Annotated in this window: 97 protein-coding genes, 1 tRNA gene and 3 pseudogenes (1 of these 101 only partly in view); 34 read left to right on the top strand and 67 right to left on the bottom strand. The window is 69.3% G+C overall.

The window, feature by feature from the left end; all coding sequences use genetic code 11:
* The 6 genes from MIC98_RS08720 to thpR form a co-directional block, all read right to left on the bottom strand.
* Nucleotides 1-586, bottom strand: partial view of a DUF998 domain-containing protein gene (locus MIC98_RS08720; protein ID WP_239736874.1) — the 5' portion only. It extends 23 nt beyond the left edge of the window; only the first 586 of its 609 coding nucleotides appear in the window; the start codon lies at nucleotides 584-586; its stop codon lies off the left edge, out of view.
* An 83-nt stretch (nucleotides 587-669) separates the two neighbouring features.
* On the bottom strand, nucleotides 670-864 hold the full coding sequence (locus tag MIC98_RS08715) for an oxidoreductase-like domain-containing protein (RefSeq protein WP_057640597.1): 195 nt from the start codon (nucleotides 862-864) through the stop codon (nucleotides 670-672).
* Between the two features lie 85 nt (nucleotides 865-949).
* On the bottom strand, nucleotides 950-3649 hold the full coding sequence (locus MIC98_RS08710) for an XVIPCD domain-containing protein (RefSeq protein ID WP_345772155.1): 2700 nt from the start codon (nucleotides 3647-3649) through the stop codon (nucleotides 950-952).
* Between the two features lie 117 nt (nucleotides 3650-3766).
* Nucleotides 3767-4923, bottom strand: a protein-coding gene (locus MIC98_RS08705) for an IS3 family transposase (protein WP_239734866.1) whose coding sequence is annotated in 2 segments (ribosomal slippage) — nucleotides 3767-4683 and nucleotides 4683-4923 — 1158 coding nt in all. Because the reading frame shifts where the segments join, the coding sequence is not laid out codon by codon here.
* Between the two features lie 297 nt (nucleotides 4924-5220).
* Nucleotides 5221-5826: a hypothetical protein gene (locus tag MIC98_RS08700; protein ID WP_239736872.1), complete on the bottom strand. Its 606-nt coding sequence runs from the start codon at nucleotides 5824-5826 to the stop codon at nucleotides 5221-5223.
* A 109-nt stretch (nucleotides 5827-5935) separates the two neighbouring features.
* Nucleotides 5936-6523 carry an RNA 2',3'-cyclic phosphodiesterase gene (thpR, locus tag MIC98_RS08695; protein WP_239736871.1) on the bottom strand — a complete coding sequence of 196 codons (588 nt, stop codon included), beginning with the start codon at nucleotides 6521-6523 and terminating at the stop codon, nucleotides 5936-5938.
* Between the two features lie 264 nt (nucleotides 6524-6787).
* Between thpR and MIC98_RS08690 the strand changes: the two genes are divergently transcribed.
* Entirely contained in the window at nucleotides 6788-7876 is a 1089-nt protein-coding gene (locus MIC98_RS08690; protein WP_239736870.1) for a tetratricopeptide repeat protein, read from the top strand.
* Nucleotides 7877-8101: 225 nt separating this feature from the next.
* Here the strand turns inward: MIC98_RS08690 and MIC98_RS08685 are convergent, their stop codons facing one another.
* The 4 genes from MIC98_RS08685 to MIC98_RS08670 form a co-directional block, all read right to left on the bottom strand.
* On the bottom strand, nucleotides 8102-8434 hold the full coding sequence (locus MIC98_RS08685) for a zinc ribbon domain-containing protein YjdM (protein ID WP_057642101.1): 333 nt from the start codon (nucleotides 8432-8434) through the stop codon (nucleotides 8102-8104).
* Between the two features lie 61 nt (nucleotides 8435-8495).
* Nucleotides 8496-9377: a DUF4097 family beta strand repeat-containing protein gene (locus tag MIC98_RS08680; protein WP_057642102.1), complete on the bottom strand. Its 882-nt coding sequence runs from the start codon at nucleotides 9375-9377 to the stop codon at nucleotides 8496-8498.
* Nucleotides 9378-9401: 24 nt separating this feature from the next.
* A complete protein-coding gene (locus tag MIC98_RS08675) occupies nucleotides 9402-9950 on the bottom strand; it encodes a hypothetical protein (RefSeq protein WP_239736869.1) in 549 nt (182 codons plus the stop codon).
* Nucleotides 9947-10525: a sigma-70 family RNA polymerase sigma factor gene (locus MIC98_RS08670; protein ID WP_239738109.1), complete on the bottom strand. Its 579-nt coding sequence runs from the start codon at nucleotides 10523-10525 to the stop codon at nucleotides 9947-9949. Before MIC98_RS08670 ends, MIC98_RS08675 begins: the two co-directional genes overlap by 4 nt.
* Before the next feature lie 129 nt (nucleotides 10526-10654).
* Here MIC98_RS08670 and MIC98_RS08665 point away from each other — a divergent pair, with 129 nt between their 5' ends.
* The 3 genes from MIC98_RS08665 to MIC98_RS08655 all read left to right on the top strand — a co-directional run bounded on the left by MIC98_RS08665 (nucleotide 10655) and on the right by MIC98_RS08655 (nucleotide 14023).
* Nucleotides 10655-11920: an ectonucleotide pyrophosphatase/phosphodiesterase gene (locus tag MIC98_RS08665; RefSeq protein WP_239736868.1), complete on the top strand. Its 1266-nt coding sequence runs from the start codon at nucleotides 10655-10657 to the stop codon at nucleotides 11918-11920.
* A gap of 48 nt (nucleotides 11921-11968) precedes the next feature.
* Nucleotides 11969-12550: a mechanosensitive ion channel family protein gene (locus MIC98_RS08660; protein WP_239736867.1), complete on the top strand. Its 582-nt coding sequence runs from the start codon at nucleotides 11969-11971 to the stop codon at nucleotides 12548-12550.
* 225 nt (nucleotides 12551-12775) lie between these two features.
* Nucleotides 12776-14023 carry a sugar transporter gene (locus tag MIC98_RS08655; protein ID WP_239736866.1) on the top strand — a complete coding sequence of 416 codons (1248 nt, stop codon included), beginning with the start codon at nucleotides 12776-12778 and terminating at the stop codon, nucleotides 14021-14023.
* 9 nt (nucleotides 14024-14032) lie between these two features.
* Here the strand turns inward: MIC98_RS08655 and MIC98_RS08650 are convergent, their stop codons facing one another.
* Both MIC98_RS08650 and MIC98_RS08645 read right to left on the bottom strand, forming a co-directional pair.
* Nucleotides 14033-14296 carry a DksA/TraR family C4-type zinc finger protein gene (locus MIC98_RS08650; protein WP_239736865.1) on the bottom strand — a complete coding sequence of 88 codons (264 nt, stop codon included), beginning with the start codon at nucleotides 14294-14296 and terminating at the stop codon, nucleotides 14033-14035.
* An 80-nt stretch (nucleotides 14297-14376) separates the two neighbouring features.
* Nucleotides 14377-14934, bottom strand: a complete 558-nt coding sequence (locus MIC98_RS08645) for a DUF2058 domain-containing protein (protein ID WP_239736864.1) — start codon at nucleotides 14932-14934, stop codon at nucleotides 14377-14379.
* 67 nt (nucleotides 14935-15001) lie between these two features.
* Between MIC98_RS08645 and MIC98_RS08640 the strand changes: the two genes are divergently transcribed.
* Together MIC98_RS08640 and MIC98_RS08635 are read left to right on the top strand one after the other, a co-directional pair.
* Nucleotides 15002-15526 carry a YgjP-like metallopeptidase domain-containing protein gene (locus MIC98_RS08640; protein ID WP_239736863.1) on the top strand — a complete coding sequence of 175 codons (525 nt, stop codon included), beginning with the start codon at nucleotides 15002-15004 and terminating at the stop codon, nucleotides 15524-15526.
* A 137-nt stretch (nucleotides 15527-15663) separates the two neighbouring features.
* Nucleotides 15664-16374: an rRNA pseudouridine synthase gene (locus MIC98_RS08635; protein WP_239736862.1), complete on the top strand. Its 711-nt coding sequence runs from the start codon at nucleotides 15664-15666 to the stop codon at nucleotides 16372-16374.
* 190 nt (nucleotides 16375-16564) lie between these two features.
* Here the strand turns inward: MIC98_RS08635 and MIC98_RS08630 are convergent, their stop codons facing one another.
* The 6 genes from MIC98_RS08630 to MIC98_RS08605 form a co-directional block, all read right to left on the bottom strand.
* Nucleotides 16565-16870: an AzlD domain-containing protein gene (locus MIC98_RS08630; RefSeq protein ID WP_239736861.1), complete on the bottom strand. Its 306-nt coding sequence runs from the start codon at nucleotides 16868-16870 to the stop codon at nucleotides 16565-16567.
* On the bottom strand, nucleotides 16870-17598 hold the full coding sequence (locus tag MIC98_RS08625) for an AzlC family ABC transporter permease (RefSeq protein ID WP_239736860.1): 729 nt from the start codon (nucleotides 17596-17598) through the stop codon (nucleotides 16870-16872). The genes MIC98_RS08630 and MIC98_RS08625 overlap by 1 nt, the downstream gene beginning before the upstream one ends.
* 84 nt (nucleotides 17599-17682) lie before the next feature.
* Nucleotides 17683-18753: an HDOD domain-containing protein gene (locus tag MIC98_RS08620; protein WP_239736859.1), complete on the bottom strand. Its 1071-nt coding sequence runs from the start codon at nucleotides 18751-18753 to the stop codon at nucleotides 17683-17685.
* Between the two features lie 45 nt (nucleotides 18754-18798).
* On the bottom strand, nucleotides 18799-19086 hold the full coding sequence (locus tag MIC98_RS08615) for a hypothetical protein (RefSeq protein WP_057640128.1): 288 nt from the start codon (nucleotides 19084-19086) through the stop codon (nucleotides 18799-18801).
* A gap of 82 nt (nucleotides 19087-19168) precedes the next feature.
* The gene (locus MIC98_RS08610; protein ID WP_239736858.1) at nucleotides 19169-20356 is read right to left on the bottom strand and encodes an MFS transporter; all 1188 of its coding nucleotides are present in this window, start codon (nucleotides 20354-20356) and stop codon (nucleotides 19169-19171) included.
* 70 nt (nucleotides 20357-20426) lie between these two features.
* The gene (locus tag MIC98_RS08605) at nucleotides 20427-21062 is read right to left on the bottom strand and encodes a LysE family transporter (protein WP_239736857.1); all 636 of its coding nucleotides are present in this window, start codon (nucleotides 21060-21062) and stop codon (nucleotides 20427-20429) included.
* Between the two features lie 149 nt (nucleotides 21063-21211).
* Between MIC98_RS08605 and MIC98_RS08600 the strand changes: the two genes are divergently transcribed.
* Complete coding sequence (locus tag MIC98_RS08600; protein ID WP_239736856.1) at nucleotides 21212-22117, top strand: LysR family transcriptional regulator ArgP; 906 nt, start codon at nucleotides 21212-21214, stop codon at nucleotides 22115-22117.
* A gap of 157 nt (nucleotides 22118-22274) precedes the next feature.
* Here MIC98_RS08600 and MIC98_RS08595 read toward each other — a convergent pair whose 3' ends face one another.
* Together MIC98_RS08595 and MIC98_RS08590 are read right to left on the bottom strand one after the other, a co-directional pair.
* The gene (locus MIC98_RS08595) at nucleotides 22275-23192 is read right to left on the bottom strand and encodes a M14 family metallocarboxypeptidase (protein ID WP_239736855.1); all 918 of its coding nucleotides are present in this window, start codon (nucleotides 23190-23192) and stop codon (nucleotides 22275-22277) included.
* Between the two features lie 133 nt (nucleotides 23193-23325).
* Nucleotides 23326-24213 carry an acyltransferase gene (locus tag MIC98_RS08590; protein WP_239736854.1) on the bottom strand — a complete coding sequence of 296 codons (888 nt, stop codon included), beginning with the start codon at nucleotides 24211-24213 and terminating at the stop codon, nucleotides 23326-23328.
* A 131-nt stretch (nucleotides 24214-24344) separates the two neighbouring features.
* Between MIC98_RS08590 and MIC98_RS08585 the strand changes: the two genes are divergently transcribed.
* Entirely contained in the window at nucleotides 24345-25193 is an 849-nt protein-coding gene (locus MIC98_RS08585) for a sensor domain-containing diguanylate cyclase (protein WP_239736853.1), read from the top strand.
* 53 nt (nucleotides 25194-25246) lie between these two features.
* Nucleotides 25247-25888, top strand: a complete 642-nt coding sequence (gene rnt / locus MIC98_RS08580) for a ribonuclease T (protein WP_239736852.1) — start codon at nucleotides 25247-25249, stop codon at nucleotides 25886-25888.
* 258 nt (nucleotides 25889-26146) lie between these two features.
* Here rnt and MIC98_RS08575 read toward each other — a convergent pair whose 3' ends face one another.
* From MIC98_RS08575 to MIC98_RS08560, 4 genes are all read right to left on the bottom strand, one after another.
* On the bottom strand, nucleotides 26147-29167 hold the full coding sequence (locus tag MIC98_RS08575) for a ligand-binding sensor domain-containing diguanylate cyclase (protein WP_239736851.1): 3021 nt from the start codon (nucleotides 29165-29167) through the stop codon (nucleotides 26147-26149).
* A 116-nt stretch (nucleotides 29168-29283) separates the two neighbouring features.
* Nucleotides 29284-32268, bottom strand: a complete 2985-nt coding sequence (locus tag MIC98_RS08570; RefSeq protein WP_239736850.1) for a ligand-binding sensor domain-containing diguanylate cyclase — start codon at nucleotides 32266-32268, stop codon at nucleotides 29284-29286.
* A 216-nt stretch (nucleotides 32269-32484) separates the two neighbouring features.
* Nucleotides 32485-33885 carry an ATP-binding protein gene (locus MIC98_RS08565; RefSeq protein ID WP_239736849.1) on the bottom strand — a complete coding sequence of 467 codons (1401 nt, stop codon included), beginning with the start codon at nucleotides 33883-33885 and terminating at the stop codon, nucleotides 32485-32487.
* Complete coding sequence (locus MIC98_RS08560; protein ID WP_239738107.1) at nucleotides 33882-34592, bottom strand: response regulator transcription factor; 711 nt, start codon at nucleotides 34590-34592, stop codon at nucleotides 33882-33884. The genes MIC98_RS08565 and MIC98_RS08560 overlap by 4 nt, the downstream gene beginning before the upstream one ends.
* A gap of 231 nt (nucleotides 34593-34823) precedes the next feature.
* On the opposite strand from MIC98_RS08560, the gene MIC98_RS08555 reads away from it, so the two are divergent.
* The 4 genes and pseudogenes from MIC98_RS08555 to MIC98_RS17110 all read left to right on the top strand — a co-directional run.
* On the top strand, nucleotides 34824-36161 hold the full coding sequence (locus MIC98_RS08555; RefSeq protein ID WP_239738105.1) for an efflux RND transporter periplasmic adaptor subunit: 1338 nt from the start codon (nucleotides 34824-34826) through the stop codon (nucleotides 36159-36161).
* Complete coding sequence (locus tag MIC98_RS08550) at nucleotides 36158-38110, top strand: MacB family efflux pump subunit (protein ID WP_239736848.1); 1953 nt, start codon at nucleotides 36158-36160, stop codon at nucleotides 38108-38110. The genes MIC98_RS08555 and MIC98_RS08550 overlap by 4 nt, the downstream gene beginning before the upstream one ends.
* 8 nt (nucleotides 38111-38118) lie before the next feature.
* Nucleotides 38119-39534, top strand: a complete 1416-nt coding sequence (locus MIC98_RS08545; protein ID WP_239736847.1) for an efflux transporter outer membrane subunit — start codon at nucleotides 38119-38121, stop codon at nucleotides 39532-39534.
* A gap of 78 nt (nucleotides 39535-39612) precedes the next feature.
* Nucleotides 39613-39723 (top strand): annotated as a pseudogene (locus MIC98_RS17110) (transposase); the annotation flags it as partial.
* Nucleotides 39724-39753: 30 nt separating this feature from the next.
* Here the strand turns inward: MIC98_RS17110 and MIC98_RS08535 are convergent.
* From MIC98_RS08535 to MIC98_RS08495, 9 genes are all read right to left on the bottom strand, one after another.
* Complete coding sequence (locus tag MIC98_RS08535; RefSeq protein WP_057640971.1) at nucleotides 39754-40425, bottom strand: class I SAM-dependent methyltransferase; 672 nt, start codon at nucleotides 40423-40425, stop codon at nucleotides 39754-39756.
* On the bottom strand, nucleotides 40422-41345 hold the full coding sequence (locus tag MIC98_RS08530; RefSeq protein ID WP_239736846.1) for an NAD(P)/FAD-dependent oxidoreductase: 924 nt from the start codon (nucleotides 41343-41345) through the stop codon (nucleotides 40422-40424). Before MIC98_RS08530 ends, MIC98_RS08535 begins: the two co-directional genes overlap by 4 nt.
* Nucleotides 41346-41347: 2 nt before the next feature.
* A complete protein-coding gene (locus MIC98_RS08525) occupies nucleotides 41348-41791 on the bottom strand; it encodes an Rrf2 family transcriptional regulator (protein ID WP_057640973.1) in 444 nt (147 codons plus the stop codon).
* Nucleotides 41792-41923: 132 nt separating this feature from the next.
* Nucleotides 41924-43420: a beta-N-acetylhexosaminidase gene (locus MIC98_RS08520; protein ID WP_239736845.1), complete on the bottom strand. Its 1497-nt coding sequence runs from the start codon at nucleotides 43418-43420 to the stop codon at nucleotides 41924-41926.
* A gap of 127 nt (nucleotides 43421-43547) precedes the next feature.
* Entirely contained in the window at nucleotides 43548-44078 is a 531-nt protein-coding gene (locus MIC98_RS08515; protein ID WP_239736844.1) for a hypothetical protein, read from the bottom strand.
* Nucleotides 44079-44270: 192 nt separating this feature from the next.
* On the bottom strand, nucleotides 44271-45893 hold the full coding sequence (locus MIC98_RS08510; protein ID WP_239736843.1) for a sensor domain-containing diguanylate cyclase: 1623 nt from the start codon (nucleotides 45891-45893) through the stop codon (nucleotides 44271-44273).
* A 298-nt stretch (nucleotides 45894-46191) separates the two neighbouring features.
* Nucleotides 46192-46950, bottom strand: coding sequence for a cytochrome P450 (locus tag MIC98_RS08505; protein WP_239736842.1), 759 nt, complete (start codon nucleotides 46948-46950; stop codon nucleotides 46192-46194).
* A 3-nt stretch (nucleotides 46951-46953) separates the two neighbouring features.
* Nucleotides 46954-47997, bottom strand: coding sequence for a DGQHR domain-containing protein (locus MIC98_RS08500; protein ID WP_239736841.1), 1044 nt, complete (start codon nucleotides 47995-47997; stop codon nucleotides 46954-46956).
* A gap of 24 nt (nucleotides 47998-48021) precedes the next feature.
* Nucleotides 48022-51603 carry a methylmalonyl-CoA mutase family protein gene (locus tag MIC98_RS08495; protein ID WP_239736840.1) on the bottom strand — a complete coding sequence of 1194 codons (3582 nt, stop codon included), beginning with the start codon at nucleotides 51601-51603 and terminating at the stop codon, nucleotides 48022-48024.
* A 263-nt stretch (nucleotides 51604-51866) separates the two neighbouring features.
* On the opposite strand from MIC98_RS08495, the gene MIC98_RS08490 reads away from it, so the two are divergent.
* Complete coding sequence (locus MIC98_RS08490) at nucleotides 51867-52964, top strand: Glu/Leu/Phe/Val dehydrogenase dimerization domain-containing protein (protein ID WP_239736839.1); 1098 nt, start codon at nucleotides 51867-51869, stop codon at nucleotides 52962-52964.
* An 18-nt stretch (nucleotides 52965-52982) separates the two neighbouring features.
* Here MIC98_RS08490 and MIC98_RS08485 read toward each other — a convergent pair whose 3' ends face one another.
* Complete coding sequence (locus MIC98_RS08485) at nucleotides 52983-53795, bottom strand: FHA domain-containing protein (protein ID WP_239736838.1); 813 nt, start codon at nucleotides 53793-53795, stop codon at nucleotides 52983-52985.
* A 119-nt stretch (nucleotides 53796-53914) separates the two neighbouring features.
* Between MIC98_RS08485 and MIC98_RS08480 the strand changes: the two genes are divergently transcribed.
* From MIC98_RS08480 to MIC98_RS08470, 3 genes are all read left to right on the top strand, one after another.
* The gene (locus MIC98_RS08480) at nucleotides 53915-54190 is read left to right on the top strand and encodes a polyhydroxyalkanoic acid system family protein (RefSeq protein ID WP_239736837.1); all 276 of its coding nucleotides are present in this window, start codon (nucleotides 53915-53917) and stop codon (nucleotides 54188-54190) included.
* Nucleotides 54191-54274: 84 nt separating this feature from the next.
* A tRNA-Pro gene (locus MIC98_RS08475) sits at nucleotides 54275-54351 on the top strand.
* A gap of 152 nt (nucleotides 54352-54503) precedes the next feature.
* Nucleotides 54504-55715, top strand: coding sequence for an MFS transporter (locus MIC98_RS08470; RefSeq protein ID WP_057640982.1), 1212 nt, complete (start codon nucleotides 54504-54506; stop codon nucleotides 55713-55715).
* A 71-nt stretch (nucleotides 55716-55786) separates the two neighbouring features.
* On the opposite strand, the gene MIC98_RS08465 is transcribed toward MIC98_RS08470, so the two are convergent.
* From MIC98_RS08465 to MIC98_RS08415, 11 genes are all read right to left on the bottom strand, one after another.
* On the bottom strand, nucleotides 55787-57049 hold the full coding sequence (locus MIC98_RS08465; protein ID WP_275584489.1) for a glutamate-5-semialdehyde dehydrogenase: 1263 nt from the start codon (nucleotides 57047-57049) through the stop codon (nucleotides 55787-55789).
* 82 nt (nucleotides 57050-57131) lie between these two features.
* On the bottom strand, nucleotides 57132-58271 hold the full coding sequence (proB, locus tag MIC98_RS08460; RefSeq protein WP_239736835.1) for a glutamate 5-kinase: 1140 nt from the start codon (nucleotides 58269-58271) through the stop codon (nucleotides 57132-57134).
* A 4-nt stretch (nucleotides 58272-58275) separates the two neighbouring features.
* A complete protein-coding gene (locus tag MIC98_RS08455; RefSeq protein ID WP_239738103.1) occupies nucleotides 58276-58515 on the bottom strand; it encodes a YciI family protein in 240 nt (79 codons plus the stop codon).
* A gap of 225 nt (nucleotides 58516-58740) precedes the next feature.
* Nucleotides 58741-60039, bottom strand: a complete 1299-nt coding sequence (locus tag MIC98_RS08450; RefSeq protein WP_239736834.1) for an argininosuccinate lyase — start codon at nucleotides 60037-60039, stop codon at nucleotides 58741-58743.
* Between the two features lie 105 nt (nucleotides 60040-60144).
* On the bottom strand, nucleotides 60145-61098 hold the full coding sequence (gene argC / locus MIC98_RS08445) for an N-acetyl-gamma-glutamyl-phosphate reductase (RefSeq protein WP_239736833.1): 954 nt from the start codon (nucleotides 61096-61098) through the stop codon (nucleotides 60145-60147).
* The gene (locus MIC98_RS08440; RefSeq protein WP_239736832.1) at nucleotides 61095-61706 is read right to left on the bottom strand and encodes a GNAT family N-acetyltransferase; all 612 of its coding nucleotides are present in this window, start codon (nucleotides 61704-61706) and stop codon (nucleotides 61095-61097) included. Before MIC98_RS08440 ends, argC begins: the two co-directional genes overlap by 4 nt.
* Nucleotides 61703-63031 carry an acetylglutamate kinase gene (locus MIC98_RS08435; protein ID WP_239736831.1) on the bottom strand — a complete coding sequence of 443 codons (1329 nt, stop codon included), beginning with the start codon at nucleotides 63029-63031 and terminating at the stop codon, nucleotides 61703-61705. The genes MIC98_RS08440 and MIC98_RS08435 overlap by 4 nt, the downstream gene beginning before the upstream one ends.
* Before the next feature lie 27 nt (nucleotides 63032-63058).
* Nucleotides 63059-64156: an acetylornithine deacetylase gene (locus MIC98_RS08430; RefSeq protein WP_239736830.1), complete on the bottom strand. Its 1098-nt coding sequence runs from the start codon at nucleotides 64154-64156 to the stop codon at nucleotides 63059-63061.
* A gap of 241 nt (nucleotides 64157-64397) precedes the next feature.
* Complete coding sequence (locus MIC98_RS08425; RefSeq protein WP_239736829.1) at nucleotides 64398-65606, bottom strand: argininosuccinate synthase; 1209 nt, start codon at nucleotides 65604-65606, stop codon at nucleotides 64398-64400.
* A gap of 107 nt (nucleotides 65607-65713) precedes the next feature.
* Nucleotides 65714-66721: an N-acetylornithine carbamoyltransferase gene (locus MIC98_RS08420; protein ID WP_239736828.1), complete on the bottom strand. Its 1008-nt coding sequence runs from the start codon at nucleotides 66719-66721 to the stop codon at nucleotides 65714-65716.
* Between the two features lie 302 nt (nucleotides 66722-67023).
* Nucleotides 67024-67578 carry a hypothetical protein gene (locus tag MIC98_RS08415; RefSeq protein ID WP_057641560.1) on the bottom strand — a complete coding sequence of 185 codons (555 nt, stop codon included), beginning with the start codon at nucleotides 67576-67578 and terminating at the stop codon, nucleotides 67024-67026.
* A gap of 166 nt (nucleotides 67579-67744) precedes the next feature.
* On the opposite strand from MIC98_RS08415, the gene cysS reads away from it, so the two are divergent.
* The 3 genes from cysS to MIC98_RS08400 all read left to right on the top strand — a co-directional run bounded on the left by cysS (nucleotide 67745) and on the right by MIC98_RS08400 (nucleotide 70916).
* Nucleotides 67745-69112, top strand: coding sequence for a cysteine--tRNA ligase (cysS, locus tag MIC98_RS08410; RefSeq protein ID WP_239736827.1), 1368 nt, complete (start codon nucleotides 67745-67747; stop codon nucleotides 69110-69112).
* 125 nt (nucleotides 69113-69237) lie between these two features.
* On the top strand, nucleotides 69238-69678 hold the full coding sequence (locus tag MIC98_RS08405) for a SufE family protein (protein ID WP_239736826.1): 441 nt from the start codon (nucleotides 69238-69240) through the stop codon (nucleotides 69676-69678).
* Entirely contained in the window at nucleotides 69675-70916 is a 1242-nt protein-coding gene (locus MIC98_RS08400) for an MFS transporter (RefSeq protein ID WP_239736825.1), read from the top strand. Before MIC98_RS08405 ends, MIC98_RS08400 begins: the two co-directional genes overlap by 4 nt.
* A 3-nt stretch (nucleotides 70917-70919) precedes the next feature.
* Here the strand turns inward: MIC98_RS08400 and MIC98_RS08395 are convergent.
* A pseudogene (locus tag MIC98_RS08395) lies at nucleotides 70920-71695 on the bottom strand (DUF72 domain-containing protein).
* A 315-nt stretch (nucleotides 71696-72010) separates the two neighbouring features.
* Between MIC98_RS08395 and MIC98_RS08390 the strand changes: the two are divergent.
* On the top strand, nucleotides 72011-72784 hold the full coding sequence (locus MIC98_RS08390) for a hypothetical protein (protein ID WP_239736824.1): 774 nt from the start codon (nucleotides 72011-72013) through the stop codon (nucleotides 72782-72784).
* 371 nt (nucleotides 72785-73155) lie between these two features.
* On the opposite strand, the gene dksA is transcribed toward MIC98_RS08390, so the two are convergent.
* Nucleotides 73156-74259 (bottom strand): RNA polymerase-binding protein DksA, encoded by a 1104-nt coding sequence (gene dksA / locus MIC98_RS08385; RefSeq protein WP_239736823.1) that lies wholly within the window; start codon nucleotides 74257-74259, stop codon nucleotides 73156-73158.
* Nucleotides 74260-74519: 260 nt separating this feature from the next.
* Here dksA and yidD point away from each other — a divergent pair, with 260 nt between their 5' ends.
* From yidD to MIC98_RS08365, 5 genes are read left to right on the top strand one after another with little or no spacing between them, the layout of a single operon-like run.
* Nucleotides 74520-74792 (top strand): membrane protein insertion efficiency factor YidD, encoded by a 273-nt coding sequence (gene yidD / locus MIC98_RS08380; protein WP_152979606.1) that lies wholly within the window; start codon nucleotides 74520-74522, stop codon nucleotides 74790-74792.
* Between the two features lies 1 nt (nucleotide 74793).
* The gene (locus tag MIC98_RS08375; RefSeq protein ID WP_239736822.1) at nucleotides 74794-76140 is read left to right on the top strand and encodes a dihydroorotase; all 1347 of its coding nucleotides are present in this window, start codon (nucleotides 74794-74796) and stop codon (nucleotides 76138-76140) included.
* Nucleotides 76140-76985 carry a M23 family metallopeptidase gene (locus MIC98_RS08370; protein WP_239736821.1) on the top strand — a complete coding sequence of 282 codons (846 nt, stop codon included), beginning with the start codon at nucleotides 76140-76142 and terminating at the stop codon, nucleotides 76983-76985. Before MIC98_RS08375 ends, MIC98_RS08370 begins: the two co-directional genes overlap by 1 nt.
* On the top strand, nucleotides 76985-77107 hold the full coding sequence (locus MIC98_RS17040) for a hypothetical protein (RefSeq protein ID WP_275452845.1): 123 nt from the start codon (nucleotides 76985-76987) through the stop codon (nucleotides 77105-77107). Before MIC98_RS08370 ends, MIC98_RS17040 begins: the two co-directional genes overlap by 1 nt.
* Nucleotides 77108-77160: 53 nt before the next feature.
* Nucleotides 77161-77553, top strand: a complete 393-nt coding sequence (locus tag MIC98_RS08365; protein WP_239736820.1) for a GFA family protein — start codon at nucleotides 77161-77163, stop codon at nucleotides 77551-77553.
* Nucleotides 77554-77579: 26 nt separating this feature from the next.
* On the opposite strand, the gene MIC98_RS08360 is transcribed toward MIC98_RS08365, so the two are convergent.
* The 5 genes from MIC98_RS08360 to efp all read right to left on the bottom strand — a co-directional run bounded on the left by MIC98_RS08360 (nucleotide 77580) and on the right by efp (nucleotide 81808).
* Nucleotides 77580-78263, bottom strand: coding sequence for a phytoene/squalene synthase family protein (locus MIC98_RS08360; RefSeq protein ID WP_239736819.1), 684 nt, complete (start codon nucleotides 78261-78263; stop codon nucleotides 77580-77582).
* Between the two features lie 24 nt (nucleotides 78264-78287).
* Nucleotides 78288-78965, bottom strand: a complete 678-nt coding sequence (locus MIC98_RS08355) for a phosphoglycolate phosphatase (RefSeq protein ID WP_057641548.1) — start codon at nucleotides 78963-78965, stop codon at nucleotides 78288-78290.
* The gene (gene ubiG / locus MIC98_RS08350) at nucleotides 78962-79684 is read right to left on the bottom strand and encodes a bifunctional 2-polyprenyl-6-hydroxyphenol methylase/3-demethylubiquinol 3-O-methyltransferase UbiG (RefSeq protein ID WP_239736818.1); all 723 of its coding nucleotides are present in this window, start codon (nucleotides 79682-79684) and stop codon (nucleotides 78962-78964) included. Before ubiG ends, MIC98_RS08355 begins: the two co-directional genes overlap by 4 nt.
* A gap of 26 nt (nucleotides 79685-79710) precedes the next feature.
* Nucleotides 79711-81048, bottom strand: coding sequence for a TRZ/ATZ family hydrolase (locus MIC98_RS08345; RefSeq protein WP_239736817.1), 1338 nt, complete (start codon nucleotides 81046-81048; stop codon nucleotides 79711-79713).
* A gap of 193 nt (nucleotides 81049-81241) precedes the next feature.
* A complete protein-coding gene (gene efp, locus MIC98_RS08340) occupies nucleotides 81242-81808 on the bottom strand; it encodes an elongation factor P (protein ID WP_057641545.1) in 567 nt (188 codons plus the stop codon).
* A gap of 101 nt (nucleotides 81809-81909) precedes the next feature.
* On the opposite strand from efp, the gene epmB reads away from it, so the two are divergent.
* Nucleotides 81910-82953 (top strand): EF-P beta-lysylation protein EpmB, encoded by a 1044-nt coding sequence (epmB, locus tag MIC98_RS08335; RefSeq protein ID WP_239736816.1) that lies wholly within the window; start codon nucleotides 81910-81912, stop codon nucleotides 82951-82953.
* Nucleotides 82954-83249: 296 nt separating this feature from the next.
* Here epmB and MIC98_RS08330 read toward each other — a convergent pair whose 3' ends face one another.
* From MIC98_RS08330 to MIC98_RS08320, 3 genes are all read right to left on the bottom strand, one after another.
* A complete protein-coding gene (locus tag MIC98_RS08330; RefSeq protein ID WP_239736815.1) occupies nucleotides 83250-85385 on the bottom strand; it encodes an EAL domain-containing protein in 2136 nt (711 codons plus the stop codon).
* Nucleotides 85382-86272, bottom strand: a complete 891-nt coding sequence (locus tag MIC98_RS08325) for a phosphate/phosphite/phosphonate ABC transporter substrate-binding protein (protein WP_239736814.1) — start codon at nucleotides 86270-86272, stop codon at nucleotides 85382-85384. Before MIC98_RS08325 ends, MIC98_RS08330 begins: the two co-directional genes overlap by 4 nt.
* Before the next feature lie 94 nt (nucleotides 86273-86366).
* Nucleotides 86367-87134: an RNA methyltransferase gene (locus tag MIC98_RS08320; RefSeq protein WP_239736813.1), complete on the bottom strand. Its 768-nt coding sequence runs from the start codon at nucleotides 87132-87134 to the stop codon at nucleotides 86367-86369.
* A 120-nt stretch (nucleotides 87135-87254) separates the two neighbouring features.
* Here MIC98_RS08320 and MIC98_RS08315 point away from each other — a divergent pair, with 120 nt between their 5' ends.
* Entirely contained in the window at nucleotides 87255-88082 is an 828-nt protein-coding gene (locus MIC98_RS08315; protein ID WP_239736812.1) for an inositol monophosphatase family protein, read from the top strand.
* A 182-nt stretch (nucleotides 88083-88264) separates the two neighbouring features.
* Here MIC98_RS08315 and MIC98_RS08310 read toward each other — a convergent pair whose 3' ends face one another.
* Together MIC98_RS08310 and creD are read right to left on the bottom strand one after the other, a co-directional pair.
* Nucleotides 88265-88648 carry a hypothetical protein gene (locus MIC98_RS08310; protein WP_239736811.1) on the bottom strand — a complete coding sequence of 128 codons (384 nt, stop codon included), beginning with the start codon at nucleotides 88646-88648 and terminating at the stop codon, nucleotides 88265-88267.
* Nucleotides 88645-89973 (bottom strand): cell envelope integrity protein CreD, encoded by a 1329-nt coding sequence (gene creD / locus MIC98_RS08305; protein ID WP_239736810.1) that lies wholly within the window; start codon nucleotides 89971-89973, stop codon nucleotides 88645-88647. The genes MIC98_RS08310 and creD overlap by 4 nt, the downstream gene beginning before the upstream one ends.
* Before the next feature lie 217 nt (nucleotides 89974-90190).
* Here creD and MIC98_RS08300 point away from each other — a divergent pair, with 217 nt between their 5' ends.
* Complete coding sequence (locus MIC98_RS08300) at nucleotides 90191-93220, top strand: EAL domain-containing protein (protein WP_239736809.1); 3030 nt, start codon at nucleotides 90191-90193, stop codon at nucleotides 93218-93220.
* A gap of 85 nt (nucleotides 93221-93305) precedes the next feature.
* On the opposite strand, the gene creC is transcribed toward MIC98_RS08300, so the two are convergent.
* Both creC and creB read right to left on the bottom strand, forming a co-directional pair.
* Nucleotides 93306-94742 (bottom strand): two-component system sensor histidine kinase CreC, encoded by a 1437-nt coding sequence (gene creC / locus MIC98_RS08295; protein WP_239738102.1) that lies wholly within the window; start codon nucleotides 94740-94742, stop codon nucleotides 93306-93308.
* 393 nt (nucleotides 94743-95135) lie between these two features.
* Nucleotides 95136-95828 carry a two-component system response regulator CreB gene (gene creB / locus MIC98_RS08290; RefSeq protein ID WP_239736808.1) on the bottom strand — a complete coding sequence of 231 codons (693 nt, stop codon included), beginning with the start codon at nucleotides 95826-95828 and terminating at the stop codon, nucleotides 95136-95138.
* Between the two features lie 45 nt (nucleotides 95829-95873).
* Between creB and rlmJ the strand changes: the two genes are divergently transcribed.
* The 3 genes from rlmJ (at nucleotide 95874) to mfd (ending at nucleotide 101067) form a co-directional block, all read left to right on the top strand.
* Nucleotides 95874-96731 (top strand): 23S rRNA (adenine(2030)-N(6))-methyltransferase RlmJ, encoded by an 858-nt coding sequence (gene rlmJ, locus MIC98_RS08285; protein WP_239736807.1) that lies wholly within the window; start codon nucleotides 95874-95876, stop codon nucleotides 96729-96731.
* A 93-nt stretch (nucleotides 96732-96824) separates the two neighbouring features.
* Entirely contained in the window at nucleotides 96825-97370 is a 546-nt protein-coding gene (locus MIC98_RS08280) for a GNAT family N-acetyltransferase (RefSeq protein ID WP_057641532.1), read from the top strand.
* 172 nt (nucleotides 97371-97542) lie between these two features.
* Entirely contained in the window at nucleotides 97543-101067 is a 3525-nt protein-coding gene (mfd, locus tag MIC98_RS08275; protein WP_239736806.1) for a transcription-repair coupling factor, read from the top strand.
* Between the two features lie 262 nt (nucleotides 101068-101329).
* Here mfd and MIC98_RS08270 read toward each other — a convergent pair whose 3' ends face one another.
* Nucleotides 101330-103420: a M13 family metallopeptidase gene (locus MIC98_RS08270; protein WP_239736805.1), complete on the bottom strand. Its 2091-nt coding sequence runs from the start codon at nucleotides 103418-103420 to the stop codon at nucleotides 101330-101332.
* A 234-nt stretch (nucleotides 103421-103654) separates the two neighbouring features.
* Nucleotides 103655-104026 carry a PilZ domain-containing protein gene (locus MIC98_RS08260; protein ID WP_057641529.1) on the bottom strand — a complete coding sequence of 124 codons (372 nt, stop codon included), beginning with the start codon at nucleotides 104024-104026 and terminating at the stop codon, nucleotides 103655-103657.
* A gap of 192 nt (nucleotides 104027-104218) precedes the next feature.
* Here MIC98_RS08260 and MIC98_RS08255 point away from each other — a divergent pair, with 192 nt between their 5' ends.
* A complete protein-coding gene (locus MIC98_RS08255; protein WP_239736804.1) occupies nucleotides 104219-104632 on the top strand; it encodes a helix-turn-helix transcriptional regulator in 414 nt (137 codons plus the stop codon).
* A 101-nt stretch (nucleotides 104633-104733) separates the two neighbouring features.
* Here MIC98_RS08255 and MIC98_RS08250 read toward each other — a convergent pair whose 3' ends face one another.
* The 6 genes from MIC98_RS08250 to gpmA all read right to left on the bottom strand — a co-directional run bounded on the left by MIC98_RS08250 (nucleotide 104734) and on the right by gpmA (nucleotide 112565).
* Nucleotides 104734-105063: a DUF3325 domain-containing protein gene (locus MIC98_RS08250; RefSeq protein ID WP_239736803.1), complete on the bottom strand. Its 330-nt coding sequence runs from the start codon at nucleotides 105061-105063 to the stop codon at nucleotides 104734-104736.
* Nucleotides 105056-106750: a PepSY-associated TM helix domain-containing protein gene (locus tag MIC98_RS08245; protein ID WP_239736802.1), complete on the bottom strand. Its 1695-nt coding sequence runs from the start codon at nucleotides 106748-106750 to the stop codon at nucleotides 105056-105058. Before MIC98_RS08245 ends, MIC98_RS08250 begins: the two co-directional genes overlap by 8 nt.
* Nucleotides 106751-106755: 5 nt before the next feature.
* On the bottom strand, nucleotides 106756-107076 hold the full coding sequence (locus MIC98_RS08240) for an iron uptake protein (protein ID WP_239736801.1): 321 nt from the start codon (nucleotides 107074-107076) through the stop codon (nucleotides 106756-106758).
* A 200-nt stretch (nucleotides 107077-107276) separates the two neighbouring features.
* Nucleotides 107277-109421, bottom strand: coding sequence for a TonB-dependent siderophore receptor (locus MIC98_RS08235; RefSeq protein WP_239736800.1), 2145 nt, complete (start codon nucleotides 109419-109421; stop codon nucleotides 107277-107279).
* Nucleotides 109422-109440: 19 nt separating this feature from the next.
* Complete coding sequence (locus MIC98_RS08230) at nucleotides 109441-111552, bottom strand: TonB-dependent siderophore receptor (protein ID WP_239736799.1); 2112 nt, start codon at nucleotides 111550-111552, stop codon at nucleotides 109441-109443.
* Nucleotides 111553-111815: 263 nt separating this feature from the next.
* Entirely contained in the window at nucleotides 111816-112565 is a 750-nt protein-coding gene (gpmA, locus tag MIC98_RS08225) for a 2,3-diphosphoglycerate-dependent phosphoglycerate mutase (RefSeq protein ID WP_239736798.1), read from the bottom strand.
* Between the two features lie 108 nt (nucleotides 112566-112673).
* Here gpmA and nfi point away from each other — a divergent pair.
* Nucleotides 112674-113326 (top strand): annotated as a pseudogene (gene nfi, locus MIC98_RS08220) (deoxyribonuclease V).
* The last annotated feature ends 60 nt before the right edge of the window (nucleotides 113327-113386 follow it).

Here is a 113386-nt window from a genome sequence, read left to right as displayed (position 1 = left end):
GCCACAGGCCTGCGGCGGCCCACGCCAGCCAGCCCACCACCAGCGCGATCACCAACTTCTGCCCCAGCCCGCGCGGGCTGCCGCGCCAGAGCACGTGCAGCCACAGGCCGGCGAACGCCAGCCATGCCCACCACCACGCCAGCCGGTGCCGGCCATGCCAGCGCGCATCGCGGCCGAAGCACCAGGCCTGCACCAGCATCGCCACGGTGACGCACAGGAACGCGGCCTGCGCCGCCAGCCCATGCACCAGCGGCGCCAGCAGCGGCGCGTGCTCCGGCAACCAGCTGTCGCCCACCGCCACCGTGGTCAGCCCCAGCCCGGCGGTACAGAACAGCACCAACGGCAGCCCGCGGCGAGCCCGTCCCTGCATGTCCAGATACAGGGCCAGTGCCAATACGGCTATGCCGGCCGCCAGTACGCAATAGGCCGTACGCAGCAGCAAGCCGTGCGGCCCGTGCAGGTACAGGCTGAGGGTGGCGCGCACCCAGTCCAGGTCGTCGCGCGCGAATTGCAGGCACACCGCGGTGGCTGTGAACAACAGCAACGCAGACAGCGCGGACAAGGCCGCATATCGCTTCAATCGCATGGGCAGGGAAGCAGTCGTGTCCAAGGTGATCCGGGAATCGGCAAGGAGATGCCAGCCTATCCGCAAGACGGGCCGTTGCGCGGTCAGCCTTCCGCTTCCGGGTGCCGCTGCTTCCACTCGGCCAGCGCCTGCCGGTAGCGCGCCAGCTCGTCGGCATACAGGTCCAGCACGCACAACGGGCAACCGCTGCCGCAGCATTCGTTGGGGCCCGGTTCCTCCGGCGGCAAGGGCCTTGGATCTGGATCGATAACGGGAATCGGAGTCACCACGGCGGGCATTGCGACCAATCAGGCAAGACAGAACCCATGGATTCTAGGCCATCAAACCCGAGGGGATGGTCGCCGTTGCGGTCGTGTTTCTTCCCTACCCCATACCCGGGGCGCCACGCCCACCGGGACCGTCCTGGTGGCGCTGTTGCTGTCCCATCGCCAACTGCTGTTCGCGCTGCTGGTTGAGCGCTTGCACCTGCTCCACGCTCTCCTGCAATGGCGGTGCCGCCTGGGCAATCTCGGTCACCGAGCGAAACCCCGGTACCATCCCCGCGATGCAGATCCGGTTCTCGGCCATCATGACCCGGTCGATCTTGTCGGGGCCAGCAATGTCGGCCCGCTTGGCATCGTGCAGGGCGCGCATCACCTGGTCGTCGCCGATATGGCCCGGCACGCCCTGACGGATGCAGGCGAACATGGCTTGATCGGCTGGCAACAGCAAGGCGATCCCCTGTTGCTGCTGTACCGTGCGTTCGGCGGCGGGAGCGTTGCTGACCAAATGCGGCGAACGGGCATGCGCCCATTGCCGTGAATGTTCTTCCAGCGATATCGACAGCGCCTTGCCAGGGTCCACCCGGACCGTCTTCGGGTCGGAAAAGGCGTTGAGCTGCCAGATGCCTTCAACCTGACCATCCGCGGCGATGCGCACCCGGTCGATGCGCAGGCCTTGGCGCTCGCCCTCCACCAGCAACGCGGCGGCCACCTGCTCGCTGTGCCGGCCGTGGGGAACGCCCCGGTTGATCTCGGCGTAGTGGAGTTCCATCAGGACACGCTGGAAATCAGTGTGTCCCGGATGCTGGGCATCGCTCAGGCGCTCCGGCAATGGCGTCGCCCGCGGTTCGGCCAGCCTGAGGGATGCCGAGACGGACGCCGGCGCCGCGGTCCGTTGTTCCGGCGACGGGGTGACCCGGAGCGTCTCCAGAGTGGGGATTTCGCGCTCGGGAGCCAAGCCCGGTTGCAGCAGCTTCTGGGCGTGCGTGCGCTGGGCCTCGAAGGCCAGATCCAGTTCGGCGCGCAGGTTGCCGTCGGCGTGGCTGTCCCACAGCAGTCCGTCATGCGTCCACTGGCCGTCGGCTTCGCGGGTGTAGTGCCGGCCATCGGAGGCCACCACCCGTTCCGGGTGCGCCAGGGTGTTTTCGACCGCTTCCGGTACCTTGCCGTGCCGCTGCCAGTCGTTCTGCGCATACAGGACCTCGAACGTGGCGGCGAGGGTCGTCGGGCTGCACGCGGCATTGTCGGCGATGATCTGGCGCGACTGGGCGTCCAGTTGCGTGGCCCGTTCCGGCGGGGCGGTCTCGGTGTAGCCCAGGCCGGGCTTGTCGTGGTTGAGCTGTCGCTGCCAGCCGCCGTTGGCCGGGTTGCGGATCCAGTCGCCCCCGTAGGCGCTGAACGTATCGTCGCGACTGGCCGGCAGCTTGAACGGATCGCGCGCGGTCGCGGCGGCCAGGCCCAGTTCGGTGGCTTTGGACACGGCCTTGTAGTTGAGTTCGTCGGCCAGTGCCGGGCTGGCGGTCAGGCGCTGCCCTTGCGGTGCCGTCGGCAGCGGTGGCAGGGTGCGCGTCCAGCCCTGTTCGGGATGGGCCGGGTCGGCCTGCCAGGTGTGGCCGTCGCTGCCGCGCTGGGTATAGATGCGTCTGTGCTCGATGGCATCGGCCAGCTTGTCGCCAGCCACGCCACCGACGACCGCCCCGAGCGCTCCCGTGGCGAGTGCGCCCGGCCCCAGCGTGCTGCCGGCCGCCAAGCCCGCCTCGAAGCCCAGCCATGCCCCGGCGCCGGTGCCGGCCGAACGGCCCACCGCTGCCTGGGCGGCGGTCAGGTTGCCCATACTGCGCAGGCGGGTGTAGTCGTGGGCGGTCTTGGCGACCTCGATGCCCGTGGTGACCACCGCCGCACCGTGGCCCAGCGAGCGGGCCAGCTTGGTCGCTCCCGGCACTGGACCGATACCGGCCGCTTCGGCCGCTTCGATGCGGCGCAGGTTCGCCAGCGCGACCTCCCCCGGCTCCGCCGGCACAGGGCCAATGGCCACCCGGTTCAACGGGCCGCGCTCGACCTCGGGCGACAGCGGCTTGGGGGCGTGCGGCAGGGTATCGTTGGCAACGGTCCTGTCCGGCGCCAGGCGTGCGCTCACGCCTTCCGTGGCCCGGTCCACCTGGCGGTCCAACTGGTAAATCACCATGCCTTCGTGGGAGTTGTGCACCACGTTCAGGCGCGGATCGCTGGGTTCGTGGACCTTCTCCAGCAAGGAGACGCCCGGGCGCAAGGCGTTGCAGTAGTCCACCATCAGGTTGCAACTGCGGCTGGCCAGACCATCGCGCAAGTAACTGCCCCCGATGTCCGAATGCGCACCGCCCACCTGCACGTTGAGGAAACGGCCATCGGCGGAGACGTCTGGCGGCATCAATTGATCGCTGGGGAACCTGGCGCGGGTTTCGTCCAGCGCGGTGATCTGGAAGCCGGACACCACCGACGGCGCCAGGCGCCGGTCGAACCGCTCGGGGATGCCGGTGGCAACCGGGTCGAACAGGCCTACGGCCTGGGGCGTCATCCCGGGTGGGGCGATGTGGCGGATATAGATGATTTTGCCATTGGCATCGAAGGATCGGCTGGTCGGATCGACGATACCGCGCTCATGCAGGAGATTGGTGAACCCGGCGGCCTGACTGGCGCCACGGCTGAAGCCAGTGCTGAGCACGCGGATATTGACATTGGGGTCCGCCCGCCTCCACTCCTGTGCTTTGTCCACCAAGTCGGCATACATCTTCTCCAGCCGTTCTTCGTAGGTATAGCCAAGCACTGCATCTATTGTGCGTGTGAGCGGGTTGCCTTGGGTTCCCGGACCTTCTAGATAACGAATGTAGATTTGTGAATCCTTCTCGCCCAAATACTTGATCTGATCGTCGATATTGGGGTTCTACCCCGAAATCACGGACGGTTGTGAAAGAGCTTGGAACTCCCGATCGCGCCTGGCGACTCTTCGCCGCATCCTCGGGTTATGGAACCGCTCGACGTATTCGAACACATCAGTCTTCGCTGCATCGAGTGTCAGGTACTTCGTGCGGTAGATCCGCTCGCGCTTGAGCACGCCGAAAAACCCTTCGCAGGCCGCGTTGTCGCCGCAGTGTCCCACCGCGCTCATCGAACAGACCAGGCCGTTTCTCGACAGATACCGCTGGTAGTCGCCGCTTCGGAATTGACTGCCGCGATCGGAATGCAGGATCACCGGCTCCGCGCCTTGCCGCTGCCATACCGCCATCTGCACCGCCCGGATCACCATGTGCCGGTCCTGCCTGTGGTGCATCGACCAACCCACCACGCGCTGGTCGAACAAATCCAGCACGATGCATAGATACAGCTTGCCTTGTCCTGTTTTGATCTCAGTGATGTCGGTGACCCATTTGGTCTCCGGCTCCAGTGCGGTGAAGTCCCGCTCCAGCAGGTTGCGCACGCCCGGAGGCGTGAGCGCCGGCCGTCCGCGCTGACCGCGCCGCTTCGGGCGCGGCCAGCCCTGCAAACCCTCGGCCGCCATCAGTCGCGCCACGCGGTTCAAGCTGGCCGACTCGCCCTGATCGACCAGGTCTTCGTGCATGCGACCGGCGCCGAGAGTGCCACGGCTGTCCTCGTGCATCTCGCGGATTCGCGCGGCCAGGCGCTGGTTGTCGCGCTGTCGGGCGCTGGGCAGTCGCTGGCTCCAGTCGTAGTAACCGCTGGCCGACACCTTCAGGCAGCGGCACATCAGTCGAACCGGAAACGCGTCGCGGCAACGTTCGATCACCTGATACCTCAGGATGATCCCTTGGCAAAGAACGTCGCCGCTTCTCGCAAAAAATCCCGTTCCTTCCTCACCCGGGCCAGCTCGCGCTTGAGGCGGGCCAGCTCTTCGTCCCGGGGCGTCCCGCTGCCGCCGAAAGCCACCACCCCCTGGCTCTGGGCTTCCCGCTTCCAGCGGGTCAACAGGGTGTCGCGGATCCCCAACTCCCGAGCCACTTGGGCACAGCTCACACCCGGCTGGCTGGCCTGCTCAATAGCACCGCGCTTGAACTCGGCGCTGAACTTCCTTCGCTTCGACATGAACACTCCTCAGGCCTCGATCGGCCTTCTCGTAAGTGTCCGTGAAAACGGGGGTGAACCCTAACGGAACTTCAAAGGCCACGGGTCGGCCGGGGGAAACAGTGACTTCAAGCCCAGCATGGGGAATATCTCCTCGTTCCTTGAAGGATGTACCCGTCAATCCTACGGCGCATGGTGGTTGTCCGTCATCAGGCAACGCCAAGGTTTCGAGCGTGGGTAACCGAATGACCCACCGCTGCCTGGATGGCGGTCAAGTTCCCTTGGTTGCGCAGACACAGACAGGTCAGGCAGCTGAAATCAGGCCCCCAAGACCCGCCGCAGGTTTTCCCGCGCCTGCGCATCCAGGCGCACGTGGAAGAAGTCGCTGAAGAAGATGCGCGGTTGCGCCAGCACGCCCTTCAGGAAGCGGCGGCGGTTGATGCGGAACAGGAAGCCCGGCACCTTGCCGCGATATTCCTCGGCGATGCCGCGGTCGTAGGCGTCGAACACCTCCGGCGGCGCGCCGAGGATGGCCATGTCGCTGTCCAGGAACAGCGCCGCGTCGGCGTCCAGTTCGTCGCCGCGCAGACTGCCGTGGCGGGCGGTGAGTTCGATCAGCTGCACCACCCGCCCGGCATCGATGCCGGCATCCGGCAGCCAGCGCGCGATCGACTCGCGCGCAAGCTGCGCCGAGCGCAGTTCGTTGTCGCCACGCCCGGCCTCGTAGACCGCATCGTGGTACAGCATCGCCAGCGCCACCTCGCGCGGCTGCCGCCAGCCGGGGCCGGCGGCGACGTCGTGGAAATGCCGCAGCAGCGCCCGCACGTGGCCGAAATGGTGGTACGCGCGTGGCGGCTGCGCGTGCGCGGCCTCTATCTCGGCCAGTTGGCCGGAAGGCAGGGGGAACGGGATCAGGTCATCCATGCGGGCATTCCGGGAGCGTAGGAGCGACGTGAGCCGCGACCGGGTTTCACCGGGAAAGCCCCGGTCGCGGCTCACGTCGCTCCTACGGAAACATGCTTCGTTGCCGGCTTCAACCCAGCGCCCAGCGCCCTTCCAGCTGGTAGCGGGTCTGCCCGAGGTAGCTGCGGATCAACACGAACTCGCGCACCAGCCAGCGCATCGGCTGCACCGGTTGCAGCGGCAGCCTGCGCCTGTCGTAGAGCAGGGTCAGGTGCGGGGTGAACGCCGGCTCCGGCTTGCCGCCGACGCCCTGCATGCAGCGCGCCAGTTCCCGGTGCAGGTCGTGCAGCAGTTCGGCGCCATGCTCGCTGCGCAGCACGAACGGATGCTGGCGGCTGCCGCTGAAGCTGCCCACCTGGTCGAAACAAACCTCGAACGCAGGCAGGCGCACCCGCGCCGCGGCCTGCTGCGCCCTGGCCAGCAGCCCCGGCGGCAGGCCAGCGTAGTCGCCCAGATGATGCAGGGTGACGTGCAGGCGCTCGCGCGCCAGCGGCCGGCCATCCAGCCCGTGTTCCCCGCGCAGGCCGTCGGCCAGTTCGGCGATGCGCACGGCGGTGGCCGCATCGGGCATCACCGCGAAGAACAGGCGCTCGGTCGGGATGTCGCCGCCGAAACCCAGCGACAGCTGCGCCTCGGCGGAAGGAATGAACTTCGTCATGGTCGGAAGGCGCCGGCTGGCGGAAAGGCCCGGAGGTGGCCGGCATCGCGTCGGGGCCGCGGATACTAGCAGACCACCGCCGGAGCGGCCGCGCACCGACATGGCGAAAACCTCGCCAGCGTCCGCAACCGCCCGCGGCATGGGCGCCGCCAACGGTTATCCACAACCTTGCCGGGCATCCATCCACACCGCCTGTGGATTTCCTCCGGGCGCCGGCGAAAGGCATACACTGGCCGGGCCGCAGCAACCTTCCGGGTATCGGTCATGATCGGTTGGAATGCCTTCGCCCTGCTTGCCGCCATCACCACGGCCCCACCCGCCGTGCCGCCATCCCCCGAGCAGGTGATGGCAATCCCGGCCGAACTGCGCCAGCAGTTGCAGGAGCAGGTGGTCCACGGCGCCAACGCATCCGACAAGCGCCTGCAACTGCTGGTGGAACTGGTGTTCCAGCCGCGGCACCCGGAGACGCCGAGCCTGCAGTACGACACCGCGGCCACCCTGACCGTGGCCGAAACCTGGGCGCAGCAGCGCGCCAACTGCCTGTCCTTCACCCTGCTGTTCGTCGCGCTGGCGCGCGAGGCCGGGCTGGAGGCGCACATGCAGGAAGTCGGGCAGGTGGTCGGCTGGTACCAGGAACAGGGCGTGATCTACAACGCCGGCCACGTCAACGTCGGCCTGCGCGTGGATGGCCGGCGCGCGACGCTGGACCTGGACCAGAACGTGCTCTACGACCGCCGCGGCCCGCAGCCGATATCCGACCAGCGCGCGCTGGCCCACTTCTACAACAACCGCGGCGCCGAGCTGATGGCCGCGCACGACGGCGAAGGCGCGCGCGCCCACCTGCGGATGGCGTTGCAGATGGACCCGCACTTCGCACCGGCATGGAACAACCTGGGCGTGCTGGAAACCCGCGCAGGCGACCTCGACGCGGCCGCCCGCGCCCTCGACAATGCCCTTCAGGAGGACCCGATGCTGGCCTCGGCGCTGTCCAACACCAGCGCGCTGTACCACCGCATCGGCAGGGAGCAGCAGGCCGCGCGGCTGGCCATGCGCCTGCAGCGCGTGCACGCGCGCGACCCGTTCTACCAGTTCATGCAGGGCGTGACGGCCGAACGCCGCGGCGACTATGCGCAGGCCGTGGTCGCCTACCGCCACGCCATCCGCCTGTACGGCAGCGCCCACCAGTTCCATTTCGGGCTGGCGCGGGCCTATTTCCTCGAAGGCGACAACCGCCGCGCGATGCGCGAGATGGCGCGCGCCCGCGAACTGGGCGGCACCGACCCGGTGCGCGCGGTCTACCAGTCCAAGCTCGACAGCCTGCGCCGCATCAGCGCCCGCCACGCGTCGCGCTGACGCTTCCGCGAAGTCACGCAACAGGCGTCAGGATTGCCTGGCAAGGCCCCATGCGGGGCAAGCCCCGCATCTACGAAAGCAATGCCGCGGGTTCAAGGCACACCCACACGAAGCCTCCCCCCTCCACGTCCCACATCAATGAAAGCAGGGCGAAAGCCGTAGGTGTGGGGCTTGCCCCACACGGGGCTTTCTCGATGACGAGGCACGCCCCGTACCCGGGGGTGCTCAGGCCTTGCGCAGGAAGCAGGTCTTCAACACCAGCCCCTTGATCTTGTCCGAGTTGCCTTCGATGTGCTCGGCGTCGTCCTCGACCAGGCGGATGTTGCGGATCACCGTGCCCTGCTTGAGCGGGATCGACGAGCCCTTGACCTTCAGGTCCTTGATGACGGTGACGGTGTCGCCGGCCACCAGCACGTTGCCGTTGCTGTCGCGTACCACCAGCGCGCTTTCCGCCGCTTCGTCCGGCGACCATTCGTGGCCGCAGTCGGCGCAGACCCACAGTGCGCCGTCGGGATAGACGTTTTCCAGCGAACACTGCGGGCAGGAGGAAGTGGGCATGGCGGCTCCAGAGACGTGGCAAAGCGTCGATTGTAGCCGCCCGTCCTCCGTTCGATCCGCCTCAGCGCGCGCCGAGGCTGACCCGCACGCTGCCCGAGTGCGAGTTGATGGAGATGTCGCCATCGCCGCCGCCGAGGCGCGCGTCGAGGTGGCTGCCTGGGCCGTAGCGCGGGCGCTCGACCTCGCCCACGTCCGAACGGATGCTGCCGCTGAAGCTGCTGACCTTCAGCTGCGCCGAGGTGCGCGCCGGCAGGGTCAGCGAGATCGGCGCGCTCACCGTCTGCAGGCTGATGCGGCCGCCCGGCTGCAGGCCGGCGCTGCGCACGCCGAGGCTGCCGGACACGGTTTCGGCGTTGAGCCGCTGCACCGCGGAAAGGTCGAGGTCGACCGCGCCGCTGACCGAGTTGGCGGCCACGTCGCCGCCGCTGCTGCCCGCCGCGTTGATCGCGCCGCTGACCGTGCGCAATTCCAGCCGTGGGGTCCGCAGCTGCGAGCGGATCGCGCCGCTGACGGTGTTGAAGCTGGCCTCGGCGGCCTGCCCGCCGGCGGTGATGCCGCCGCTGACGGTGCTGGCCTGCAGCCGGCGCAGGTCGACCTCGGCCACGTCCAGCGCGGCGCTGACCGTGCCGGCCTGCAGTTCGCTGCCGCGCGGCACCCGCAGTTCCAGCACCGCGCCGCGGCTGTTGCGGCCGTTCTGCGGGTACACCACCTTCAGCTGCACGCGGTTGGCGCTGTTCTGCACGTCCAGCCGCTGGCCCTCGCCGAGCGTGCCGGTCAGCTGCACCTCGTTGCGGTCCCAGCCGCGCACGCTCACCGAGCCGGCGACGTTGCTGATCTCGACCCGCCCGCCGCTGGACAGCGCGTGGTGTTCGTTGACCGTGGTCTGCGCCAGTGCCGGCGCCGATGGGGCCAGCAGCGCAGCGGCGGCCAGCAGGTATCGCATGGAAACATTCATGGTGGTTCTCCTTCAGGTGGCAAGACCGGCGGCGGCGAGGCCCTGCCGGGTGAGTTCCAGGCGCAGCGCGTAGGTGCGCCGCAGTTGCCCGAGCAGGAAGCCGGCGTCGGGGCTCTGCGCGATCGCCGAGCGGATGCCGGCGGCGCTGGCATCGAGCTCGTGCAGCGCGGGGACGAGTTCGGCGGGCACGGTGTCCTGCGGGATCGCCGCGATCGCCTGCCGGTATTGGTCGGCGAGCGCATCGGCCTGCACTTCCAGCGGCGATTCCGGCGGCGACGGCGGCTGCTCGTGCAGTTCCCTCCAACGGCCGGTGCCCAGCAACGCCAAGGCCGCGACGGCGGCCGCCGCGGCGATGGGCAACCAGCGGCGATGACGCCGGGCGGGCACGACGGCGACCGCTGGCCGGAGGCGCGGCTCTTCGCGCAGGCGCGCGGCGATGCCCTGCCAGGCCGTGGCCGGCGGCAGGCGTTCGGCCGGCAGCTGGCGCAGGCGCGCGGCCAGTTCGTCGTGCTCGTGTTCGTGGTCGTGGTCGTGGTCGTGGTCGGCGTCGTGTCGGTTCATGGCGTTTCTCCAAGACGCGCGCGCAGCAGGCCACGCGCGCGATGCAGCTGTGCCTTGGAACTGCCGACGGCCATCCGCAGTTCCTCGGCGATTTCCTGATGCTTCCAGCCCTCGATGTCGTGCAGCACCAGCACCGCGCGGGCACGCGGCGGCAGGGTTTCCAGCGCGCGCTCCAGGTCCAGCCCGGTGGCATTGCAGCGCATGGATGCCGGCAGCCCCGCCAGCACCTCCATGCCGTCCTCGCCGATGTCCAGCGCCTCGAACGCGGCGCTGGCGCGCAGTTCCATCAATGCAGTGTTCACCGCCAGCCGGTGCAGCCATGTACCCAGCGCGCTCTCGAAGCGGAACTGCGGCAGCTTGCGCCAGGCCTGGATGAAGGTTTCCTGCAGCGCGTCCTCGGCGCGCGCGGCGCTGCCGCCGCACAACCGCCACAGCAGCGCGTACAGGCGCGGCGCATGGCGGCGGTAGATGCATTCGTAGGCATGGCCGTCGCCCGCGGCAGCGGCACGCGCCAGCGTGGCGTCGTCGGCAGCCTGCGGATGGGAAGCGGTGGCGGTCACGGTGGCGGCGAGCATATCCATTGGATGCGACCGCCGCCGAAAAGGTTTAAAGCCGGTCGTACGAATCCCCGCATCGCCGGCACGGGCTGACAGCGCCGGGCCGGTGGCCGACAATCGGCCTCCGCCACTCCCCACTGCGATTCCATGCTCCGACTCTCCGCCGCCCTGCTCGGCGCGGCCCTCGCGCTGGCCGGCTGCGCCGGCGTGCCCGCGGCCGCCCCCGTCGCCACCGCGACTCCCGCCACGCTGCCGCGCGAGGCCACCTCGCCGCTGATCCTGATTTCGATCGACGGCTTCCGCAACGACTACCTGCAGCGCGGCCTCACCCCCACGCTGGCGGCGCTGGCCGACGACGGCGTGCGCGCCGAGTACATGCGCCCGTCGTACCCATCGATCACCTTCCCCAACCACTACACGCTGGTGACCGGGCTGCGCCCGGACCACCACGGCGTCATCGCCAACTTCATGACCGACCCGTCGATATCCGGCGTGCGCTTCAGCATGTTCGACCCGGCGACCGTCGGCGACGAACGCTGGTGGGACGACGGCACGCCGCTGTGGACCCGCGTGCGCGAACAGGGCGGCCGCGCCGCGGCGATGTTCTGGGTCGGGTCGGAAGCGCCGGTGCATGGCGCGCGCCCGGAGTTCTGGCGCCCGTTCGACATCGCGGTCAGCTCCGAGGACCGCGTCCGCCAGGTGCTGGAGTGGCTGGCGCTGCCCGCCGCCGAGCGCCCGCATTTCATCACCCTGTACTTCGACCGGGTGGACAGCATGGGCCACGAACACGGCCCGGACTCGCCCCAACTGGACCAGGCGCTGGGCGAGGTGGACACCGCCATCGGCCACCTGCTGCAGGGCATCGAGGCGCTCGGGCTGGGGCAGCGGGTGAACGTGGTGGTGGTGTCCGACCACGGCATGGCCGCGACCGGGCCGGAAATGGAGTTCTTCCTCGACGACCTGGTCGACGTGAGCCACCTGGACTTCGGCTGGACCGGCGCCTATGCCTCCTTCGACGCCCTGCCCGGCGGCGAGGCCGCCGCCCGCCAACTGATGGGACGGCACGCGCACATGCAATGCATGCCGCGCGGGCAGATCCCGGCCCGCTTCGAATACGGCCGGCACCGCCGGGTGCCCGCCTACATCTGCATCGGCGAACCCGGCTGGCAGATCACCACCCGCACGGAGATGCAGCGCAAGGGCCACCGCCTGCGCGGCGAGCATGGCTACGACAACCTGCTGCCGGACATGCGCTCGCCGTTCATCGCCCACGGCCCGGCGTTCCGGCAGGGCGTGGTGATCCCGCCCATCGACAACGTCGACGTGTACCCGCTGCTTGCGCGCGTGCTCGGCATCGAGCCCGGCGCCAACGACGGCGACCCCGCCCACACCGCCGCCGCGTTGCGCCCCTGACCACCACGGGCCGCCGCCGACGGCCGCGGCCCGCAAGGAGATACCCCGATGAAGCACTACCTGCCGGAATGGATGCACGAATGGGTCGGCACGCTGGAGCTCGCCCTGTCGATCATCGCGATCCTGCTGGCCGCCTGGCTGCTGCGCCTGCTCAACCGGCGCCTGCTGGCGCGGCTGGGCCGCCATTACACCCTGCCCAGGCCGATGGAAATGGCGATCCGGCGCCTGTCCAGCTTCATCATCTGGAGCTGCACGCTGGTGGCCATCCTCGACCGCGTCGGCGTGTCGGCCACGGTGCTGTGGACCGCCTTCACCGGCTTTGCCGCGGTCGGCGCGGTGGCGTTCTTCGCGGCGTGGAGCGTACTGTCCAACATCTTCTGCACGCTCCTGATCTTCACCACCCGCCCATTCCGCCTCGGCGACCACATCGAGGTGCTGGAGAACGGCGAGAAACCCGGCCTCAAGGGCCGGGTCATCGACATCAACCTGATCTACACCACGATGCAGGAAATCGGCGGCCCGAGCGAAGACGCGCTGATGCAGATCCCCAACAGCCTGTTCTTCCAGCGCGGCCTGCGCCGCTGGCCGGGCGGGCGCATCGACGGGAACCGCCTGCTGGGCGACGGTTGAGGCGGCGGCCCTTCCGGCCACGTTCCTTTCTTCGCCCGATTGCACGGGGGCACGGAAACCATCCCGTAGAGCGGGGCTTGCCCCGCTGGGGCGTTCCCGGCAAAGCCCAGCGGGGCAAGCCCCGCTCTACGAGCGCAAGTCCGGGCGAGGCATTCGTTTTGTTGCAGTGCAGCGAAAAGATGCAAGAATCCACGCCTGCGACAGCCTGAACCGGCCCTGCCCCCAATGTCCCGTGCCTCCTCCCCGTGCCCGTCCACCGCGACGGGCGCCGCCGCCCCCGTTTCCGCCGCGCCCACCCCCAGCGACCGCCAGCGCTGGCTCGCCGTCATCGCGCTGGCGCTGGCCGCCTTCGTGTTCAACACCAGCGAATTCGTCCCGGTCGGGCTGCTCAGCGACATCGGCGCCAGCTTCGGCAAGCCGATCGAGCAGGTCGGCCTGATGCTCACCATCTATGCATGGGTGGTGGCGCTGACCTCGCTGCCGTGCATGCTGCTGACCCGCAATTTCGACCGCCGCAGGCTGCTGCTGGGCGTGTTCGCGCTGTTCATCGCCAGCCACCTGCTGTCCGGCGTGGCCGGGAGCTACCCGGTGCTGATGGCCAGCCGCATCGGCATCGCCCTGGCGCATGCGGTGTTCTGGTCGATCACCGCCTCGCTGGCGGTGCGCGTGGCGCCAGCCGACAAGCGCCCGCAGGCGCTGGGGCTGCTGGCCACCGGCACCTCGGTGGCGATGGTGCTGGGCATCCCGCTGGGCCGCGTGGTCGGCGAATGGCTGGGCTGGCGCACCACCTTCATCGCCATCGGCGGCATCGCCCTGCTGGCCATGCTGGTGCTGGCGCGCCTGCTGCCGCCGCTGCCCAGCCGCAACAGCGGCTCGGCCAGCAGCATCCCGCTGCTGCTGCGCCGCCCGGCGCTGCTGGCGCTGTACCTGCTGGTGATGGTGGTGGTGACCGCGCAGTTCACCGGCTACAGCTACATCGAGCCGTTCGTGCAGCAGGTGGGCGGCTTCGGCGGCCACGTCACCACCTGGGTGCTGCTGCTGTTCGGCGGCATGGGCTTCGTCGGCAGCCTGTTGTTCTCGCGCTTCGGCCTGCGCTGGCCGCGCGGCTTCCTGCTCGCCGCCATTGGCGCGCTGGTGCTGTGCCTGCTGGGCCTGCGCAGCGCCGCCGGCAATGCCTGGGCGCTGTACGCGCTGGCATCCGCATGGGGCGTGGCGATGATCTGCTTCGCGTTGTCGATGCAGTCCAAGGTGCTGCACCTGGCGCCGGACGCCACCGACGTGGCGATGGCGCTGTTCTCGGGCATCTTCAACATCGGCATCGGCGCCGGCGCGCTGGTCGGCAGCCAGGTCAGCCTGCGCCTGGGCATGGGCCACATCGGCGTGGTCGGCGGCCTGATCGCCGCCGCCGGCTGGCTGTGGTGGCTGTTCTCGATGCGGCGCTGGAGCGGCAGTTTCCGACTGCACGGCCACTGAGCGGCGGCTTCAACGCAGCTGGCTGTCCTTGCTGCCGCGCCGGTTGTAGCCGGCGAACACGGCCTCTTCGTCCAGCGCCTGCTGGCAGGCGACGCACAGGCGCACGCCCGGCACCGCCTTGCGCCGTGCCTCGGGGATCGGCGCGTCGCATTCCTCGCAGTGTTCCAGGCCCGGACCGCTGGGCATGCGGCTGCGGGCGCGCTTGATCGCGTCCTCGACGGTGGCGTCGATCTGATCCTGAACGGCGGTATCGCCCGCCCAGCCGGTAGCCATGACTGCTGCTCCAATGACCGGTGACTTGACCGGCAACCAGCCTAGCGCATCGACCTGCATGGTGGCCCAATGGCCGCCATTCACCACATGAGGTCGTCGGGCACCACGAACTGCGCGTAGTAGGCGTCGTCCTCGGCATTGCCGGTGGACGCCGCCGCGTCGCCGCCCTGGCCGTGGTCGAGCACGATCAGCGTCGCGTCGCGCTCGCGCACCTTCTCCGCCGCCGCCCGCGGCAGCAGCTCGAAGCCCTCGCCGTGGCGCGCGATCACCAGCGTGCCGGCGGCCAGTTGCCGGCGCTGCGCCTCGTCGACCAGCAGGGTGCGGATCACCGCGCCGTCATCGAAGCGGTAGTCCAGCTCGCCGCTGCGCGGCACCCTGCGGTCGGCGATGATCTGCCGCGCCTGCGCGCGCAGCTCGTCGGCGCGGCGCCGGGCGTTGTGTTCGGCAGCCAGCACGCGGTCGCGCTCGGCCTTTTCCGCGCGGGCGCGTTCGGCTTCCAGCTGGCTGTCGCTGGGGCCGGCGGGCGCGCCCTTGGCGTGGCGCGCCTTGTTCTGCTCGCGCGCCACCTGCGCCACCTGCGACTTCTTGACCAGCCCGGCCTTGAGCAGTTGTTCCTGGAGCGGGTTCGCCTTCGCCATCTTGGTGATTCGTGGTTCCGTTGCCGATGCTGCGATGATACCGGCCCGCCCGTCCCCGCGCCCGCCGATGCAGCCCCTGAAGTACCTTTCCGGCTATCCCGAACACCTGCAGCAGCGTGCCCGCGAACTGCTCGATGCCGGCAGGCTAGGCGCAACGGTGCGCGGCCGCCACCCGCAGGCGCACGCGGTGCGCAACGACCGCCAGCTGCACGACTACGTGCAGGAACTGAAGGCACGCCACCTGCGCCAGTCGCCGCCGCTGGGCAAGGTGCTGTACGACGGCAGGCTGCAGGTGCTCAAGCACGCGCTGGGCCTGCACACCGCCATTTCCCGCAACCACGGCGGCAAGCTCAAGGCCAGCCGCGAGATCCGCATCGCCAGCGTGTTCCGCGACACCCCGGCGCCGTTCCTGCGGATGATCGTGGTGCACGAACTGGCGCACCTGAAGGAAGCCGAACACAACAAGGCCTTCTACCAGCTGTGCCTGCACATGGAGCCGGACTACCACCAGCTCGAATTCGACCTGCGCCTGTACCTGACCGCGCTGGAGCACGAGGCTGGCCGGCCCGCCGGGGACACCGGGATCCCGTAGCTGCGGGGCTTGCCCCGCATGAAGTTTTACCGGCGAAAGCCCCGTGCCTGTCCCGAAAAGGGATGCAAGCACAAGCCCGGCACCTACGATGGAAGGCCGGGCGCTACACTCCCCGCCCGCCGTACCGAGCCTGCGCCATGACCACGCCCCTCCGCCTCGACAAGCGCCTCGCCGCGCAGCTGCACTGCTCCCGCGCCCAGGCCCGGCACTACATCGAGGGCGGCTGGGTCAGCGTGGACGGCGTGGTGGTGGAAACCCCGCAGACGCTGGTGGCCGATGAAACCCTCGCGTTGGCGGCCGGGGCCGGCAGCGAACCCGCCGAGCCGGCGACGCTGCTGCTGAACAAGCCCGCCGGCTGCGACGCCGAAGCGCTTTCGGCGCTGTTGCGCGAAGACAACCGCTGCGCCGACGACGCCTCCGGCACCCGCCTGCTGCACCGCCATTTCCAGCGGCTGCAATCGCCGATGCCATTGGATGCCGACGCCTGCGGGCTGCTGGTATTCACCCAGGACTGGCGCGTGCGCCGGCACCTGCTCGAAGCCGGCCCGTCGCTGGAGCAGGAGTTCATGGTCGACGTGGAAGGCGAAGCCGGGCCGTGGGCGCTGGCAAAGCTGGCCCACGGCCTGCACCACGCGGGCCGTGCCCTGCCCGCCTGCAAGGTCAGCTGGCAGAGCGAGCAGCGCCTGCGTTTCGCGATCAAGGACGTGCGCCCCGGCCAGCTGCAACACATGTGCGGGCAGGTCGGCCTGCGCGCCACGCAGGTGCGCCGGCTGCGCATCGGCCGCATCGGGCTGAGCAAAATGCCCGAAGGCCAATGGCGCTACCTCGCCGCCGGACAGCGTTTCTGAGCCGCACGTTACCGTAGACGCAGGCCTTGCCCGGCACCAGGTAGGTCGGGGCTACGCCCCCGACGTTCGTGTCCCGATATCCCGTGCGTCGGGGGCGTAGCCCCGACCTACTCCTCCTCGACAATACGTGGAGGCGGGGCTTGCCCCGCAGGGGCATTCCCGGCCACCCCGCGCCGGGCAGGCCCGGCACCTACGCCAGCAGCCGCAACAACGCCGCAGCCGCTGCGCCGGCCAACACCACCACGAGAAAAGGCAGCCGCAACAGCAACGCGACGGCCGCGGCCAGCAGCGCGCCGATGCGCGCGTCCAGCACCACGCCCTGCCCGGCGGAAACAGCGTTCATCGTGGTCAACGAGGCCAGCAGGCCGATGGTCAGCGTGCCGGCCACCCGCGTCATCCGCGGCGACGCCATCCAGCGCACCGGCACCAGATAGCCACAGAACTTGATCGCCCAGGCCACCACGCTGCCCAGCAACACCCATGCCCACAGCGACATCAGCCCTGCCCTCCGTCGCCTTCGGGTGACACGTCCGGCTCCAGCCCTTCGTTGGCCGGGCCATGCCCGAACCAGCCCCACACCGCGGCAATCGCCGCCGCCAGCAGAATCGGCACGCCCGGCGGCACCCACGGCAACGCCAACATCGTCGCCAGCGCGCAGACCACGGCGATGGCCACCGGCTCGCGCGAACGCAGGCGCGGCCACAACAGGCCGAGGAAGGCCGCCACTGCCGCGCCATCCAGGCCCCAGCGGCGCGGGTCGCCCAGCGCATCGCCCAGCACCGCGCCAAGCAGGGTGAACAGGTTCCACAGCACATAAACGCCGATGCCGGCCACCCAGAAGCCACGCCGCTGTTCGGCCGGCTCCCACTGGCCGGCCGCGGTGGCGGCCGATTCGTCGATGGTGACCTGCGCCGACAGCAGCCGCCGCCAGCCGCGAGGCCGCAGCATGCGGTTGATCTGCGCGCCATAGACGGCATTGCGGATGCCCAGCAATGTGGCCGCGCCGAACGCCGCCGCACCGCTGCCACCCGCCCCCACCACGCCGATGAAGGCGAACTGCGAGCCGCCGGTGAACATCAACAAGCTCAAGGCGACGGCCTGGCCGACGCTGAAACCGGAGGCGACCGCCAGCGCGCCGAAGGAAACGCCATACAGGCCGGTCGCCACCGCGATCGACAGGCCGATGCGTACTGCCGGGGTGAAGCGCGGGGAATGCTCGTTCATCAATCAGGCCCGGGCGTATGGGAGAGCCTCATGTGGACCGCTGGATGGCGCATGGCCTGCGCGCGGTTCCAGCAGACCCACTGCTCACTCGTCCTGCTGCGGATCGTCGGGGTTGACCCGCTTCCACAACCATTCGGCCACGTGGCCGGGCACGCACCCGGCCAGCAGTTGCAGGGCTTCGTCGGTTTCCATCAGGTTCTCGCGGCACAGCATCGACAACGCCGCGGCCAGCTCGCCCACTTCCAGCGAGCGCGCCAGCGCCTTCGCCCGCGGCCATGCCGCCTGCCCCTCCAGCGCCGCGGCGACGTCGGTGGACAGTTCCCATTGCCGCGCGATCCGCGCCGCCAGCAGCGGCGTGCAGCGCTCCAGCAGCGACAGCAGCACCTCCGGCGACGGCGCCAGCGTCTGCCTGCGCGAATACGCCTCGGCGGTGGCGTGCACCACGATCACCATGCCCAGCCCGCGCAGCAGGCCGGCCAGCTGCGCGGAGAAACCGTCCTCTCGCTCGATGCTGCGCGCATGGTCGGCGGTGGCCAGCGACATGCGCAGGGTGTAGTCCCACAGCCGCTGCGAGAAGCGCCCGCCGTCGCGCTCGGGCGGGTTCATCACCGGCTGCACCAGCGCGGCGGAAATGATCTGGCGGATGCCCTCGTTACCCACCAGCGTCACCGCGCGCTCGATGCTGCGCACTTCCTGTTGCTGGAAGCGGTACAGCGAGCTGTTGGCGATGCGCAGCAGGTTCACGGTCAGCACCGGGTCGCTGCCGATGATGCGGCCGATCGAGCGTGCCGAGGCGGTGCTGTCGTTGACGCTCTGGATCAGCTGCGGCAGCAGGTGCGGGCGCCGCGGGATGTAGCGCTGCGAAAGGTCGGCCCGTTCCAGCGCCAGCAGCACCTCGTCGGCCACCTGCTGGTGCGCGGGGGCATCGTCGTCTGCGGCGCCGGCCTCGTCCACGCCCAGCGCCGCGCGCAGGAAGCGCTGGCGCATGCCCGGCAGCAACGCCGGGTCCAGCGCCACCGGCGCCGCGGACGCGTCCTGCGAGGTTTCCGGGACGAACGACCAGCCCTGGCCCCTGCCGTCCGCGCGCCGCCGCCCGAACGCCCACGCGGCCACCGCGCCCGCGAGCAGGGCCGCCACGATCGCCGAAAGGATCACCGTCGCCAACGTCAACGCACCCCGTGCTGCACGCCGAGCGGCCGGCTACTTGCCGACCTTCTCCAGGCGGATGCCGAGCGGGCCGGTCAGCGCGCCGTCCTCGCCGACGGTGAAGTCCAGCGAGGCGCCCTTCTGCGGCAGCGCCACCTTCAGCGTATCGCCCTCGCGCACGTAGCTGGTCTCCTGCGAGATACCCATCGCCTCGATGGTCACCTTGCCGCCGGAGGTGAAGGTGTACTTGGCCACGCCCATCGCGTCGGTATAGGTGCCATCGATGCCGTGGCCGCAGGCCGACAGCAGGCACAGCGCGGCCACAAGCAGGTACTTCCTCATCGTTTCCCCCGGTAGCGGATGGCAGCGGCCGACATGGCCGCGCATGCAAGCGGATTCTGCCACAGGCGCAGGCCGGTACCGCTCAATCGTTGCCCGCGCGCAGCGGCGACGCCGCGAAGCGGGCCGACAGGCGAAGCGCGAACGCCAGCCCCGCCACAAGCGCCAGGCTCGCGCCGGTGGCGAAGGCCGCCGGCAGGCCGGCGCGCGCGGCGATCGCGCCGGCCAGCACCATGCCCGCGCCGATGCCCACGTCCAGCGCCGAGAAATAGGTGGCCACCGCGGTGCCGCGCTGCGCGTGGCTGCCCAGGTTGACCATCATCGTCTGGTAGGCCGGGTACACCACGCCGAAGCCGAAGCCGGCCAGCAGGCCCGACAGGTAGTACGGCAGCGGCCCGCCGGCCCATGCCATCAGGCCGAGCCCGGCGACCACGCCCAGGGTGCCGCCGTTGGTCGCCTGCACCACCCTGCCGCCATCGACCAGGCGCCCGGAGAACGCCCGCGACACCATCATCCCGATCGCCATCAGGGTGAAGAAGATGCCGGTGTTGCCCGCGCCCAGCTGCTTGCCGTGCAGCGCGGCGAAGGCCAGCAGCATGCCGTAGCCGAGGCCGATCACCGCCAGGTTCAGCGCCAGCGGGATGCCGCGCACCAGCAGGAAGCGGTCCAGCGACAGCACCGTGGCCGCACCGTTGCGCTGCTTGCGCGGCGCATGCACCAGCGCTGCCACCAGCAGGCCGGCCACGCCGGCGGCCACCGCCGCGTCGAAGATCGCGTGGAACGGGTAGCGGTCCATCAGCCACAGCCCGGCCATCGGCCCCAGCGCCATCGCCAGGCTGCTCATCAGCCCGAAGAAGCCGATGCCCTCGCCGCGCCGCACCGAGGGAATGATGTCGATGGCCTGGGTGTTGGCCGCGGTGCTCATCACCGCGAAGGTCAGGCCGATGCCCAGCCGCACCAGCACGAAGGCCAGCACCGTCTGCGCCAGCAGGTAGCCGGAGGTGAACAGCACGTAGGCCGCCAGCGCCAGCAGGTAGGCGTGCTTGGCGTTGAAGCGGTCGACGATGAAGCCCGAGAACGGCCGCACCAGCAGCGCGGCGATCACGTAGCTGGACAGCACGATGCCCACCGTCGCCTCGCCGATCCGCAGCTGCTCCACCAGGTGGAACGGCAGCGTCGGCATCAGCACGTAGAACGACATGCCCATCAGGAAGTTGGCGATGCACGCCAACAGGAAGCTGGATGTCCACAGCGCGGGCCGGGGCGTGCTCACGCGCACGCCACCGTGTAGCCGGCCGCCGGCGGCAGGCCGGCTTGCGCACGCGTGGCCGGTCCTGCCGCCATCAACCGACGCCGCGCAGCGCTAGGGTCAGCGCCAGCACGCTGAGCAGCACGGCGATGGTGCCGTCGAGCACACGCCAGGTATTGGGCCGGGTGAACAGCGGCGCCAGCAGGCGCGCGCCCAGCCCCTGCGCGGTCAGCCACATTGCGCTGGCGGTGACCACGCCGGCGGCGAAGGCCATGCGCGCGTGGCCGAAGTTGTCGGCGATCGAGCCGATCACCATCATGTCCAGCCAGAAATGCGGGTTGATGATCGAGAACCCGGCCGCGGCCAGCATCGCCGCGCGGCACGAGGACGCGGCGGTGTCGTCCATCTGCATGCCGCCGCCGCCGGCCACCGCTCGCCGCGCCGACTGCAGCGCGTACCAGGCCAGGAACGCCACGCCGCCCCACAACAGCACCGTGGTCAGCCACGGCAGGTGGTCGGTGAGCGTGCGCAGGCCGGCGACGCTGGCGAAGATGAAGGCCGCATCGATGGCGAAGCAGGTGGCGATGACCGGCACCACGTGCTGGCGCAGGATGCCCTGGCGCAGGATGAAGGCGCTCTGCGCACCGACCACGGCGAACAGACCGATGCCGGTACCGGCACCGCTGAGCCAGGCGCTGCCGGTGGCCTGGGCGGAAACGACGGAGAACATGGGGGGACAAGCCTTGTTGCGATGGGGGGGAAGGCGGGACCCCGGGGGGAGAGAGAGGACCCCGGGACCGCCGACGGACAATATTGTTGCAGTGCGGCATCAAGAAGTGGAGCTAAACTTCTTAAACCATCATTAGCCACACTTAATCCATGCGCATCGACCATGCCCAGCTCCGCGCCCTCGCCGCGGTGATCCGCGAAGGCAGCTTCGAGCGCGCCGCACTGGCGCTGAACGTAACCGCCTCGGCGGTGTCGCAACGGATCAAGGCGCTGGAAGACCGGATCGGCAAGCTGCTGGTCAGGCGCACCAGCCCCTGCGAGGCCACCGCCGAGGGCCAGGTGCTGGTGCAGCTGGCCGAGCAGACCGCGCTGCTGGAGCGCGACGCCTTCGAGCGCATCGGCGTCGCCGACGCGGAACTGCCGCGCGCCAGCATCCCGGTCGCGGTCAACCACGACAGCATGGAGACGTGGTTCCCCGAGGCCGCGCTGGCCTTCGCCCAGGTCAGCAGCACCACCCTGGACCTGCATACCGAGGACCAGGACCACACCGCCGCGCTGCTGCGCCAGGGCGCGGTGCTGGGTGCGGTCACCACCCTGTCCGAGCCGGTGCAGGGTTGCCAGATCCACGCGCTGGGCAGCATCCGCTACGCCGCCACCTGCACCCCCGGGTTCCACGCCCGCCACTTCGCCCGGGGCGTCACCGCGCAGGCGCTGGCACAGGCGCCGGTGCTGGTGTTCAACCGCAAGGACGACATGCAGGCGCGCTACGCGCAGCGGCTGGCCGGCTCGACGCAGCCGCTGGATGCGCCCACGTGGTGGATTCCCTCCACCCGCGCCTTCGTCCACGCCAACCTCGGCGGGCTCGGCTGGACCATGAACCCGCTGCCGCTGGTGCGCCGCCACCTGGAAAGCGGGCGGCTGGTCTACGTCAAGGCGCGCGCGTGGGAGGACGTGCCGCTGTACTGGCAGCACTGGAAGGGCGAAGTGGCGTCGATGGCGCAGCTGACCCGCGCGATCCTGCAGGCGTCGTCGGCACTGGTGCGCAAGCGGCGCTGAGGATGGCGCGATGCCGTTGGGCGTCGCCTTGCTTGCGGCGCATCGGCAGTCACCGGGAAGGCCCTGTACGGGGCAAGCCCCGTACCTACGGCGTATATGCGGGGCTTGCCCCGCATGCAGCATTTCGCCGGGACGATGACACCCGCGACAGGCGGTTTCAGCCGTGCGCCAGCGCGTATTCCAGCGCGCCGCGCACCGCGGCCACCTGCGCGTCGTCGCATTGTTCCGGCGTGGCCTTCGGGCTGTCCGGGTACACCTCGGTGGTGGTGGTATAGCGCGCATCGCTGATGCCGGCGCACAGGCCCAGTGCCTTGAGCGGGTATTCGATGACGCCGTGCGCGACCACCGGCGAGCCGATGATCCGGCCATCGCCGTCGGCCGGCGCGATGTGCGTCACCTTCGCCACCGCCTCGATCACCGCCTGCTGGAACGCCGGCTGGCGGTTCTCGCTGTCGTCCACCAGGTAGAAGCCGTCGGGGATTTCGCCGGGCTCGAACGGCTTGCCGTCGCGCGCGGCCAGCGCCGGGCGGAACTCGCTCTCGTCGGTGTCGGTGGTTTCGTGCAGGTCGATGTGCATCAGGAAGCGGCCGCGCAGCGGCGCCACCAGCGCCATCAAGGCCGCCGATTCCGGCGCGGGGCTGTCGATCACGAAGGAGCGGTTCGGGTCCAGCGCCAGCGCGTTCCAGCGCTGGATGCGCTCGTAACCCCACGGGCTCACGCAGGGCACGACCAGCAGGTTGCAGCGGCCGGCATGGTCGGCGGCGTGCCGGTCGACGAACTTCAGCGCGCCCTGCACGCCACTGGTTTCGTAGCCGTGCACGCCACCGGTGACCAGTATCACCGGCAGCGCGTCGTCCCAGCCGCGGCTGCGGATCGCCAGCAACGGATAGTGGCCGGAGGAATAGTCCAGCTGCCCGTACTGCGAGACATCGAAGCGCCCGCGCAGCGCGTCGATCTTCGCCACCACCTCGTCCGCATGGCTGCGCTGCACCCGCTGCCGCGCCAGCCACTGCGCGCGTTCCTGCGCACCCCAGGCCTGGCCGGGGGTTCCGATGGGATAAAAGGCGGCGGTCATGGCGGTTCCTCGTTGTTGCGGAAAGGCCCGCACTCTAAACCGTGGCGGCGCGCCGCGGGCGGCTGGGCTCCCGTAGGCGTGGGGCTTGCCCCACGCGATGCTTTACAGGCCCCATGCGGGGCAAGCCCCGCATCTACGGGGTCGATTGCTCCAGCAGCGTGGCGATGTCCTCGTCCTTCTGCTGCCACAGGCCGTTCATCCATTGCTGGAAACGGGCGCGGAAGCCGCGGTCGCCCTGGTAGTCGCCACCGGCCAGTTCGGCCGGGATCGGCCATTGCCGCACCAGCACCTTCACCTGCGGCACGCGGTTGGCCATCAGGTCGAGCATCGACGGGATGCCCTTGGGATAGACGATGGTCACGTCCAGCAGCGCATGCAGGCCCTGCCCCATCGCGTCGAGCACGAAGGCCACGCCGCCGGACTTGGGCTTGAGCAGGTACCGGAACGGCGAGGACTGGCCATCGTGCTTGGCACGGGTGAAGCGGGTGCCCTCGACGAAGTTCATCACCGCCACCGGGATGTCGCGGAATTTCTCGCATGCCCGGCGCGTCACTTCCATGTCGCGCCGGCCCAGCTCGGGGTTCTTCGCGATCTGCTTGCGGCTGTAGCGGCCCATGAACGGGAAATCCAGCGCCCACCATGCCAGCCCCAGCACCGGCACCCAGAACAGCGAGCGCTTCAGGAAGAAGCGCAGCAGCGGGATGCGGCGGTTGAACACCTTCTGCAGCACCACGATGTCCACCCAGCTCTGGTGGTTGGCCAGCACCAGGTAGTGGCCGTCGCGCGCCAGCACGGCATCGCCGCCCACCTCGAAACGGGTATCGGTGAACAGGCCGATCATCATGCTGTTCACGCCGATCCAGCTCTCGGCCAGCCCGGTCAGCAGCGGGTTGCAGGCGCGCCGCACCGCGGCCAGCGGCAGCACCGCCTTGAATAGCGCCACCACGAACAGCGGCACGCAGTGCAGCAGCGTGTTGAGCGCGATCAGCAGCAGGATGGGGATGATGCGGAACCACTTCATCGGCAGGAAACTCCCGGGAAAACGGGAGCTGCCCCCCGTCGAAAAGGGCCACAGGGTAGCAAACGCCGGCGTGCGTTCCGCCGGCGCGGGCGCATAATCGGCGCCTGGTCCCCGCACGATCGCCCTGCCGCATGCCCACGACGTTGCCGCCCCTGGGCGAGATCCTCGACCTGCTGCCCGACGCGGTATGCGTGGTCGATCCGGAAGGCCACTACCTGGCGGTCAGCGCGGCCTTCGAGCACATCATCGGCTACCGCCCGGACGAGGTGATGGGCCGGCGCATGATCGAACTGGTCCACCCCGACGACCGCGCCGCCACCGCGCTGGCCGTGCAGCGGGTGATGGAAGGCCGGCCGCTGCCGCATTTCCGCAACCGCTACCTGCACCGCGACGGCCACGTCGTGGACATGCAATGGTCGGCCAAGTGGTTGCCCGAGTACGGCGTGCGCCTGGCCGTCGGCCACCAGGTCACCGAGCTGCGCGAACTGGAGCGCAAGCTGGAATACATGGCCGGGCACGACCCGCTCACCGGGCTGCCCAACCGCTACCGGCTGCGCGAGGAACTGGAGCGGGCCATCGGCGACAGCGAACAGGCGCTGGCGGTGCTGTATCTGGACCTGGACGGCTTCAAGGCGGCCAACGACCGCCACGGCCACGCGCAGGGCGACCGGCTGCTGTGCGAAGTGGCCAACCGGCTGCGGCAGGCCCTGCGCCACGGCGATTTCATCGCGCGGGTGGGCGGCGACGAATTCGTCGTGCTGCTGCCCGGCTGCGCCGGCCACGGCGATGCCCGCAGGGTGGCCGACACCTTGCAGGCCAGCGTGGCGGCGGCCGAGGTGCCGCCGTTTGCCGGCATCGGCGCCAGCGTCGGCGTGGCCTGCTGCCCGGCCGACGGCCGCGACGCCGAAGCCCTGCTGCGCTGCGCCGACGCCGACATGTACGTGGTCAAGCACCGCCACCGCGGCGCGGCGGCCCCCTGAGCCACGGCCCTGCGCGCGGCGGGACCGCGCCGGCCCTCTGTTACCCTAGCGCGATGAACCAACCCGCTGACCGTTCGGCCGCAGCCGCCGCTTTCCCGCCGATGGCGCAACGCTTCCGCGGCTTCCTGCCGGTGGTGGTGGACGTGGAAACCGGCGGCTTCGACTGGAACCGGCATGCGCTGCTGGAAATCGCCGCCATCCCGCTGGAAATGGACGAAAACGGCCTGCTGCTGCCCGGCCAGACCAGCTGCGCGCACGTGGTGCCGGCCGAGGGCACCGACATCGACCCCAAGTCGCTGGAGATCACCGGCATCGTGCTCGACCACCCGTTCCGGCTGGCCAAGCCCGAGCGCGAGGCGCTGGAGCACGTGTTCGCCCCGGTGCGCGCGGCGCTGAAGAAGCACAACTGCCAGCGCGCGATCCTGGTCGGCCACAACGCGCACTTCGACCTGAACTTCCTCAATGCGGCGGTGGCGCGCAGCGGCCACAAGCGCAACCCGTTCCATCCGTTCAGCGTGTTCGACACGGTGACCCTGGCCGGCGTGGCCTACGGGCAGACGGTGCTGGCGCGCGCGGTGCAGGCCGCCGGCTTCGAGTGGGACGCCAACCAGGCGCACAGCGCGGTCTACGACACCGAGCAGACCGCGCGGCTGTTCTGCCAGATCGTCAACGGCTGGCCGCAGGGCAGCCGCTGACCGGTGCTGCCCGAGCGTTGGTCGAGCGGCGCGCGCGGCGGCGGGTTGCATGCGTGCCGACCAACGGTCGGCACCCACCGTGGTGCATCCCCTTGGCGGTAGCGTTTGATCGCTGATCGGACGACGTAGGTCGGGGCTACCGCCCCAACGGCTTCTGCGATGCACCCATACGGAATGTCGGGAGCGTAGCCCCGACCTACGGTTTCCGGGGGAAATCCTCCGGAAACATCGGCCCCCGAGGTAGCGCCGAACGGGAACTCAGCCGAGGCAGATGCGGTCGCGGCCTTCGCTCTTGGCCTGGTACAGCGCCTTGTCGGCGCGCTGGAACAGCAGCGTCGGGGTGCGGTCGCCCGGGCCGAGCAGCGCCAGCCCGGCGCTGAACGTCACCCGCAGGTCGTCGATGCCGGCCCAGCTGCGCTGGGAGTGGAACAGGCCGCGCAGGCGCATGCACACCAGTTCGGCCTCCTCCAGCGTGGTGTCGTTGAGCAGCAGCGCGAACTCCTCGCCGCCCAGCCGCGCCGGCAGGTCCGAGTCGCGGCTGCTGGCGGCCAGCAGCCGCGCCACCTCGCGCAGCACCTGGTCGCCGACGCTATGCGACCAGGTGTCGTTGACCCGCTTGAAGTGGTCGATGTCCAGCGCCACCAGGCACAGCGGCTGGCCGCTGCGCTGGGAGCGGGCGAAGTCGCGCGCCAGCCCTTCGTCGAAGGCGCGGCGGTTGGGCAGGCCGGTCAGCGGGTCCTCGTGCGCCTGCCGCTCGAAGGCGTCGGCCTGCTCACGCAGGCGCTCGGCCAGCGCGGCTTTTTCCTGATTGGCGGCCAGCAGCCGCTCTGCCTGTTCGCGCAGGTCGGCGGTGCGCTCGGCCACCTGCTGCGCCAGGCGGATGCTGCGGGTTTCGTGGCGGTGGATCAGGTAGCGGTACAACGCCACCAGCGCCAGCAACAGCAGCACGACGGCACCGGCCTGCACGTCGCGCCGCTGCCACAGCCGCGGTTCGACGGTGAAGCTCCACGCCGCGCCGCTGCCGCTCCAGTGCCCGCCGGGGTGCGCGGCGGAGATGTGCAGGGTGTAGTCGCCCGGCGGCAGGCCGAGGAACTCGACGCTGCGCTGGCCGCCGCGCTCGATCCAGCCTTTGTCCAGCCCTTCCAGCCAGGTGCGGTAGCGGATGCGGTCGGACATCAGGTAGCTCAGGCCCACGTAGTCCACCGTCACCCGGCGCCCGCCCGGCAGCGAGTTGCGCTGCGTGCCCTGCCAGCGCACCGGCACGCCGTCCACGCTCACCCCCTCGATCACCGCCGGCGGCGGCAGGCGCTCGCGGAAGCGCAGCAGCCGCAGCGGATCGACCGTGCTCACGCCGCCGGCGGTGGCCACCCAGAAGGTGCCGTCCCGGCGCAGCAGCGCCGACGGCCCGGTGCTGCCGTTGGCCTGCGCGTTGGACATGCCGTCGATCTCGTTGTAGCGCTCCACCGCGAGCTTCGGGCTGCGGCCGTCGGCCACGTCCTCCAGCGCGCGCATGTCGGTGCGCAGCACGCCGCGGTTGCTGCTGATCCAGACGTTGCCGAGGCGGTCGGGCACCATCTGGAACACGGTGTCCACCGGCATGCCCTGCTCCAGCCCCACCCGCGCCAGCTTCCCGTCGCGGTAGCGGTACAGGCCGCGGTCGCTGGCGATCCACATCGCGTTGCCGATCTGCAGGAAGCCGAACACGCTGCGGCCGCCGCCCAGTTCGTCCAGCGCCAGCCGCTGCACGCCGTCGCCGCGCAGCACGCGCACGCCCTCGATGGTGCCGATCCACAGCGCGTCGTCGGCGCTGTACAGCGCGGTCACCAGCCCGGTGGGCAGGCCCGGGGTGGCCGGCACCTGCACGCGGCCGTCCTCGATCCGCACCACCCCGCGCTGGGTACCCAGCCACACGCCGTGGCCGCCGTGGTCGGCGGCCATCACCCGCACGTTGCCGCCGGGCAGGCCGTCGGCCGCGTCGAAATGGCTGACCCTGTCGCTGCCGGCGGCGATGCGGAACACGCCGTCGCCGAAGGTGCCGGCCCACACGTCGCCGGCGCCGTCGCGCGCCAGGCTCAGTATCGAAGGTGGCTTGCCGGCACGGTTGCGCAGCGGCACCGGGGCGATGCGGCCGTCGCGCTCCATCCGGTCCAAGCCGGAGGCGCCGCCGATCCACAGCCGGCCGCGGTCGTCCTCCAGCAGCGCGCGCGCATAGTCGCCGCTCAGGCCGTCGCTGCGGGTATAGCTGCTGAACAGGGTTTCGCGCAGCCGGTACAGGCCGCCGTTGGCGCCGGCCCAGATGCTGCCTTCGGCGTCCTCCAGCAGCGAGACGATGCGCCCGCGCGGCGGCATGCGCGCATCCGGCATGTGCTCCACGCCGTGGTTGCCGACGCGGAACAGGCCCTGGTTCTCGGTGCCCAGCCACAGGTCGCCGTGGCGGTCCTGCAGCATCGCGGTGGCGTGGGTGATGCCGGGCAGCCGCCGTACCAGCTGCGGGCGGTCGCCCTGCAGGCGGTACAGCGCGCCGTCGGCCACGATCCACAGCACGCCGTCGGGCGCGCGGTAGGGCCAGACCACGCCGTGCGACAGGCCGTAGTCGTCCGGCACCCGGCGCAGCACGCCGTCGGTGCCGCGCACCACCAGCCCGTCCAGGGTGCCCACCCATACCCGGTCCTGCGCGTCGACCTCCATCCAGGTGTGGGTCATGCCCATCGGCACGCCGGGCGGCGGCGGCTCGAACACGAATTCCCCATCCGCGCTCAGGTAGCCCACGCCGCGGCCTTCGTACAGCAGCCACAGCCGGCCCTTGCTGTCCTTGCGCATGGCCTGGATCAGCACCTCCGGCGCCGGCGCCTGCCGCGGCCAGCCGTCCCAGCGGCCATCCAGCGCGCGGCGCAGCACGTTGCCGCGCGAATCGCTGATCCACAATGCGCCATCCGAATCCACGTGCAGGGCGCCGACGCCGTTGTCGAGCAGGCCCGGCGTGGAGCCGCGGTCGTAGACGATGAAGTCCAGGCCGTTGTAGCGCACCAGCCCTTCCCAGGTGGCGAACCACAGGTGGCCCTCGGGGGTCTGGGCGATGGCGCGCAGCGAGTTGTGCGGCAGCCCGTTGCGCGAGGTCCACATGTCGATGGCGTAGTCGCGCAGCGGCGGGGTGGCGTCGGCCGCGCTGCCGGGGTCGGCGGCAAGGGCCGGCGGCGGCAGGCACGCCCCCCACAGCAGCACCAGCCACGCCGCAAGCACTCTTGCCGGGAACCATGCCCGCCGGGGCGGCGACGACATCGGGGCGGTACGGGCAGGCCGGGGTGGGGTCATGGGTACGGCGTGGGTGGATTCCGCATATGGTAGGGCGCCCGCCCCACCGGCGCAGCCGGCGCCGGCCCGCCATTCATGGCGCATCAGGCCAGCCGCCCCGCGCTCTCCACCCGGTTGCGGCCGCCGTTCTTGGCGCGGTACAGCGCCGCGTCGGCGGCCTGCATCAGCGCATCCAGCCCGGCCCCGCCCGCGCCTTCGACCACGCCGATGCTGACCGTGACCGGCAGGCCCTGCGCCACCTCGGCCAGGTCCGAATCCTGCACCGCCGCGCGCAGGCGCTCGCACAGCGCCAGCGCCGCCGGCAGCGGCAGCCCCGGCAGCAGCAGCACGAACTCCTCGCCGCCGTGGCGGGCGATGAAATCGCCGGGCCGGCAGGCCTCGCCCGCCACCTGCGCGAAGCGGCGCAGCACCGCGTCGCCGGTGGCGTGCGAACGCTCGTCGTTGATGCGCTTGAAGCGGTCGATGTCCAGCACCGCCAGCGACAGCGCCGCGCCCGCCTGCATGCGCGCGATCTCGGCCGCCGCGCGCTCCTCGAACGCGCGGCGGTTGGGCAGGCCGGTCAGCGCGTCCTGGTGGGCCTGCCGCTCCAGCAGCCGCGCCTGCGCGCCCAGGCGGTCGAGCAGCCCCTGCTTCTCGCGGTCGGCCTCGGCCAGTTGCTCGGCCTGCCGCTTCAGGTCGCCGGTGCGCTCGTCCACCAGCCGCTCCAGCCGCGTGGTATCGCGCCGGTACTGCGCCAGCCGCCGCCGGTACAGGCCGAACGCCAGCAATGCCAGCGCCAGTGCCGCGGCCACGCGCACCGAGGCGCGCTGCCACCAGTACGGTTCGATGCGCAGGTGCAGGACCGCGCCCTCGCCGGTCTGCGCGCCCTCGCCGTTGGCCGCCTCCACCCGGAAGGTGTAGTCGCCCGGCGGCAGCGAGGTGAACTCGACGGTGCGGTGGCTGCCGCGCGGCACCCAGTCGCGGTCGAAGCCGTCCAGCCGGCTGCGGTAGCGCACGCCCTGCGGCGACAGGTAGGTCAGCGCGGCGTAGGAGATCGCCAGGCGCCGGGTGCCGGCCGGCACCCGCACTTCGCCCGGCTCGACGAACGACAGCGGCCGGCCATCGGCCAGCAGCCCTTCCACCACCACCGTCGGCGGCGGCAGTTCGCGGAAGCGGCACATGCGCTCGGGCTGCACCACCGCCGCGCCGCCGGCGGTGGCGAACCACACCGCGCCATCACCGGCCAGCAGCGTGCTGGTGCCGGAGCCGCCATTGCCCTGCGCGTTGGCCATGCCGTCGCGGTTGCCGTACAGGTCCACGCCGACCCGTTCGGCGCGGCCGTCGGCCACCGCGTCGAGCTGGGCATAGTCCATGCGCAGCACGCCGCGGTTGCTGCCCAGCCACGCCGAGCCGTGGCCATCGACCACCATCTGGAACACCGCGTCCACCGGCAGCCCCTGTTCCAACCCGACGTGCGCCAGCGTGCCGCCACGCAGCCGGTACAGGCCGCGGTCGCTGCTGATCCACAGGGCGTCGCGGGCGGCGTCGTGGTACAGCGCCAGCACCCGGCGGCCATCGTCGTCGCCGTCCCCCAGCGGGATCCGCTCGGCCACGCCGTCGGCATAGCGGTACAGGCCGGACAGGGCCGCGATCCACAGTTCGCCGCGCTCGGTTTCCAGCAGCGCGTGCACCAGCGTGCGCGGCAGGCCCGGCGCCTGCAACGGCTGCACCACGCCGTCGCGCAGCAGCCCCACGCCCTGCCGGGTGCCGATCCACAGGCCGCCGTCGCGGGCGCGCGCCAGCGAGCGCACGTGATTGTTGAGCAGGCCGTCGTCGTGGTCGTAGCGGGCCAGCGTGTGGCCGTCGCGCAGGCGATACAGGCCGTCGCCATAGGTGCCGGCCCACAGCTCGCCGTCTAGCGCGAGCAGGGCTAGCACCGACACCTCGCCGCGGTTGGCGTTGGCCGGCTGCAGCACGACGTGGTGGATGCGGCCATCGGGCTCCACCGCGTCCAGCCCGCTGCTGCCGCCGATCCACACCCGGCCCTGCCCGTCCTCGGCCAGGGTGCGCACGAAGTCGTTGCCCAGCCCGGCCTGCACGCCGATGGTGCCGAACAGGGCCTCGCGCAGGCGGTACAGGCCGCCGTTGACCCCGGCCCACAGGCTGTGTTCGTGGTCCTCGAACAACACCGCCACCCGGCCCTCGGGAAGGCCCATGCCGCGCCCGACCTGCTCGACGCCGTCCTCGCCCACCCGCAGCACGCCGCGGTTCTCGGTGCCCAGCCACAACGTGCCGTAGCCATCCTGCAGCAGCGCGGTGATGCGCCCGGCCCGTGGCAGCGTGCGCCACGCGCGCAGTTCGTCGCCATGCATGCGGTAGAGCGTGTTGCCGGCCACCACCCAGATGCGCCCGTCCGGCGCGCGGTACGGCCAGGCCAGCCCGAGCGGCAGCTTGAAGGTGGCCGGGGCCGGCAGCAGGCGGTTGCCATCCACGTACATCAGCCCGCGCAGGGTGCCGATCCACAACCGCCCGTCCTCGCCCTGCGCCGGGCGGATGCCGACGAAGCCGCTGCCCTGCTCCGCCGGCCGCAGCAGGTCGAAGCGGCCGCTGGCCGGTTGCAGGCGGCCCAGGCCGGTGCCGTTCAGGGTGATCCACACCTGCCCCTGCGCGTCCTCGAACACGCCGTCGATGACGGTGCCGGGCAGGCCCTCGGCGCGGCCCCAGTAGCGCAGCCGGTCGCCGGACTGCCAGCGGCCGAGGTTGCCGCGCGAGTCGGCGAACCACAGCCCGCCGTTGCGGCCGGCGTACAGCGCGGCGATGGCGCTGTCGCGCAGCGACGGCTGGCTGCGGCGGTCGTACAGGCGGAACTCGTTGCCGTTGTAGCGCACCAGCCCTTCCCAGGTGGCCAGCCACAGGTAGCCCTCGCCGCTCTGGGCCATGTCGTTGATGGTGTTGTGCGGCAGGCCGTCGCGGGTGGTCCAGACGTCGTGGGTGTAGTCGCCGAGGTCGCCGTTGACGCCGGCGGCCAGCGCCGCCGGGGCCATGCACAGGGCCAGCAGCAGCGTCCACGCCCCGATGCACCGGTGCATCCACCGCGGCGGGGGCGTGAACGGGGCTGGCGCGGGCGTCATCGCGGCCATGCTACATGAACGCGGAAGGTGAATGCCGTGCGTGGTGCCGCATGGCACGCCTTCCGATCCGACACATTGCGTGAGCAATCGTGAGGCAACCGCCCTGCCATCCCGGCGGGCGATCCACGATGAACGCGATTGGTTCATCGACAGGGAACGTTGGACGCGCAGCCGTCAACGCCGCGCCGGGCTCCAGGCCGGGGCCGGCCAGTTGACCACCGCCTCCAGCCCGCCCTCGGGATGGTTGCGCAGTTGCAGCGTGGCGCCGTCCTTCTCGGCCAGCGCACGGGCGATGGTCAGGCCGAGGCCGGCGCCGCCGGTTTCGCGCGAGCGCGAGGTTTCCAACCGCAGGAACGGGGTGAACACCGCTTCCAGTTCCTCCGCCGCCAGGCCGGGGCCGTCGTCGCGGATGCGCACTTCGACCTGCCCGTCGCGCACCTCGGCGCGGATGCGCGCGGCGTGCCCGTACTTGACCGCGTTGTCCACCAGGTTGGAGAACAACCGGTGCATCGCCAGCGGCCGCAGCATCAGCACCGCGCCGCAGCCCTGCTCGAAGGCCACCGCATGGCCGGCCTCGGCCGCGTCCTCGGCCACGCTTTCCAGCAGCGAATCCAGATCGAGCGCGGCGCGCTGCTCGGCGCTCTCGGCGCTGCGCGCCAGCTCCAGCCCTTCGCGGATCAATGCCTGCATCGCGGCCAGGTCGGCGATCAGGCGCTCGCGCAGTGCGTCGTCGGCAACGTTTTCCAGTCGCAGCCGCAGCCGCGTGACCGGGGTCTGCAAATCGTGGGTGATCGCCGCCAGCATCTGCGTGCGTTCGCCGAGGTGGCGTTGCAGGCGCTGCTGCATGGCGTTGAACGCTTCGGCCGCGCGCCGCACCTCCAGCGGCCCGGCCACCGGCAGCGGGTCGCGCTGCAGGTCCTGCCCCAGCTCGGTGGCGGCGGCGGCCAGCCGTTGCAGCGGGGTGCTGGCGATACGCGCCACCACGTAGGCCAGCACCGCGATGGCCAGCGCCAGCAGCGACAGGAACAGCGGGTCGAACGCCGAGCCGGCGCTGCGCGCCACCGCCGGGTATTCCAGCGCCAGCCGCAGCGGCGTGCCGTCGCTCAGCTGCAGCTCCACCAGCCGGCAACGTGGCGGGATGAAACCGGGGTCGCGTTCGCGCGGGTGGCGGTGCCCGCCGCGCTCGCGCGAGGGCATGAACTCCGGCAGCGGCGGCAGGCAGCTGCGGTAGCTGGTGGCGCGCACGCGCGCGGCGGCCACCGGCCCCTCGCGCCGGGCGAGGACGTCCATCAAGTCGCGGTCGTCGTCGCCGGTGCGGTAGTCGCCGCGCACCGCGCGCACGCTCGGCCCACCCACCGCCAGCAACCGCGAACGCAGTTCCGGGTTGCCGTCGAGCAGGTTGACGAAGCCCTGCAGGCGGTCGGCGATGCGCGCCAGGTTCTGCCGCTCGAACTCCTGCGCGCGGCGCATCCCGGCCAGCGCGGTGGCGCCGATCGCCGCGGCCATCATCCCCAGCAGCAGGATCACGAACAGCCGCCCGGCCATCGACGACAGGAACCGCCGCAGCCGCGTCATTCCAGTTCCACCGCGCTGGCGAACACGTAGCCCTCGTTGCGCACGGTCTTGACCAGCCCGTCGCTGCCGCCGGCATCGCCGAGCTTCTGCCGCAGGCGGCTGACCTGCAGGTCGATGGCGCGGTCCTGCGCCTCGTAGCTGCGGCCGCTGCTCAGCGCCACCAGCTGTTCGCGCGAGAGCACCTTGTTGGCATGTGCGACGAACACCCGCAGCAGCCGGAACTCGGCGCCAGACAGCATCACCACGCGCCCGGCCGGATCGACCAGGTGACGGCGTTCGAGGTCGAACACCCAGCCGGAGAACGTGGCCCGGCGCATCGCCAGCGGTTCCAGGTTCGCCGGCAGCGCCTCGGTCCGGCGCAGCACGTTGCGGATGCGCGCCAGCAGTTCGCGCGGCTCGAACGGCTTGGCCAGATAGTCGTCGGCGCCCATCTCCAGCCCGAGCACGCGGTCGATCGGCTCGGCGCGGGCGGTGAGCATGATCACTGGCGTGGACGAGCGCGCGCGCAGCTCGCGGCACAACGCCAGCCCGTCCTCGCGCGGCAGGTTGAGGTCGAGCACGATCAGGTCGATGTGTTCGCGCGCCAGCGTCTGGCGCATCTGCGCGCCATCGGCGGCGGTGCTCACCGCGTAGCCGGCGCGGCCGAGCTGCTCGGCCAGCAGGCCGCGGATGTCGCTGTCGTCGTCGACCACCAGCAGGCGGTGCATGGTTTGGGTTTCCTTCATGGCGCCAATGATCCCCGCTCGCGCGCCGGAATGCGCGCCCGCGCGTGTTTCGCACTGCATCGACCGCACCGCTTGATACACGGCGATACACCATACCCGCCCGCCGACACACGCCGACACATGCCGTGCGTTGTGGCCGCCGTGCGCGCCGGCCAGACTGATGCCGACGCCGCATTCAGCGGCCCCGAGCGCGAGACCACCGTGAAGTTGCCCCTGCCCAAGACCCGCCGCAACCGCCTCCTGCTGGCCGCCGCCCTGCTCGTGGCGGTCGCCGCCGCCCTCTACTGGGGCCTGCGCAAGCCGGCCGCGCCCTCGCTGGCGACCTCGCCGGTGACCCGCGGCAACCTGGAGCAGACCGTGGACGCCACCGGCGTGATCGACGCCTACACGCTGGTCAGCGTCGGCGCCCAGGCCTCGGGCCAGATCAAGTCGCTGAAGGTGCAACTGGGCGACGTGGTCAAGCAGGGCGACCTGATCGCCGAGATCGATTCCACCACCCAGCAGAACAGCCTGATGAACGCCGAGGCGGCGCTGGAGAACATCCGCGCCCAGCGCGCGGTGCAGCAAGCCACGCTGCGCGAGGCCGAGCTGGCGTTCGCTCGGCAGAAGCAGATGCTGGCCGACGAGGCCACCTCGCGCGCCGAGTACGAAAGCGCCGAGGCCAAGCTGGCCACCGCGCGGGCACAGGTGCGCGCACTCGACGCACAGACCCGACAGCGCGAAACCGAGCTGGGCACCGCCCGCGCCAACCTCGGCTACACCCGCATCACCGCGCCGATCGACGGCACCGTGGTGGCGGTGGTGGCCGAGGAGGGCCGTACCGTCAACGCCAACCAGTCGGCACCGACCATCGTCAAGCTGGCGCGGCTGGACCTGGTGACGGTCAATGCGGAAATCTCCGAAGCCGACGTGGTCAAGATCAAGCCGGGCATGCCGGTGTACTTCACCATCCTCGGCAACCCGGACCACCGCTACGAGGCCACCCTGCGCACGGTGAACCCGGCGCCGGCCTCGATCAGTTCGGACAGCACCAGCAACAGTTCGTCCTCGTCCAGCTCCAGCTCGGCGGTCTACTACAACGCGCTGTTCGACGTGGAGAACCCGGACGGCACCCTGCGCATCGACATGACCGCGCAGGTGTCGGTGATGCTGGCCCAGGCCAGGGACGCCTTGCTGATCCCCACCGTCGCGCTCGGCCCCAAGGTGCCCGAGGGCGGCCCCGGCCGTGCCGAAGGCGACGCCCCGCGCCAGCGCGGCAACGGCAACGCGGCACGCGCGCAGGGCGACGGCGCGCAGCGCCCGCGCCGCCAGCAGCCCGATGCGGCCGCACTCGCCACCAGCAACAGCTACATCGTGCGTGTGGTCGGCAAGGACGGCCAGCCCGAGCCGCGCCGGATCAAGGCCGGCCTGAACAACGGCTCCAGCGTCGAGGTGCTCGAAGGCCTGGTCGAGGGCGACCTGGTGGTGGTCGGCGAAGTGACCGACGCCGAGCGCGCCAGCGCCCGCAGCACCATGCGCGGGCCGATGATGATGGGCGGCCCGCGCCGATGAACCAGCCGCTGCTGCAACTGCGCGACCTGCGCCGCGAGTTCCCGGCCGGCGAGGACACCATCGCCGTGCTCAAGGACGTCAACCTCGACATCCACGCCGGCGAGATGGTCGCCATCGTCGGCCAGTCCGGCTCGGGCAAGTCCACGCTGATGAACATCCTCGGCTGCCTGGACCGCCCCACCGTCGGCTCCTACAAGGTGGCCGGGCGCGAGACCGGCAGGATGGAGCCGGACGAACTGGCCGAACTGCGCCGCGAGCACTTCGGCTTCATCTTCCAGCGCTACCACCTGCTCGGCGACCTCGACGCGCGCGGCAACGTGGAAGTGCCGGCCGTCTACGCCGGCACCCCGGCGGCGGCGCGGCGCCAGCGCGTCGAGGCGCTGCTGGCACGGCTGGGGCTGGACGAGCGCATGGGCCACAAGCCCGGCCAGCTCTCCGGCGGCCAGCAGCAGCGCGTGTCGATCGCGCGCGCGCTGATGAACGGCGGCGAGGTGATCCTGGCCGACGAACCCACCGGCGCGCTGGACAGCGCCTCCGGCGAGGAAGTGATGAAGATCCTCGGCGAGCTGCATGCCGAGGGCCACACCATCATCATCGTCACCCACGACATGCACGTGGCCGAGCACGCCCAGCGCATCATCGAGATCCACGACGGCGAAATCGTCGCCGACCGCCGCAACGACAAGCCCGCCGGGTTCCAGCCGCGACAGCGCGTGGCACCGCCGAAGACCGGCGGCAGCACCTTCCAGGCCGCACGCGACCGCTTCCTCGAAGCCTTCCGCATGGCCCTGCTGGCGATGAACGCGCACCGCCTGCGCACCTTCCTGACCATGCTCGGCATCATCATCGGCATCGCCTCGGTGGTGTCGGTGGTGGCGATGGGCAACGGCTCGCAGCAGCAGATCCTGCAGAACATCAGCGCGCTGGGCACCAACACCATCGACGTGTACCCCGGCCGCGGCTTCGGCGACATGCGCTCGGGCCGGGTGCAGACGCTCAAGGGCAGCGACGCCGACGCGCTGGCCACGCAGAGCTACATCGACAGCGCCACCCCCAGCGTGTCCAGCTCGGTGACCGCGCGGGTCGGCAACAAGGCCGCCTCGGCGCAGGTCAGCGGCATCGGCGAGCAGTATTTCCGGGTCAAGGGCATGACCCTGGTGTCCGGCCGCTACTTCGATGCCGGCGAGGTCAAGGCGCTGGCGCAGGTGGTGGTGATCGACGAGAACACCGCCAGCCAGCTGTTCGGCGGCGACGACCCGCTGGGCCAGGTGGTGCTGCTGGGCAACGTGCCGGCGCGGGTGATCGGCATCGCCAAGCGCCAGTCGATGGGCTTCGGCGGCAGCACCAGCCTCAACGTGTGGGTGCCCTACACCACGGTGATGGCGCGCATGCTCGGCCAGAGCTACCTCAGCAGCATCACCCTGCGGGTCAAGGACGACACGCCGATGGATGCCGCGCAGTCGGCCATCACCCGGCTGCTGACCCTGCGCCACGGCACCGAGGATTTCTTCCTCAGCAACACCGCCGAGATCCGCGAGACCATCGAGTCCACCACCCGCACCATGACCCTGCTGATCGGCGCCATCGCCGCCATCGCGCTGGTGGTGGGCGGCATCGGCGTGATGAACATCATGCTGGTGTCGGTGACCGAGCGTACCCGCGAGATCGGCGTGCGCATGGCCGTGGGCGCGCGCCAGAGCGACATCCGCCAGCAGTTCCTGATCGAGGCGGTGCTGGTGTGCCTGCTCGGCGGCGTGCTCGGCATCGCCCTGGCGCTGGGCATCGGCTGGGCGTTCAAGAGCTTCGGCGCCAGCTTCACCCTGCTGTTCTCCACCGGCTCGATCGTCGCCGCCTTCGCCTGCTCGACCCTGATCGGCGTGGCGTTCGGTTTCCTGCCGGCCCGCAACGCCGCCCAGCTCGACCCGGTCGAGGCATTGGCCCGCGAATGAAGATGACCATGAACCGTTCCTTCCGTCCCCTGCTGCTCTCCGCCGCCCTCGCCGTGCTGGTCGCCGGCTGCGCCACCACGCCCAGCGCCGACCCGGCCGCCGACCTGCGGGTGCCCGCCGGCTACGGCCGCGGCGATGCCGCCGCCAACGCGCCGGTGCAGGCCATCGAGCGCGACCTCACCGCACCGCCGGCCGACGTCCGCGCCGATGCGTGGTGGCAGGGTTTCGCCGACCCGCGGCTGGACCGGCTGGTCGAGCGCGTGCTCGACGGCAACACCGACATGGCCTCGGCCGGGCTGAAGCTGGAGCGCGCCCGCGCGCAGGCCGGGCTGGCTGGCGCCGAGCTGTGGCCGCAGGCCTCCGGCTCGGCCAGCGCCAACGGCAGCCGCGCCATCGACAGCGGCGACGACTGGTCGCGCAACCACAGCGCCAGCGTGTCGCTGGGCTGGGAACTGGACCTGTGGGGCAAGCTGCGCGGCCAGCGCGACATCGCCCGCTGGGAAGCGCAGGCCACCGCGCAGGACCTGCAGAACACCGTGCTCAGCCTGATCGGCCAGAGCTGCGAGCTGTACTGGCAGCTGGCCTACCTCAACCAGGCCATCACCAGCGGCCAGGCCAACCTGGAGCGGCTGGAGCGCACCGCCGCGCTGGTGCAGTCGCAGTTCGACGCCGGCGCGGTGTCGCGGCTGGAGGTGCGGCAGGCGCGGCAGAACATCGAGAGCCAGCGCGCCGCGCAGGCGCAGCTGGAACAGCAGCGGGTGGAAACCCGCAACGCCCTGACCGTGCTGCTGGACGGCCAACCGTGGCCGCTGGCCGACGAACCGCAGGACCTGCTCGTCACCCACAGCCCGGCCGTGGCCGAGGGCCTGCCGGCCGAGCTGCTGGCGCGCCGTCCCGACCTGCGCGCGGCCGAACTGCGGCTGCGGCAGTCGCTGGCCAACATCAAGGTCACCGCCACCAGCTACTACCCCAGCCTGAACCTGACCGGCTCGGTCGGCAGCTCCGCACCCTCGCTCGGCGACGTGCTGCGCAACCCGGTGGCGACGCTGGGCGCCGGCCTGAGCCTGCCGTTCCTGAAGTTCCGGCAGATGCAGCTGAGCATCGACTCGGCCGACCTGTCCTACCAGATCGCCGCCAACGACTTCCGCAAGACGCTGCACACCGCCCTGTCGGAAGTGGACAACGCCCTGTCCGCGCGCGAGCGGCTGGCCGAGCAGGTCGCCGCGGCGCAGGCCTCGCACGACGAGGCGGTGGAAATCGCCCGCCTGTACGAAGTGCGCTACCGTGCCGGCGCCACCGACCTGCGCACCTGGCTGGAAGCACAGCAGACCCGCCGCAATGCCGAACTGTCGCTGGCGCAGGCCCGCCGCAGCCAACTGGTCAACGACGTGACCCTCTACAAGGCGCTGGGCGGTGGCGCCTGAGTAGCACACCATGGGAGCGTGCCTTGGTGCGCGATGGGACATCACCGGTACATCTCAGCAGAACCCCCTTCCCGATGGGAACGGGCGATGGTGCGCAGTGCTCTCTACATGGCGACGGTCGTGGCTATGCGGCACGACCCGGTCATCCGGGCCTGTTACGAGTGGCCGGTAGCGGCAGGGCGACAGCGGGCCATCACAAAGCCGAAGGGCCCCTGTCTCTCATGACCTGCGGGCAACCCACCCCTTGAAGGTGAATGCGCAATAGAAAAGGACGATGTCCGTGAATCCGGCCTCGCGCAGCAAATCGGCGTCCTGCTCGGGCGAGAGCACGGGCAATCGCTCCTTGATTGCCATGCTGCCTTCGGCCTGCACCGCAGGCACGCCAGACGCGGCCGCGAATGCCGCATTACGCGCGAGCCACCGGTCTCCGGCAGCACCTCCAATGGGAAAGCTGTGATGCGCGACGACAAGGGACGCCCCGGGCTTGAGCCGCATAAATATTTGCTTCAAGGTCTGCAGGCGTTCAACTGGCGGCAGGAAATGCAGCGTCAGCAGGCAGACCGCGCCATCGAAAGGCGCCTTGGGCGCACTATCGATATAGCCTTCGTGCAGGCGCACGCGCGGCATCAGTGATCCCAGAGTCATGCGGGCCAGGTCGAGCATGCGAGCGGATGGATCGATGCCGTCGAAGTGCCAACCTGGCTGCATCTCGGCAATGGCCTTCAATTCCATCCCACCACCGGCGCCGAGCACCAGGATGCGTGCGTCGGCAGGCGCGTGCTCGGCCAGCAGCACGCCCGCCATCCGGTGCAGGTCCCGAAGGCCCGGTACGATCTTCGCAGTCCTCTCTGCATAGCCCGATACAGCAGCCGGGTCGGAGAACAGCGTCATCGAGCACAGCCTTCGGCTTGCACGGGAACGATGGTTTCGGGCCAAAGCAGCGAACGATGGATCTGGGCACCTGCCATGGCACCGTTGCCCACGGCCAGCGACACCGAATGGGGTGCCCGCGCCACGTCACCGCAGGCAAATACCCCACTCACCGAGGTCCTGCTCTCGGCATCGGTGAGGATCTGCATGCCCATGGGCGTCTCTTCCAACACGCAGCCCATTGCCTCGACCAGAGAACCAGAAGGAGAAGTGCGTGTCGCTGTAAACAGGCCAGCAAATCGAAGTAGACGCCCGTCGGCCAGCATCACGTCGGCATGCCCCTCGATTCTGTCAATGGCTGTCTCCTCGATCATTACGCCCCGGCGCTCCAGGGTGGACCTGACCTCTTGACTCAGTTCCACAGCGCCATTGACGAGCAGGGTCACACTGCCCCAATCGGTCAGCAGTTCGGCCTGGTGGATGGACATCGGGCCCGTACCGACAATGCCAATGCAGCCTTGGCCGAGTTCGTATCCATGGCAGTAGGGACAATGGAAGATCGCCGTGCCCCAACGCTCGGCGAGGCCCTCGACTGCGGGCAACTGATCGGCTATGCCGGTGGCCAGCAAGATGCGGCGGCCTCGGTGCGCTCCGCCGTCAGACGTCTTGACGGTGAATTCATCCACCTGCCCCGTAACGGCTTCGACCCGGCCTTCAAGCCAGTTCAGTGTCGGATAGGCCCCCAGTTGGCGGCGCGCGTTCGCTGCGATCTCGCCGGGGGGGACGCCATCCTGACCGAGAAACCCGTGCGAATGGCGGGCGAAGCGGTTGCGCCGCTCGCCCGCATCGATCACCAGCACGGACCTGCGCGCACGCACCAGTTGCAGGGCTGCGGCCATTCCCGCATAGCTTCCACCGATGACGATGACGTCGTGCTGCATGGTTACCCCCTTTTGCGTCGTGCCGCCGCATGCCGGCGCGCGAAGTCAGCGGCCAGATCGGCGAGGGTGACTTCCGAGAACCGCTTCAGCAGCAGCGCCTCGGCTTCGGCAATAGTGCCTTCGAGCGCGGCATTCACCACCTGCTCGACCAGGCACTCCGGTGCCTCGTTGCGGTTGCCGATGGCAAACATGGCCGGTTCGCCCAGTGCTTCGTGCAACTGGCGAAGGGTGACGGAGCCAAGGTCGGCATGGATGCGCCATCCACCCGCGTGGCCTCGATCCGAAGTCACGATACCTGCCTCCCGCAAATACCCCATGGTGCGCCGGACGACGACCGGGTTGGTGCCCAGGCATTGGGCCAGGGCGTCGGAAGTGATCGGCCCCTCCTGCTCGGCCATGTGCAGCAGCGCGTGCAGGACGGACGACAGGCGGCTGTCGCGTTTCATGTAACTAACGATGTTTCATATCGAAGTGCATGTCAAGTCCGATCTGGATCGTGGACTCCGTCAAGCCGACTGCGCTTGATACTCAGGACAACTGTCCGTGCCTCCAGAATCAAATGGCCTGGAAATCCACGATCACTTCGCCCAGCCCAGATCCGGCTCGGCGTGGTAGTCGATACCCATCGCATCCAGATGCGGACGCAGCACGCCCATGCGCTGCACGAAGCCGGCGTAACCACGCTGCCCGGCAGGGCTCCACGCCAGTTCCGCGGTCGCCGCCAGCCGCGGCCACAGCCGGTTGTCCGCCGCCGCGTCGGTGTGCACCAGCTCCGTCCACAGCGCCGCCTCGATGCCCACCGCGGTCGTGAACGGCGCCGGGTCGAAGCCGTAGAGCCGCGCCAGTGGCACGCCCTCCTTGCGGCACCAGTCGTAGGTTTCGGGCTGGCCGGCGTAATTACCGTGGTCGATGTAGAAATACGAGCACGGCGACAGGATCAACGGGTGCCCTTTCGCCACTGCCGCGTCGATGGCGTAGCCGTCGTTCCACAACTGCAGCATCACCTGCGGACGGGTGTCGGCCACCGAACCCTCCTCCCATGCGATGGGGGTGCGCCCCATCTCCTCCACCATCGCCGCGGTGCGGGCCACGAAGTCGGCATACAGCGGATGCTTGATCTCGTCGCCGCCGATGTGGATTTCCTTGGACGGGAAAACCGCCAGCACCTCTTCCAGCACGTTGCGGACGAAGGGATACACCACCTCCGGCTTGTCCAGGCACAGCACGCTGAAACCCACTTCCAGCCCCGAATAGGGCGACAGGTTCTCCACGTCGTCGCAGGCCAGCTCGTTGTACGAGGCCAGCGCCGCCTGCACGTGGCCGGGCATGTCGATCTCCGGCACGAGGGTGATACCGCGCGCCTGCGCGTAGGCCACCAACTCCCGCAATTCTTCCTGCGTGTAGAAGCCGCTGCGCCCGCCCTTGACCGCGCTGGCGCCACCGATCTCCACCAGCTTCGGGTAGCGCTTGATCTCGATGCGCCAGCCCTGGTCGTCGGTCAGGTGCAGGTGCAGCCGGTTCAACTTGAAGAAGGCCATGCGGTCGATGGTCTTCTGCAGGTATTCGACCGGCAGGAAGCTGCGCGCCACGTCCAGCGAAAGGCCGCGCCAGCGATAGGCCGGAACGTCGGTGATCGTGACGTGCGGCAGCGCGTAACCCGCCTGCGCCCGTGCCGGCAGCAGTTGGCGCAGGCTCTGCACCGCATGCAGCAGGCCGACATCGGTCTGCGCGCCGAGGCGGATGTCATCGGCCACCACCAGCCGGTAGCCCTCCTCGCCCAGCGCTGCATCCTCCACCAATTGCAGGTGGATGCGCGTTACCGCCGCAGCGTCGCTGGCGATGCCCAGCCCGGCCAGCGCCTCGGCCAATGCGCGCTTCGCGTCGGGCGCGGCCTCGGCCGCATCCACCGCCACCGCGCCTGAAATCCGCAATTCGCCGGACTGCGTTTCCACCGACTGCGGTACCGGCACGAGATGCAACGGCGCGGCGGCGGCCTGCGACGACGGGCCACACGCGATGCCCGCGACGGCGAGCAGGCAGGCCAGCAGGGTTTCAGGCTTGATCGGCGATTTCATCTCGGCGGGCAATCCGGGCGAAGGAGTCGCAGGCATTCTGCATGGCCCCGGCCGGCCCCACCACCCGGATCACCCACGGCAGGCCAAGCCGCTCCGCCGTGCCGGACGAAACACCGGCAAAGCCCGCCTACAGGGTCCGCGTGACATCGGCGCCACGCCCGGCGAGGAAACCCGCGGCTTCCTGCTGCTGCGCGGTCGAAAGCGCATGGACGACCACCGCGCCGCCGCCGGCCGCGATCGCCTTGCGCACGGCCTGGATGTAGCGATCGTGATCCGGTCGCAGCGCCACCAGCCCGCCCAGGAACAGGCCGCCGATCGCCCCGTACAACACCCACCAGCCGCCCGCGGCCCACGGCGAACTCTCCACGTACGGCACGCCCACCCACATCATCGCCGCGAACACCAGGCCGCCCACCACCGCGCCGAGCAGGCACAGCTTGAGGTGCGCGAGCACGATCGTGCGCCAGATGCCGCCGCCTTCCGGCTCCAGCTTGATGTCGACGTCGCGGGTATCCGCGGTGATCACCTTCACCTGCGCCGGCTGGAAGCCCAGCTGTTCGACCAGCTCCACCGCCGCCGCCCGCGCCGATGCCGGCACCGGGAAGATCGCGGCCAGCTTGCTGTTGGACACCTCACCGGTAATGGGATTGTCGGACATGGCCAACTCCTGCTACTCGGGATTGCCCTCCGTTTAGCAGCTCCACGGTGGAAAACACGCGAGACGGCCTGCCCGTTCGCAACGCGTCGTTCACAGGGCGGCCGGTTTTTCAGTTTCCTTCCGCTGAAAAAACGGCAGGACAGCCGTCTTTCACGGCGAAGCCACCCAAAGGGTGACGCACAAGGATATGCGTCATGAAAAAACGCACACGCCCAATGACTGGCTCTTCGCCCGGTACATGGCCGCGTCCGCGGCGCGCAGGTAGTCATCGATGGTCGCCAGGCCGGACTCGCTGCTGACCAGCCCGATGCTCGCACCGCTGGCCACGGTGTGCGCGCCGATCTCGTAGGGCACCGCGAGGGCGGCGGCAATCTGCCGGGCGCGGTCGGCGGCTTCGGCCGGATCGATGGATTCGAGCAGCACGTTGAACTCGTCGCCGCTCATGCGCGCGACCAGATCGACCGTGCGCACGCAGGATTCGAGCCGGCGCGCCACCTGTTGCAACAACTGGTCGCCCACATGGTGCCCCAGGGTGTCGTTGACAGTCTTGAACCGGTTGAGGTCCAGCAGCAGCACCGCGAACATCGTGGTGCCACCGCGTGCCGGCACCTCATCGCCTTTCGCGGCCTCGTTCCCGTGCAGCGCGATGGCATGCGCGAGGCGGTCGCGGAACAACGGCCGGCCCGGCAGGTTGGTCAGGGCATCGTAGGAACTGCCGCGTTCGGCCAGGTCGCTCAACGAACCCGCCATGCGCACGGCAACGCCGTCCTCGAACTCGGCGACCCCGCGCCAGTTGACCCACACCAGCCGCCCCGAGCGGTGGAACGCGCGGAAATCCACCGAAAAGTTCGGGCTGTCCCCCGACAGGTGCCGGCGGTAGGCGGCCTGCACCCGCCCGCGGTCATCGGGATCGATCAGTTGCTGGAGAAAATGCCAGCCCCCGTCGTGCACGTGGTGGGTGCCGCCCAGCCCGACGATCTCGTGGAAGCGCTCGGACGCATGCAGCGCATCCGTCCGCAGGTCCCAATCCCAGATGCCGTCGTTGGAGCCGCGGGTGGCGAGCGAATAGCGGTTGTCGGAGCGCAGCAGCTCCAGCTCCGTGTTCTTCTGCCGGGTCACGTCGATCATCAGGCCGATCATGCGGTTCGGCCGCCCCGGCTCGACCACCGCGCGGCACAGGTCGCGCACCCACACCACCTTGCCGGACTTGGCGATCAGCCGGTAGCTCATCTCGTAGGCATGGCTGTGCGTGGCGTTGTACGCGGCATCGTCGATGACCAGGGCTTCGGGCAGGTCGTCGGGATGCACGCGCGAGCGCCAGAACCCCGGATCGGAACGCCATTCCTCCACCGTGTAGCCGAACAGCCGCTCGACCTGCGGACTCAGGAAGGTATTGCCCACGCCGCGCTCAGCTTCCCAGACGACGCCATCGATGGTTTCCAGCAGGCGCAGGAAGCGCTGGCGCACCTCCACCAGCACCTGCTCGGTGACCTCGGTGATCTCGATCAGCACACCCTGGCGGCTGATCACCCGCTCCGCCGCATCCAACTCCGGGTGGAGCTGCAGGCGCATCCAGCGATAGTCCGCGTCGGCGAACCGCAGCCGGAACACCGGCATGCCCGAGCGCAGGGTGCCGACGTCGTCGGGATGCACGAATTCAAGCAGGGACCGGCCGAGCGCCGCCTCCACCGGATGGCCGGTGAGCGTGTGCCAAGCCGGGTTCAGGTAGGTGATCTCCCACAGCGCATCCGTTTGCACCACCGCCTCGGGCAGCAGTTGCAGCAGGTGTGCGGACGGCGTGGAAGTGGTGGGCATGCAGGATTATGGTCGTCGAAGCATGATCGTCCAGTCCAGCGCCAGCCCACATGACCGACGGTTCTGTCACATTCCCGTGGTCAAGCTGCGCCGGCCCATGCGGCCAGCGCGACGATTCAATTCTGACGCAGCACCCTGTCCAGCGCGCCTTATCACTGAGGCGTATCACTTGATACTGGCCGAGGCGATCAACGGCAGCAACAACGAGCTACGGTCTTGATGATTTCTGAGCAATGGCCGAAGCGAATGGTCGAAGCGAATTGGCTGGGACTCTGGAAAGTGAATCTATCTCTCCAAGTCAACCGAACAGTGCCGTTGAAAGCACGGGCAGAGGGCCCCTATCATCCGCGAATTTAGATTTTAGGTATGCAATCTGGGCATCACCAAGACCCAAGGAAGAAAAGGACGCAATCTTCTTCTTCTCTTCAAGGAACGCTAAGAGCGGCAATGCGACAATTGCGTGTCCTGCATCATAGGCATAAAGCGTCGGATCACCGATATATGCGCCTATCGCTCTACGAACCCCCAACCCTACCAATTGTTTGAACCATTCGTGTGGAATAGGCTCAGAAAATCTCTGAAACCGATAATTTACATCCTCTCGGCGATGCGTCATCCATCGAAATGCTGGCTCTGCGTCAATATCCTGAGAAACAAGCGCACCACCCGGAAAGCGCCTCTCGTATGCACGAGTGACGACCGTATGCGAGTTACCCTCGGAAAAAGAAATTGAAGATCCAGCCACTACCTCTAACATCGCTGGACTATTGCCGACATAGAAGACAGCCAAGCCATCCCGTGCGAGCGCAGCCTTTGCCGCATAAAAGCAAGCATAATAGAGCTTCACCGTTGCCCAACTGAAATAACCCCGCTGAATACCCCAAAGCGCATCCGAAAAAGTCGACAACCCCGAGAACAGTGCGCCACGCGCATCATCTGCGAGTGCCGAACAAAGAGTATCGGCGGACGCCGCACTCAGCACGATTGATTTCGCGCTGGTCTTATTGAAAGGCTTTGAAGTCAAGCCCTCAATATAGGCCGGAGCCTGCTGCAGCATAGATCAGAGCTTCAACGCAGCGCTATTCGCAGGAATAGCGCGCATGGATGCAACGAGCCGATCAAAGACAATCCGCGGCGCATCTTTGCCGCCAAACCCCTTCAGCTCCTCCTGACGAATCCGATTCTCAGCAGAGATCGTCAACATGTTAGAAATGTTCTCTACGGAAAAGTCTCTTGGATTAAGCGCATTACATGCCGGAATAATTTTTAGTTTCAAAAAATCAACCGCACCAATAAAACCCGCCGCGAACTGAAAAGCATTAGTCTTCTCATTCCAGTATGAACCGTATCTCGACGAGAGCGCCACAAAGAAGTTCAAAACAATCCGCTGTTGCACGCCAAGCTCATACGCATCAATCTGCTCAAAGATTCCCTTATCCTCGACAAGGGGCTTCAAAGCAGATACAGCTGTCGACAGTGCAATACCACCCTTGCGAATCGGCTGGTTTGGCATTTTTATATTCTGGTAATAGGGCGACTCCTCTAGATTATTGAGCGCCATAGCAATATCTCGCGCACGCACCGCCGCAGCATCAACAACAACATCGCTCGCCTCGCCAAATAAATCAAACACAAGACTCCGCGGAACCGGCCGTTGCTCCGTATTAATTGACAAGAAAATATCGGCGCATGCTCTTGTATTGAGGCCAACGTAAATACTGACAGGAACCTCCAAATCCCCAAGGTCGTCCTTTTCCTCCAAGGCGGCGCGCAATCCCTCTACACGATGCTGCCCATCGATGATCTGCGCACTGCGTGACGCTTCATCCAGCTTAAGCTCACCATCGTCAAAAACAGGACGCGCCGCAGCGGTCCAATTTAGGACAATGGTGCTTGGGTAGCTCCCCTCAGTAAGAGCGAACTTTCGCAGACTCGCGAGACGATCACGATTGAAAATTCTTTGCACCGCACCTTCTTCGTCATCCACGCCTCGAATAGCGACATAAGAGATTGACACCAACTGTCTAGCTTTCAGTGCGGCAAGGTAGAACTCCCGATCGCCTTGGCGAACTTTAATGGCAGGAACCCTGATCTGTCGTGGCATTTCGATTCCTTCCTCAGCTTGAGATTACATGTTGCGACGGTACTCACCACCCACCTCATACAACGCATGGCTGATCTGCCCGAGGCTATGGGTCTTCACCGCTTCCACCAGCGATTCAAACACATTCCGCCGCTCCCGCGCAGTTGCCTGTAGCGCCTTCAGTCCGTCGGCAGCATAGCCATTGCGACTGCCCTGGTAGCCGGCCACATTGTCGATCTGCTGCCCCTTCTCCTCCTCAGTCGAACGGATCAACTCGATCTCGGTCGCCACCTCGCCGGCATGCTCCTTCGGCAGGAACATGTTGACGCCGACCAGCGGCAGGCTGCCGTCGTGTTTCTTGTGTTCGTAGTACAGGCTTTCTTCCTGGATCTTGCCGCGCTGGTACATGGTGTCCATCGCGCCGAGCACGCCGCCGCGCTCGCTGATCGCCTCGAATTCCTTGTACACCGCCTCTTCCACGATGTCGGTCAGCTTGTCCACGATGAAGCTGCCCTGCCACGGGTTCTCGCAGAAGTTCAGCCCCAACTCCTTGTTGATGATCATCTGGATCGCCACCGCGCGGCGCACGCTTTCCTCGGTCGGGGTGGTGATCGCCTCGTCGTAGGCGTTGGTGTGCAGGCTGTTGCAGTTGTCGAACAGGGCGTACAGCGCCTGCAAGGTGGTGCGGATGTCGTTGAACTGGATTTCCTGCGCGTGCAGCGAGCGGCCCGAGGTCTGGATGTGGTACTTCATCATCTGGCTGCGTTCGTTGGCGCCGTAGCGCTCGCGCATCGCGCGCGCCCAGATGCGGCGGGCGACGCGGCCGATGACGGTGTATTCCGGGTCCATGCCGTTGGAGAAGAAGAACGACAGGTTCGGCGCGAAGTCGTCGATCTTCATCCCGCGCGCGAGGTAGTACTCGACGATGGTGAAGCCGTTGCTCAGGGTGAAGGCGAGCTGGCTGATCGGGTTCGCCCCGGCCTCGGCGATGTGGTAGCCGGAGATCGACACCGAGTAGAAATTGCGCACGCCGTTATCGACAAAATACTGCTGGATGTCGCCCATCATCCGCAGCGCGAACTCGGTGGAGAAGATGCAGGTGTTCTGCGCCTGGTCCTCCTTGAGGATGTCGGCCTGCACCGTGCCGCGCACGGTGCGCAGGGTTTCGGCCTTGATGCGCGCGTAGGTTTCCGCATCCAGCAACTGGTCGCCGGTGACGCCGAGCAGGCCAAGGCCGAGGCCGTCGTTGGTCGGCGGCAGCTCGCCGTGGTACTGCGGGCGCTGGCGGCCTTCGAACAATCGCGCGATCTGCTTTTCCGCCTCCGCCCAGCGCGCCGGGTCGGCCTTCAGGTATTTCTCCACCTGCTGGTCGATGGCGGTGTTCATGAACATCGCCAGGATCATCGGCGCCGGGCCGTTGATGGTCATCGACACCGAGGTGGTCGGCGCGCACAGGTCGAAGCCGGAGTACAGCTTCTTCATGTCGTCCAGCGTGGGGATGTTGACGCCGGAGTTGCCGATCTTGCCGTAGATGTCCGGGCGCGGCGCCGGGTCTTCGCCGTACAGGGTGACGCTGTCGAACGCGGTGGACAGGCGCGCGGCCGGCTGGCCGACGCTCAGGTAATGGAAGCGGCGGTTGGTACGCTCGGGCGTGCCTTCGCCAGCGAACATGCGGATCGGGTCTTCGCCGCTGCGGCGATACGGGTAGACGCCGCCGGTGTACGGGTACGCGCCGGGCAGGTTCTCCTTCTGCAGGAACACCAGCAGTTCGCCCCAACTGCGGTAGGTGGGCGCGGCGATCTTCGGGATCTGCTGGTGGCTGAGCGATTCGCGGTAGTTCTCGACGCGGATGGCCTTGCCGCGCACCTGGTACTCGTTGACCTCGTCGATGATCGACTTCAGCCGCGCCGGCCATTCGCGCAACAGGCGCAGCGCTTCGGAATCCAGCGATTGCACCGCGTCGTTGTAGCGCTGGCGCAGGGTCAGCAGCGAGCGGTCAACCTGTAGAGCGGGGCTTGCCCCGCTGCCTCCGGTGGCATCCGAGCGGGGCGAGCCCCGCTCTACGAGAGCATCGGCCGCATACAGCTCCAGCGCCGGCGGCAGTCTGTCGTCGCCCAGCTCCTTCAGCGCCTGCCAGCAGCCCTGCGCACGCTCGGCGACTTCCGCCTGCGATTCGATGCGGGCGTTGATCGCCCTGCCCTGCTCGGCGATCTCGGCCAGGTAGCGCACGCGGCTGCCGGGAATCAGCACGGTGGCGCGCGGCTCCTTGAGCGTGGTGTCGATGGACGGCACCCAATCGCAGCTACCTTCCATTCCCGCGTCCCCGTTCCCCGTTCCCCGCTTTTCGCGCAACAACCGGCACAGGTTGGCGAACATCCAGCTGATGCCGGGGTCGTTGAACTGCGAGGCGATGGTTGGGTAGACCGGCACATCCTCGTCCTTCATCGTGAACGCCACGCGGTTGCGCTTCCATTGCTTGCGCACGTCGCGCAGCGCGTCCTCGGCACCGCGCTTGTCGAACTTGTTGAGCACCACCAGCTCGGCGTAGTCGAGCATGTCGATCTTTTCCAGCTGGCTCGGCGCGCCGAAGTCGCTGGTCATCACGTACATCGGGAAATCGACCAGGTCCACGATCTCCGAATCGCTCTGGCCGATGCCGGCCGTCTCGACGATCACCAGGTCGAAATCCAGCGACGTGAGGAAGCCGATGCAGTCGCGCAGCACGGTGTTGACCGCCGCATGCTGGCGGCGGGTGGCCATCGAGCGCATGTACACGCGCGGGCTGCGCAGCGAGTTCATGCGGATGCGGTCGCCCAGCAGCGCGCCGCCGGTGCGGCGGCGGGTGGGATCGACCGACACCACCGCGATGCGCATCTGCGGGAAATTGGCGAGGAAGCGGTTGAGCAGTTCGTCGGTGACGCTGGACTTGCCGGCGCCACCGGTGCCGGTGATGCCGATGACGGGGGCAAGCCGGGCATGCGCGACCGGGAACGGCGAATGTCCGTCCACCCTGGCCCATTGCTTGCGGAGCTTCTCAAGCTCGGCGTCGCCATAAGCACCGTCCTCGATGGCCGAAAGCATCCGGCCAATACCAATTTCGTCGTCAATGCCGGGTTTGGCCAAAACATCCTGTTCCCTGTTCCCCGCTCCCTGTTCCCGCGCGCCGCCGGCGCGCTTCACCACGTCCTCGATCATCTCCACCAGCCCCATCTTCATGCCGTCGTTGGGGTGGTAGATGCGCTCAACGCCGTAGCCCTGCAGCTCGCGGATTTCCTCCGGGGTGATGGTGCCGCCGCCGCCGCCGAACACGCGGATATGGCCGGCGCCGCGCTCGCGCAGCATGTCCACCATGTACTTGAAGTACTCGACGTGGCCGCCCTGGTAGGACGACAGCGCGATGGCGTCGGCATCCTCCTGCAAGGCCGCGCGCACCACGTCCTCCACCGAACGGTTGTGGCCCAGGTGGATCACCTCCGCGCCCTGCGACTGGATCAGCCGGCGCATGATGTTGATGGCCGCGTCATGGCCGTCGAACAGGCTGGCGGCGGTGACGAAGCGCAGCGGCGAGCGGGCCTCGTCCAGGGCGGTGGACGGCGGCTGCGGGAGGTGGGGGGCGGGGGTACTCATGGGGCGTGCGACATCCTGTTTCCGTTGAAACCGATGATAGGGCCGCGTGCCCGGCAGGTCAGGTTGCAGCGCAGCGTGACCGGTGCGCCGCGCGGTGCTCCCACGCGCCATCGGCGGCCTCGACAACCGCCGGCCGCCGAATGCATTAGAATGGCCGCCCGCGACCCGTCACCCCAAGGACGAAGTCGCATTTTTTGTTTTACGGCCCACCATTTACCCGCAGGATCACGGACGTTGCCGCAGCAGCGCCCATCGGAGCATCCATGCTTTTCGACACCCTCGAAACTTCCGGCCACGAGCAGGTCGTGTTCTGCCACAACCGCGATGCCGGCCTGAAGGCGATCATCGCCATCCACGACACCACCCTCGGCCCGGCCTTGGGCGGCGTGCGCATGCGCCCCTACGCCAACAGCGACGACGCGCTGCGCGACGTGCTGCGGCTGAGCCGCACCATGACCTACAAGAACGCGCTGGCCGGGTTGAACGTGGGCGGCGGCAAGGCGGTGATCATCGGCGACCCGAAGGCCGCCAAGAGCGAGGTGCTGTTCCGCGCCTTCGGCCGCCAGGTCGAGGCGCTGGGTGGGCGCTACATCACCGCCGAGGACGTCGGCACCGACGTCAACGACATGGAGCACATCTACCTGGAGACCGGCTACGTCACCGGCGTGCACCAGGTCCACGGCGGCTCCGGCGACCCGGCCCCGTTCACCGCCTACGGCGCATTGCAGGCGCTGATGGCCTCGGTCAACCGCAAGTTCGGCCACGAGGAAATCGGCAAGGTTTCCATTGCCGTGCAGGGCCTGGGCCACATCGGCATGGAGCTGGTGAAGCTGCTGCGCGAGCGCGGCGCCAAGCTGCACGTCACCGACCTCGACCCGGCGCTGGTGGAACGCGCGGTCGGCGAATACGGCTGCGAGGCGGTCGCGCCCGAGGCCATCTACGATGTCGCCGCCGACGTGTTCGCGCCCTGCGCGATGGAAGGCGTGATCGGCATGGAAACGCTGGACCGGCTCAAGGCCAAGGTCATCTGCGGCACCGCCAACAACCAACTGGCCAGCCACGCGGTGGGCGACGAACTGTTCAAGCGCGGGGTGCTGTGGGCGCCGGACTACGTGGTCAACGCCGGCGGCGTGATGAACGTGTCGCTGGAGATCGACGGCTACAACCGCGAGCGCGCCATGCGCCTGATCCGCAGCATCTACCACAGCCTCGAACGGATCTTCGACCGCTCCGAGCAAGACGCGGTCTCGCCGCAACGCGCCGCCGACCGCATCGCCGAGGCCCGCATCGAAGCCATCGGCAAGCTGAAGATGCCGATGGGCCGCGCCACGCCGCGGATGTGCCGCCTGCGCGGCGAGTGAATGCCCGGCGGCGTGCGCTCAGCGTGCGCCGAACAGCAGCAATGCGCTGATCAGCACGCCCATCAGCAGGGCGCTGAGCAGCAGCCACGGCCAGCGCCGCTGCCGTGGCCGCGCCACCGGCGCCGGCCGGGTTTCCGTGGTCGGCGCGGCCTCTTCGGCGACGGCCGGCAGGTAGGTCGGGGCGGCGCCCAGCGGCACCTCCAATACGAAGCGCTGGTTGCCCTCGAACACCACCTGGTCGCCCGCGTGCAGCCAGCAGTGGCGAACCGCGACGCCGTTGACCCGGCAACCGTCGGGCGAGCCGAGGTCGCGCAGCAGCACCCGCTCGCCGTGGCATTCGAAACGCGCCTGCCGCTCGGGGAACACCGGATCGTCGATGACGATGTCCGCCGCCGCATCGCGGCCGATGGTGCGCGGCCGGTTCAGGGCGTGGGCGCGGCCGTGGTGCTGGCCGCCGACGCCGCGCAGCAGCACGCGCTGGTCTTCGCCGTTTCCGGTGATCGCCTCGGGCGCCTGCGGCGGTTGCGTGGCCGGCTCGCAGTGGCCGCGCAGCAGCATTTCCACGCCATCGGCATGCACCGAGTCGCCGGCGCGCAGCAGCGCCATGCGCCGCACCGGGCGGCCGTTGACGTGGATGCCGCGCACGCCGCTGGCGACCTGCAGCCACAGGCCGCGTTCGTCGGTGCAGAAGCGCGCCAGCAGCAGCGGGCCGACGCTGTCGTCGCCCAGCCGCACCTGCCCGCTGGCGTCCCGCACGATGCGCTGCATGCCCGGACCAAGGGCTTGATCTGGCTGCTGGCGGTTGCCGAAATGGACTTGCAGTGTGCGCACCGGCGGCAGACTAGCAGGTCCACGGGACATGCAGAAGCTGGCTATGGGGCTTGGACTGCGCCGCGCGTGTCCGCACAATGCCGCACCACCCTCCACCCGGCCCCGCGAGTCCCTTCCCCATGTCCAGCATCGACATCCGCCATGCCCATTCCCTGTCCGACGAACGCGCGCACGCGGCCATCGCCGAGGTCGCGCGCAAGCTGCAGGAGCGCTTCGAGGTCAGCACCCGCTGGGAGGGGCAGAACCTGCACTTCGCCCGTGCCGGGGTCGAGGGCGCGATCGAGATGCTGCCCGGCGCGGTGCGGGTGAAGGCCGAGCTGGGCTTCCTGCTGTCGGCGATGAAGGGCATGGTCGAATCGGAAATCCGCCGGGTGCTGGCCGAGAAGCTGGGCTGACCCGCGCCACGCCGGGCCGATGCCCGCGGCGGAGTGAAATCTGTTGCGCCGCGCCAATGCCGCCGTTATCATAGGCGGCTCCTTCGGGGTGTAGCTCAGTCTGGTAGAGCGCTACGTTCGGGACGTAGAGGTCGCAGGTTCGAATCCTGTCTCCCCGACCAAGATCGACAAAAGCCGGCCTCGGGCCGGCTTTTGTTTTTGTCGCCACGCCGCCGCTTTCGGGCCAGCGGCGGGCGATGCCGGGAATCGCTCCCCGCGGTTCCCCTGTTTTCGCGGGCGCCGCCCCTGCGGCTGCCCGCGCCGGAGTTCCGCCATGCCCCACTCTCCCGCCCGCGGCCCGCATGCTCCCCTGCTCAAGGGCCGGCTGCTGGCCTTCGTCGCCGTCGTGCTGCTGGCCGCCAACCTGCGCAGCGCGGTCACCTCGCTGACGCCGCTGCTGGACCGGCTGGGCCAGACCTTCGAGTTCGGCAGTACCATGACCGGCGTGCTGGGCATGATGCCCACCGCCGCCTTCGCCCTGTTCGGCCTGGTCACGCCGCGGCTGATCCGCGCGATCGGACTGGAGCGCACCGCGGTGCTGACCATGCTGCTGGCCACCGCCGGGCTGCTGCTGCGCGCCAGCGCCGGCGGCGTCGGCATGCTGCTGGTCGGCTCGGCGGTCGCGCTGGCCGGCATGGGCATCGGCAACGTGGTGGTGCCGCCGCTGGTCAAGCGCTACTTCGCCGACCGCGTCGGCACCCTGAGCACGCTCTACATCACCGTGCTGCAGGCCGGCACCATGCTGCCGGCGCTGCTGGCGGTGCCGGTGGCCGACCGCTTCGACTGGCGCATCTCGCTGGGCATGTGGGCGCTGCTGTCCACCGCCGCGCTGCTGCCGTGGCTGCTGCTGGCGCGGCATGCGCCGCGTGCGCAGGCCGCCGCCGCTGCCGACGGCCCGCATGCCGCCGGCCGGGTCTGGAAGACCCCGCTCGGCTGGGGCATGGCGCTGATGTTCGGCATGACCTCGCTGGGTACCTACTCGCTGTTCACCTGGCTGCCCAAGGTGATGGTGGAAGCCGGCGCCAGCGAGGCCTTCGGCGGGGTGATGGTGGCGCTGTATTCGGCCATCGGCCTGCTGCCCTCGCTGCTGGTGCCGGCGCTGGCGGTGCGCATGCGCAACCCGTTCCCGATCGCGGTGCTGGTGTTCGGCCTGAACGCGGTCGCCTTCGCCGGCCTGCTGTGGGCGCCGATGGCCGCGCCGTGGCTGTGGGTGACCATCGCCGGGCTGGGCCCATCCACCTTCCCGCTGGGTCTGACCCTGATCAACCTGCGCACCCGAACCCCGAGTGGCTCGGCGGCGCTGTCCGGCTTCATGCAGGGCGTGGGCTACAGCCTGGCCTGCCTCGGCCCGCTGCTGTTCGGCTGGCTGCACGAACTCGGCGGCGGCTGGGCATGGTCGTTCGCGTTCCTGATGCTGTGCTCGCTGGTGCTGCTGGTCGCGGCATGGTTCGCGTGCAGGCCGCAGCAACTGGAAGACCATTGGTAGGTCGGGGCCACGCCCCCGACGTCCGCAAAGGGCCGACGAAAACGCCGGGGATGTAACCCCGGCCTACGGCCTCACCCCCGCACCTGCCCCTCGCCGCGTACCACGAAGCGCTCCACGGTGAGCGCCTCCAGCCCCATCGGGCCGTAGGAATGCAGGCGCGTGGTGGAGATGCCGATCTCCGCGCCCAGCCCCAGCTCACCGCCGTCGGAGAAGCGCGAGGAGGCGTTGACCATCACCACCGCCGAGCGCAGCGCGTGCACGAAGGCCTCGGCATGGGCCGGGTTGCCGGTGGCGATGACCTCGGTGTGGTCGGAGGTGTGGCGCTGGATGTGGGCGATGGCGTCATCGAGCGAGTCGACCACGCGGATGGCGAGGATCAGGTCCAGGTATTCGGCGGCATAGTCGTCCTCGTCCGCCGCCGATACACCAGGCACCAGGGCCTGCGTCGCGGCATCACCGCGCAACTCGACGCCGCGGGCGCGCAATGCCTCGGCCGCCAGCGGCAGGAAGCGCGGTGCGATGTCCGCGTGCACCAGCAGGGTTTCCAGCGAATTGCAGGCGGCCGGGCGCGACACCTTGCCGTCGACCAGCAGGCCAAGCGCCAGTTGCATATCGGCGCCGTCATCGACGTACAAATGGCACACGCCCTTGTAGTGCTTGATGACCGGCACCCGCGCATGTTCGGCGACGAAGCGGATCAGGCCCTCGCCGCCGCGCGGGATCGCCAGGTCGATGATGTCGTTCAGTTGCAGCAGTTCCAGCATCGTCTCGCGGCGCAGGTCCTCCACCAGCGTCAGCGCGGCATCGGCAAGGCCCGCCTCGCGCAGCGCGCGCTTCAGGCTGGCGGCGATCGCGGTGTTGGAATGGATCGCCTCCGAACCGCCGCGCAGGATCACCCCGTTGCCGGCCTTGATGCACAACGCGGCGGCGTCGGCGGTCACGTTCGGCCGCGCCTCGTAGATCATCGCGATCACCCCCAGCGGCACGCGCACCTTCTGCACGCGGATGCCGTTGGGCCGCAGGTAGTCGCGGGTGACCTCGCCGACCGGATCGGGCAACGCGGCGACCTCGCGCAATGCGTTGGCGACACCGGCCAGGCGCTGCGGGTCCAGCGCCAGCCGGTCGAGCATCGCGCTGCCCACGCCCTTGTCGCGGGCGGCCTGCAGGTCGCGGGCGTTGGCGGCGAGGATCGCCTCGGCATCGGCTTCCAGCGCCGCCGCCATCGATTGCAGCAGGGCCGAACGCGCCGCGGTGGAAAGCTGGCCGAGTTGCCGGGCGGCGTCGCGGCATTGCAGGGCAAGGGTCTTGATGTCGGTCATGGTTGCGGCTCGCATGCAGGAAGTTTCGTCCCTGTAGGAGCGACGCGAGTCGCGATGGAGCTTTACCGGCGAAGCCCCGTCGCGACTCGCGTCGCTCCTACGACAGCAGGACGAGGTCGTCGCGGTGGATCACGTTCTCGCCATAGTTGTAGCCGAGGGTGGCCTCGATGGTGCGCGAATGGCTGCCGGCGATGCGCCGCACGTCCACCGCCGAATACTGGCTGATGCCGTGCGCGATGCAGCCCCCGCCGTCGCGCACTTCGATCATGTCGCCGCGGCGGAACTCGCCCTGCACCGCGGCGATGCCGCCGGGCAGCAGCGAGGCGCCCTTCTCGCGCAGCGCGCGCGCGGCGCCGCCATCGACCACGATCGCCCCCGGCTCGAGCGGCGCGTGCCGCAGCCAGTACTTGCGCGCGGCGATGCGCGAGCGCCCGGCATGCAGGCGGGTGCCGCGCAGCCGGCCCTGCGCCAGCGCGCGCACCACTTCGCCGCTGCGGCCGTTGAACAGGTAGGTGTCGATGCCGGCCGCGCCGGCCTTGGCCGCGGCCTGCAACTTGGTGTGCATGCCGCCGGTGCCGACTGTGCTGCCGCTGCCACCGGCCATCGCCAGCACCTCGGCGGTCAGTTCGACCACTTCGTTGATCGGCCGCGCCTGCGGATCGCGGCGCGGGTCGGCGGTGTAGAGGCCGTCGATGTCGGTGGCGATGAACAGCGCATCGGCATCGACCAGCGCGGCGACGATGGCGGCGAGGTTGTCGTTGTCGCCGAGCTTCAATTCATCGACGGAAACGGTGTCGTTCTCGTTGACCACCGGCAATGCGCCAAGCGCCAGCAATTCGTTGAGGGTGGCGCGCGCGTTGAGGTAGCGGCGGCGGTTGCGCAGGTCGTCGTGGGTCAGCAGCACCTGCGCCACCGGCCGCTCGAAGAAGCGCTGCCACAGCGCGATCAGCTGCGCCTGCCCGAGCGCGGCCAGCGCCTGCCGCGCGGCGATGGCGGCACCGGCTTCGGCCGCCCTCGGCAGGATGGCGCGGCCGGCCGCGACCGCGCCGGAGGAGACGATCACCACTTCCCTGCCGGCCAGCAGGTTGGCCGAGACGAACTGCGCCAGCCCCAGCGCGAAGCGCGGGCTCAGGCCGCCACCATCGGCGGCCAGCAGGCTGCTGCCGATCTTCAGCACCGCGCGCCGCCACGGCGGCAGCGTCTGTTCGGCGAAGGGCGAAGGGGCGGCCTCGTTCATGGGCTCAGCGGGTGTTCCACTCGTGCACGGTCAGGTCCGAGCAACCGTGGACCGCCAGCGGGTCGGTCGCGACGATGGCCCGCGCTACGTCCATGTCGGCGACGTCGCGCAGCACGTAGGCGCCACCGCTGCCATCGGCGAAACCGCCGGTCAGGTGCAGCAGCCCGCGTTCGCGCAGGTCGTCGAGGAAAGCCTTGTGCGGGGCGATGACCGACGTGTCGAACGACGGCTTGCGCATGGCCATGACCAGATACAGCTTCACTTCGTTCTCCGTCGCATGAAGCGCCAGCGTCGATGTTGCACTGCCGCGCAATACATTTGGGCGATGCTTTCGTTTCCAACCAACGTAGGTCGGGGCTACGCCCCCGACGCGGGGTATTGCAGATGCCGGGGACGTAGCCCCGACCTACGTCTCGTGGATGCGGGGCTTGATTGCCGTGAAGGCCTCCGTGCGGGGCAAGTCCCGCACCTACGGTTGCAGCGCCACCCAGCGTGCCTGCAGTTCTTCCAGCCGCAGGTCGGCGGCCGCGCCCGGCGACACCCGCGCGGCGAGGCTGCCTTCCGGCGTGCGCCCCTGCCCCGCCGTGTCGGCCGCTGCGGCGGCGGCCTTGTAGGCATCGCGGAACGGCACGCCGGCCACCGCCGCTTCCACCGCCACGTCGGTGGCGTACATGCCCGAATCGATCGCGGCGCGGATGTTGTCGTCGCGCCAGTCGAGGTTGGACAGCAGCGCCGGCAGCAGTTCCAGCGCGGCCAGGCCGCGGCCGAAGCCGTGGAAGATCGCGCCCTTGGACGCCTGCAGGTCGCGGTGGTAGCCCGACGGCAGCGACAGCAGCTGCTCGATCTCGGTGCGCGCGGCGGCCACGCTGGCATGGGTGGCGCGCATCAGCTCGATCACGTCCGGGTTGCGCTTGTTCGGCATGATCGAACTGCCGGTGGTGTACTGCGCCGGCAGCGCCACGAAGGCGAACTCGCCGGTGGTGAACAGCGACAGGTCCCAGGCGATGCGGCGCAGGTCCAGGGTCGCCCCGCCGAGCGCTTCCAGCGCGGCCAGCTCGAACTTTCCGCGCGAGAGCTGGGCGTAGATCGGCGATACCTGCATGCGCGCGAACTCCAGCGCGCGCGTGGTGTGTTCGCGGTCCAGCGGCAGGTTGACGCCGTAGCCGGCGGCGGTGCCCAGCGGGTTGCAGTCGATCAGCCGGCGGGTGTCGGCCGCGCGCACCGCGTTGTCGATGAAGGCTTCGGCCCAGCCCGCCCACCACATGCCGGCCGAGGACACCACGGCACGCTGGATGTGGGTGTAGCCGGGCAGCGGCTGGGCGCGCTCGGCGGCGGCGCGGTCCAGCGCCACCTTCGCCACTTCGTGGCTGAGCTGCGCCACGCGCGCCAGCTTCTCCTTCAGCCACAGGCGGGTGGCGACCAGGATCTGGTCGTTGCGGCTGCGGCCGGTGTGGATCTTGCGCCCGGCGTCGCCAAGGCGCTCGGTCAGCCGCGCCTCGATCGCCGAATGGCAATCCTCGTAGCGCTCGTCGAGCACGAACGCGCCGCTGCGGAAATCGTCGGCCAGCAGCGCCAGCTCGCGCTTGAGCGCGGCCAGCTCGTCGGCCGAGAGGATGCCGATATGCTGCAGCCCTTCCGCATGCGCGGTACTGGCGGCGATGTCGTGCAGGAAGAACTCGCGGTCGAGGATCACGTCGTCGCCGGCGAGGAAGGTCTGGATGTTGGCGTCCACCGCGACGCCGGGCTTCTGCCACAGCAGGTTGGTCATGGGAGTCTCGATGCTCTTGTTGCCTTGGTAGGAGCGACGTGAGTCGCGATGGGGACTTACCGGTAAAGCTTCATCGCGACTTGCGTCGCTCCTACAAAAGCCGGGTCAATGCGGAATGGCGGTCAGCTCGGGCAGGCCGAGGGCGATGTTGAGGTTCTGCAGCGCCTGCGTGGCCGCACCCTTGAGCAGGTTGTCGATGGTCGCCACCACCACCACGCGCTTGTTGCCCGGCGCCATCGTGAAGCCGCCGACCTGCACGCCGTGGCGGCCGGCAATGCGGCTGACCCACGGTGCTTCGTCCACCACCTCAACCAACGGCTCGCCGGCATAGCGCTGCCGGTACAGCGCCATCACTTCCTCGCGCTTGAGCGGCTGCTGCAGCCACAGGTTCACGGTCATGCTGATGCCACGGAAGTGCGGGGCCACGTGCGGCATGAATTCGACCTGCACGCCGAGCCGGGTGGACACCTCACGCTCGTGGACGTGGTTGGTCAGCGCATACGGCATCAGGTTGTCGCGCAGCAGTTCCGGGTTGTTCTTGTCCGAGGGCGTGGTGCCTGCCCCCGAATACCCCGACACGCCGAAGCAGGCCGGCGGCCCGGCCAGTTGCGACAGCAGCGGCACGATCGCCAGCTGCATGGCGGTGGCATAGCAGCCGGGGTTGCTGATGCGCTTCTGCCCGGCATAGGCATCACGGGTCAGTTCCGGCAGGCCGTAGTACCAGCCGTTGTCGAAGCGGTAGTCGGCGGACAGGTCGACGATCACCGTGTCCGGCCGGGCCGCGTCCAGCGCGGCGACGAAGGGTTCGGCCTTGCCGTTGGGCAGGGCCAGGATCACCGCATCGGCGCCCTTGCCCGCCACCGCGTCGGCGTCGAGGTTTTCATAGCGCAGCTCGCCGGCGTAGGCATCGCTGTGCTCGGCCACGCGCTGCCCGGCCAGCTCGCGCGAGGACACGAAGGCCAGTTCGACGTGCGGATGCCCGGCCACCAGCCGGATCAACTCGGCGCCGGTATGGCCACGGGCACCGACGATGCCCAGCGTGAATTTTCTTTCGGTCATGAGTGCGAATCCAGAAGGTGTTGCAGGTGGCTGCGGACCGCCGGCCACTCGCTGTCGATGATGGAGAACACCACGGTATCGCGCGGCGTGCCGTCGGCGTGGCGCTTGTGGTTGCGCAGCACGCCGTCCTGCTTCGCCCCGAGCCGGGCGATGGCGGTGCGCGAGGCATGGTTGAACCAGCTGGTCTCGAAGCCGACGGCGATGCAGCCCATCGCCTCGAACGCATGCCGCAGCAACAGCAGCTTGGCCTCGGTGTTCAGGCCAGTGCGCTGCACCCGCCGCTGGTACCAGGTGTAGCCGATGTTCAGCCGTGGCACGCCTGCGTCCAGTGCGTAGAAACGGGTGCTGCCGACCACCGCGCCGGCGGCGTCGCGGACCACGAAGGGCAGCGCCGTGCCCTGCGCCTGCGCCTCCAGCGCCGCGGCGACGTGCTGTTCCACGGCATCCGGCGCCGGCACGTTGGTGTACCAGCAGCGCGACAGTTCGCCGTCGCCCAGCGCCTGCCGCAGGGCCGGCGCGTGCGCCGCCTGCAGCGGTTCCAGCACGACGTGGCGGCCGCGCAGTTCCGGCACCTGGCGCCATGCGGTATTGGCGGACGGGGCATTCATCCCTGCAGGCTCGCCTGGCGTTCGCCGCAGTGCGCAACAAAGCCACGGATGCTGTCGAAGTCATTGGCGCCGAACCAGAACACCTTCCAGTGGTCGAGCTTGTAGCAGCCATCGGACTCGGCGTAGTAGAAGTGATTGACCGCGTTGCCGTTGCGCGAGCGCCAGAACAGCTGCGGGGTTTCCTCCAGCATCACGTTCCATACCGCGCGGCCCAGGCCCTCGCCCTGCGCGTCGTCGAGCACCGCGAACTTGTCCAGGTAGACCCCCTCGGCCTCGTCGGTGAGGATCACCGCGGTGCGGTAGTTCTCGCTGACGTAGGCGCGCAGCAGCTTCGTCTTCTCGAAATAGTCCGGCACCAGCGTGCGGCCGAAGCTGGACTCGATCAGCGCCTTCAGCCGCGCGGTGTCCAGCTGCTCCCACGCCGTCGCCTTGAGCACCTTCTCGCCGCGCCGCACCAGCGTGCCCGAACCCTTGTGGGTGAACAGTTCTTTTGCCAGATCCGCCGGGCGGGTAATCGACACCGAGGATTCTTCCGGCAGCCGATCCAGCAGATCCTTGATCTGCTCGATCTTGACCTTCATGCCGCCGTGCAGCCACGGCTGCTGGATCAGGTGCTCGTACTCGGTGGACAGGTTGATCGAGTCGATCACCTTGCCGTCGGCATCGAGCAGGCCGCCGGTGCCGGTGAGGAAGATGATCTTGTACGGCTGCAGTTCCTGCACCAGCTCGTTGGCGGCGAAGTCGGCGTTGACGTTGAGGATCTGCCCGCTCGGCGTCTCGCCCAGCGAGGTGATGACCGGGATCGAACCGGCGCGCAGGCTGGCCTCGATCGGCGCGAGGTTGACCCGCTTCACCTCGCCGACCAGCCCGTAGATGCTCTGGTCGAGGTACTCGGCCTCGAACACGCCGCCGGTGATCGAGGTGGCGCGCGCACCGTTCTGCTGCAGCGCCTCGACCAGTTGCAGGTTCGACTGCTGGAACACCTTGCGCACGATCGCCAGCGCCTCGGGCGTGGTCACGCGCAGGCCGTCCACGGTCTGCTTCTCGATGCCGGCCGCCGACAGCTCGGCGTCCAGCTGCGGGCCGGCGCCATGCAGCACGATCGGGGTCAGGCCGACCTCCTGCAGGAACGACAGCGAGGACGTCAGCGCGTCGAGGTCGTCGCGCAGCACCGCGCCGCCGACCTTGACCACGGCGAAGCGCTTGGCGTCCAGCTGCGAGAAGCGCTTGAGGTACTGGCTGATCTCCTTCGCGCTGGCCATGCTCGAAAGCAGGCGCACGATGGTCTGGCGGGTCTGGCGGTGGGGCTGCATGGCGGGGGACATTTCGTTGGCTTGGGGAATGCGGGGCGCTCAGGCGCCGCGCTGCAGGATGTGGTGGACCGACCCGGCATAGCGCTGCAACTGCTCCAGCGTCACGAACTCGTCGGCGGTGTGGGCCTGGGCGATATCGCCGGGGCCGTAGACCAGCGCGGTATGGCCGGCGGCCGAGAACAGCGAGGCTTCGGTCCAGAAGTCCACCGCGTTGCCGATCGGCAGGCCCAGTTCGTCGGCGACGTCGCGCGCGGCAAGGCGGCGTTCCTCGGCACGGGCAATGTCGCCCGACGGCAGGCTCGGGCCGCGGAAGGTTTCCTCGAAATGCGCGGCGGCCGGCTCGGCAAAACCGGCGAAGGTGGCCAGCAGCTGGTCGATATCCATCGACGGCAGCGGGCGGAAACCGAAACGCAGCTCGGCTGCCGGCGCGATCATGTTGGCCTTGATGCCGCCCTCGACCCGGCCGATGTTGAAGCGCAGCCCGGTCAGCCCGCCGAAACGCGCATGCGCCAGCGACTCGACGTGGTCCAGCGCGCGACCGCCCCAGCGCATCGCCTGATGCAGGGCACTGGCCGCCGCATCCTGCTTGCCCGAGGCATGGCCGGCGCGGCCCTTGAACTTCATCAGCACCGAGGAGATGCCGCGATGCGCCAGCACCGCCTCGCCCATCGTCGGCTCGGCGACCAGCACGGCTTCGTAAGGGATGCCGCGGGCGAGGAAGGCGGCGATGCAGCGCGGGTCGTTGGCCTCCTCGTCGGAGGAGAACAGGAACGCGGCATCGCCATCGGTGGCGTTTGCGGCAGCCACCAGCGCGGCGGCAGCACCCTTGATGTCGCATACGCCGAGGCCGACCACACGGTCATCCAGCCGCCGCATCACGTGCGGATCGGCGCTCCAGTGCGGCGAATCCGGCACCGTGTCCAGGTGCACGTTGAACAGGTACTTCGGCGTGCCGCGCACCGCGTACAGGCTGACTGCGCCGGCACCGTGGTCGGTCACCTCGACGTCGAAGCCCGGCAGGTTGGCGCGCAGGTAATCGAAGATGCCGCCGGTGGTGATCGCACGCGGCGGGTTGCGGGTATCGAAGGACACCAGCTTTTCAAGGTGCGCGAGGGTGGATTCGAGGAGTTCGGTCATGGGATCGGATCGCGGCAATGGCAGGCAGGCTCCCTTCTCCCTGCGGGAGAAGGTGCCCGAAGGGCGGATGAGGGGCGAGCGGAGTCCCTATGGTTCAAACATCGCGGACTCCGTTCGCCCCTCACCCCAACCCCCGCTTCGCGCCCCGGCCCTTGCGCTGGCGCAAGGGCGTTCGTGGGGCAGCGAACCGGTGGTTCGCAAACTGCCCCTCTCACCCCGGAGGGAGAGGGGCTTTCAAGCGTCAACCGTTGTTGACCTGCGCGTACAGCGTCGAACTCATGCCGAACAACTTGATGAACCCCTCGGCCTCCTCCACGCCCCAATCCGCCGACTGCGCGTAGGTCGCGCCCTTGGCGTTGAGGATGTGCGGCGAGCGCACCACCACCGCATCGACGCGGGCACCGCGGGTTTCCAGCACCACCTCGCCGTTGACCTTGCCCTGCGAGGACTTCAGGAACGCCTCCAGGTCAGTCTTCAGCGGGTCGTGGTAGAAGCCTTCGTAGACCAGCTCCACCCACTTGCGCGCCACGTCCGGCTTGAAGCGGTTCTGCTGCTTGGTCAGCACCGCCTCCTCCAGCGCGCGGTGGCCGGCCAGCAGCGCGGTCAGGCCCGGCGCTTCATAGACGATGCGGCCCTTCAGGCCGATCACGGTGTCGCCGGTGTAGACGCCACGGCCGACGCCATACGGGGCGAACAGCTTGTTGAGCTTTGCCAGGATCTGCTCGCCCGGCAGCGCCTTGCCATCCAGTTCGACCGCCTCGCCTTCGACGAACTTCAGGGTGACGGTCAGCACTTCCGCCGGCCACGCGCTGCGCGGCGCGCACCAGCCGCGCGCACCCTCGCCCGGCGCCTCCCACTTGTCGATCTCGCCGCCGGACATGGTCACGCCCAGCAGATTCTCGTTGATGGTGTAGGCCTTCTGCTTGGCGCGCACGCCGAAGCCGCGTTCTTCCAGGTACGCCTGCTCGTAGGCGCGGGTCTGGGTGTGTTCCTTCTGGATCTCGCGGATCGGCGCGACGATGCGGTAGTCGCCCTGCGCCTTCACCGCCAGGTCGAAGCGCACCTGGTCGTTGCCCATGCCGGTGCAACCGTGGGCGATGGCGTTGGTGCCCAGCTCGGCGGCGCGCTTGAGCGCGGCATCGACGATCAGGTAGCGGTCGGACACCAGCAGCGGGTACTGGCCTTGGTAGCCCTCGCCGGCCCACACGAACGGCTTGACGAAGCCTTCCCAGATCGCCGGGCCGCCATCGATGGTGACGTGGCTGGCCACGCCCAGCTCGGCGGCGCGCTTCTCGATGGTCTCGCGCTCCTCGGCATCGACGCCGCCGGTGTCGGCGAACACTGTGTGCACGTTCCAGCCACGCTCCTGCAGGTAGGGCACGCAGAAACTGGTGTCCAGGCCGCCGGAGAAGGCCAGCACGATGTCGCGGGATTCGTTGGGGGTCGTCATGGTGAATGTTTCCGTGGGGATGTTGTCAGGAACGAGTGGAGAGGAGCGAGAAACGAGTGGGAGCAAGGCCTGCGAGTTTTTACTCGTTCCTCGTTCCCCGGCACTCGTTACTGGATCAACGCGGCCATGATCGCCTTCTGCACATGCAGGCGGTTCTCGGCCTCGTCGATGGCGATGCAGTTGGGCGAATCCATCACCGCGTCGGTCGCCTTGACGTTGCGGCGCAGCGGCAGGCAGTGCGAGAACACGCCGTTGTTGGTCAGCGCCATCTTGGCTTCGTCGACGATGAAGTGCTTGTACTGGTCGCGGATCGGCTTTTCCGGCGCCCAGTTGCCGAAGTACGGCAGCGCGCCCCAGCTCTTGGCATAGACCACGTCGGCGCCGGCATAGGCGCTCTCGATGTCATGGCTGACGGTCAGCGAGCCGCCGCTCTCGGCGACGTTCTGCTCGGCCCAGCCCATGTAGCGTTCGTCGAGGAGGTATTGCTCGGTCGGGCACAGCAGGGTCACGTCCATGCCCATGCGCGTGGCAATGGTCAGCGCCGAGTTGGCCACCGCGGTGTTCAGCGGCTTGGGGTGGTAGGTCCAGGTCAACACGTACTTCTTGCCGCGCAGGTCGGAGGTGCCGAAGTGCTCCTGCAGGGCCAGCGCATGCGCCAGCTCCTGGCAGGGATGGGTGATGGTTTCCATGTTGATCACCGGCACCGGCGAATACTTGGCGAACGCCTTGAGCACCACGTCCTGCCGGTCATGGGCCCAGTCCACGAACTTCGGGAACGCGCGCACGCCGATCAGGTCGACGTAGCGGCCCAGCACCTTGGCCACTTCGGCGATGTGCTCCTCGGTGTCGCCGTCCATCACCGTGCCCAGCTCGAACTCGATCGGCCAGGCGTCCTTGCCCGGCTGCAGCACGATGGCGTGGCCGCCGAGCTGGAACGCGCCGAGCTCGAAGCTGGTGCGGGTGCGCATCGACGGGTTGAAGAACACCAGCGCGATCGACTTGCCCTTCAACTCGTCGCCCAGCTTGTTGCGCTTGAACAGCGCCGCCTGGGTCAGCAGCGCGTCGAGCTCGGCGCGGCTCCAGTCCTGGGTGTTCAAGAAGTGCTTCACGGACATCGATCCATCCTTTGCTGCGTGGGGGACCGCCGTTGCCGACGGGTGCGCACGATGCGCAACTTCATTGCGGTTGAAACTTTCTGCGGAACGAAAACGAAAAAACCCAGCCTGGGCTGGGTTTTCCGAACAGACAGCACGAAGCTCCGGTTACCCAGCGAGGATGTGGGGTTCCGGTCGACGCGCGCGCGAGGTCATGCCGGTGGCCTGCCGGGCGGCGCTGGATTCGTGCTGGAAGCTGTTCGCCTTCATCGCGGGGCATAGTCGCACGCACCCCGGCGGCACGCAAGCGGTGCAGTGCAACATCACGGGTTGCCGGCCACGGGCTCGGAATCGTCGCCCAGCTCGGGGGTGATCGACACCCGCAGCTTCAGGCGATTGCCCGGGTCTTCCGGCAGCCGCGAGCGGAACTTGATGCCCTTGTAGACGTAGTCCACGTCATAGGCGATGGGCCGGCGGAACTCGCGGCCGACCTCGACGATGCGGCATTCGGGGGTGAGCATCGGGGTGTTGCCGCCGCCGCGCGCCAAGGTCATCGCGGCCTCGTCATCGTCGTCGTGGCGGCGGCCGAAGACCCCCTTCACCGAATCCCAGAAGCGGCGGAACCCGCCCTTCTCCTCCTCGGCGGTGACCTGCACCGGGTCCAGCGTGCGCGTGGACACCGGCACGCAATGCTCTTCGGTGCGGGTGGCGCGCAGGGTCTGGAACACCGGCTCGACGTTGAGCACCTGCGCGTAGTCGTGGCGCACGTTCTCCACGATCGCCACGCGGTTGCGCGGCTCCTCGCTCTGCGCCACGGCGGAGCCGCTGGCGGCGGCCAGCAGGCACAGGGCTGAGGGCAACAACGGAGCGTGCTTCATCGACTTCGGTGGATCCATGGGCAACGGACAGACTCGGCATAGTGTAGGCAGCCCCGTCCGTGAGGGGCTGAACATTACCCATCCGCGGCGCCATTGCCCAGCCCGGGCGTGCCCGGCCGGGCCCGGCCCGCTAGAATCGGCGGGCTCGCTCCTCCCCCGGAACCCCATGTCCTTGCACCTGTACAACACCCTGACGCGGCGGCTGGAGCCGTTCGTCCCGCTGGATCCGGCCGCGCCGACCATGTATGTCTGCGGCCCCACCGTCTACAACTACGTGCACATCGGCAATGCCCGCGGCCCGGTGGTGTTCGGGGTGCTGGCCGACCTGCTGCGGCGCCGCCACGGCGCGCTGCGCTACGCCCGCAACATCACCGACGTGGACGACAAGATCAACGCCGCCGCGCGCGAGCAGGGCGTGCCGATCACCGCCATCACCGACCGCTTCGCCGCCGCCTACCGCGAAGACATGGCCGCGCTGGGCGTGGCGCCGCCGGACATCGAGCCGGAAGCCACCGCGCACATCCCGCAGATCATCGCCATGATCGAGGGGCTGGTCGCCGGCGGCCATGCCTATGCCGCGCAGGGCCACGTGCTGTTCGCGGTATCCAGCTTCGACGGCTACGGCAGGCTCTCCCGGCGCGACCCCGAGGAGATGCTGGCCGGCGCCCGCGTCGAGGTGGCACCGTACAAGCGCGACGCCGGCGACTTCGTGCTGTGGAAGCCCTCCACCGACGACCTGCCCGGCTGGGAGTCGCCGTGGGGCCGCGGCCGCCCCGGCTGGCACATCGAGTGCTCGGCGATGGCCGCCGCGCACCTGGGCGACACCATCGACATCCATGCCGGCGGCGTGGACCTGCAGTTCCCGCATCACGAGAACGAGATCGCGCAGAGCGAATGCGCCCACGGCGGCCGCACCTTCGCCCGCTTCTGGCTGCACAACGGCATGCTCAACTTCGGCGGCGCCAAGATGAGCAAGTCGGTCGGCAACATCGAGCGGGTGCACGACCTGGTGCGCAAGCACCCGCCCGAGGCACTGCGTTACGCGCTGCTGTCGGCCCACTACCGGCAGCCGCTGGACTGGTCCGACGCGCTGATCGAACAGAGCGTGCGTACCCTGGACCGCTTGTACGGCACCCTGCGCGACCTTGCCGATGTCGAGGCCGCGCCGTTGATCCCGGCCGCGGTGGAAGCCACGCTGGACGACGACCTCAACACGCCGCTGGCGCTGGCCGAACTGGCGCGCATCGCCGGCGACGCGCGCAAGGCGGTGGACGCGGCGGACAAGGCGCGGCTGAAAGCCGAGCTGCTCGGCGCCGGCCTCGCGCTGGGCCTGCTGCAGCAGGCACCGGCGGCGTGGTTCGGGCGTGGCGCCGATGCCGGCGACGACGTGCGCATCCAGGCATTGATCGACGAGCGCATCGCCGCCAAGCAGGCCCGCGACTTCGCCCGTGCCGACGCCATCCGCGACCAGCTGGCCGCCGAGAACATCGTGCTGGAAGACACCCCGCAGGGCGTGCGCTGGAAGCGTGGCTGAGCTTTGGCGCGAAGTGCCGGACGAAGCTCCGGTTGAATCTCCACGCATCTGAACCGTCAATGGCTTCGCTCGCCCCTCACCCCAACCCCTCTCCCGATGGGAGGGGGGCTCAATGCAGAACCGAGATGACCGACTCCCCCTTCCCGCTCGAACCCACCGCCGCCGAAGCGCAGGCCGCCATCGCCGAGGAGTTCTCCTTCTTCGGCGACTGGTCCGAGCGCTACCAGTACCTGATCGACCTCGGCCGCAAGCTGCCGGCGTTCCCCGATGAATGGAAGGTCGAGGAACACCGCCTGCACGGCTGCCAGTCGCTGGTGTGGATCGTGCCGGAAGGCAACGCCGGGCGGCTGGTGTTCCATGCCATCAGCGACTCGGCCATCGTCTCCGGGCTGATCTACCTGGCCCTGCGCGTCTACTCCGGCCGCCCGGCCGCCGAGATCCTCGCCACCGAACCGGACTACGTGGCCGCCATCGGCCTGGCCAAGCACCTCTCGCCCACCCGCAGCAACGGGTTGGCGTCGATGCTGGCCTTCATCCGCGACACCGCGCGGTCGCAGCAGGCGTGAGCACCACCACCCGGCACGGCATCGGCGCGCTGCTGCGCCAGCCGGGCTTCGCCGCGCTGCTCACCTACCGCATCACCGCGATGCTGTCCTACCAGATCGTCGCGGTCACGGTGGGCTGGCACATCTACGAGATCACCCGCAATCCGTTCTCGCTGGGCCTGATCGGCCTGGCCGAGGTGCTGCCCTACTTCTGCGTGGCGCCGTTCGCCGGTTACCTGGTCGACCACCTGCCGCGGCGCAGGCTGGGCATGGTCGCCTGCCTCGGCCTGGTCGCCACCGCCGCGGTGCTGGTGGCCGTGGCGATGGGCGGCCTGCCGTTCGAGGGCGTGTGGCCGATCTACCTGGCCATCGCCCTGACCGGCATGGTCCGCGCCTTCCTCTCGCCGATCTACAACGCGCTGTTCGCGCGGGTATTGGCGCGCGAGCAGTTCGCCAGCGGCGCCGGCTTCGGCAGCGTGGTGTTCCAGGCCGGCATGGTGATCGGCCCGGCGCTGGGCGGCGCGCTGGTCGGCTGGGGCGGCAAGAGCCTGGCCTATGGCGTGGCGACGGGCATGGCGATGCTGGCGATGGCCGCGCTGGCCCTGTTGAAGGTGGACGAACCGCCACCGCCGCCGACCCGCGCGCCGATCTTCGCCAGCATCGCCGAAGGCGCGCGCTTCGTGCTGGGCAACCAGATCATGCTCGGGGCGATGGCGCTGGACATGTTCTCGGTGCTGCTCGGCGGCGTGGTGGCGATGCTGCCGGCCTTCATCCGCGAAATCCTGCACTACGGCCCGGAAGGGCTGGGCATCCTGCGCGCGGCGCCGGCGCTGGGCTCGGTCTGCGTCGGCCTGTGGCTGGCGCGGCACCCGCTGCACCGCAACGCAGGGCGCACGCTGCTGTTCGCGGTGGCCGGCTTCGGCCTGTGCGTGATCGGCTTCGGCCTGTCGCAGCACTTCTGGCTGTCGGCGGCGGTGCTGCTGTTCTACGGCGCCTGCGACGGCGTGTCGGTGGTGGTGCGCTCGACCATCCTGCAGCTGGCGACGCCGGACGAAATGCGCGGGCGGGTGTCGTCGATCAACGGCATCTTCATCAGCTCGTCCAACGAGCTGGGCGCGTTCTACGCCGGCAGCATGGCGCGGCTGCTGGGGCTGGTACCGGCGGTGGTGGTCGGCGGCTGCGCGGTGTTGGGCGTGGCCGGCGTCACCGCATGGAAGGCGCCGCAGCTGCGCCGCCTGAACCTGCGCGACCTGCAATAACCGTCAGAACAGGCCCGGCTGCGGCGCAACCGTTGCCGGCGCCTGCAATGCCGGCAACCCCGGCAGGCGTTCGCGCAGCAGGGCATGGAAGCGCAATGCCTGCGCAGCGGCGAGGTGGTTGTCCGGCGTATGCAGGAACACGTGCGGGACCAGCCCCTGCTCGATCCAGTCTGCGACCTGCCCGACCCACGGCAGCAGCCACGGCTGGTTGGCCTCCAGCGCCGGGCCGCCGATGAAGCGCACCTGCGGGCTGCGGCCGAAGGCGGCCGCGCGCACCGGCAGGCGCGGCTTCTTCGATTGCGCATGCCGCACCGCCGGGGTGTCCGCCGTGCAGGCGAACAGCGCCCGCGCATCGAAGCAGATGCGCTCCACACCGCGCGCGTGCAACAGGCGATTGAGCGCGCGCTCCTCGTCACCCCGGGCGAAGAAGGCCGGGTGGCGCACCTCCACCGCCAGCTCGCGCCTGCCGAAGTGATCCAGCCACGCGGCCAGTTCCTGCAGCCGCGCCGGGCCGAAGCCGGCCGGCAGCTGCACGGCGCGACCCGGCCGGCCAGCGGCGCCAGCAGTTCGAGGAAGGCATGGGTGGCGTCCAGTTGCTCGCGCAGGTCGCCCTCGTGGCTGATGTCGCGCGGCAGCTTGGCGCAGAAGCGGAAATCGGCCGGCATCGTCGCGGCCCAGCGCTGCACGGTGGCCGGCGCCGGGCGGGCGTAGAAGGTGGTGTTGCCCTCCACCGCGTTGAACGTGCGCACGTAGTGGCCGAGGCTGTCGGCCGGGCGCATGCCGGCCGGATAGAAACCGCCCCGCCAGGCCGGCTCGTTCCATGACGGGCAACCGAGTCGGTAAGGCAAACGCTGGGGCATGGACTTCACGGTGAACGGCACGGAGGGGGGGCGCCAGTCTAGGCCGGGCGCCTGCGCGGGCAACCGCCCCCTGATCTTGAAGCAGAGTTCAAGTCCAAGCCGGCCCTGCCCGCATGCCCCGCACGATGCGTCAGCAGCATCATGACCATATGACCATCGACACCCTGCCCGCAGACACTCGCCCCCGGCCCGGGTGGCGCGATCGAATATGGCAACCTCCAACCCGGAACACCCATGCTCCTCGCCCTTGGCCTCGCTCTTGCGACAGTCACCGCCGCCGACCTGCACATCGACCGTCTGCAGCCCGGTACCGCGACCTATCTGGTCTACAACCACGGCCCGGCCGGCTCCGGCATCAGCCGCACGACGCTGGCCACGTCGAAGGTCACCCGCGAGCGTATCGATGGCGCGGATGCCTGGGTGATCGAGCAGACCTGGGAGAATGAAGCCGGCGTCACCCACACGGCACGCACCGTGCACGCCGCCGGTGATCTGGCGACATTGGCGCAGACCTCCACCTGGAACCGTCCGACCGGCTCGTTCACGACCACGGTGGTGCCCGCCGATGGCCAAGGGACGATAGAGGGCGAGCTTCCTGCCGAACGTCGCATGGCAATGGATAGCGGTTTCGCGACGATGAAGGACGGCTGGTGGTTCAACTGGCATTCCGACCTCGCCCTGCTGCCGCTGCTGCCATACGAGCGAGGTGGCACCCTGCGCGTCCACCTGTTCGACGTGGGCATGCCGGCACCGATGGACGTCGACTACACGGTCATCGGCGAACGCACCCTCGTCGGCGGCGATGGCGGCACGCGTTACGACTGCTGGCTGGTCGAAACCGAGAGCGGCATGGAAGGCAGCGGCAACTACCAGCGGTTCTGGATCGACAAGCAGCGCCGCGTCGTGGTCAAGGAAGAAGATGTCTACAACGGGCAGTACCGTTCCAAGGTGCTGCTGAGCGTGCCTGCGATGGTGGAGTTCCCGCTGCCGGCAACCGCTTCGCCGTAGCACTGCCTCCCGACAGGCGCGCCACCGCGACCACGCGCCGGGATATCGGAGGTGGCATGCGAACGCATTCCGCCCTTGGGCCAGATTTTGGCTGCAACCGGCATGCACGGGGCTCTCCCGGCCAGCATGATGCGTGAAGATTGACGGCGCAGCCTTGAGCCGGCCCCGCATTCATGGGGAACCGGTAGGAGCTGAGGTTTTCCTCGAAATCTCGGCCTGCCCTCGAAACGGAAGGATATAGGTCGGGGCTACGTCCCCGATGGCTTCATGTGTGAAGCGTCGGGGACGTAGCCCCGACCTACGCCGCAAGCGCCGACAAAAAAGCCCCGCGCAAAGCGCGGGGCCAGTGCGGAAGGCCGGACTATGGCGGCTCAGTCGCCCTGCTGCTTCTGCATGTGCTCCCAGCGCTCCTGCGCATCGATGGTGCGCTCGGCGGTGAGGCGGGCTTCCAGGCGGTCCAGGCCGATTTCCTCGCCGGTGTCCACGCAGTAGCCGTAGTCGCCGGCTTCCAGGCGCTTGAGCGTGCTGTCGATCTTGCCGATCAGCTTGCGGTAGCGGTCGCGGGTGCGCAGTTCCAGCGAGTTCTCGGTCTCGCGGGTGGCGCGCTCGGCCTCGTCGCCGATGTCGCGCACTTCCTCGCGCAGGTTCTCGATGGTCTGCTTGGACTCCTCGACCAGGTCGGCGCGCCAGCCCTGCAGGCGCTGGCGGAAATACTCCTGCTGCAGCGGGCTCATGTATTCCTCGTCCGCCGAGGGCTTGTAGCCAGGCGGCAGGATCGGCCGGCCGGTGGCCTCGTCGGTCTTGTACTCCACCACCTTGTGCTTGCTGCGCGGCGCCGGGGCGGTCGAGCGTGCGGTGACGGCGACGGCGACCTTGCCGACCGGGCGGACGGCAACGGGAGCAGCAGGCTTGACAGGTTTGACGGCGGTTTTTGCGGGGGATTTCGAAACAGGCACGGGATTCTTGGATTGCGGGGCCTTGGCCGCCGGCTTCGCCACCGCCGGCGCGGGAGCCGGAGCGGGGGCCTTCTTGGCGGCGGGGGCCGGGACAGGCTTGGCCGACACCGGCTTGGTGGCCGGTTTCGGTACGGACTTGGCAACGGGCTTGCTGGCGGGAGCGGCGACCTTGCGGGCGGGCACCTTCTCCGCGGCCTTCCTGGCTGCGGGCTTGTTGGCGGCAGGTTTGGCGACCTTGGCCACTGCCTTGGCCGGCTTGGCGGCGGCCTTGGCCACCTTCTTCACCGGTGCCTTGGCGGCAGCCACCTTCTTGGCCACGGCCTTCTTCACGGGCGCGGTTTTTTTCGCCGGCGACTTGACGGCCGCCGCCTTCTTGGCGGGTGCCTTCTTCGCCGCGGGCTTGGCCGCCTTGGCGACCGGTTTCTTCGCCACCGGCTTGGGTGCCGCCTTCTTCACGGCAGGCTTGGCGGTTTTCTTGGCGACCTTGACGGCCTTTTTTGCAGGTTTTTTAGCAGCCACGAAACGCTCTTCCTTGTTCCCCCGGGGCCCGGGAAAGCGGGCTTTTATAGCCTACCCGGCCAGCAGCGGCAACCGCGCGGCCGCCCCGACGTTAACGGATGCCCAATCCGCGCCGAAACGGCCCTCTGACGCCACCGGACCGTTTCGCGCAGCTCGGAACGTGACCGGGCGCAGCCAGCACGCCCGGCAGGCGGTGGAAAGCGCGACGTGCGCCCTCCGGCCTGCCCGGCATCGTGCGACAAATCCTTGGGCAATGCCAGCTGGCATATGATGCGTGGGTGATTGGCCGCCTCCTCATCGCCCTGCTGCGCTTCTACAAGCGCTTCATCAGCCCCCTGCTCGGGCAGCGCTGCCGCTTTGTCCCCAGCTGTTCCGAATATTCGATGGACGCCATCGCCGTGCACGGTCCACTGCGCGGCTGCTGGCTCACGCTGCGCCGGCTGGGGCGCTGCCACCCGCTCCACCCCGGCGGCTTCGATCCGGTTCCCGGCAAGGCCGACTCCCCTTCTTGCCGCTGCACAGGAAAACACTGACATGTCCTCCACGCTCATCACCAATGCCCGCATGGTCAACGAAGGCCGCACCTTCGACGGCGACTTGCGCATCGAGAACGGCCGCATCGCGCAGATCGGCGACGGGCTGGCCACGCGTGCCGGCGAGGAGGTGGTGGACGCCGCCGGGCGCTGGCTGCTGCCGGGGATGATCGACGACCAGGTGCACTTCCGCGAACCGGGCCTGACCCACAAGGGCGACGTGGCCACCGAATCGGCCGCGGCCGTGGCCGGCGGCCTGACCAGCTTCATGGACATGCCCAACACCAACCCGCCCACCCTGAACGCGCAGGCGCTGCAGGCCAAGTACGACGCCGCCGCCGGCCGCGCCTGGGGCAACTACGGCTTCTACATGGGCGCCAGCAACGACAACCTGGAGCACATCCAGACGCTGGACCCGAAGACCGCGCCCGGCATCAAGGTGTTCATGGGCGCCTCCACCGGCAACATGCTGGTGGACAACCCGGAAACGCTGGACGCGATCTTCCGCGATGCGCCGACGCCGATCATCACCCACTGCGAAGACACGCCGATGATCGACGCCAACGCGAAAGCGTTCGCCGAGAAATACGGCGACGCGCTCAGCGCCGAACAGCACCCGGACATCCGCTCGCGCGAGGCCTGCCTGAAGTCCTCGCTGCTGGCCACCTCGCTGGCGAAGAAGCACGGCACCCGCCTGCACGTGCTGCACATCTCCACCGCCGACGAGCTGGCGCTGTTCGAGAAGGGCCCGCTGATCCGCGCCGACGGCAGCCGCAAGCAGATCACCGCCGAAACCTGCATCCACTTCCTGCGCTTCGACCGCGGTGATTACGCGCGGCTGGGCAACCTGATCAAGTGCAACCCGGCGATCAAGGAGGCCAGCGACCGCCAGGCGCTGACCGCCGCGCTGGTCGAGGACGTGATCGACGTGCTGGCCACCGACCATGCCCCGCACACCTGGGAGGAGAAGCAGAAGCCCTACCCGCAGGCGCCCTCGGGCCTGCCGCTGGTGCAGTACGCGCTGGTGGCCGCGCTGGAGCTGGTGCACGAAGGCAAGCTGCGCATCGAACAGGTGGTACAGAAGTTCGCCCACGCCCCGGCGCAGCTGTTCGACGTGGAGCAGCGCGGTTTCCTGCGCGAAGGCTGTTTCGCCGACCTGGTGCTGGTGGAGGACATCCCGTTCACGGTCAAGCGCGAGGACATCCTGTCCAAGTGCGCGTGGTCGCCGTTCGAAGGCATGACCTTCCGCTCGCGCATCGCCTCCACCTGGGTCAACGGCCAGCAGGTATGGAACGGCCGCGAACTGGTCGGCCAGCCGGCCGGCCGGCGCTTGACCTTCGACCGCTGATGCGCCGCGCGTTGCTGGCCGGGGTGCTGCTGGCCCCCCTGCTCCCGGCCCTGCCCGGCCACGCCCAGGACGGCATCGGCGAACTGATCGACAACCGCATCGTGTTCCCGGCCAGTGCCTCGCAGGGGGCGATGGTGATCGGCAAGGTGCCGGCCGGCAGCACGGTGCATTACGCCGGCCGCGACCTGCGGGTGAGCGGCTACGGCAGCGTGGTGTTCGGCATCGGCCGCGACGAGAAGGGACCGTTGCAGGTGCAGGTACGGCGCCCGGACGGCAGCAGCGAAACCGCGGCCATCGCCGTCACCGCCCGCGACTGGCCACTGGAGCGGGTCGACGGCGTGCCGCCGAAGACGGTGAACCCGCCGCTGGCGATCGCCGAGCGCATCGCCCGCGAACAGGCGCGGGTCACCGCCGCGCGCCAGCGCGACGACGCCCGCACCGATTTCACCCAGACCTTCGCCTGGCCGGTGCAGGGCCGCATCAGCGGCCGCTTCGGCAACGCCCGCGTCTACAACGGCCAGCCCGGCGCCGGCCATTCGGGCATGGACATCGCCGTGCCGGCCGGCACCCCGGTGAAGGCACCGGCCGCCGGTGTCGTCACCTTCGCCGACCCGGACCTGTACCTGACCGGCGGCACCGTGGTGCTCGACCACGGCTACGGCATCAGCTCCAACTTCCTGCACCTGTCGCGCATCGACGTGAAGGTCGGCGACCGCATCGGGCAAGGACAGGTGATCGCCGCGGTCGGCGCCACCGGGCGCGCGACCGGGCCGCACCTGCATTGGGGGATGAACTGGTTCGATGTGCGGATCGATCCGCTGCTGGTGCTGGAGCGTGGAAAGTAATGGAAGGCGACAGCCCGTCGTTCGCCATACAGGCGCGCGGCGGCGCGTTCTTCATCATTGGTCGCGCCGCATCTCCCGCCTGGCGCGGAACGCCGAAAGCAACCCTCCTCCACGCCACCTGATTCAATAAAGATCCCGGAACGCATGGCGGGCCATGCCCTCCAAGGAGACATGAATGGAACGGTTCAGCGGGGGTTCCCTGCGCGGCGAAGTGCGGCTGCTGGCCTCCGGCCGCCCCTACCGGGTCGGCCTGTGCCACTGCATGGACTGCCGCAAGCACCACGGCGCGTTGTTCCATGCCTCGGCGGTATTCCCGCGCGACGCGGTGGTGGTGCAGGGAGAAACCCGCGATTACGCCGGGCGCCACTTCTGCCCACGTTGCGGCTCGTCGGTGTTCGGCTGCAGCGGGGACGAGATCGAGGTGAACCTCGGGTCGCTGGATGGTCCCGACCAGTTGCGGCCGACCTACGAGCTGTGGACGATCCGCCGCGAAGCGTGGCTGCCGCCATTCCCGCTCGACAGGCATTACCCGCGGGATCGCGATGGCGCCAGCCGCTCCGAAGGGTGATGGCGCCAGCCGGGGTCATGCGCGGATCAGCCGCGCGCGGCCCACCATGCGCGCCACAGCAGCCCGGCCGGGCTCGGCTGGTACTCGCCACCGCGCAACCGGGCCTGCAGGCGGCCGCGCGCCAACGCGGCCAGCAGCCGGCGCGGGCGCGGGCCGGCCACGCGCGCCGGCCATTGCGCCAGCAGCGCCTGCTGCCATTCATGCTCGCCGCCCGCGCCAGCCGGCACCACCGCGGCGCCCAGTTCCTGCACCCGCTGCGCCAGCACCTGCGTCAACACCGCGCCGGCGGCATGCGGCTGCAACGGGGCATCGAACAGCGCCGCTTCCACCGCCGCCACCGCTTCGGCAAAGCTCTGCAACGCGCGGCGCGCCTGCGCCGGGTCGGGTGCGGGCTCGCGCGCCTCGATCAAGTCCGGCAACGCCTCGGCCAGTTGCATCCACGGTGCCCGCACTGGCTCCAGCACCCGCCCGAGCGGGTGCCGCGAGCGCTGCCCGGCCCAGCTGCGCAGCTCCTCGCCCCACCAGCCGAGCTTGGCGTTGCTCGGCAGCGGGTCGCCGCTGATGTTGAGCATGTCGTCGAACTCCTGCAGCAGCGCGAACCATGCCACCGCCCGGGTCCGGTCCGCTGCGGCGACGAAGCGCTCCACGAACGCCCATTCCGGCCAGCGTTGCTGCCATTTGCCCAGGAAGCTGTCCAGCGCACTGCTCACGTCATACCTCGGATCGTCGGGACTTCAGGCCGTCGCCGGCCACGCGGCCGCCTGCCAGAGTTGTTGCGGTTGTTCGCACAGGCGGTCGGCCTGCCATGCCAGCGGGTCGTCGCCCTCCAGCCGATAGCCCCACAACGCCGCCACCGAGGGCATGCCAGCCGCGCGCGCAGCCAGGATGTCGCGCTCGTCGTCACCGACATAGACGCAGGCTTCCGGGGCGACACCGATGCGCTGCGCGGCCACCTGCAACGGCAGCGGGTGCGGCTTGCGCTCGGCCAGGGTGTCGCCGCCGATCAACACCGCGCAGCGCCGCTCCCAGCCCAGTTGCGGCAGGATCAGCTGCGCCAGGTACTCGGGCTTGTTGGTGACGATGCCCCAGCGGCTGCCGGCCTGTTCCAGCGCCTGCAGCATCTCGGCGATGCCGTCGAACAGCCGTGCATGTTGGCCGATCAGCGCTTCGTAGGTGTCGAGGAACGCCGGCACCAGCGCATCGCGCGCGGCGGCATCCAGCTGCGGGAACGCAGCGCCCAGCATCGCCCGCGAACCTTTCGACACCACCTCGCGCACGCGCGTCGGTGCCACCGGAGGCAGGCCACGCGCTTGCCGCAGTTGGTCTAGGGTGACGACGAAATCCGGCGCGCTGTCGAGCAGGGTGCCGTCCAGGTCGAACAGCACCGCCGCCGGGAACGACGCTGCGGTCATGCCTGTTCCGGCTTGACCGCGAAGGCCAAGTAGTTGATGTCGGTGCGGCGGCCCAGCCGCGCGCGGTTGCGCCACGGTTCATAGGCCATGCCGCTGACGTCCTGCAGTTGCAGCCCGGCCTCGCGCAGCCACGCGCCCAGTTCGGCCGGCTTGATGAAATCTTGGTAATGGTGGGTGCCCTTGGGCAGCAGCCGGGCGATGTATTCGGCGCCGACCACCGCCACCGCGAACGCGGCCGGGGTGCGGTTGATGGTGGACAGGAACAGCTTGCCGCCGGGCTTGAGCAGGCGCTGGCAGGCGCCGACGATCGCGCCCGGGTCGGGCACGTGTTCCAGCATTTCCATGCAGGTGACCACGTCGAATGCGCCGGGCTGGTCGGCAGCCAGGTCCTCAGCCGACTGCACCCGGTAATCGACCTGCACACCCGATTCCAGCCCGTGCAGGCGCGCGACCTTGACCAGTTCCGGCGCCAGGTCGATGGCGGTGACCTGCGCGCCCTCTTTCGCCAGCGCCTCGCTGAGCAGGCCGCCGCCGCAGCCGATGTCCAGCACCTTCGCCCCCCGCAGCGCGGCGCGCTCGGCGACATAGCGCAACCGCACCGGATTGAGCGCATGCAGCGGCTTCTGCGGGCCATCGGCGTCCCACCAGCGGTTGGCCAGCGCGGCGAACTTGTCCAGTTCGGCCTGATCGAAGTTGTTGGACGTCGAAGTTGCGGTCATTTCGGGATCCTCTTGGAACCGCCGCGTCAGGCGCGGCTGGAACGGATACGGTCGCGCCACTGGCGCGCGTTGGCGGTGATCGCCGCCACGTCCATGCCGACCAGTTCGCGCTGCACCAGCCTGGGCTGGCCGGCGATCCACACGTCGCTGACCTGGTGGCGGCCGGCGGCATAGACCAGTTGCGACAGCACGTGGTGCAGCGGCTGGGTTTCCAGCGCCGACAGGTCCACGCAGGCCAGGTCGGCCTGCTTGCCGACCTCGATCGAGCCGATCTTGTCGCCGAAGCCCAGCGCGCGCGCGCCGCCCAGCGTGGCCGCGCGCAGCGTGGTGGCCGCGTCCAGCCCGGTGGCGTCGTTGGCCACCGCCTTGGCGAGGATCGCCGCGGTGCGGTTCTCGCTGAACATGTCCAGGTCGTTGTTGCTGGCGCAACCGTCGGTGCCGATGGCCAGGTTCACGCCCGCGCGCAGCAGCGCGCAGGCCGGGCAGAAGCCGGAGGCCAGCTTCAGGTTCGACTCGGGGCAATGCACCACGTGCACGCCGCGCTCGGCGCACAGGTGGATCTCGCCTTCGGTGAGCTGGGTCATGTGCACCGCTATCAGGCGGTCGTTGACCAAACCAAGGCGATCCAGCCGCGCCAGCGGGCGCTGGCCGTGCAGCTTGAGCGAGTCCTCGATTTCCTGCGCGGTTTCGTGGGTGTGCAGGTGCACCGGGATGTCGAGCTGGTCGGACAGCATGCGCACCCGCTCGAAGTTGGCGTCGTTCACCGTGTACGGCGCATGCGGCGCGAACGCGGTGCCGATCAGCGCATCGCCGCGCCATTGGTCGTGCAGTTCGCCGGCGCGGGCGAAGTATTCGTCGTCGCTCTTCGCCCAGGCACTGGGGAAATCGATGATCACCGAGCCGACCAGCGCACGGAAACCGTGCTTTTTATAGACGGCAGCCTGCACGTCGGCGAAGAAGTAGTTCTCGTTGGCGCAGGTGGTGCCGCCGCGCAGCATCTCGGCGATCGCCAGGGTGGTGCCGTCGGCGACGAACTCGGGGCCGATAACCGCCGCTTCCACCGGCCAGATGTGCTCGCGCAGCCACGTCATCAGCGGCAGGTCGTCGGCCACCCCGCGCAGCAGGGTCATCGGGTTGTGGGTGTGGGCGTTGACCAAGCCGGGGATCAGCGCTGCTTCCGGCCGCGACACCACCTGCTTCGGCGTGAAGCGCGCGCGCGCCTCGGCGCGCGGCAGCACCGCGGCGATGACGCCGCCGTTGACCGCCACGGCATGGTCTTCCAGCACCACCGCATGCGGTTCGACCGGCACCACGTAGCCGGCTTCGATCAGGAGGTCGCACTGCTCTGGCTGGAGTTCACTCACGCCGGTTCACCTTCGAGTTTCGTTTTTTGTAGGAGCGACGCCAGTCGCGATGGGCTTTACCGGTAATGCCCCGGTCGCGACTGGCGTCGCTCCTACAGGGGAATGCATCCGCCGGATGCGAACAGGCGCCGCATCCCCGGCACCGGCAGCCGGTGGCTGCGCGGCGAAGGAGGCGGCGCCTGCATCGTGCGGCTTACTTGACGCGCGCGGAGTATTCGCCGGAGCGGGTATCGACGCGGATCACTTCGTCCTGGTTGACGAACAGCGGCACGCGCACCACCGCGCCGGTTTCCAGCGTGGCCGGCTTGCCGCCGCCGCCGGAGGTGTCGCCGCGCACGCCCGGGTCGGTCTCGGTGATCTTCAGCTCGACGAAATTCGGCGGGGTGACGTCGATCGGCGAACCGTTCCACAGCGTGACCACGCAGGACTCCTCGCCCTTGAGCCACTTCTCGGCGCCGTTCATGCCGGCCTTGTCGGCCTGCACCTGCTCGAAGGTCTCCGGGTCCATGAAGTGCCAGTACTCGCCGTCGCTGTACATGTAGTTCATGTCGGTATCGACCACGTCGGCGGCGTCGACCGAATCGGTGGACTTCATGGTCACTTCCTGCGTGCGGCCGTCCTTGATCAGGCGGTACTTGACGCGGGTGAAGGCCTGGCCCTTGCCCGGCTTGACGTACTCGGTGTCGATGATGACCGCCGGTTGGTTGTTGACCAGGATCTTCATCCCGTTCTTGACGTCGTTCATGCCGTAGCTGGCCATGCTGGAACTCCTGAGAAGTGGCAAAACCGGCGCGCGCGGGGCGGCCGGATTAGAATGGAACGCCCGCCATCGAAGGCGGGCATCTGTTTTTCTGGTCGCCCATGATAACCGCAGCCCTCGCCCCCGCTCCACAGCAAACCCCCGTCCCGCTGCCCGCCCCCCGCTGGCAGGCACTGTGGCGACAGGCGCTGCGCGACCCGGCCAAACTGCTGGCCGCACTGGGGCTGGAGGCCGCCGACCTGGGTGTATCCGATGCGGCGCTGGCGCAGTTCCCGCTGCGGGTGCCGCGCGGTTTCGTCGCCCGCATGCGCCGCGGCGACCCGGCCGACCCGCTGCTGCGGCAGGTGCTGCCGGTGGATGCCGAGATGCGGCTGGCGCCCGGGTTCAGCCTCGACGCGGTCGGCGACGGCGCGGCGAAGAAGAGCACCGGGGTGATCCAGAAATACCGCGGCCGCGCGCTGCTGGTCGCCACCGGCAGCTGCGCGATCAACTGCCGCTACTGCTTCCGCCGCCATTTCGACTATGCCGGCGAGAACGCCGCCAAGGGCGGCTGGCGGGAGGCGGTGGCGGCCATCGCCGCCGACCCGACGATCGACGAGGTGATCCTGTCCGGCGGCGATCCGCTGTCGCTGGCCACGCCCAAGCTGGCCGAGCTGACCGACGCGCTGGCCGGCATCCCGCACATCCGCCGTCTGCGCATCCACAGCCGCCTGCCGGTGGTGCTGCCGGAGCGGGTGGACGACGAACTGCTGCAATGGCTGGCCGGCCTGCCGTGGCCGCTGGCGTTCGTGATCCACGCCAACCACGCCAACGAGTTCGACGCCCACGTCGATGCCGCCCTCGCCCGCCTGCGCGGCGTCGGCGCGCAACTGCTCAACCAGGGGGTGCTGCTGCGCGGGGTCAACGACGACGTCGAGGCGCTGGCGGCGCTGAGCGAGCGCAGCTTCGCCGCCGGGGTGCTGCCCTACTACCTGCACCAGCTGGACCGGGTGCAGGGCGTGGCCCACTTTGAAGTGGACGACGAACGCGCACTGGCGCTGCATGCGCAGCTGATGGCACGGCTGTCCGGTTACCTGGTGCCGAAGCTGGTGCGCGAGGTCGCCGGCGACACCGGCAAGCGCCCGTTGCAGGCATCCGCATCGTGAACCCTGTGGCACCCGACCGTTGGTCGGGTGTCGGCACGTAGCGTCGGGGTGTTACCGCAATCGTGCCGATAGTGCCGACCAACGGTCGGCACCCACCGGGGTGTTGCAGAAACCGATGCGTCGTGGATGCGGAGCTTGCCCGGCACCTACGGCTCGGTCGAAGCAGGATTGCGCGGTCAGGCCGTAGGTCGGGGCTACGCCCCCGACGGCTTCATGCCCGATGTGCGGAGCGTCGGGGGCGTAGCCCCGACCTACGGATTGCGGCACTTCTGCAACAGCCGCAGGCGGGCGCGCCGTTACCGGCGCGCCGGTTGCAGCAGCCCGACCAGTTCGTCCGAACTCAGCGGCTTGGCCAGCCAGTAGCCCTGCACCAGGTCGCAGTCGCGCTGGTTGAGCAAGTCGAACTGGGCCTGCTGCTCGATGCCCTCGGCCACCACCGTGATCCCCAGCGCGTGCGCCATCGCGATGATTGCCGTGGTCAGCGCCAGATCGTCGGCATCGCGCTGCAGGTCGGAGACGAAGCTCTTGTCGATCTTGACCCCGTCCACCGGCACCTGGCGCAGGTGGCTCAGGCCGGAGAAGCCGGTGCCGAAGTCGTCCAGCCACACCTTGACCCCGGTGCGGTGCAGCTTCTCCAGCAGCGAGGCGGCCATCATCTCGTCGCCGATCACCGCGGTTTCGGTCAGTTCCAGGTGCAGGCGCGAGGCGTCCAGTCCGGACTCGCGCAGGCAGTCCTCGACCGCGGCGGCCAGGTCGCCGCTGCGCAGCTGCCGCGGCGACACGTTGACCGAGACGAACAGCTCCTCGTCCAGCGCGTTGCGCGGCCACTGCTGGGCCTGCAGGCAGGCCGCGCGCAGCACCTTCGGCCCCAGCACCTGGATCAACCCGCTCTGCTCGGCGATGTCGATGAACATCGACGGCGGCACCGAGCCGAGCTCCGGATGCTGCCAGCGCAGCAGCACCTCGACCCCGACCAGCACGCGGTCGTGGGTGCGGAAGATCGGCTGGTAGACCAGCCGCAGCTCGCCGCGCTCCCATGCCCCGCGCAGTTCCTGCTCCATGTGCAGGCGCCGCTCCACCGCATTGTCCAGCGCGCGGCTGTAGTAGCGGAAGCAGTTCTTGCCGGCCAGCTTGGCCTGGTACATGGCGATGTCGCCGTTCTTCAGCAGGCCGGTGGCGTCGGTGGCGTCCTCCGGGAACAGGGTGATGCCGATCGAGCTGCCGAGGAAGATCTCGCGGTCCTGCACCTGCAGCGGCAGGCTCAGCTCGTCCACCAGCCGCTTGGCCAGCACCGTGGCCACGCCCTCCACCCGGCCGGCGTCGCTGCCGATCAGGATGACGAACTCGTCACCGCCGAAGCGGGCCAGCAGCGCGTCGCTGCCGCCATCCTGCTCGACCAGCGCGGCGATGCGCTGGGCGAACTGCAGCAGGGCCTCGTCGCCGGCCTCGTGGCCGAGGGTGTCGTTGACCCGCTTGAACTCGTCGATGTCGATGAACAGCAGCGCCAGCCCGCGGCCGGAGGTGCGCGCGCCCAGCAGTTCGTGGTCCAGTGCCTCGCGGAACGCCAGCCGGTTGGTCAGCCCGGTCAGCGCGTCGGTGTAGGCCATCTGCCGCACTTCGCGGTCGTGCCGGGCGATGCTCTCGCCCATGCGCCCAAAGCTGCGCAGCAGTTCGCCGATCTCGTCGCGGCGGCGCGTTGCCTGCGGCTGCACCTGGTAGTCGCCGGCCTCGATGCGCCGGGTGGCGTCGCCCAGCCAGCGCACCGGCCGCACCAGCGTGCGCTGCACGTACAGCGCCAGCAGGCTGACCAGCCCGACCAGCGCCAGCATCACCAGCCCCAGCCACAGCAGTTGCCGGCGGTTGGCCTTGTTCGCGCCGCGCTCCAGCATCGCCATCGTCTCGGCCTGCTGCGCGCGCACCGGCACCAGGTCCATGCCGACCCGCAGCCCGCCGATGCGCTGGTCGCCGATGCGGATCGGCACGTCCACCTCCAGCACCATCGACGACTCCTGCACCTTCAGTGCATCGGCCGCCACCGCCCCCGCCGCCAGCGGGTCCTGCATCTGCCGGCCGTAGCCGGCCACCTCGATGGAGCCGTCGTGCAGCAGACGGCCCTCGGTATCGTGCACCAGCACGTAGCTGACCGCGTTCTGGCTGGCGGTGCTGCGCACCAGCGCGCCGACCGCATCCAGGTCGGAGAAATACAGCGGGTTGACCAGCGCATCGGCCAGCGACGTGGCCAGCGCGGTGCCCTGCTCGCGGGCGCTGCGGTCGAATACCTGGTCGACCACGCCGTTGCTGGCGCGCAATACCTCGCGCTGGGTCGCCGCCTGCCCCGCCAGCAGCGCCGCGACGATCGCCACCACCACCAGCATCACCGCGGCGGCCACGCACAGGAAACGGGCCTGCAATCCGAAGCGCAGCGGTTTCATTCCACCTCCAGGCGCACCCGCGCCAGGCCACCGCGCAGGCGTTCCAGCGCCTGCTGGCTGGCCGGGTCGATGCGGTGGAAGGCGGTGGTGCCGAAGAACTTGTGCAGCGCCGGGCCGGCGACCGGGTCGTGGCTGGCTTCCAGCAGCACTTCCTGCAACCGCGCGCGCACCGCCGGGTCGAGCCCGGTGCGCACCATTTCCACCGCACGCGGCACTTCCTGCGCGCTTTCGTACAGGATCCGCATGTCGCGGCGGAACACCGCCGGCATGCGCTGCTCGTTCTGCCAGTCGATGTTGCTGATCACGCCGGCATCGACCACGCGCTTGTGCACGTAGGTGGAGATGTTCAGCTCGGAACGGGCGAAGACGTAGCCCACGGTGTCGGCGGTGGGCGTGTCCTGCGGCGTCAGCAGTATCTCCGGGCGGATGCCGCGGGCCAGCAGCTCCATCGCCGGCACCAGGTAGGAACTGGTGGACCACGCGCTCTGCATCGCCAGCGTGCGCCCCTTCAGGTCCTCCAGGGTGTTGACCGGGCTGTCGCGGCGGACGAAGAACACGCTGTGGTAGCGCGCCACGCCATTGCGTTCGGTCAGCAGCAGCGGCTCGGCGCCGCTGCGCTGGCGCAGGGCCATCGCGGTGCCGGAGGTCTCGGTGACCCAGTCCACCCGGCCGCGGCGCAGGTAGCTGGCCATCTGCTGCAGGTCCTTGGCCATCAGGATGCGGCCCTCGACGATCCCCACGTCGCGCATCCGCGGGACCACGTAGTCCAGCAACGGTTTCAATTGTTCGTAATGGGATTTCGGATCGTCGCTCAGGCGCCCCAGCACCAGTACCGAACGATCGGCCGCCAGCCCCACCACCGGCAACGCGACGGACAACAACAACACGGCTCCCCGGAGCCATCGTGAAACGTGCAAACCGGCAACTCCCCAAGAGTGTCCGCAAAGACTAGCCGAAAATTTTCCCCGGATGACGCAGTTCTCAGTTTTTCCCGTCCGTCGCCAGCCGCGCCATGCGCTGGGCGTCGGAGAGGATGCCGCGCAGCAGCCGCACCTCCTGCTCGGACAGCTCGGCCTTCATGAACAACCGCCGCAGTTTGCGCATCGCCGACTCCGGCGCGCGGCCCTTGTGGAAGTCGATCTGTTCGAGGGTATCGCCCAGCTGCCCGAACAGCCCTTCGATCTGGGCATGGCTGGCCGCTGCCTCGCCGTGGCCCGGCCCGGCCGGTGCCGGCGCCACGCCCTCCAGCCCGGCCATGCGCACCTCGTAGGCCAGCACCTGCACGGCCGCGGCGAGGTTCAAGGAGCTGAATTCCGGGTTGGACGGGATGTGCACGGCGGCGTGGCACAGCTGCAGTTCGTCGTTGCTCAGGCCGGTGCGCTCGCGGCCGAACACGAAGGCCACCTCGGCCGGTTCGGCGGCCCTGGCCACGGCGCGCTGGCCGGCGACCTCCGGCAGCAGTTCCTCCAGCTGCACGCGGCGCGAGCGCGCGGTGCAGCCCAGCACCAGCCGGCAATCGGCCACCGCCTCGGCCAGCGTGGCGAACACCGGGGCGTCGCCGAGCACGTCCTCGGCGCCGGCCGAGCGGCGGTAGGCCACCTCGTCCAGCGGCTTTTCCGGCGCCACCAGCACCAGCCGCGACAGGCCCATCGTCTTCATCGCCCGGGCCGCGGCACCGATGTTGCCCGGGTGCTGGGTACCGACGAGGACGAAGCGGATGCGGGCGGTGCGGGGCGGCGAGGACGGCATGGCGGGCGAAAGTCAGGAGCGGGACAGCCGCAGATGGTAAACTGCGCGGCCGGCCAGCGCGCCGGCACCGCTCTTTTCCCCCGCCAATCCATCCTTTCGCCTCCCCGGGAGCCTTCCGCCATGCAGAAACCCGCCGTCACCGTCATGGTCAAGGCCGCACGCCTCGCCGGCAACGTCCTGTTGCGCAACATCAACAAGCTCGAAGCGCTGAACGTGGTGCAGAAGGGCCGGATGGATTACGCCAGCGAGGTGGATGCCGACGCCGAGAAGGTTATCGTCAAGGAACTCAAGCGCGCCTACCCCGACTACGGCATCTACGGCGAGGAAGGCGGCGTGCAGGGCAGCGGCCGGCAGATGTGGGTGATCGACCCGCTCGACGGCACCAGCAACTACCTGCGCGGCTTCCCGCACTACTGCGTGTCCATCGCCCTGGTCGAGAACGGCGAGCCGACCGACGCGGTGATCTTCGACCCGCTGCGCAACGAGCTGTTCACCGCCTCGCGCGGCAACGGCGCGGTGCTGAACGACCGCCGCATCCGCGTGGCCGAGCGCAAGGACCTGGAAGGCACGACGATCCACACCGGCTTCGCCCCGCGCGAGCGCGCCCGGGCCGGCAGCCAGCTCAAGACCGTCGAGGCGCTGCTGGCGCAGGCCGAGGACATCCGCCGCACCGGCTCGGCCGCGCTGGACCTGGCCTACGTCGCCTGCGGCCGCGCCGACGCCTATTTCGAGGCCGGGGTGAAGGCGTGGGACATCGCCGCCGGGGTGCTGCTGGTGCGCGAGGCCGGCGGCAAGGCCTGCAACTACCGCGGCGCCACGCTGGCGCGCATGGACGACAAGGGCCCGGAGGCCCAGCAGGTCGTCGCCGGCAACCTGAAGGTCTGCGAGGCGCTGCAGAAGGTGATCGTCAACACCGGCCACGCCGCCGAGTTCGACCCGAAGTTCTGATCGATGCGCCTGGCTTCATGAAGAACGGCACCGCGAAGGTGCCGTTTTTCGTTATGGCCGCCTGTGCCGTAGGTCGGGGTTACACCCCCGACGCTTCGAGTCTGCGACCGCCGGGGGTGTAACCCCGACCTACGGTGCAACGCTCTCCCCCGTTCCCTCGGGGGAGAAGCGCTCGACGGCACTCAATATTTCCGGTTCATCCGCACCGGCGATGGTTCGCGCCACAGCAGCCATACGCATTCGTGCAGCGCATCCAGCAGCAACACCTGCCCTTCCGGCCGGACCGCCTTGAAGTGCAGCCGGCGACGGCCCAGTGGCTGCCAGCCGCCCCAGTCCGGCGCGGCCGGCAGGCCCTCCATGCCCCGCCGGCGGATCGCCGCCGCGACCCCATGCTCCAGCCGCAGGCGCAGGCGGCCGCTGCCGCCAGTTCCCAGCGCCAGTCGCGCCAGCGGCGAACCGGACCAGCCTGCGCCCGGCTCGGCCAGCGCCACCTTTTCCGCCAGCCCCGGCGGCAGCCATTGCCGCAGCCGCCGCAGGAGCCTGATGCGCAGGCGCATGGGGTTCATCGCAGGCTGCCGCCGACGTCGTACCAGTCCACCTTGCGGGTGATCCACATGATCGCCGCGAGGATGCCGAACAGCAGCAGCGAGCCCAGCAGCAGCGCGTTGTTCTCCGAATCCAGCAGCAGGTAGAGCACGCCGTACAGCAGGGTGAGCATCGCCGAGAACCCCAGCCCGCGCTTCCAGCTGTGCAGCGCGCCGCTCAGGTAGAAGCCCTGCAGGCCGATGCACGCGGCCGCCGAGGCCAGGTAGGCCCACAGGAACGGGACGTGCTCGGACAGGCTCAGCAGCAGCAGGAAGAAGATCGCCAGCGCCAGCCCCACCAGCAGGTACTGCAGCGGGTGGATCTTCAGGCGCTTGATCAGCTCGAACAGCACGAAGCCGACGAAGGTCAGCAGCACGAACAGGATGCCGTACTTGCTGGCGCGGTCGGCCTGGGTATAGACATCGACCGGGTCGACCAGCGCCACCTGCAGCGACTCGACCGCCGCGTCGGCCACCAGGTCCCGGCGCAACTGCGCCTGCGCCGCCGAGGCCAGCGAGGACACCGCCCATTCGGCCTTGAAGCCGGCATCGTCGATGCTGCGCTCGTTGGGCAGGAAGCTGCCGCCGAACAGCGGGTGCGGCCACGGCGAGGACAGCGCCACGCGGGTGTCGTCGCCCACCGGCACCACCGACAGCGAGCGGGTACCGTCGAGCACGAATTCCAGCTCGACCTTGCGGCCGTCGGCCAACGTGCCGCCGCGCTCATCGAATTGCGGCGCCAGCGGCGCATGCAGGCCCTTGCTGTTCGCCTCCAGCACGCCGGAGCCGGCCTGCAGGGCCAGCGCGCGGCCATCCACGCGCAGGTTGGGCGTGCCGACCAGGCCGCGCACGTCGGCGATGCCCAGCGCCAGATAGGGCTGCTCGTAGTGGCGGCCGGGCACCGCCGCATAGGGCAGGTCGTCGAACTCGGCCTGCACCCGCGCATGCCAGCTGTACACCGGCACCCGGAACAGACCGATGCGGCGCTCGTCCGGGCGCATATCGCCCTGTACCCGCAGCTGCCGGGGCATCTGCAGCTCGTAGCCGCGCTCGGTCTGCAGCTCGGTCTTGCGCAGGCCGCCGGCGTCGACCACCTCGACCTCGCGCTGCTGCGTCCACGGCAGCACCCGCACCGGCCCCACCAGCGACTGCTCGCCGGCCCGGCTCTGCGCCACCCGCTCGATGGCCTGGTCGCGGTAGCGCTCGCGCTCGTTGATCGTGCCGCGGATCAGCAGCAGCGGCACCAGCAGCAACACCACCAGCCCGCCGACGATGGCGAACCGCAACAACAGCTTCATGGAATTCATGTCCCGTCCTCGTGTGGAAACGGGAGCAGCTTCGGCGCGGTCGGTGAGCGGGGTTTGTGGCGAATTTGAAGTGGGCGTGAAGTCGCGCGGATACAGCGCGGCACAAAGTCAATCGCAAATGCTCTCGGATGCTTGCGGCTGCCCGTGCAGCATAGTATGAATGCGTATTCATGCGCTTCCGGTCGTCCAGCATTCCATTCCCCCGAAGGAACCCCACGTGCTGCACCCACGGCCCCGCGCTTCGCTGATCCACCGGCTGTCACTGAGCATCTGGGGCCTGTTCCTCACCCTCCTCCTGCTGCTTTCCGCCCTCGGCTACCTGGCCATGCGCATGGCCGCCGACAAGGTGGTGCCGCTGGTGGCGCAGCACACCGTCGAACTGCGCGCGCGGGCCAGCGAAGGGCTGTTCCTGCAAGCCGAGCAAAGCGTGCGGCGCCTGCACCGCGAGTTGCTGCGGCGGCTGGAAGCCGCCGACCACGCCGACGCCCTCGCCCGCTTCGACACGCTGTTCGCACGCAACGCCGACGGCCTGTGGCGGCTGCGCCCCGAGCACGTGGACCCCGATCACGCCCCCACCCTCTACCTGCACCAGCCACCGCAGGGGCTGGACGAATCGGCGCGGCTGCGCGCGGTCATCGCCTACGACCTGCTGCGCGAACAGGGGCCGGCGCTGGCGCCGCCGTTCTTCTCGGTCTACATGGATTTCGTCGAGGACGGGCTGATGGTGTATTCGCCCGGCGTGGACTGGGGCAGCGGCGCGGACGCCAGCGCCACCAACACCGGCTACCCGACGATGCTCGGCGCCGACCCGCGCCGCAACCCGCAGCGCACGCTGTTCTGGACCCCGGTCTACCTCGACGAGCAGGCCCATACGTGGATGGTATCGGTGATCAAGCCGCTGGACTGGCAGGGGCGCTGGGCCGGCACGCTGGGGCACGACGTCTCGATCCAGACGCTGGTCGACCGGAGCGCCGATGGCGGCGACGCGGACCAGGGCACGCAACTGGTCATGAGCGCCGGCGGCGACCTGATCGCCCACCCGCGCCTGCGCCAGCGCATCGCCGCCGCCGACGGCCAGTTGCGCCTGTCCACCCTCGACGACCCGCTGCTGGCGCAGGCGCACCGGATGATCCGCCAATCCGGCGCCGACAGCGGCGCCGGGCGCTCCCCCGACGGCAGCCAGTGGGTGGCCTGGTCGAAGATCCACGGGCCGGGCTGGTACCAGGTCTACCTGCTGCCGCAGGCGCGGGTGAACCACCTGCTGATGTGGGGGCTGCTGGCCCTGTCCGGCTTCGGCATCATCTGCCTGCTGCCGGCGACGTGGCTGCTGCGCCGGCGGGTGCATTCGCTGTTCGCGGTGCCGCTGGACCGCCTGACCCGCGCGGTCGACGAACTGGGCCAGGGCGGCGAGCCCACGCCGATCGCCATGCAGGGCGACGACGAGCTGGGCCGCCTGGCCGGCGCGTTCGACGACATGGTCGGCGAACTGGTGCAGCAGCGCTCCCTGCAGGCGGCCCATGCGCAGGCCCTGCAGAACGAGGTGGACGAGCGCCGCCAGTTCATGACCCGGCTGGAAGAGGAGCGCGCGCGCCTGCTGGCGCTGCTCGGGGCGATGGACCTGGGCATCCTGTTCGTCAACAACGAGAACCGGGTGACCTACTGCAACGCCGCCATGCTGGCGATGTGGAAACTGCCTGCGAGCAGGACGCTGATCGGCCAGACCACCCACGAAGGGCTGGAAGCGGCGCGGGCACAGATGGTCGACCCGCAGGCGGTGCTGGAACGATTGGAAGACGCCATCGCCTCGCCGGACGCCTCCCGGCAGCTGGAAATCCGCCTGCACGACAACCGCATCATCATGCACAACGCCTACCCGGTGCATGACGCGCAGGGCCACTACATCGGCCGGCTGTGGGTACAGGAGGACGTGACCGAGGAGCGCCGCACCGCCGAGCAGCTGGTGCGCCTGGCCCAGCACGACCCGCTGACCAACCTCTACAACCGGCGCCGTTTCGAGGACGAGCTTGCCCGCTTCTTCCACGATGCCGAGCGCACGCCGAGCCAGGTCGCCCTGCTGTTCTTCGACCTGGACGAGTTCAAGTACATCAACGACACCTACGGCCACCGCGCCGGCGACAGCGTGCTCGGGCGCATGGCGATCGAGATCCGCACGCTGGTCCGCGCCGGCGAAACCCTGTTCCGGCTGGGCGGCGACGAATTCGCCGTGCTGATGCCGCACGCCAGCCTGGACGACGCCCGCCACCTGGCCGAACGCATCGTGCAGCGGATCGCGCAGACGCCGCTGTGCCTGCACGAGCAGACCGTGCGCCTGACCACCAGCCTAGGCATCGCCCACTGCCCCGGCCACGCCGACAACGCCCAGGACCTGGTCGCCCACGCCGACGCGGCGATGTACCAGGCCAAGCACCTGGGCAAGAACCGCTGGAACGTGTACCGCCCCGACCGCGACAGCTCGCGGGAAATGGCCACCCGCCTGGCCTGGAACGACCGCATCGCGCGGGCACTGGAACACGACCTGCTGCGCCTGCACTTCCAGGGCGTGCACCATGCCGGCGACGGCCGGCTGGCGCACCTGGAAGCCCTGATCCGCATGGTGGACGAAGCCAGCCCCGACCGGCTCGTCATGCCCGCGCAATTCATCGAGCCGGCCGAGAAGAGCGGCAAGATCCTCGAGATCGACCGCTGGGTGATCCGCGAAAGCATCCGCCTGCTGGCCGCCCACCCGCAACTGCCGGCCATCGCCGTCAACATCTCCGGCCGCTCCTTCGACGACCCCGAGCTGCCGGAATACATCGCCAGCCAGCTGCGGCAGCACCACGTCGAGCCGCGCCGCCTGCTGGTGGAATTGACCGAGACCTCGGCGGTCTCGGACATGGGCGACGCCGCGCGCTTCATCGCCGCCCTGCGCGACACCGGCTGCCCGATCTGCCTGGACGACTTCGGCACCGGCTTCTCGTCCTTCGCCTACCTCAAGAACCTGCAGGCCGACGTGCTCAAGATCGACGGCATGTTCATCCGCAACCTGCCGGACGAACGCGACAACCAGGTGTTCGTGCGCGCCATCATCGAGGTGGCGCGCGGCATGGGCAAGCTCACCGTGGCCGAATTCGTCGAGGACGAGGCGACCCTGCAGATGCTGCGCGAGATGGGCGTGGACATGGTGCAGGGCTACCACCTGGGCCGGCCACGGGCCGACCACCCGGCTTTCGTCGACAGCCCTGCATAGGGACTGCCTCGCCACTGGCGTAGATGCGGGGCTTGCCCCGCATGAAGCTTTCCCGGTGAAGCCCCGTGCCGGGCAAGCCCGGCACCTACGTCGTTGGTAACCACAGACTCGCCTCCGCGCCGCCTTCGGCGCGATTGCGCAACCACGCCCGCCCGCCATGCAGGCGCGCCACCTCGGCCACGAACGGCAGCCCCAGCCCGGAGCTGCGCTGGCCGCTGTCGGGACGCGCCAGCGAATAGAAGCGCTCGAACACCCGCTCCAGCGCATAGTCCGGCACACCCGGGCCTGCATCGGCCAGCGTCACCTCCCAGCCCGCGTCCTGCCGCCGCACCCGCAGCAGGATGGTCGCGCCGGCCGGCGAGAACGCGATGGCGTTGTCCAGCAGGTTGCCCAGCGCCTGCCGCAGCAGGAACGTATCGCCCTGCACCGGCGCGCGTCCGGGCAGTTCGCACTCCAGCCGCAGCCGCGCCGCCTGCAGGCGCGGCCCGGCCTCCTCGGCCAGTTGCCGGCACAGCGCACACAGGTCCAGCGCCGCGCGGTGCTGCAGCCAGCCGTGCTGCTCCACCTCGGCCAGCCGCAGCAACTGGTCGATGGTTTCGGTCAGGCGCCGTTCCTGCTGCGCGATGTTGGCGGCGAAGCGCTGCCGCTCGGCTTCCGGCAACGGCTCCTGCAGCAGCTCGGCGGCACCGCGTATCGCCGCCAGCGGGCTCTTCATCTCGTGCGTCAGCGACTGCACGTACTGCTCGACGTAGGCCTTGCCCTGCAGCTTGCGGCGCATGGTTTCCAGCGCCTGCCCGAGCTCGCCGATCTCGTCGCGGCGCGGCTTCGGCGGCGGCACCGGCTCGCCGGCGCTGACCGCCCTGGCATAGCGGCTCAAGCCGCCGATGCCGCGCGCCAGCCACCACGTCATCAGCAACCCGATCAGCGCCGACAGGCCGATCAGCCATGCCCCGCGCGCGACGATGGCGCGCTGGCTGGCGGCGATGAACGGGGCGATGCTGTCGTTGGGCTGCGCCAGGGTGAGCACCCCGATCAAGGTCCTGCCATCACCCGGGTCGTACACCGGCGCGGCCACGTGCATCACCGTGCGGGTCTCGTCGCCGGGCACCTCGGGGCTGGAACGCGCGCCGTACTGACCGCGCAGGGTGCGGTAGACGTCGTTCCAGCGCGAGTTGTCGCGGCCCACGTCCTGCCCGCGCGAGTCGTACACCACGATGCCGCGCGCATCGGTCACGGTGACCCGGTAGTCGATGCTGCGCTTGGGAAAGCGCCACACCATCGCCCCGGGATCGCGCCGCTGCGCGGCGGCCAGCTGCGCGGCGAAATCACCATCGGCCATGCGCCCGGCCTTCAGGTCGGGTGCGGCCATCACCGCCAGCACGTTGGCCGCGTCGACCAGCGTGGACTCCATCGCCTGGCGCACGCCGGGCTTCACCTCGCCGACGAACACCCGCATCACGAAGAACGCGGCAATGCCGACGATCAGGAAGAAACCGAGGAAAAGTTTCAGGCCGAGGCGCATATCCACCCCGCATGACCAGTGCTGTTGCTGTTGCTGTTGCTGTTGCTCTGGCTCTGGCTCTTGACCTTCCGGGTTCCCTTCCGCAGCGACGGAGCCGACGGGAAAAACCCGAAGGGCGACGCGCATGGATGCGCGTCGTTTTTCGACGAGACAAGGATGTCTCGTCGAAAAATCCCGGCGGCGGAGTGAACCCCACGCGCGTAGCGCGTGGGGCGCGGAGGCAGGGCGCGCTTTCTTTGGGCTACCTTTTCTTTGCACGAGCAAAGAAAAGTAGCTCGCTCACGCGTAGCGGGAGCGAAAGCTCTCGCTTTACCTATCGACCAAACATCTGGACTCCATCGCCCCTCACCCCAACCCCTCTCCCGAAGGGAGAGGGGCTTACAAACAAAAGCCTCAAACATCCAGCGCATACCCCAGCCCTCGATGCGTCCGGATCGGGTCCCCCACCGCCCCGGCCGCCCGCAGCTTCGCCCGCAACGTCTTGACGTGCGTATCCACGGTCCGGTCGGCGCTGTCGCTGGCATGGTCCCACCCGCGCTCCATCAACTGCGCCCGGCTCAGGATCGCCCCCGGCCGCTGCAACAACGCCGCCAGCAGGGCATATTCGTAGCGCGTCAGGTCCAGCGGCGAATCGCGGTAACGCACCCGCCGCCCCTCGCGGTCGATCGCGAACGCCCCCTGCCGCACCCATCCCGCATCGCCCGCGACAACCGGCGCCGGCCGCCGCAGCCGCGCCCGCACCCGCGCCACCAGCTCGCGCGGCGAGAACGGCTTGCCCACGTAGTCGTCCGCCCCCAGCTCCAGCCCCAGCACCCGGTCGAACTCGTCGTTGCGCGCGGTGAGGAAGATCACCGGCACCTGGCTGAAGGTACGCAGCTGCCGGCAGACCTCGAAGCCGCCCAGGTCCGGCAGGCCCACGTCCAGCACCATCACGTCGATGCCGCCTTCGCGCAACCGTTCCAGCGCCGGCCGCCCCAGCGCGCGATGCTCGGCGGCGTAGCCCTCGCTGCGCAGCGCGTACAGCACGGTATCGGCGATGGCGGCCTCGTCCTCGACGACGAGCACGCGGGCGGCGGGTTCGGACATGCCGCCAGCATAGCCGGCCCGCCGCCGCGCCCGTACACTCCGCGCATGAATTACCGCCACGCCTTCCACGCCGGCAACCACGCCGACGTGCTCAAGCACATCGTCCTGCTGGCGCTGATCGACGCCTTCAAGCGCAAGGAAACCCCGTTCTTCGTGCTCGACACCCACGCCGGGCGCGGCCGCTACCTGCTGGCCAGCGAGGAAAGCCGCAAGACGCTGGAAATCGAGGACGGCGTGATGCGGCTGATGGCGCAGCCGCAACTGCCACCGGTGGTCGAGCGCTACCTCAAGGCGGTGCAGGCCGACAACCCGGTCGGCAGCATGATCTGCTACCCCGGCTCGCCCCTGCTGGCCGCGCAGGCGCTGCGCCCGCAGGACCGCATGGCCGCCTGCGAACTGCAGGAAGAGGAAGCCGCCGCGCTCAAGGCCCTGTTCGCCCATGATGGCCGCGTCGGCGTGCACCCGGGCGATGGCTATGCCCTGCTGCGCTCGCTGCTGCCGCCCAAGGCCAACGGCGACAAGATCGGCCGCGGGCTGGTGCTGATCGACCCGCCCTACGAGGCGCAGGACGCCGAATACCAGCACATCCTCGCCGCACTGGCCGAAACCCTGTCGCGCTGGCCGCAGGCCACCTGCGCGGTATGGTTCCCGATCAAGCAGCGCCGCAGCATCCTGCACTTCTTCCGCAAGGCGGCCGCATTGCCGATCAAGTCCGCGCTGCTGGCCGAACTGCTGGTGCGCCCGGACGACTCGCCGCTGCGCCTGAATGGCAGCGGCATGCTGCTGCTGAACGCACCGTGGCAGTTCGACCGGGTACTGGCGCCGGCCATGCCGGTGCTGAAACAACACCTGGGCGAAAAGGGCGCCTCGACCCGGCTGGAATGGCTCAAGGCCGGCGACTGAGTCCCCGCCGGCCCCACTTGCCACGGTTGAACCACGTTCACGGAATTTCGCACCACAGATGCAAGAATCGGTGGACTCCGGAGGAACCACAGCATGGCTACCCGCAACCGCATGCCGCCGTGGCATGAAAACTTCAAGGCTCCCAGTGGCCGGGAATTGCTGATCCGCCCCATCCGCCCCGAAGACGGTGCGCCGCTGCAAGGCGCCTTTGCGCTGTTCGGGCCGGAAGAAGTCCGCGACCGCTTCCTGCAGGCGGTGGACGTGTTGTCGGACGAGACCGCCCAGCGCCTGACCCACCCGAACCCGAAAACCGAAATCGCGCTGGTCGTCGCCGAACCGCTGCCGCCGGGCGAGGCCGTGGTCGGCGCGGTGGCGCGCGCCTCGATCATCCCCGGCACCCGCGATGCCGAATACGCCATCCTGGTCAGCCGTTTCCTGGTCGGCCAGGGCTTGGGCCGGCAGCTGATGCGCAAGCTGGTGAAGTGGGCGCGCGGCAAGTACCTGGACCGCATGTACGGCGACATCGCGCAGGACAACGAGCCGATGCTGCAACTGGCCGCGTCGCTGGGCTTCCGGCAGGTGCCGCACCCGGCCGGCACGCCGGGACTGGTGCGGATGGTGCTGGAGCTGGGTAGTTGATGGCGGCCGGGGACATGGCCCATTGCCGATCATTGCCGTAGGTCTGGGCCACGCCCCCGACGCTCGGGGTATCCGGACATCAAGCGTCGGGGGCGTAGCCCCGACCTACGTGGTGACGCCGGATCACGGGGTGCCGGCCCAAGGCCGGCGCTGCGGTAAAATCGGCGGCCTCATGCCGCATCACGTCCCCTACCCCGTTCCGCCGCTGCCCCGTGCGGGCCAGCTCCGCGCCTGGTGGCGCGCCCCCGCTTCGACCAGCGCACTGGCCTGGCACGTGGCCCGCGCCGCGCAGGCGCACGGCAAGCCGCTGCTGCTGGTCACGCGCGACAACCACGGCGCGCACCAGGCCGTCGCCGACCTGCAGACCCTGCTCGGCCTTGATGCCGCCGCACTGCCGGTAGTGCCGTTCCCCGACTGGGAAACCCTGCCCTACGACCAGTTCAGCCCGCACCCGGACATCATCAGCCAGCGCCTGAGCGCGCTGCACCGCCTGCCCGCGCTGGCACGCGGCATCGTGGTGGTGCCGGTGCAGACCCTGCTGCAACGCCTCGCACCGCTGAGCTACATCGTCGGCGGCAGCTTCGACCTGAAGGTCGGCCAGCGGCTGGACATGGACGCGGAGAAACGCCGGCTGGAAAGCGCCGGCTACCGCAACGTGCCGCAGGTGATGGACCCGGGCGACTTCGCCGTGCGCGGCGGCCTGCTCGACGTCTACCCGATGGGCGCGGACGCGCCGCTGCGCATCGAGCTGCTGGACGAGGACATCGACTCGATCCGCGCATTCGACCCCGAATCGCAGCGTTCGCTGGACAGGGTCGAGGCGGTGAAGATGCTGCCCGGCCGCGAAGTGCCGATGGACGAGGCCAGCCTGTCGAAGGTGCTGGCCACGCTGCGCGAGCGTTTCGACGTCGATACCCGGCGCAGCCCGCTCTACCAGGACCTGAAGGCCGGCGTGCTGCCTTCGGGCATCGAGTATTTCCTGCCGCTGTTTTTTGAATCCCCGCACAAGGATGTGCGGGCTTCTGCGAGGGACTCGCATCAAGGCACCGCGACGCTGTTCGACTACCTGCCCGAAGGCTTCCTGACGGTAGTGGCCCCCGGCGTCGGCGACGCCGCCGATGCGTTCTGGGAGCAGACCCGCAGCCGCTACGAGCAGCGCCGCCACGACATCGAGCGGCCGCTGCTGCCGCCGGACGAGATCTACCAGTCGCCAGACAGCCTGCGCGAGCAGTTCAACAAGCAGCCGCGCGTGGAAGTGTGGCCGGCCGACCACCCGCGCATCGCCGAGGCGCAGGCGCTGGGCGACCAGCCGCTGCCGCCGTTGCCGGTGGCGGCCAAGGATGCGCCTGCAGGACAAGCGCTCAAATCCTTCCTCGACCACTACCCCGGCCGGGTGCTGGTCGCCGCCGATTCGCCGGGTCGCCGCGAGGCGCTGCTGGAAGTGTTGCAGGCCGCCGAACTGCGCCCACCGGTGATCGCCAGCCTGCCCGCCTTCCTCGCCGACGATGCGCCGAAGTTCGCCATCACCGTCGCCCCGCTCGACGACGGCTTCGCGCTGGCCGAACCGCCGCTGGCGGTGCTCACCGAGCGCCAGCTGTTCCCCGAGCGTGCCGGCCAGCCGCGCAGGACACGCCGTGCGGGACGCGAGCCGGAAGCGATCATCCGCGACCTCGGCGAGCTGAGCGAAGGTTCGCCCATCGTCCACGAGGACCACGGCGTCGGCCGCTACCGCGGGCTGATCGCGATGGACGTGGGCGGCATGCCCGGCGAGTTCCTCGAGATCGAATACGCCAAGGGCGACCGCCTGTACGTGCCGGTCGCGCAGCTGCACCTGATCAGCCGCTACTCCGGCGCCTCGCCGGAAACCGCGCCGCTGCATTCGCTGGGTGGCGAGCAGTGGGCCAAGGCCAAGCGCAAGGCCGCCGAGAAAGTGCGCGACGTCGCCGCCGAGCTGCTGGAAATCCAGGCGCGCCGACAGGCCCGTGCAGGTTTGGCACTGGACATCGACCGCGCCATGTACGAACCGTTCGCGGCCGGTTTCCCGTTCGAGGAAACGCCGGACCAGTTGGCCGCGATCGAAGCCACGCTGCGCGACCTGCAATCCAGCCAGCCGATGGACCGGGTGGTCTGCGGCGACGTCGGCTTCGGCAAGACCGAGGTGGCCGTGCGCGCCGCCTTCGCCGCCGCCAGCGGTGGCAAGCAGGTGGCGGTGCTGGTGCCGACCACGCTGCTGGCCGAGCAGCACTACCGCAACTTCCGCGACCGCTTCGCCGACTACCCGCTGAAGGTGGAAGTGCTGTCGCGCTTCAAGTCCGCCAAGGAGATCAAGGCCGAACTGGACAAGGTCGCCGAGGGCACCATCGACGTGATCGTCGGCACCCACCGGCTGTTGCAGCCGGACGTGAAGTTCAAGGACCTCGGGCTGGTCATCGTCGATGAAGAACAGCGTTTCGGCGTGCGCCAGAAGGAAGCGCTGAAGGCGATGCGCGCCAACGTGCACCTGCTCACGCTCACCGCCACGCCGATCCCGCGCACGCTGAACATGGCGATGGCCGGGCTGCGCGACCTGTCGATCATTGCAACCCCGCCGCCGAACCGCTTGGCGGTGCAGACCTTCGTCACCCAGTGGGACAACGCGCAGTTGCGCGAGGCGTTCCAGCGCGAGCTGTCGCGCGGCGGCCAGCTGTATTTCCTGCACAACGACGTGGAAAGCATGGGCCGCATGCAGCGCGAGCTGTCCGAGCTGGTGCCCGAGGCGCGCATCGGCATGGCCCATGGGCAGATGCCCGAGCGCGAGCTGGAAAAGGTGATGCTGGATTTCCAGAAGCAGCGCTTCAACGTGCTGCTGGCCAGCACCATCATCGAGTCGGGCATCGACATCCCCAACGCCAACACCATCGTCATCAATCGCGCCGACCGCTTCGGCCTTGCGCAGCTGCACCAGCTGCGCGGCCGCGTCGGCCGCTCGCACCACCGCGCCTACGCCTACCTGCTGGTGCCGGACAAGCGCGCGATCACCCCCGACGCGCAGAAGCGATTGGACGCCATCGCCTCGATGGACGAACTCGGCGCTGGCTTCACCTTGGCCACGCACGACCTTGAAATCCGCGGCGCCGGCGAACTGCTCGGCGAGGACCAGAGCGGGCAGATGGCCGAGGTCGGCTTCAGCCTCTACACCGAGCTGCTGGAACGCGCGGTGCGCTCGATCAAGGCCGGCAAGCTGCCGGACGTGGATGCCGGCGAGGAAGCCCGCGGCGCCGAGATCCAGCTGCACGTGCCGTCGCTGATCCCCGAGGACTACCTGCCCGACGTGCACACGCGGCTGACGCTGTACAAGCGCATTTCCAGCGCGCGCGATGGCGAGGCCCTGCGCGAGCTGCAGGTGGAGATGATCGACCGCTTCGGCCTGCTGCCGGATGCGACCAAATACCTGTTCGCCATCGCCGAGCTGAAGCTGCAGGCCAACGCGCTGGGCATCAGCAAGCTGGAGCTGGGCGAGAACGGCGGCCGCATCGTGTTCGAAAGCAAGCCGGACATCGACCCGATGGCGGTGATCCAGCTGATCCAGAAGCAGCCGAAGCTTTACCAGATGGACGGCCCGGACAAGCTGCGCATCAAGCACCCGCTGCCATTGCCCGAAGACCGCTTCAACGCCGCGCGGGCGATGTTGTTGACCTTGCGACCGGGCGGCAGTTGATTCCCCTTCTCCCCTCGGGAGAAGGTGCCCGAAGGGCGGATGAGGGGCGAACGGAATCAGTGATGGTCGAACCGACCCATCCGGACTTCGTTCGCCCCTCACCCCAACCCCTCTCCCGAAGGGAGAGGGGCTTCGAAATCGAAGCTTCGTGCTGAACTGCTTCCATGCGCCATGCCTGCAAAACCACCAACCAGCACACCACCCAAAACGTGAAAGACCCGGCATTGCCGGGCCTTCCTGTTTACAACTCACACGATGGCGATCACCAGATCACCACGCGCTTGTCGTCGCCGCGCACCATCGCATCGCCGGCCTTGCACTCGAACGCGGCGGCGAACGCGGGCATGTTCGACGGCGCGCCGTTGGCGCGGAAGTTGGCCGGGGCATGCGGGTCGGTGTTCAGGCGCACGCGCAGCTCGCCCTCGGTGAAGTTGCGGCGCCACACCGTGGCCCAGTTCATGAAGAAGCGCTGGTCCTGGCTGTAGCCGTCGATGGCCACGTTCTTCGACGGGTCCTCCTTCAGCGCCATCTGCAATGCATCAAAGGCCACGGTCAGGCCGCCGAGGTCGCCGATGTTCTCGCCCAGCGTCAGCTTGCCCTTCACGTTGACGCCCGGCAGCGACTCGTAGCCGTCGAACTGCGCCACCAGCTTGTCGGTGCGGCTGTTGAAGGCGCTGCGGTCGGCGTCGGTCCACCAGTTGTCGAAGTTGCCGTTGGCGGCGAACTGGCTGCCCGAGTCGTCGTAGCCGTGCATCATCTCGTGGCCGATCACCGCACCGATGCCGCCGTAGTTCAGCGCCGGATCGGCCTTGGCGTCGAAGAACGGAGGTTGCAGGATCGCGGCCGGGAACACGATCTCGTTCTTGGTCGCGTTGTAGTAGGCATTCACCGTCTGCGGGGTCATGCCCCACTCGGTCCTGTCCACCGGCTTGCCGATCTTGTCGAGCATGTAGCGGTAGTTGAATGCACGCGCGGCGCGCATGTTGCCCAGGTAGCTGTCGCCGCTGGTGGTCAGTCCCGACCAGTCGCGCCACTTGTCCGGGTAGCCGATCTTCGGGGTGAAGCTGGCCCACTTCTCCAGCGCCTTCTTCTTCGTCTCCTCGCCCATCCACGGCAGGTTCTCCAGCCGCGTCTTCAACGCCGCGGAAAGGTTCTCCACCAGGTGTTGCATCTCGACCTTGGATTCGGCCGGGAACACCGCTTCCACGTACAGCTGGCCCAGCGCCTCGCCCATCGCGCCGTTCACCGACTCCAGCACCCGCTTCCAGCGCGGCTGCATTTCCTGCTGGCCGCGCAGGGTCTTGCTGTAGAAGTCGAAGTTGGCCTGCTCGAAGCCCTTGCTCAAATACGGCGCGGCGTTGTCCACCGTGTGGAAGCGCAGGTAGGCCTGCCAGGTGGCGGCCGGCACGTCGGCCAGCATCTTGTCCAGCTCGCCGAAGAAGCCCGGCTGCGCCAGCGAGAACTTGTCCTTGGCCGGCACCTTCAGGGTGTCGAACAGCGCGGTCCAGCTGAAGTTCGGGGTGAGCTTGTCGGCGTCGAGCGCGCTGACCGGGTTGTAGCGCTTGGCCGGGTCGCGCAGCTCGATGCGCGACAGCGAGGCCTTGGCCAGGCGGGTTTCGAAGTCCATCACCGCCCTGGCCTGCTCCTTCGCCTGCGCGGCGTCGACGCCGGACAGGGCCAGCAACTGCTCGATGTAGGCCACGTAGGCGTCGCGGATATTCGCCTGCGATTCGTCGAAGTAATAGCCCTTCTCCGGCAGGCCCAGCCCGCCCTGGCCGACGTAGGCGATGACGTTGCCCGAATCCTTGAAGTCCGGGCTGGCATACAGCGAGAACAGGAAGCCCTGCCCCTGCGCGTAGGCATCGCGCAGGTAACCGGCGATGGCGGCGCTGTCGCCCAGCGCGGCGATCTTCTCCAGTTCCGGCTGCAGCGGGGCGATGCCGGCGGCCTCGATGGCGGCCTCGTCCGAGCCGGTCTTCCAGATGTCGCCGATCTGCGCTTCCACCGTGCCGGCCTTGGCGTCGGCCGTGGCGGCCTGCTCGACCAGCGCGTGCTGCACTTCCAGCGAGCGCTCGCGCAGGATCTCGAAGCTGCCCCAGGTGGTCTGGTCGCCCGGCACCGGGTTGGCCTTGAGCCACGTGCCGTTGACGAAACCGTTGAGGTCGGCGCAGGCCGAAGCCGTCGGGTCCAGGTCGGCGACGTTGAACGCCACCGACGGTGTCTTGATCTGCGCCATGTCGAACGCCGGCTTGGCGGTGTCGGCCGCCACGGGCGCCTCGGTCTTGCCGCAGGCCGCCAGCGAGGCGGCGATGGCGACGGTCAGGGACAGCGGGGCGAGCTTGGAAAGGGTCATGCGGTTCTCCGGCCTTGCAGGAATGCCGCGCTGGTTGCGCGGCCAATCCCCGAGCCTAGGCGATGGCTACCGCCTGCCGATGGGCCAAAGGTCATGGCCTGCTGGATTCCTCATGCTTCCCTTCTCCCTTCGGGAGACAGGTTGGCAGGATTGCCAACCTGCACGGCGAAGCCGCCCAAAGGTGAGGCACAGGGATGTACCGAATGCAGGTGCCCGAAGGGAGAGGGGCAAAAATCAGCCGCCCTGCACCAGCGCGCCGAGCTCGCGTTCCAGCAGCGCCGGATCGGCGGCGTTGAGTTCGATCACCCGGCGCAGCGCGGTGATGCTGTCGAGGTCGATTTCATCGCAGCGCAGGCCGATGTTGCGCCCTTCCACGTGCATCACCGTGGCCTGCATGTGGATCGGTGTGTCTTCGGACAATTCGACCTGCAAGCGGCATTGCCCGCCCGCCGCGCCGGGCCAGGCGTCGATGACCTCGAACAGGGCGCCCTTCAGCGAGAGATCGTGCAGGCGCCCCGCATGGGTAACCCCATCGGCGGCGACCACGCTCGCGGCGGAGTGGAAGGGCACGCGCCAGAAATGGCGGCGATCCTCGGAGCTGTTCATGCGGTCCCCCTGTGCGTTGGATGGAAAGCCCGGCCGCAGCATACGCCAGCCGGATGGCCGCCGAACGCGGGCAGCCATGCAAACCATTGCATGGCAAGGCATGGCGCGAAACTGGCGGATTGCTGTCGTGGCGCTGCGCCCGCGGTCGCGGCAGTTTCCGGGCTCCATTAGCATCGTCCGGAGCCACCGTCAGTGAACAACGAACCGATGAAGATAGACGCCCACCGGGTCAAGGCATTGCGCGAGGCGCGCGGCTGGTCGCAGGAGCACCTGGCCGCCGTGGCCGGCCTGAGCCCGCGCACCGTGCAGCGGCTGGAAAGCGACGGCCGGGCTTCGCACGAGTCGCGGATGGCGGTGGCGTCGGCATTCGGGGTCAAGCCCGGGCACCTGCTGGAAGCGGATGGGGTGCCGCCGCTGCCGGCACCGGCCGCCAACGGGATGACCGCGGCCGAACGCGCGCGGATCATCCTGTGGATCGTGAGCCTCGTGCTGGCCGTGGTCATGTTCCAGATGGTGGCCGGCTACACCCTGGGCAAGGATGCGGCCCGGCGCGACAACCGGATCAACCAGGCCTGCAAGGCCGATCCGGCCAATTGCGACCGCTGATCCGCATGCAGGAACCTGCAGGAGCGACGTCAGTCGCGATGGGGCATTCCCGGTAAAGCCCGGTCGCGACTGACGTCGCTCCTACGGGAGCAGTGCCGCCATCATTGGCGCCGCACCCACGGCGCCAGCACGCCCAGCCAGCGTGCCTGCCAAGCCAGAACGAAGGCCACCGCCAGCGCCGAGCCCGCCAGCGCCATCACCCAGACCAGCGCCGCCATGCTCGGGTGGTCCACCCGCAGGCACAGGCCCAATCCCGCCGCCAGCGCCAGCCAGCCGAGGCCGCGCAGACTACGGGTCTCGGCCGGCGACAGGCCGCGGCCCCAGGCCTGCCGCGCATGCACGTCCATGCCCAGCGCCAGCCAGCCCATGCCGGCCAGGCAGGCGGCCAGCGCGGCGGCCAGCAGCCAGCCGGCGGATGCCGGGTCATGCATGGGCGGCCTCCTGCTGCTCGCGGGCGAGGTCGTGGGCGCGCGCCTCGGCACGACGGCCCAGCCGACGCGCGCTGGCGGCGGCGATCACGGCCACGGCCAGCAGCGCCAGGTCCAGCCCGGCCACCGGCCAGTAGCCGGCGGCCAGCGTGCGCAGCAGGTGGTCGCCGGTGGTGATCCAGTTCAGCAGCACCGCCAGCGGCGCCAGCACCGCAATCGCCCACGCCTGCTCGCGCCAGGCCGGGTTGGGCAGGCCGCGGGCGACCGGCGCGCTGCGCCAGGCCGCGTGCAGCAACGCCAGCAGCCAGCCACCCCAGAATGCGTACCGTTCCCAATCCCCGCGCATCGGCAGCGCCTCGGGCAGCAGCCGGTTGGCGACCAGCAGGCCCAGCGTGGCCACGACCATGCCGGTCACCGTGGCCACGGCCAGCGCATCGACCACACGCACGCCCGGGCTGCCCTGTTTGGCGTGCTGGCGCTTGCGCTTCTCGACGAAGAACACGAAGCCGGTGGCGATGCAGACGCAGCCGGCCAGGCCGCCGAACACGTACAACCAGCGCAGCAGCCAATGGCGGAAATGCTGCAGGTGCAGGCCGGTGAGGAATTCGCTGATGCGGCCGACCGCGGTGGCCGGCGGGTCCTCGCGCAGCAACTGGCCGGTGGACGCCTTGAAGTGGATGCCCTGCCCGACCAGCGCGATGCGGTCGGTACCGGCGCGGTAGATGCTGACGTAGCCATTGGCGTCGCCGACGTGCTGCAGCACCAGGAACCCGACGTCGCCGGCCATGCCACGCGCCTCCCAGCGCCGCTGCGCCTCGGCCACCATCGCATCGACGTTGGCCAGCCCGGCCGGCACCCCGGCGCGGCCGTGCGGCAGGCCCAGTTCCTGCGCCTCGTGCTTTTCGTGCAGCTCGTGCAGGTCGTGCAGCTGGGTGTGGCCGATCGGGAAGTAATAGGTGCTGGCGAAGATCACCAGCCCGGTGAAGGCGAAGAAGAAGTGGAACGGCAGCGCCACCACGCCGGTGAGGTTGTGCAGGTCCAGCACGCTGCGCAGCCGCGCCTTGCCGGGGCGGAAGGTGAACAGCTCGCGGAACAGCTTGCGGTGCATGACCACGCCGCTGACCAGCGCGACCAGCATCATCAGCGCCGAGAAGCCGACGATCCAGAAACCGAGGTTCTTCCAGTCCAGGGTCAGGCTGTAGTGCAGCGGGTAGAAGAAGCCGCTGCCGATCTTGAGCTGGTCGTCGGGCAGCACCCGGCCGTCGCGCGGGTCGATGGTGGCCTCGCCCCAGACCAGGTCTTCCGGGTCCTTCGCGCCCGGTATCTGGTAACCGGCATACAGCGCCAGCACCGGGTCGCGGTGGGTGGTATAGGCGCTCCAGTAGGCCACGGTGTCGAAATGCCCGGGCATCGGCCCGTCCACCCGCGGGCGCATCGCGTCCACCACCGCCGGCAGCGGCTGCATGCGCTCGAACGCCGGCCGCAGCACCTTCTCGAACGACGGCATCGGCTGCGGCTCGAAGCGGCTGGCCGGGATCGACCAGCGGTCGATCTCGCGGTCGAACACCGACAGCGCGCCGAAGAAGAACGCCGCCATCAACACGAAGCCCAGCACCAGGCCGAACCACGTATGCAACCAGGCCATGACCTGGCGGAAACTCTGGAACACGATGGATTCTCCCTGCTGCATGTCGCTCAGGCCACGCTGGCCTGCACCAGTGAAGCGACCGCGGCCAGCGCCGCGCCACCGCCGACCAGCGCCAGCCAGACCAGCGCCAGCCGGCGGCGGCTGGCAACGACATTCAGGAACAGCACCAGGAACACCAGCAGGCCCACCGCGCTGGCGAGGAACTCGGCGTCGTGGAACTCCATTCCGGCCTTGAACAGCAGGGCCATCGCGGCGGCGATGAAGCCCCAGGTGAAGGCGTAGCCACCGAACACGGCGGCGACTACCCGCGCGGCGAAATGCAGGCGCGGGAAGCGGGCGGGACGGGCGATGGCGGGGCTGTGGGACATGGCGTAGGGCTGGTGTCTGTGCGGATGGGGGCGGTCGTCGGGAACCGCCGGGTCAGGCTGGGCGCGTGGTTGCGCGGCGCGTTGTGGCGGCGACGCGGGAGGCCACCGGATGGTACCGGAGCAGGTCGTTGCCGGCGCCGGCCGGGATGGCCGGGTTTTCCAGCGGGAAGGCGCGGATCATCGGATGGCCCCGTCGTCGCTCAGAACCGGTACGTCACGCTGGCGCTCACGCGCCGCGGTTCGCCCCAGGTGTAGGTGCTGTACCAGCTGAAGACGGTGTAGTACTTCTCGTCGAGCAGGTTGTTCACCGAGAGCGCGGCCGAGAGGTGGTCGCTGAACCGCCAACTCGCGCTCGCATCGAGCAGCCAGTAGCTGCCGATGGTATGCGTGACGTATTCGCCGCTCGGGTGGTAGGCGTCGCCCCAGGTCTTGTCCTGCCAACGTGCGCCACCGCCGAAGGTGAAGTCGCAGAGCCTGTACGAGGTATAGAGCGTCAGCTGGTTTTCCGGCGACTCCGTCTGCACCTTGCTGCCCTGCTGGCGGGTCGTCTTGTGCACGTAGCCGGCGTGCACGTTCCAGCGCGGGGTGATCTGGCCGGAGGCTTCCAGCTCCCAGCCCCTGGTGCGGTAGCCCTGCTCGCCGCGGTAGGCGTCGCTGCCGCTGGGCGTGAGCTCGCCGGTCGGCACCGGGTAGTTGTCCTGGTCGAGCTGGAAATACGCCGCGCTGGCGTTGAGCCGGCCGTCGGCGAAGGCGCCCTTCCAGCCCAGCTCGTAGTTCATGCCGTCCAGCGGCTCCAGCGGCTTGCCCTGCGCGTCCTGCGCCCACAGCTGCGGGCTGTAGATGCTGGTGTAGCTGGCGTACAGCGACTGCGTCGCCGCGACATCCCACACCATGCCCACGTAGGGCAGGACGATGCCCGATTCGCTCACCACCGGGTGCCGGTAGCGGGCAAGGCGCGCGCCGGTGATGAACTTGAGCGTGTCGGCCGGGTTCCAGCGCACCGCGGCATAGAGGCCGTTCTCGCGCGTGGTTTCGTCCGAATGCCCGTCGGGCGTGGCGTTCCAGGCCGGCAGCGGGATGTCGCCGCGCCAGTGGTAGTAATCATGGACCGCGAGGTCGTAACCCGGCGCGTCCCACCAGTCGTTGCCCACCCAGCGCCGCCGCGACAGGCTGCCACCGACCACCAGCTCGTGCCGGCGCTCGCCCAGCTGGAACGGCCCGCTGGCGTAGAGGTCCAGCGCGTCGGTGGTGGTCTTGCCGACGTACTGCCCGATCCACAGCGCGACGCCCTCGCCATCGGCCGGGTCCGGGAAGCCGGAGGCCGACGCGCCGAGCAGCGCGTCGTAGCCGTTGATCTGGTGGTTGAGCTGCAGCTTGGCCACCCATTCGTTGTCGAAGCCGTGTTCCAGCGTCGCGAACGCGGTGCGGGTGTACTGCTCCCAGCGGCTCCACGTCGCGCCGTTGTTGAACGCGCGCGGCATGGCGTTGAAGTCGCCGTCGGCGTTGAACAGCGGGATGCCGCCCCAGGTGGAGTTGCGCGGGTCATTGTCCTGCGCGTCGGCGCCCACGGTCAGCAGGGTGCCATCGGGCAGGTCGGCTTCGAGGATGCCGTAGAACACCGTGCTTCTGCGCTTCCAGCGGTCGAGGCTGGATTCGCGGTCGTCCCACGCGGCGACGGCGCGGGCGCGCACGCTGCCGTCGGCGTTGAGCGGCCCGCCGACGTCGAACTCCGCGCGCCGTTCCTGCCACGAGCCCGCGCCCAGCGTCGCGTGCCCCTGGAACCGGCGCGTGGGCTTCTTGCGCACCAGGTTGATGACCGCGCCGGGGTCGCCGGAACCGGCGAGCAGGCCGGCCGCGCCCTTCAGCACTTCCACGCGGTCGTAGATCGCCATGTCCGCCAGCGTGTTGCCCGACGAGTACGACGAATCGCGCTTCATCGGGATGCCGTCGTACTGGAAGTTGTTGATCGGGAAGCCGCGCGCGTAGTACTCGGTGCGCTCGCTGTCGTAGGTGACGATGGACAGGCCGGGAACGTGCGCCATCACGCTGTCGATCGAGTTGAGGTTGAAGTCCTCGATCTCCTGGCGGGTGACCACGCTGATGGACTGCGGCGTCTCGCGCGGGGTCAGCACCAGCCGCGTCGCGGTGGCGATGGTCCCCGGCGTATAGGTGCCGCTGCCTTCGGTCACCGTGCCCAGCTGGTTGGCGGTGACGACGACGCGGTCCAGCTCGGTGACGTCGTCCTTCGGCGTCGTGCCGCCGTCCTGCGCGTGGGCATGGGCGGCGAGCAGCAGGCCGGCGGCCAGCAGGGACACGCGCAGCGGACGGGAAGAGGTATTGGCCATCGTTCGGCTCCGCGATCCGTCAGAACCGCCAGTTCAGGCTGAGCGTGTAGTTGCGCGGGGCGCCGTAGTAGCCGCTGTAGCGCAGGGTGTTGATGTACTTCTCGCCGGTGATGTTGTTGGCGTTGAGCTGCAGCGTGGCGTTGGGCAGGAAGTCCCAGGCGGCGAACGCGTTGAGCACCGCGTAGCTGTCCTGGCGCACGCGGTAGCCGCTGGACTCCACGTTGGAGATCACGCTCTGCCAGCGCCCGCCGACGCCCAGCGACAGCGCCTCGTAAGCGGGCAGGCGGCCGCTGAGCAGCAGGTTGGCGGTGCGCCGCGGCACCCACGAATAGGTGTCGCTGCCGTTGAGGCCGTCCAGCTTCAGCGCGGTGTAGCCGAGTACCAGGTCGAGGTTGTCGCCCAGCTTGCCGACCGCCTCCAGCTCGACGCCCTTGGAGCGCACGTCCACCGGGGCGTAGATCGACTGGCCGTACTGGTTGTACTGGCCGGTCGGCGTGGCCAGCCCGTCCTGGTCGGCCTTGAACACCGCCAGCGTGGTCAGCAGGCGCTGGTCCAGCCAGTCGGCCTTGATGCCGGCCTCGTAGTTCACGCCCTTGCTGGCGTCGAGGTAGCGGTCGTTGGCGTCCACCTGGTCCTGCGGCTGGTAGATGTCCGAGTAGCTGACGTAGCCGAGCACGTGCTCGTTGAAGTCGAAGGTCAGGCCGCCGTAGGGGCTGGTGTGGCTGGTGGTCTGGTCGAAGGTGAGGTCGTAGGACCAGCCGTCGCGGCGGTACTGGGCATAGTTGGCGCCGACGACGGCCTTCAGGCGGTCACTCAGCGCGATCCGGGTGGCGCCGTAGGCGCGCTTCAGGTGCTGGTTCAGCATCGAATACTGCGCCGAATCGCTCCAGTCCGGCTCGGGAAGCGCATCGGGGGCATACGGGAACGCCGGCAGCGCACCCCAGGCCGGCGAGGAGAAGTCCGCGCTCCGCTCCCAGCTGTTCGATTCGCTGCGGGCCAGACTCACGCCCAGCATGGCTTCCTGGTCGCGGCCGAACAGCTGGAAGTGGCCGTTGAGCGTCACTGCGCCGAGGTGGGTGGTGGCCTTGTCGCTGCCGCCCCACGGGTAGCCGACCAGGCCCAGGCCGGTGGCCGGGTCGAGGCCGGTGCCGAGCGCGTCATAGGCGTAGAACATCTTCTCGTCGCCGGTGGCGCGGCGGTAGTTGTACGAGGCCTTCAGCTGCCAGTCCGCGCCGAGCCGGTGGGTGTATTCGGCGAAGGCGTTGTGGGTGGTGGTGTTCCAGTAGGTCCAGTCCTGCGTGGTCGAGGCGCTGGTCGGCCACTCGCGCTGGGTGCCGTCGCTGTTCATGAACGCCAGCGCGCCCCACATGATGCCGTCGGACTTGGCCCGCTGGTACGAATAACCGAGGGTCAGGGTGCCGTTCTCGCCGATCTGGCCGTCGACCACGCCGTAGAAGTAGTTGCGGGTGTTCTCGTTGGCGCGCAGCCAGGAGTCGCCGTCCTCGTGTGCGGCCACCACGCGCCCGGCCCAGCTGCCGTCGGCGGTGAACGGGGTCGAGTAATCGACTTCGGCGCGGGTGGTGCCCCACGAGCCGTAGCTGACGCCCAGCGAACCCTGGCGCTCGTTGGTCGGGCGCTTGCGCACGTAGTTGATGGTGCCGGCGGCGTTGCCGACGCCGGTGAGCAGGCCGTTGGCGCCGCGGATCACTTCCACCTTCTCGTAGCCGAAGGTGTCGGTGGCGCCGGTGGCGATGCCCCAGCCGTTGGGCAGGCCGACGCCGTCGATCTGGGTATTGAGGATGTCGAAGCCGCGCGCGCTGTAGCTGGTGCGGTTGGTTTCCCACTCGTCCACCTGGATGCCGGTGGCCAGTTTCAGCGCCTCGTTGACGCTGTCGGCGCCGAACTGCCGCATCTGCTCGCTGCTGACCACGCTGATCGACTGCGGGGTGTCCTTGATCGCCAGGTCGAGGTTGGTGGCACCGCTGCTGACGCGCTCGGCGCGGTGGGCCACGACCAGCACCGCGTCCAGGTCGGTGGCACTGGCGTCGCCGGACACGGCATCGGCCGCTGCCAGCAGCGGCAGGCCGGCCAGGGCGATGCCGATGGCCAGCGCGAGGGTACCGGTGGTCAACGGACGGAAAGCAGCGACGGACGCGGGTTGCGCGCGGAGGGAGCGGTTCGGGGACATGCGGGGAGTGGCCTTTTCGATTGCCGGTGCGGCGTGCCGGGGTGGCATGCCGATTGATTGAGATGCGTTATTAGATGCGAATCATTCTCGATTTTCAAGAAAATCCACATCGCTGTCCACCGCTGCACCAGCTCCTGCTTCCCCTGCCCCGCAAACGAAAACACCCGGCCGGAGCCGGGTGTCGGGGCTGCCACGGGGCGGCGGGGTTACTTCGCCTTGCCCTGGTTGGCCACGGCCTCGGCCGCCCGCTTCGCCGCTTCCGGATCGCCCAGGTAGCGGAACGACTGCACGCCCAGGTCGTCGTTCAGCTCGAACAGCAGCGGGATGCCGGTGGGGATGTTCAGTTCGAGGATCTCTTCCCGGCTCACGCCGTTGAGGTACTTGTACAGCGCGCGCAGCGAGTTGCCGTGGGCGGTGACCAGCACGGTCTTGCCGTCCTTCAGCTGCGGGGCGATGGCGTCGAACCAGTACGGCAGCACGCGTTCGAGCGTGGTCGCCAGCGACTCGGTGGCCGGCAGCGCGTTGCGGTCCAGCCCGGCGTAGCGGCGGTCGTGGCTGGGGTGGCCGGGGTCTTCCAGGTCCATCGGCGGCGGCGGGATGTCGTAGGAACGGCGCCACACCTTGACCTGCTCCTCGCCGTGCTTCGCCGCGGTCTCGGCCTTGTCCAGCCCCTGCAGGCCGCCGTAGTGGCGCTCGTTCAGGCGCCAGCTCTTGCTGACCGGCAGCCAGTCCTGGTCCAGCTCGGCCAGCGCGCCCTGCAGGGTGTGGATGGCGCGCTTGAGCACCGAGGTGTGGGCGACGTCGAACTGCAGCCCCTCCTCCTTCATCAGCCGGCCGGCGGCGGCGGCCTCGGCGCGGCCCTGCGCGGTCAGTTCCACGTCCACCCAGCCGGTGAAGCGGTTATCGAGGTTCCACTGGCTCTGGCCGTGGCGCAACAGCACTAGTTTGCGGGTCACTGCGGGGTCTCCGGTCGTGGGGGGGAAGGCAACCGGCCGATTGTAGCCGCATCGTGCCGGCGCCCCGCCTGCACGGCATGGCCGCGGCAAAAATGGCAGGCTGCGCGCATGCGCTTCCATCCCGCCGCCGATGTCGCCCCCGCCACCTTGGCCGAGCTGCGCCGCATGCAGACCGAACTGGCGGCGCAGGTGGACCTGCGCGACCACCTGCCCGGCCTGCCGCAACGCGTGGCCGGGGTCGACAGCGGCTTCGAGGACGAGGGCCGCACCACCCGTTCGGTGGCGGTGCTGGTCGATGGCCCCAGCCTGCAGCCGCGCGAATCGACGCTCGCGCGGCTGCCCACCGCCCTGCCCTACATCCCCGACCTGCTCAGGCGCTGCGGCAGCTGCCGGAACAACCGCAACTGGTGCTGGTGGACGGGCACGGCATCGCCCACCCGCGCGGGCTGGGCATCGCCGCGCACCTGGGCGTGTTGACCGGTTTGCCGAGCATCGGCGTCGGCAAGAGCCGGCTGGTCGGCGACTACGACGAACCCGGCCCGCAGCGCGGCGACCATTCGCCGCTGCGCCATCGCGGCCGGCAGGTCGGCTGGGTGCTGCGCAGCAAGCCGCGCTGCAATCCGCTGTTCATCTCGCCGGGCCACCGTGTCTCGGTGGAGGCCTGCCTGCCGCTGGTGCTGGCCTGCCTGGCCGGCTACCGCCTGCCGGAACCGACGCGGCTGGCCGACCGCCTCGCCTCGCGCCGCGACCAGCGCCGCTGAGGCGCGCGACGCAACGATCCGTCATGCCGCCGTTGCCGACAGCGGCGCGCCGTGCATGCC

It is taken from the genome of Stenotrophomonas sp. NLF4-10 (assembly GCF_022359915.1).
Taxonomy (GTDB): Bacteria; Pseudomonadota; Gammaproteobacteria; order Xanthomonadales; family Xanthomonadaceae; genus Stenotrophomonas; species Stenotrophomonas daejeonensis.
This window is presented reverse-complemented; position numbering and strand designations above follow the sequence as displayed.

Bases quoted from the DNA above. Each gene is read 5' to 3' on its own strand.
- MIC98_RS08315 (WP_239736812.1), top strand. From the start codon at position 87,255: ATGCAGAAACCCGCCGTCACCGTCATGGTCAAGGCCGCACGCCTCGCC.
- creC (WP_239738102.1), bottom strand. From the start codon at position 94,742: ATGCGCCTCGGCCTGAAACTTTTCCTCGGTTTCTTCCTGATCGTCGGC.
- MIC98_RS08660 (WP_239736867.1), top strand. From the start codon at position 11,969: ATGAAGCACTACCTGCCGGAATGGATGCACGAATGGGTCGGCACGCTG.
- argC (WP_239736833.1), bottom strand. From the start codon at position 61,098: ATGACCGAAAGAAAATTCACGCTGGGCATCGTCGGTGCCCGTGGCCAT.
- MIC98_RS08595 (WP_239736855.1), bottom strand. From the start codon at position 23,192: ATGACCGCCGCCTTTTATCCCATCGGAACCCCCGGCCAGGCCTGGGGT.
- MIC98_RS08415 (WP_057641560.1), bottom strand. From the start codon at position 67,578: ATGAAGCACGCTCCGTTGTTGCCCTCAGCCCTGTGCCTGCTGGCCGCC.
- proB (WP_239736835.1), bottom strand. From the start codon at position 58,271: ATGAACGAGGCCGCCCCTTCGCCCTTCGCCGAACAGACGCTGCCGCCG.
- MIC98_RS08570 (WP_239736850.1), bottom strand. From the start codon at position 32,268: ATGCACCGGTGCATCGGGGCGTGGACGCTGCTGCTGGCCCTGTGCATG.
- MIC98_RS08420 (WP_239736828.1), bottom strand. From the start codon at position 66,721: ATGTCCGTGAAGCACTTCTTGAACACCCAGGACTGGAGCCGCGCCGAG.
- MIC98_RS08375 (WP_239736822.1), top strand. From the start codon at position 74,794: ATGTCCTCCACGCTCATCACCAATGCCCGCATGGTCAACGAAGGCCGC.
- MIC98_RS08670 (WP_239738109.1), bottom strand. From the start codon at position 10,525: ATGCTCGCCGCCACCGTGACCGCCACCGCTTCCCATCCGCAGGCTGCC.
- thpR (WP_239736871.1), bottom strand. From the start codon at position 6,523: ATGACGAAGTTCATTCCTTCCGCCGAGGCGCAGCTGTCGCTGGGTTTC.
- MIC98_RS08575 (WP_239736851.1), bottom strand. From the start codon at position 29,167: ATGTCGTCGCCGCCCCGGCGGGCATGGTTCCCGGCAAGAGTGCTTGCG.
- MIC98_RS08280 (WP_057641532.1), top strand. From the start codon at position 96,825: ATGGCTACCCGCAACCGCATGCCGCCGTGGCATGAAAACTTCAAGGCT.
- MIC98_RS08585 (WP_239736853.1), top strand. From the start codon at position 24,345: ATGCCCACGACGTTGCCGCCCCTGGGCGAGATCCTCGACCTGCTGCCC.
- MIC98_RS08430 (WP_239736830.1), bottom strand. From the start codon at position 64,156: ATGACCGAACTCCTCGAATCCACCCTCGCGCACCTTGAAAAGCTGGTG.
- MIC98_RS08465 (WP_275584489.1), bottom strand. From the start codon at position 57,049: ATGCGAGCCGCAACCATGACCGACATCAAGACCCTTGCCCTGCAATGC.
- MIC98_RS08565 (WP_239736849.1), bottom strand. From the start codon at position 33,885: ATGACGCGGCTGCGGCGGTTCCTGTCGTCGATGGCCGGGCGGCTGTTC.
- ubiG (WP_239736818.1), bottom strand. From the start codon at position 79,684: ATGACCGCAACTTCGACGTCCAACAACTTCGATCAGGCCGAACTGGAC.
- MIC98_RS08680 (WP_057642102.1), bottom strand. From the start codon at position 9,377: ATGCGATACCTGCTGGCCGCCGCTGCGCTGCTGGCCCCATCGGCGCCG.
- MIC98_RS08590 (WP_239736854.1), bottom strand. From the start codon at position 24,213: ATGAAGTGGTTCCGCATCATCCCCATCCTGCTGCTGATCGCGCTCAAC.
- MIC98_RS08665 (WP_239736868.1), top strand. From the start codon at position 10,655: ATGCTCCGACTCTCCGCCGCCCTGCTCGGCGCGGCCCTCGCGCTGGCC.
- MIC98_RS08245 (WP_239736802.1), bottom strand. From the start codon at position 106,750: ATGCAGCAGGGAGAATCCATCGTGTTCCAGAGTTTCCGCCAGGTCATG.
- MIC98_RS08675 (WP_239736869.1), bottom strand. From the start codon at position 9,950: ATGAACCGACACGACGCCGACCACGACCACGACCACGACCACGAACAC.
- efp (WP_057641545.1), bottom strand. From the start codon at position 81,808: ATGGCCAGCTACGGCATGAACGACGTCAAGAACGGGATGAAGATCCTG.
- MIC98_RS08500 (WP_239736841.1), bottom strand. From the start codon at position 47,997: ATGCCACGACAGATCAGGGTTCCTGCCATTAAAGTTCGCCAAGGCGAT.
- MIC98_RS08645 (WP_239736864.1), bottom strand. From the start codon at position 14,934: ATGGCGAAGGCGAACCCGCTCCAGGAACAACTGCTCAAGGCCGGGCTG.
- rnt (WP_239736852.1), top strand. From the start codon at position 25,247: ATGAACCAACCCGCTGACCGTTCGGCCGCAGCCGCCGCTTTCCCGCCG.
- MIC98_RS08310 (WP_239736811.1), bottom strand. From the start codon at position 88,648: ATGAACCCCATGCGCCTGCGCATCAGGCTCCTGCGGCGGCTGCGGCAA.
- MIC98_RS08600 (WP_239736856.1), top strand. From the start codon at position 21,212: ATGCGCATCGACCATGCCCAGCTCCGCGCCCTCGCCGCGGTGATCCGC.
- mfd (WP_239736806.1), top strand. From the start codon at position 97,543: ATGCCGCATCACGTCCCCTACCCCGTTCCGCCGCTGCCCCGTGCGGGC.
- MIC98_RS08450 (WP_239736834.1), bottom strand. From the start codon at position 60,039: ATGACCAACCTGCTGTGGCAGAAGCCCGGCGTCGCGGTGGACGCCAAC.
- MIC98_RS08545 (WP_239736847.1), top strand. From the start codon at position 38,119: ATGAACCGTTCCTTCCGTCCCCTGCTGCTCTCCGCCGCCCTCGCCGTG.
- MIC98_RS08690 (WP_239736870.1), top strand. From the start codon at position 6,788: ATGATCGGTTGGAATGCCTTCGCCCTGCTTGCCGCCATCACCACGGCC.
- MIC98_RS08390 (WP_239736824.1), top strand. From the start codon at position 72,011: ATGCTCCTCGCCCTTGGCCTCGCTCTTGCGACAGTCACCGCCGCCGAC.
- MIC98_RS17040 (WP_275452845.1), top strand. From the start codon at position 76,985: ATGGAAGGCGACAGCCCGTCGTTCGCCATACAGGCGCGCGGCGGCGCG.
- MIC98_RS08700 (WP_239736872.1), bottom strand. From the start codon at position 5,826: ATGGATGACCTGATCCCGTTCCCCCTGCCTTCCGGCCAACTGGCCGAG.
- MIC98_RS08355 (WP_057641548.1), bottom strand. From the start codon at position 78,965: ATGACCGCAGCGTCGTTCCCGGCGGCGGTGCTGTTCGACCTGGACGGC.
- MIC98_RS08490 (WP_239736839.1), top strand. From the start codon at position 51,867: ATGCTTTTCGACACCCTCGAAACTTCCGGCCACGAGCAGGTCGTGTTC.
- MIC98_RS08260 (WP_057641529.1), bottom strand. From the start codon at position 104,026: ATGAACAGCTCCGAGGATCGCCGCCATTTCTGGCGCGTGCCCTTCCAC.
- MIC98_RS08440 (WP_239736832.1), bottom strand. From the start codon at position 61,706: ATGAATGCCCCGTCCGCCAATACCGCATGGCGCCAGGTGCCGGAACTG.
- MIC98_RS08550 (WP_239736848.1), top strand. From the start codon at position 36,158: ATGAACCAGCCGCTGCTGCAACTGCGCGACCTGCGCCGCGAGTTCCCG.
- MIC98_RS08640 (WP_239736863.1), top strand. From the start codon at position 15,002: ATGCAGCCCCTGAAGTACCTTTCCGGCTATCCCGAACACCTGCAGCAG.
- MIC98_RS08525 (WP_057640973.1), bottom strand. From the start codon at position 41,791: ATGAAACGCGACAGCCGCCTGTCGTCCGTCCTGCACGCGCTGCTGCAC.
- MIC98_RS08320 (WP_239736813.1), bottom strand. From the start codon at position 87,134: ATGCCGTCCTCGCCGCCCCGCACCGCCCGCATCCGCTTCGTCCTCGTC.
- MIC98_RS08370 (WP_239736821.1), top strand. From the start codon at position 76,140: ATGCGCCGCGCGTTGCTGGCCGGGGTGCTGCTGGCCCCCCTGCTCCCG.
- creD (WP_239736810.1), bottom strand. From the start codon at position 89,973: ATGAATTCCATGAAGCTGTTGTTGCGGTTCGCCATCGTCGGCGGGCTG.
- MIC98_RS08365 (WP_239736820.1), top strand. From the start codon at position 77,161: ATGGAACGGTTCAGCGGGGGTTCCCTGCGCGGCGAAGTGCGGCTGCTG.
- MIC98_RS08650 (WP_239736865.1), bottom strand. From the start codon at position 14,296: ATGGCTACCGGCTGGGCGGGCGATACCGCCGTTCAGGATCAGATCGAC.
- epmB (WP_239736816.1), top strand. From the start codon at position 81,910: ATGATAACCGCAGCCCTCGCCCCCGCTCCACAGCAAACCCCCGTCCCG.
- MIC98_RS08495 (WP_239736840.1), bottom strand. From the start codon at position 51,603: ATGAGTACCCCCGCCCCCCACCTCCCGCAGCCGCCGTCCACCGCCCTG.
- MIC98_RS08455 (WP_239738103.1), bottom strand. From the start codon at position 58,515: ATGGCCATGCGCAAGCCGTCGTTCGACACGTCGGTCATCGCCCCGCAC.
- MIC98_RS08405 (WP_239736826.1), top strand. From the start codon at position 69,238: ATGACCGACTCCCCCTTCCCGCTCGAACCCACCGCCGCCGAAGCGCAG.
- MIC98_RS08530 (WP_239736846.1), bottom strand. From the start codon at position 41,345: ATGCAGCACGACGTCATCGTCATCGGTGGAAGCTATGCGGGAATGGCC.
- MIC98_RS08630 (WP_239736861.1), bottom strand. From the start codon at position 16,870: ATGTCGCTGTGGGCATGGGTGTTGCTGGGCAGCGTGGTGGCCTGGGCG.
- MIC98_RS08685 (WP_057642101.1), bottom strand. From the start codon at position 8,434: ATGCCCACTTCCTCCTGCCCGCAGTGTTCGCTGGAAAACGTCTATCCC.
- rlmJ (WP_239736807.1), top strand. From the start codon at position 95,874: ATGAATTACCGCCACGCCTTCCACGCCGGCAACCACGCCGACGTGCTC.
- MIC98_RS08235 (WP_239736800.1), bottom strand. From the start codon at position 109,421: ATGGCCAATACCTCTTCCCGTCCGCTGCGCGTGTCCCTGCTGGCCGCC.
- MIC98_RS08520 (WP_239736845.1), bottom strand. From the start codon at position 43,420: ATGAAATCGCCGATCAAGCCTGAAACCCTGCTGGCCTGCCTGCTCGCC.
- MIC98_RS08625 (WP_239736860.1), bottom strand. From the start codon at position 17,598: ATGAACGAGCATTCCCCGCGCTTCACCCCGGCAGTACGCATCGGCCTG.
- MIC98_RS08480 (WP_239736837.1), top strand. From the start codon at position 53,915: ATGTCCAGCATCGACATCCGCCATGCCCATTCCCTGTCCGACGAACGC.
- MIC98_RS08425 (WP_239736829.1), bottom strand. From the start codon at position 65,606: ATGACGACCCCCAACGAATCCCGCGACATCGTGCTGGCCTTCTCCGGC.
- MIC98_RS08270 (WP_239736805.1), bottom strand. From the start codon at position 103,420: ATGACCCTTTCCAAGCTCGCCCCGCTGTCCCTGACCGTCGCCATCGCC.
- MIC98_RS08515 (WP_239736844.1), bottom strand. From the start codon at position 44,078: ATGTCCGACAATCCCATTACCGGTGAGGTGTCCAACAGCAAGCTGGCC.
- MIC98_RS08605 (WP_239736857.1), bottom strand. From the start codon at position 21,062: ATGTTCTCCGTCGTTTCCGCCCAGGCCACCGGCAGCGCCTGGCTCAGC.
- MIC98_RS08505 (WP_239736842.1), bottom strand. From the start codon at position 46,950: ATGCTGCAGCAGGCTCCGGCCTATATTGAGGGCTTGACTTCAAAGCCT.
- MIC98_RS08435 (WP_239736831.1), bottom strand. From the start codon at position 63,031: ATGTCCCCCGCCATGCAGCCCCACCGCCAGACCCGCCAGACCATCGTG.
- creB (WP_239736808.1), bottom strand. From the start codon at position 95,828: ATGTCCGAACCCGCCGCCCGCGTGCTCGTCGTCGAGGACGAGGCCGCC.
- MIC98_RS08715 (WP_057640597.1), bottom strand. From the start codon at position 864: ATGCCCGCCGTGGTGACTCCGATTCCCGTTATCGATCCAGATCCAAGG.
- MIC98_RS08635 (WP_239736862.1), top strand. From the start codon at position 15,664: ATGACCACGCCCCTCCGCCTCGACAAGCGCCTCGCCGCGCAGCTGCAC.
- MIC98_RS08250 (WP_239736803.1), bottom strand. From the start codon at position 105,063: ATGCATGACCCGGCATCCGCCGGCTGGCTGCTGGCCGCCGCGCTGGCC.
- MIC98_RS08560 (WP_239738107.1), bottom strand. From the start codon at position 34,592: ATGCACCGCCTGCTGGTGGTCGACGACGACAGCGACATCCGCGGCCTG.
- MIC98_RS08330 (WP_239736815.1), bottom strand. From the start codon at position 85,385: ATGAAACCGCTGCGCTTCGGATTGCAGGCCCGTTTCCTGTGCGTGGCC.
- MIC98_RS08470 (WP_057640982.1), top strand. From the start codon at position 54,504: ATGCCCCACTCTCCCGCCCGCGGCCCGCATGCTCCCCTGCTCAAGGGC.
- MIC98_RS08655 (WP_239736866.1), top strand. From the start codon at position 12,776: ATGTCCCGTGCCTCCTCCCCGTGCCCGTCCACCGCGACGGGCGCCGCC.
- MIC98_RS08535 (WP_057640971.1), bottom strand. From the start codon at position 40,425: ATGACGCTGTTCTCCGACCCGGCTGCTGTATCGGGCTATGCAGAGAGG.
- MIC98_RS08240 (WP_239736801.1), bottom strand. From the start codon at position 107,076: ATGTCCCACAGCCCCGCCATCGCCCGTCCCGCCCGCTTCCCGCGCCTG.
- MIC98_RS08510 (WP_239736843.1), bottom strand. From the start codon at position 45,893: ATGCCCACCACTTCCACGCCGTCCGCACACCTGCTGCAACTGCTGCCC.
- cysS (WP_239736827.1), top strand. From the start codon at position 67,745: ATGTCCTTGCACCTGTACAACACCCTGACGCGGCGGCTGGAGCCGTTC.
- MIC98_RS08615 (WP_057640128.1), bottom strand. From the start codon at position 19,086: ATGAGGAAGTACCTGCTTGTGGCCGCGCTGTGCCTGCTGTCGGCCTGC.